This is a genomic window from Phytohabitans kaempferiae, from assembly GCF_042433955.1.
GTDB classification, from domain to species: domain Bacteria; phylum Actinomycetota; class Actinomycetes; order Mycobacteriales; family Micromonosporaceae; genus Phytohabitans; species Phytohabitans kaempferiae.
On the sequence record NZ_JBHLUH010000047.1, the window covers coordinates 1 to 115,343 of the forward strand.

Sequence of the window (115,343 nt, forward strand, 5' to 3'; positions counted from 1 at the left end):
ACCAAGCCACAGACCGGAAATCATCACCAGTCACCCAGAAGTGACAAAGCACTACTACGACGCCGGGCACTTCCTCCTGGAAACCCACGCCACCGAGGTCGCCGACCTCCTGGTCACCTTCACCCACGACGCCTTCGACCGCGCGGAGGTCGCCGCATGACCTCGCCGACATTGACGGTCAAGCCTCTGACACCGGACTGCTGGGATGACTTCGAAACCGTCATGGGCGACCGGGGCGGTGCTCGTGGCTGCTGGTGCATGCACTGGCGGCTGAGCATCAATGAGTTCATGGAGAACAAGGGCGAAGGCAACAAGGCCGCCATGCGCGCCCTTGCCAAGCGCGATACGCCACCGGGAGTCGTCGGGTATCTCGATGGCGAGCCGGTGGCGTGGTGCGGCTTCGGTGACCGCGCGGACTTTACGCGCATGCAGCGCTCGACGCTGCTGAAACCGGTCGACGACGAGCCGGTGGTTTCGCTGACCTGCGTGTTGATCAAGAAAGACCACCGCAACGAAGGGTTGTTGGCGACATGGATCGCCGCGGTGTGCGACTACCTCGCTGAGACCTCCCAGATCCGCACCGTCGAGGCCTACCCGGTCGAACCTGGCGACGGGCGCAGAGCGGGACCAGACACGGCGATGACCGGCATCGCCAGCGCCTTCTCCGATGCCGGGTTCACCGAGATCACCCGACCCAAGCAGGACCGCCCCATCATGAGGTACCAGCTGCCGTGACCACCACCACGGCCTGGGTCGACGAACACTTCGTCGCCGGGGACGTCGCGCTCGACTTCGCCAACACCGTCTACCGTCGCTGGCCCGAACTCGGCGCCGACCTGTTGACCGATGCCGAGGCGCTCACCACCTGGCTCACCCGCACACGCCTACTGCCTGCCGACGGCGACCTCGGCGACGTGGTCACTCCGACCGCCCTGGAGGATGCCCGAACGCTACGAGCGCTGCTCTGGACGGCCTTCGATGCCCAGAGGGACGGCCACACGATGTCCGCACACGCCCTCACAGGCTTGCTCGACACCGCACGCCACGGCATCGCCAACGTCGCCGTGAAGGCTGACGGTTCCATGACCGCACGGGGCGTTGACGGAGCGTTCACGGTGCTGGCGTTGCGTGCGATCACGCTGATCCTCGACCCGCCACCGCGGGCCGTGCGGGCTTGTGATCGGTGCGGCTGGTTCTTCATCGACTCCTCACGCGGCCGTCGCCGCCGCTGGTGCAGCATGAAGACCTGCGGAAACCAGGCCAAAGCCGCCCGGTACCGCGGCGCCCATCCCTGATCAGCACCCCCCGGCACCTGGCACGCACCGCGTTGGCCGAGCAAAGGAGACTCAATGTCCGGTGGCGGCCCTCAAGTGCCGGCGGGTACTGGCGAGCCAGATCCCGGTCACCATGACGGCCACAGCGGCCACCTCGATGACGATGCGCACCCCGCCGAAAGAGAGCTTCTCCTCGAAGGCGAGCACCCCGATCAGCACGCTGGCGGCCGGGTCGACAAGCGTCAGCGCGGTCAGTGGGGCGGCCAGCCGCCCGCTCTGGAAGGCGTTGGCGGTGAGCGCCAGCGCACCGATCGCGACCGGGATCAGGGCGTAGAGGTGCCAGCTGGTCAGTACCGAGGCGGGGTTTTCGCTGAGCATCGTGGTAATCGGTTTCAGCAGGGACGCGAGCATCGCGTAGAACAGGCCGGTGGCAACGCCGAGCACGCCGCCTCGCGCGGCACCGGTGGTACGGGTCGAGACGATCAGGCAGATGGCAGTCGCGGCGCCGGCCGCGGCCCCGACGCCGAGCCAGGCCCCGACGGACGGGTCGGTGACGCCCGATCCAGGCTGCGCCGTGGCGAGAAAGGCCGTCAGCCCGGCGAGCCCGAGCGCGGCCGCGATCAGGTCACGCACGTGCGGCCGGGTCCGAGCCATCGCCGACTCGATCGGGATCGCGAAGAACAGGCCACTGGCGAGCAGCGGCTGCACCAGCGCGAGCGCGCCGAAGCCCAGCGCCAGCGCCTGAAGCGCGGTGCCGACCAGGTCGGGCACCCAGCCGAAGAGCCACAGCGGGCGGTGTAGAAGGATGATCAGCAGGCCGGGATCAGGCGCCCGCCGGTGTCGCTCCCGCTTCGCCGCCCGTTGCTGGAGCGCGGAGCTCAACCCGGTGCATATGGCCGAGCCCAACGCGAACAGGGCCGCTATCAGCGGCACGGCGCGACTCCACGCCAGTGTTCACGCAGCGGCCCGACCTGTAGCCCGCGCTCGGCGCAGTGGTCGAGCAGCTGGGGCAGAGCGGCCAGGCCAAACCGCCAGGAGCCGGAGACGAAGGTACCGCCGGAGTCGTGCAGCAGTACGGTGGCGCCGCCGGTGAGCCCGACGGTCAGCATGTCGCAGACCGAGCCGGGCGTGGCCGACCGGGTCCACTCCTTGCCCCAGCGGGTCCACAGCACCGGCGTCAGCTCCAGCTTCCGGGCCGCCAGCAGCGCCGGCAGGCTGAGGATGCCGTGCGGCGGGCGGAAGAAGCGCGGCCGGGTGCCGGTGGTCTCGGCGATCAGCGTGTGTGCCCTGGCCAGCTCGTCGTATGTCGCGGCCGGCCGCTCCAGCAGCAGGTTGCGGTGTGCCCACCCGTGCACCCCCACCTCGTGACCGGCGGCCACCAGGTCCCGACCGAGTTCGGGTCTGCGCGCCAGCATCGAGCCGAGCAGGAAGAACGTCGCGCGTACGCCGCGCGTGCCGAGCGCCTCGAGGAAGTGTGGCGTCGAGGCCGGGTGCGGCCCGTCGTCGAAGGTGAGCGCCACGTGATCGGGATCGCCGAGCCCGGCCAGGCGCGGGAAGAGGCTGATCCGCAGCCGGGTCAGTACGGTCAGTGCCGGCGCGCAGTGCACCGCCGCCGCGAGCCCCGCGGCGGCGGTCAACCTGGCCGCGCCGATGCCAGATACGCCGATCATCGGGCGAGGTCGGGCGGCGACGACCGCTTGGGCTCAAAGCTCACGGCTGGCCGGGCCCCTCTTGGCGGCCTCGGCGATCAGGGTCGCCGGGTCCGCCTCGAAGAGGGCCAGTCCGGCCTCCCGCTGCCGCTCGCCGCGGGCGCCCTCGATGAGTTCCAGGAGTATTGGTCCGAGCGCCTCGCGCTGACGTACCCAAGCCACCACGCCCGCCTCCGCCATCGTCGCGGCGTTCACCTTGCCGTGCCCAGGGATCGGGCGGTACGTGGCGACCGGCAGGCCGCACGCCAAGCCTTCGAGCGCGGTCAGGCCGCCGGCGTTCTCGACCAGGACGTCCACGGCGTGCATGAGCGGGACCATGTCCTCCACCCAGCCGAGCGGATGGCCGATCTGCCGCCGCTTCAGGCGCCGGTACATCGCGGTATTGCGGGCGCAGACGACGACCGGGATCGCCACCCCGCTACGGTCGACGTCCTCCGCCGCCGCTATCACGTCGCCCACCCCCCACGATCCGGCCACGAGCAGCGCGAGCCGCCCTTCGGCGGGCAGCCCGAACTGCACTCGCGCCTGCTGTTTCGCCTCGGCCGAGCCCGGCTGAAACCGCTTCGAGACCAGCCGCCCGGCCAGCCGTACGTCCGTGGCGCCGTACCGGTGGGCCTGTGCCCGGGTCGTCTCGTGCACCGCACAGTGGATGTCCACCCCCGGTGACACCCAGCTCGGGTACACGCCGAAATCGGTGAGGTAAGTGATCAGCGGCGCCTCCAGGTCTCCGCGGACGCGCAGCGGCCCGAGGATCTGGCTCGCGATGGGGAAGGTGGACACGACCGCCCTGGTGTCCGGCGGCACCAGTCGCAGGAACTGCCGCCGCAGCGGGCGCAGTATCGACCGTGTGGCGGACGCGGCGCCGGGGAAGTGCTCGCCGGTGGTGAACAACGCGTCGTAGGTCCACGGCACGTTGCTCAGCAAGCCGTGGTAGAGACGCAGGAGCAGCCGCCCCGACCGCCACGGGAAGACCTCGACGAGATCCCAGCAGTCCACCTGGAAGCCCCGCTCCTGCAGGCGGCGCGTCAGCTCTCGGGCGGCACCTGCGTGCCCTGCGCCGACCGCCGCCGTGAAGATCACGATCCGGGGCTCCCGCTCGCCGTTCTCCGCCCCGCCGAGCGGTGGCCGCCGCGCTTCGCCGCGCTCCGCCGCGCCGATCGGTGGCTTGCGCGTCGCGCCGCGCTGGGCCGCGACGCCACGCATCTCGCACTCGTCGTGGATCATCTCGGACAGCCCGTACCGGGGCCGCCAGCCGAGTTCGCGGCGGATCTTGTCGATCGAGCCGATCACCTTCGGGGGGTCGCCTGGACGCCGTCCGCCGTGCAGTTCCACGAAGTCGATTCCGGTACTCCATCGGATCGTGTCCAGCACCTCCCCGACCGAGTAGCCCACGCCGGACCCGACGTTGTAGACGGCGTCGCGGGCCCCGCCCTCCAGCGCCTCCACCGCGGCGACGTGCGCCGAGGCCACGTCGCGAACGTGTACGTAGTCCCGGACGCAGGAGCCGTCCGGGGTCGGGTAGTCGTGGCCGAACACGGTCGGGGACTCGCCGCGGGCGACCGCCTCGACGGCCAGCGGTACCAGGCCGGTGCCGGTACGCCTGCGGGCATGGGCGGGCCTGTCGGCGGCACCGGCCCAGGCCCCGGCGACGTTGAAGTAGCGCAGGATGACGCAGCTGAGGCTGCCCGCGCGGGCCGCGTCGGCGACGACCCACTCGCTGGCCAGCTTCGTCGCGCCGTAGGGGTTCATCGGCCGTGGTACCGCGTCCTCTTCGATCGTCTCGGCTTCCTGCGCCCCGTAGACCGCGGCGCTGGAGGAGAGCACGATCTGGCGTACCCCGATCTCCACCATCGCCTCCACCAGCGTCAGCGTGCCGGCGACGTTCTGCCGGTAGTACGCCAGCGGCCGGGCCACCGACTCCGCGACCGACTTGCGCCCGGCGAGGTGGACCACCCCGGTGACCGCGTACGTGGACAGCGCCCGGCGGACGGCGGCGGGATCGGTCACCGACGCGCACACCAGCGGCACCTCGGCCGGCAGCACGGCGGGGTCGCCGGTGGACAGGTCGTCGAGCACCACCACCCGGTGGCGGGCGTCGAGCAGACCCCGCACGACGGCACCGCCGATGTATCCAGCCCCTCCGGTCACCAACCATGCCATGGCGGCCGATTACCCCTCTATGCCCGGTCAAATCCCAAATATGGTGGTACTCCGCGGCGGCGCGCCAGCGAACCGCGCCGCAACTGGACGCATGCGCCGCGAGCTGGGTTCTGCCTGATTCCCACACAGGGCTTCGCGCATGTTCGGCCATTGAGCAGATCATGGCTTGGATTGACACTTATCGAATCCCGAGAGAGGATCGGCCCTGGTCGCTTCGCGTCACCGGGCGGGACGTGACGGCACTCTGCCGTGCCGGCGGGCCTCCGCTGGCCCTTCCCCCGGAGGAGACACCATGCACCGACGACCACCCCGTACCAGGCTGATCGCCGCGGCCCTCGCCACCGCGCTGACCGGCGCCGCCGCGGTCGCCACCGCCACCACCGGACAGGTCCTGAGCCGCCGAGCGCACCGCGCCAGCGACCGCGGCCCCCGCTCGGGCACGATGATCAGGTGAATATCGACGAGCGCGCGCTAGCCGAGTTCTGCGATCAGGTCGTCCCGTTGCTTGACGAACGCCAGACCAGACTGGTGCTCGGCGCACTGGCCGACGCCCTCGGCCGTGGCGGCAACAGCGCGGTCTCTCGGGCCTCGGGGCTGTCCCGAAACACCTTGGCCAGTGGCACCCGGGAGGTGCGGTCGGAGGCCGCGCCGTCGCTGCGGGTCCGCCGCCCGGGCGGCGGGCGCCGTCGCGCGGAGGTCAGGGACACCGAACTCATCGCCGACCTCGTCGCGGTGCTCGACGAGTTGGACCCGCCGCCCGTACCGGCACCTCCGATCCGGTGGACCACTCGGTCGACCCGTGAGCTGATCGCCGCGCTGCCGGGAGGACCACGGCGAGTCGCTCCCACGACCCTGGTTCGGTTGCTGCGCTTCCTCGGGTTCTGGGTCGTCACCAGCCCCGGCTCCGCCGGCCCGGCGCGCCGCTCCGCGGTGACCGGGCGCATGACCGACCTGGTGCGGACTCTGGAGTCCTTGGATCCCGAGACGACGGCGATTTCCGTCCGAGTCGAACGTCAGCAATGGCTGGACGATGACGAGCGGCTGCTGGAGGTACCCGACGAGCCGCCGTATGGGCGGATCAGGCTACGTGACTTCGCCGTGCTGGACACCGCGGTCCCGCTCCCCTACGGAGTCTTCGACATCGGCGTGAACGATCAGTGGAGGCCGCAGCCGGACCCGGACCTGTCGGTGACGGCCGCCGCTGTTCGGGCTTTCTGGTCCAGCCCGGATCTGGATCGGTCCGGCTCCCCCAGGCGGCTGCTGGTCATCGTGCCGGAGATCAGGCAGCGCGGCCGGCGACCCGAGGCTGGTCCGTCGCTGGCGGCTGCCCTGTCCGCCGAGTTCGCCGTCGAGGTCGAGGTGACCGAGATCCCGGTCTGCACGTGGCGCTGGTCGCATGTCGGACAACGGCTGTTCTGGCTCGTAACCGCCAACGACCGGGGAAGGCCGCTGGCCACGACACGCGCCACGGTAGAGGTGCCGGCTCTGCGGCCCTGATGAACTGCTCACATTGTTCTTGGACAAACTTTACAGCCGATACTCACATGGACTAGAGAGTAAGGGTGCCCTTACCTAAGTTGCCGGTAGCCTGTCGCCGCGTGGCGGCCGCGGCCCTGCTGTTCTCCGCCCTTACCGCGTTCACGGCGTGCGCCGACAGCGGCTCCACGACCCAGAGCTCTGATTCGCCAACGCCCGCCAACGCCGAGGCTGCCCGCGCCGCCGGCATCGGCCCCGCGGTCCCACTCGACGGCACCCCCGGCTTCGCCGAGATCGTCGCCGGCTACGCGGGGTTCGGAACCGACGCCGCGCCGGGACAGTTCCCGCGGACCGTGACCCACGCCGGCGGCAAGACCACGCTGGAAGCGCGGCCGACCAGAGTGGTCACGCTGGACAGCGCCGAACGGGACGCCCTGCTGGCACTTGGCCTGATGCCGGTCGGCGTCACCGACGGGGTCAACGACCCGCCGGCGGTGGCCGACGTGCCGCGCGTTGGTGGCATCGAGGCGCCCAGCCTGGACGCGATCCTGGCGCTGAAGCCCGACCTGATCCTCACCAACGAGAACCGCAGCGGCGACATCTACGACCAGCTCACCAAGATCGCGCCGACCGTGATGAGCGTGCAGACCGGCGTTACCTGGAAGCAGAACTTCGAACTCTTCACCGCCGCCCTGGGCGCCGAGGAGCAGGCGCGGCGGGTCACCGCCGACTACGAGGATCGCGCCGCCGAGGTCGCCGCCCTGCTGGGTGACGAACCTCCGACGATCTCGGTGGTCCGGGTGCGCAGTGAGCAGATCCGGCTTTACCAGCGGTCCAGCTACTCCGGTTCGATCCTCGACGGCGTCGGAGTGCCCCGCCCGAAGGAGTCCAACTACGACGCCAACTTCGTCGAGCTCAGCCCGGAGCGGCTACAGGCCGCCGACGCCGACATCGTGCTGGTCGCGATGGACGATTCGTTGGACCAGGCTCAGGTCGACGAGTTCCTCTCGCAGCCGTTGTGGAAGACGCTGAACGCGCACCGCAAGGGCCAGCTCCACCAGGTCGACAGCACGTACTGGATCGCCGGTGGCGGCTACCAGGGCGCCTTCGCGATCCTGGACGACCTCAAGCGGATCCTCGCCGGGTACCCGCGCTGACCCGCCGGAGAGTGGGCGGGCTACTGCCGGCGCTGTGCGCGCTGGCGGTGCTCGCCCTCGCCAGTCTGCTGGTGGGATCGGTGCCCATACCTGTGGCCGATGCCGTGGCGTCGATCGTGGCATTCGATCCGGCGGACGCTGAGCACATCATCGTGCGCGACATGCGGGTCCCGCGAACGCTGCTGGCCGTCCTGGTCGGAGGCGCGCTGGGTCTGGCGGGGGCGCTCATCCAGGCACTCACTCGCAACCCTCTCGCCGGGCCGGGCATCCTGGGCGTCAACGCCGGAGCCGCGTTCGCCGTGGTGCTGGTGATCTCCATTTTCGGGGTCACCAGCCTGAGCGCGTACGTGTGGGCGGCATTCGCTGGCGCACTGGTCGCTGCCGCCGCGGTCTACGGGCTGAGCACGATCGGCCGTGGCGGCGCCGATCCGGTACGGATGGTGCTGTCCGGGGTCGCCGTCGGAGCCGTCCTCACCGGACTCACGTCCACCATCACCTTGGTCGACGAGACCGTCTTCGACCACTTCCGGTACTGGGCGGTGGGAAGCCTGGCCGGGCGAGACATCGACGTGGTCCGGCACGTGATCGTGTTCGTGGTCTGTGGCATCGTGCTGGCGCTCGCCCTGGCCGGAAACCTCAACGCGCTCGCCCTCGGCGAAGAGCTGGCCACCGCCCAGGGAGCTCGGGTCGGCCGGACCCGAGCCCTCGGGGTGCTGGCGGTCACCGCGCTGTGTGGAAGCGCCACCGCGGCGGTCGGGCCGATCGGCTTCGTCGGCCTGGTCGTGCCGCACATCGCCCGGTGGATCTGCGGACCCGACCAGCGGTGGATCCTCACGTACAGCCTGCTGCTGGGGCCGACCCTGACCCTGGCCGCCGACATCGTGGCCCGGACGATCGTCGTTCCCGCCGAGCTGCCGGCCGGCGTGGTGACCGCGTTCTTCGGCGCACCGGTTCTGATAGCCCTGGTCCGCCGCACGAAGCTGAGCCAGCTGTGAATCGGCGTCGACGGGCTCCCGGAGTCACCAGCGGATCCGAACCCGGCGGGGCGGGCGCGCCGAGCGCTCTCCCCCGCGGCACCATGGTGTTCCGGCCGGGGCCGCTATCGCTTCGGTGGCATCGGCGGACGGCGGTGGCCACGGGGGCTCTGATGGTCGTGGCCGCCGCGGTCGGCTGCTACTCGCTGACCGTCGGCGAGTTCACCGTGCCGGTACGCGAGGTGATAGGTGTGCTGGCCGGAAACACCTCCTCCGACGCCCACCTGGTCGTCATGGAGTGGCGGCTTCCCCGGGCGATCCTCGCCATCGTCGTCGGCGCCTGTCTTGGCATCGGCGGCGCGATCTTCCAGTCACTCTCCAAGAACCCGCTGGGCTCGCCCGACATCGTCGGTTTCAACGTCGGCGCTGCCACCGGGGCGCTGGTGGCCGTTCTGGTGCTGGACGCCGGCTACTACGAGCGGGCCGTCGGCGCACTCATCGGCGGAATCATCGCGGGAGCCGCCGTCTACACCCTCGCCTACAAGCGCGGCATCCACGGCTTCCGCCTGGTGCTGGTGGGGATCGCGGTCGGCTCGCTGCTGTCGTCGGTCAACGCGTACCTGATCGTCAAAGCAGACCTCACCCGCGCGATGTCAGCCGCGACCTGGCAGGCCGGTTCGCTCTACGGGCTCACCGAAGACCACCTGTGGCCCGTGCTGATCACGTTCCTGGTGCTCCTGCCTGTGGCGCTCGCGCTGAGCCGGCCGATGCGAATCCTGGAAATGGGCGACGACACCGCCCGCAGCCTCGGCGTCAGCCACGAACGGGTCCGGCTCGCCCTCGTCGGATGCGCCCTCGCGATGACGGCCGCGGCCACCGCCATCGCCGGTCCGATCGCGTTCGTGGCGCTCGCCGCGCCGCAGCTAGCCCGCCGAGTGGCCCGGACACCCGGGATCGCCGTCCTGCCCTCGGCGGCCATGGGCGCCGTACTGCTCTCTGTCAGCGACCTCCTCGCCCGGCGGCTGTTCGCCCCGGCCGAGGTCCCGGTCGGCGCGGTGACCATCTGCCTCGGCGGCGGCTACCTGGTCTGGCTGCTCGCCCGGGAACGACACCGTGGAAGAAGCTGAGGCCAGGGCGACGAGTGTCCACAGGACGTCGACGATCAGGATGACGGCCCAAACCTTTGGTAACGCCATATCCGAGCCTGCGTTTGCCAGCGGCTGCCAAACCCTGAACACACTCGCGGATCGGCTTCCCGGCCACCGTCGGAGCAGCTCAGTAGGCTGTTTTCCGTGGTAGCGCCGCATGGGCCCGGGGTAGCCGAGCTCGAACTGGACGAACAAGGCCGACCCTCGCGGCCGGTGCGCGTCCTCGACCTCGACGCGCTCTCGCCCGATCAGGTCGACGAGGCCGTCGAGGCGGCCATGCCCGGCGCGCCGGCGCTGGTCGGGGTCACCCGCGTCCAACCCGCCGAGTCGGCCGGCCCCTTGCTGGAGGCGCTCACCTGCACGCTGGTCGCCGTGCCCGGCCTGACCGATCGCGACCTCCCCCGCACCTGCGTCGCGGTGCCCGACCTGGACCGGGCCGTCGCCGCCCTGCGCGGCACCGCCGAGTCCTCGCCGTACGCCACGCTCGCCCTGGTCGGCCTGCTCCGGCTGACCGCCGGGGCAGGAGTCGCCGACGGGCTGGTCGCGGAGTCGCTGGCCTACTCGATGCTGCTGGCCGGACCGGAGTTTCTGGCCTGGCGCGAGCGCACCCCGAGGCGGGCCGTCCCGCCTGGCGACGAGCCCGTCCGGCTGTCCCGGGTCGGCGACACGCTGCGTGTCGTGTTGAGCCGGCCGGACCGGCACAACGCCTTCGACCGCGGGATCCGGGACGGCCTCGTCGAGGCGATGCGGCTGTGCGAGCTCGACGACTCGATCACCGCCGTCGAGCTCTCCGGCGCCGGGCGCTCCTTCTCCAGCGGTGGCGATCTCGACGAGTTCGGCACCACCCCGAACGTGGCCGCCGCCCACCTGATCCGGCTGCGGCAGAGCGCGGGCTACGCGGTGCACCGGGTGGCGGATCGGGTCCGGGCGGTCGTGCACGGCTCCTGCATCGGCGCCGGCATCGAGGTCCCCGCCTTCGCCAGTCGCCTCGACGCCAGCGACGACGCGCGCTTCCAACTTCCCGAGCTGCGCATGGGCCTGGTGCCCGGTGCCGGCGGGACGGTGAGCATCACCCGGCGGATCGGCCGTTGGCGCACCGCCTACCTCGCGCTGCTCGCCGAGCCGGTAAGCGTGACGACAGCTCTCGCGTGGGGCTTGGTGGACTCGCGTGTCTGAGGTGCGGCCCCGCCCGCTGACCGGGCTCCGGTTTGACGTCGCCGGTGCCGGCCCTGCCGCGGTCCGTGCCCACGACCTGCTCGGCTTTCTTGGCGCGGCGTCGGATGCCGGCTCCGGCCGCACCATCGACCTCGCCGGGACGCCGTCGCCGCTCGCGGACTGGGCCGCCTCCGGCGCCATGGCACTCACCGGCCGCGCGGACGGTCCGGCGCTCGTCGCGCCGGGCGAGCCGGCGACAGCGGTACGCGCGGCGCTCGCGGTCTTCGCCGGGCTGACCCTCGCCCGCACCGGCCGGGAGCCCGACCTGCCGGGGCCGGGGCTGCTCGCGGAGCGGGCCGCCATCGCCGGCTTCACCAGACAGGGCCCGCTATCCTGCGGCGGCGCCTTCCGGATGTTGTCCACAGTAGACGGATGGCTCGGCATCTCGCTCCCCCGCGCCGGCGACCTCGACCTCGTGCCGGCGTTGACCGAGGGCGGGACGGGTAGGGACCCGTGGGCCGACGTGGCGGACTGGGCCCGGCGGGGCGGGGCCGCCGCGGCGGCCGACCGAGCCCAGTTGCTCGGCATCGGGGCGGCCGCGGTACCCGCCGGGAGCCCGGACGACGAACAGTTGCGCCACCGCAGGCAGATCGCCGGCTCCGACCGTACCGCCGCGATTTTCACCCGGGGCGGACCGCGCGCCGGCCGCGGCGCGCCCCTGGTCCTGGACCTCACCTCGCTGTGGGCGGGGCCGCTCTGCGCGCACCTGCTCGGTCTCGCGGGGGCCGAGGTGGTGAAGGTGGAGGGAGTACGGCGTCCGGACGGCGCGCGTTCCGGGCCGCGCGCCTTCTTCGACCTGCTGCACGCGGGCCATGCCGCGGTGGCGCTGGACCTGACCGAGCCGGGCGGCGTGGCGACGCTCAAGGCGCTGGTGGGGCGCGCCGACATGGTGCTGGAGGCGTCGCGGCCCCGGGCGATGCGGCAGTTGGGGATCGACGCCGAGCAGGTCGTCGCCAACGGGACGAGCTGGGTCTCGATCACGGCGTACGGCCGGACCGGGCCCTGGCAGCACCGGGTCGGCTTCGGCGACGACGTGGCCGCCGCCGCCGGACTTGTCGTGCGCGACGGCGGCGAACCACTGCCGTGCGGGGACGCGATCGCCGACCCGTTGGCCGGTGTGTACGGCGCGGTGGCGGCTGCCGCGGCGCTGCTCAGCGACCACGCCTGGCTCGTCGACATCGCCATGCGTGACGTCGCGATGCTCGCCGCCGAGGGGCCGCTCCATCCGCCCGGTGATGTGGAGGTCGGTGCCCCGGTCGCCCGGCGTCCCACCGCCGCGGCCCGCCCGCTCGGCGCGGATACCGGGGCCGTGTTGCGCCGGCTGGGGCTGGCGTGAGCCTGTTTCTCCGCGACGTCGAGGTCGACGGCAGGCCGGCCGCGGTCCGGGTCGCGGCCGGCGTCGTCGCCGCCGTAGGGCGAAACCTGAAACCCGGCTCCGGCGACGAGGTCGTCGACGGCCGCGGCGGCGCGCTCGTGCCCGGCCTGCACGACCACCACCTGCACCTGCTCGCCACGGCGGCCGCGGCCTCGTCGGTCGAGTGCGGCCCACCGAGCGTCGCCGACGCCGAAGGGCTGCGGCGGGCGCTGGCCCGGATGTCCGCGACGCTGCCGGAGGGCGCGTGGCTGCGCGGCGTCGGCTACCACGAACAGGTCGCCGGCGACCTGGACCGGCGCGGGCTAGACGCTCTCCTTCCCGATCGGCCGCTGCGGATACAGCATCGCGGCGGCGCCCTGTGGATGCTGAACTCCGCCGCCCTCGCGCTCGTCTCCCCCGCGCTTGACGACAGCGCCGATGTGGAGCGGGACGAGAGCGGCACACCGACCGGCCGGCTCTGGCGGTACGACACGCGGCTGCGCGCCGCGATCCTGAGCGCCCCGCCCGATCTCGCCGCCGTGGGCGCGCGGCTCGTCTCGTACGGGATCACCGGTGTCACCGATGCCACGCCGGACCTCGACCAGCGATCGGTGGACCTGCTCACCGGGGCGGTCCTGGACGGCAGCCTGCCGGTCCGGCTCCAGCTGCTCGGGTGGTCCGATCCGGCGGGGCTGCCGCGGACGGTGCGGATCGGCCCGCGAAAACTACTGCTGCGGGACCACGACCTGCCCCGGCTCGACGAGCTGGCCGACGCCGTCACGGCCGCCCACCGTCAGGGGATCCCGGTGGCCGTGCACTGCGTCTCCCGCGAGTCGCTGCTGCTGACGCTCACCGCGCTGGAGCAGGCCGGTCCGGCTCCCGGCGACCGGATCGAGCACGCCGCCGTGGTCCCGCACGAGGTCCGGTCCTGGATCGCCCGGCTCCGGGTACGGGTGGTGACGCAGCCCGGGTTCGTCCGCGACCGGGGCGACGACTACCTGACCGACGTGGCCGGCGACGACCTGCCCTACCTGTACCCGTACGCGACGTTGCTCGGCGCCGGGGTGCCCGTGGCGCCGTCGAGCGACGCGCCGTACGGCGAGATCGACCCGTGGGCCGCCATGGCGACCGCCGGTGACCGGCTGACCCGGCGGGGCACCGGGCTCGGTCTCGACGAGCGGGTCCCGGCCGAAACCGCCCTGGCCGGATATCTGTCCCCATTGGACACACCTGGCGGCCGGCCCCGCACGGTCCGTCCTGGCGCGCTGGCGGACCTGTGCCTGCTCAGCGAGGCGCTCCCCCGGGCACTGGCCGAACCGCACGCGGGCCTGGTCCGGATGACGATCACCGGCGGCGTCGTGCGGTACGGGTCATGAACCGTCCGTCGTCCGGGCGGCGTCGCGCATCGACCTGGCGTCGTGGCCGGCCAGCGAGTCCCGTCCGACCTCGGCGTTGTGGGCGTGCGCCAGATGGTGCAGGCCGAAGGCGGCGTCCATGCCGTCGCGCATCCCCATGAGGTCCTCGGCCTGGTTGACCGCGCGCTTCGCGAGCGCCAGGCCCAGCGGTGGCATCGCCGCGATCCGCGTCGCGATGTCGACGGTCTCCGCCTCCAGGTCCGCTCGCGGGACCACCCGGTTCACCATGCCCAACTGGTGGGCGCGGTGCGCGTCGATCCGCTCGCCGAGGAAGAGGAACTCCTTGGCCTGCCTGGTGCCGAGCGTCCACGGGTGGGCGAAGTACTCCACTCCGGGGATGCCCATCCGCAGCACCGGATCGGCGAAGAACGCGTCGTCGGCGGCGATGATGAGGTCGCAGACCCAGGCCAGCATGAGTCCGCCCGCGATGCAGGCGCCCTGCACCGATGCGATCGTCGGCTTGGGCAGTTCCCGCCAGCGGCGGCACATCCCGAGGTACACCTCTGACTCGCGGGCGAACCGGCTTTCCGCGCCGGGGCGGCCGACGTGGTCCCACCACAGGCCGGCGCGGCGCGGGAAGGTCTTGTCGATGTCCCGCTCCGGCGTTCCGATGTCGTGCCCGGCGGAGAAGTGCTCTCCGTCGCCCCGGAGCACGATCACGGCGACCTCGCTGTCGTCCGCCGCGCGGTAGAAGGCGTCGTCGAGGGCGTACGTCATCGCGGAGTTCTGCGCGTTGCGGTACCGGGGGCGGTTCATGGTGACGATGGCGATCGGGCCACGCCGCTCGTACCGCACCACGTCCCGCGCCTGCCCTGGTTGGTCTGTCATCGTCGCCACCTTCCTCGTCACCGCGCAAGGCCGAGCCAACGCACCGGCCGGATCAACGCACCAGGCCGAGCGACCGGCCCACCTCGCGGCGGTGCGAGCCGGCCCCGCCCCACGCCTCCGCCAGTGCCCAGGTGCGTTTCAGGAACAGGTGCAGGTCGTACTCGACCGTGTATCCGATCGCACCGTGGCACTGCAGGGCGGTCCGGGCCACGGCCGATGCCGCGGTGCCCGCCAGCGCCTTCGCCATCGACACGTCCCGTCCGGCGTCCGGCGAACCGGTCGCCATGCTGTACCCCGCGGCAAGTACCGCGGGCTCGGCGAACTCGATCCGCACCAGCGCCTCGGCCAGCGCGTGCTGGACGGCCTGGAAGCTGCCCACCGGAGCGCCGAACTGGCGGCGGTCGCTCACGTGCCGTACCGCCATGTCGAGCATCCGGCGCCCGAGCCCGACGAGTTCGGCGGCGGTACCGAGGACAGCCCGCCGCCAGGCTCGCAGCACCTCGGGCCCGTCGGCGATCGGCTCACCGACCGGTCCGGTGTGCCGGACCAGGCCGCGGCTCGGGTCCACCGAGGCAAGGGGCTCCAGGTCGCTCGCGTCGATCGCGGTCAGGTGGATCGAGCCGGCCCCACCCCATCCTCCACTGAGGACAAACGCGGCGCCGCGGCCGTGCGGGAACTGGCCGCCGGCGGTGGGGTCGGCGGCGATCGTCAGCTCACCACGGAGGATCGACGCGAGGGTCGTCGAGTGCTCGGGCCGTCCGGCGAGCAACGGACCGGCCAGCGCGATCGCCTCCAGCGCGGGCAGCGGGAGGGCGACCCGGCCGGCCTCGATCAGCAGGGCGGCCATCGAGACCTCGTCGAGCCCGAGCCCGCCGTGCTCCTCCGGCACCAGCAGGCCCAGCGCCCCCATCTCGCCGAGCCGCTGCCACAGGCTCCGCAGCGGTGGTGCGTCCGGGGCGGAGCGCAACAGGGCGGTGGAGCACTCGCGCTCGAACAGGGACCGGATGACGGAGCGGAACTCCTCCTGCTCCGTGGAGAGCCCGAAGTGCATCGGCGCCTATTTCCTCGGCAGGCCGAGCAGGCGCTCGGCGACGATCGTGCGCTGGATCTCGTTGGTGCCGGCGTAGATCGGCCCGCCCAGGGCGAACTGGAACCCGCGGCTCCAGGGGCCGTCCAGCTCGCCCTCCGCGCCGAGCAGTTCGAGCGCGGTGGCGTGCAGCCGGATGTCCAGCTCAGACCAGAAGAGCTTGTTGAGGCTCGACGCCGGGCCGGGCTCGCGCCCGGCGCGGATCTCGGTGACCTGCCGGAGCGTGAAGAGGTGGTACGCCTCGGCGGCCATCCAGCCCTGCACCACCTCGTCCGCCAGCCGTGGGTCGAGGTCGTCGCCGTGGCTGGCGGCCAGGTCGACGAGGCGGCGGGCGGTCTGCCGGAACCGACCCGGCGAGCGCAGGGTGAGGCCGCGCTCCGACCCCGTGGTCGCCATCGCGACCCGCCAGCCCTGGTGCACCTCGCCGAGCACGGCGTCGTCGGGCACGAACACGTCGTCGAAGAAGACGTCGGCGAATCCCTCGTCCCCGTCGAGCCGGCCGAAGCCGCGGACCGTGACGCCGTCGGAGTCGAGCGGCACGAGGAAGTAGGTGAGCCCGCGGTGCCGCCCCGCCTCGGGGTCGGTGCGGAACAGCCCGAACAGGTGCGTGCAGAACGCTCCCCGGGTCGTCCAGGTCTTCTGGCCGGTCAACCGCCAGCCACCGGCGTGCTCGTCCCGGACCGCGCCACTGCGGATGGAGGCCAGGTCGCTGCCGGCCTCCGGCTCGGACCACCCCTGGCACCACACGTCCCGCATGGCCGCCATCCGCGGCAGGATGCGGTCCTGCTGCTCCTGCGTGCCGAAGGCGAACAGGGTCGGGGCGAGCAGGAAGATGCCGTTCTGGGCGACCCGCTGCGGCGCGCCCGACCGGTGGTACTCCTCTTCGAAGATGAGCCATTCGGCGAGCGACGCGTCCCGGCCGCCGTATCGCTTGGGCCAGGAGACCACCGCCCAGCCGGCGTCGAAGAGCTCGCACTCCCACCGCACGTGCAGGGTGAACCCGGCTGCCGTGTCGCCGGATGGCAGGGGTGGGTCAGGACGGTGCGCGGCGAGCCACTCCCTCGCCTCCGCACGGAACTCCGCCTCGGCCGGGGTGTCGCGCAAGTCCACTTGGTGTACCCCCACCGGCGACGACTTCCAGATTGTGGAGACCATATCCACTTCTTCGCGTAACCGTCAATCCCGCACGTCGGGGCTTGACCCGACGGGGTCAGCCTCCGTAGCTTCCACATTATGGAGGCAACTTTCGCACACCGCGGGTGGGAGGAGGTGCCGGGTTGGATTTCAATCTGAGCGAGACCCAGCTGGCCCTTCGTGAGTCCACCCGGCAACTCTGCCAAGGCTTCGACTCGCACTACTGGCGACGGATAGACGACGAGAAGATCTTCCCAGAGGAGTTCGCCAAGGCGTGCGTGGCGGCCGGCCTTCCCGGCACGATGCTCCCCGTCGAACTCGACGGGGTCGGACTCGGCGTCACCGAGGCTGCCATCGTCCTCCAGGAGATCGCGGCCAGCAACGGCGGGCTCGACGCCTGTTCGGTCGTGCACATGGGCATGTTCGGGCTCAACCCGATCCTCGTGCACGGCAACGAGGAGCAGAAGCGGGAGTACCTGCCCCGGGCGGCCCGCGGCGAACTGAACTCCTGCTTCCTCGTGACGGAGCCGGACGCCGGGGTCGACACGACCCGGATCACCACGACGGCCCGCCGCGAGGGCGACACGTACGTGGTCAACGGCCGCAAGGTGTGGATCAGCCGGGCCGCCCAGGCCGAGTACGGGCTGCTGCTGTGCCGTACCGAACCGTACTCGGCGGTGGAACGCAAGACCGATGGCATGACGCTGCTCTTCATCCCGATGCGCGTGCCCGAGGTGATCATCACCGAGATCCCGAAGATGGGCCGCAACGGAGTCTCCTCCAACGAGGTGGTCATCGACGGGCTGCGGGTACCGGCCTCGTGCCGGATCGGCGAGGAGGGCAACGGCTTCCGGCACCTGCTCGACGGGATCAACCCGGAACGCATCATGATCGCGGCGGAGGCGGTCGGCCTCGGGCTGAACGTGATCGAGCGCGCCGCGGCGTACGCGCGCGACCGCGTCGTGTTCGGCCGTCCGATCGGCCAGAACCAGGGGGTGCAGCTCCCGCTGGCCGACGCCTACTCACAGCTCAAGCTCGCCGAACTCGCCACCTTCGAAGCGGCGTGGCGGTACGACTCCGGGCTGGACTGCGGGGCGCAGGCGAACATGGCGAAGCTGCGCGCCACGGAGGCGGCCCACTACGCCGTGAACGTCGCGTTCGAGACGTTCGGCGGGTACGGCTACGCCAAGGAGTACGACATCGAACGCTTCTACCGGCAACTGCCGCTGACCCGGGTCGCACCGGTCACCAACAACCTGACGAAGGCATTCATCGCCACGCAGGTTCTCGGTCTGCCGAAGTCCTACTAGCCAATCGACAAAGGAGCGGGAGTGGAAATCCGCGGCGCGGTCGCCATCGTCGGGATCGGCGAGACACCGGTGGGCAAGATCCCCGACCGATCGAGCACGCAGTTGCACGCCGACGCGATCGAGTCGGCGGTCCGCGACGCCGGCCTGACGCTGGCCGACATCGACCTGTTGATGACGGGCAACTCCCGGCCGCGGCCGTACCTCTACCACGCCGAGATGGTGGCGGAGTACCTCGGCATCCGTCCGGCGCACTGCCTGACGGTCAACACCGGCGGCTCCACGTCGGCCGCGCTGATCCAGTACGCGGCGGCGATGATCATGACCGGTCAGGCCAAGGTCGCGGTCATCGCCAAGGCGGACAACCTGGCCACCGGGATGGGCCGGCAGGCGACGATCGAGTCGATGGCGACGATCGGGCACCCGGAGTTCGAGGCGCCGACCGGCCCGCTGATCCCGGCGCTGTACGCGCTCATCGCCGCCCGCTACTACCACCGGTACGCCATCAAGCCGGAACACGTCGCCGAGGTGGCCGTCGTCGACCGGGCACACGCCGCGCTGCACCCGACCGCGCAGTTCCGCAAACCGCTGACGGTCGACGACGTACTCGGCTCGCGCCTGATCGCCGACCCGCTGCGCATGCTCGAATGCGCGACGGTCTCGGACGCCGGCGCCGCATTCGTGATCACCTCCGCGGCCCGCGCGCGAGACCTGCGCCAACCCCCGGTGTACCTGCTCGGCATGGGCGAGTCGCACCCGTTCGAGCACGTCTCCCAGGCCGCGGAGCTGAGCGAAACGGGTGCGGCGGAATCCGGGCGCGCCGCGTTCGCCGCGGCCGGCTGCCGCCACGAGGACATCGACGTCGCGATGATCTACGACGCGTTCTCGTTCATCCAGCCGATGCAGTTGGAGGACCTCGGCTTCTGCGCCAAGGGCGAGGGGGCCGAGTTCGTCGCGGCCGGCCACACCCGGCTGGGCGGGCAGTTGCCGACGAACACGCACGGCGGCGTGCTCTCCCACTCCCACGCCGGCAAGCCCAGCTCCGTCTTCATGATCACCGAGGCGGTGCACCAGCTGCGCGGCCAGGCCGACAAGCGGCAGGTTCCCGGTGCGCGCACCGCCCTGGTGCACACCGAGGGCGGCATCCTCGCCTCGCACTGCACCGCGATCTTCTCCTCGGAGGTGCCCCAGTGACGCCCGCCATGCCACCGGCTCCCGCCAAGCCGCTGCCCGTACCGGACCAGGACAGCGCCGAGTTCTGGAGCGCCGCCGCGGAGCACCGGCTCATGGTGCAGCACTGCGACGACTGCGGCGCGGACCAGCTCTTCCCGCGGCTGGTCTGCGTGCGCTGCCACGGGCGCGCGGTACGGCTGCGGCCCGCCGCCGGTACCGGAACCGTCTACTCGTGCACGATCGTTCGGCGCGCGCCCAGCCCGGCCTTCGCCGCCGACGTGCCGTACGTCGTCGCGCTGGTCGAGCTGACCGAGGGGCCCCGGCTGATGGCGAACGTCGTCGGTTGCGCCCCCGAGGAGGTGCACATCGACATGGCCGTCCAGGTCCAGTTCGACGACGTCGCCGAGGGCGTCGCGCTGCCACGGTTCCGCCCCGTGGACGCGCGATCGTGAGTGTGCCGCTGCTGCTGGAGATGGCGGCCGAGGCCCATCCCGACCGGCGTGCACTGTGCGCCCCCGATGGCACACCGCTGACCTTCGCGGCGTTCCGGGACCGGGTCGCGGCGGCGGCCGGCCTGCTCCGCGGCCGTGACGCGCGCCGGGTCGTCCTGCTCTCCGAGGCCACCGCCGCCCTTCCGGTGGCGCTCTTCGCGGCCGCCTGGGCCGGCCTCCCGTTCGTCCCGGTCAACCACCGGCTGCCCGCCGACCGCGTCGGCGAACTCCTCGATCGGCTGCCCGGCGCCCACGTCGTGCTGGGCGCCGGGATCGCCGCGCCTGCCGGTCTGGCCACAGTGGACGACGCCGAGCTGTTCGCCGCACCGCCGGCCGCCGACGGGCCGGCCAGCGCCGAGGCCGACGACACCGCCGTCGAACTCTTCACCAGCGGCACGACCGGGCCGCCGAGGCTGACCACGCTGACCCACTCGAACCTGTTCAGCTACGTCACCAACACCGTCGACCTCGGCGCCGCCGCCGAGGACGAGGCGCTGCTGCTGGCCACGCCGCCGTTCCACATCGCCGCGGTGGCCGCCGTGCTCACCGCGTGCTACTCGGGTCGCCGGCTCGTCCCGCTGGGCCGGTTCACCCCCGAGGGTTGGCTGCGCGCCGCCGCCGAGGAACGCGTCACCCACGCGTTCCTGGTGCCGACGATGCTGGCGCGCGTGCTCGACACGCTGGACCGGGAGCCCGGCCTGGCCGCGCCCGCCCTGCGCAGCCTCGCCTACGGCGGCGCGCGGATGCCCCGGCCCACGATCGAACGTGCCCTGCGCGCCTTCCCGGAGACCGACTTCGTCAACGCGTACGGCCTGACCGAGACCAGCTCCACCGTCGCCGTGCTCGGCCCCGACGACCACCGGGCCGCCGCGCTCGGCGATCCCGTCGCGGTCGAACGCCTCGGATCGGTCGGGCGGGTGCTACCCGGCGTGGAGGTGCGCGTCGTCGACCTCGACGGGCAGCCGCTGTCGACCGGCGCCCCCGGCCTGGTCGAGGTGCGCGGCGCGCAGGTCTCGCCCGGCGGCGCGGTCGGCGGCTGGCTGCGTACCGGGGACACCGGCTGGATCGACGCTGATGGCTACCTGTTCCTCGGCGGCCGGACCGACGACGTCATCATCAAGGGCGGGGAGAACATCGCGCCGGGCGAGATCGAGGACGTCGTCCTGCGGCATCCGGACGTCGCCGCCGTGGCCGTGGTGGGCATCCCGGACCCCGAGTGGGGCGAACGGGTCGCCGCCGCCGTCGTCCCTCACGCCGGCACCGTGGAGCCCGAGGCGATCCGGGAGTGGGTCCGGCGGCACCTGGGGTCGCTGAAGGCGCCGGACCTGGTCCAGATCATGGACGAGCTGCCGGAGACCGCCACCGGCAAGGTCCCCCGCTCCGCGGTACGCGATCTGCTGGGGGCTCGGTGACCGCCCAGGCACCGGCCCTTCCCCCGGTGGAGCGGGTCCTGCCCGGGGTCTGGGCGATCCCGCTGCCGATGACCGGCACCGGCCTGGCGTACGTGCGGGTCTACGCGATCGAGGCGGACGACGGTTTCTACCTCGTGGACGCCGGGTGGCCGAGCCCCGAGGCACCGGACCTGCTGGCGGCCGGGTTCGCCGCCGCCGGTGCCTCGCTCGCCGACCTGCGCGGTGTCCTGGTCACCCACATCCACCCCGACCACTACGGGCTGGCGGCGCACATCCGGGCGGCCACCGGCGCGTGGGTCGCCCTGCACCCCGCCGACGCCGCGATCATCGACGACCGGTACGGCGTCGACGGGAACCGTGCCGCATTGACCCGGCAGTGGCTGCGTGTCGCCGGCGTGCCGGACGGCAAGGCGGCGGAGCTGACCTGGGCGATACTCGTCGGTCCCGGCGACATCGAGATCTGCCACCCGGACCTGGAACTGGAGCACGGTGACCGGGCACCGATACCCGGCCGGGAGCTGGTCGCCGTCCACTCGCCCGGGCACACGCCGGGTCACCTCATGTTCGACCTGCCCACCGAGGGAGCGGTGTTCGCCGGGGACAACCTGCTGTCCCGGGCGACGCCGAACATCTCCTTCGGACCGCACACGGACCCCGATCCCCTGTCGGACTACCTGCACTCGCTGCTGGCGGTGGCCGACCTCGGCCCCCGGGTCGCCTTCCCGGCCCACCAGCAGTTCATCGCCGACGCCGCGGGACGGGCCAAGGAACTGGTGCACCACCACGACGAACGGCTCCAGGAGGTGCTGATGGTGCTGCGACGCGGCGCCGAGACGGTGTACGACGTGTGTGGCGAGCTCACCTGGCATCACCGCCTGGACACGCTGCCCACCTATCTGGTCCGGGCGGCGCTCGGCGAGACCCACGCGCACCTGCTGCGGCTCGCCACGCTCGGCGCTGCCACGGTCTCGCCCGGACCACCGCAGCGCTGGGCCGCCGTACCGGTAGCGGAGCCATCATGATCTGGGTGGTGGGGGCCGGCGGCATCGGAGCCGGCATCGCGGCCCGGCTCGTCGGCGCGGACAAGTCCGTCACCGTCTTCGACAACTGGGCCGAACACGTCGACCGCATCGGGCGGCACGGGCTCACCCTGGAACACCCGGGCGGTGTACTGCACACCCGGCCCGCGGCCATCCAGCTCTCCGACCCGGCCGCGGTGGCCGCGGCGCCGGCGCCGGACCTCGTCCTGCTCGCGGTGAAGTCGGACCGAACGCGTGACACCCTGCTCCAGCTCGTCGACCGGCTGCCGCCGCGGTGCCCCGTGGTGTCGTTGCAGAACGGCCTGAACGAGCCGGTCATCGCCGAGGTGGTAGGGGCGTCCCGCACGGTCGGTGCCGTGGTCCGCTTCGACGGCGCGCTCCTCGGACCGGGTCGAGTGGCACAGCAGCGGTCCGACGGCGACCTGGTCATCGGCGCTGTCGACGGTGCGACGGCCGGCGTGGTCCCGGGGATCGCCGACCGGCTGCGCGCGGCGCTGCCGGTGGTCGTCTCGGCGGACATCTGGGTCGAACTGTGGAGCAAGCTCACCCGCAACTGCCTGCTGAACCCTGTCTCGACCCTGGTGGGTCTGGGCCTGGGCCGGATGGCGGCCGTGCCCGCGGTGCGGACGGTCTGCCTGCGGGCCGGGCTCGAGGTGGTCGCGGTGGCGCGCGCCACCGGCGTGGCGACCGAGCCCGCCATCATGTACGGCCCTGACGTGGAGCGGTTGCTGGTCGGCGATCCCGAGGCGGTACGGGACTTCCACGCCGCGTTCGAGCGGACCTACGCGCGGTTCCCCGACCTCAAGCCGTCGATGCTTCAGGACGCCGAGAAGGGGCGGTCGGTCGAGGTCCGCTGGCTCAACGGCGCGGTCGTCGAGGCCGGGGCGCGGGCCGGGATCGCCGCTCCCGTCAACCTGGCGCTGACCGAGCGGGTGGAGGAACTGGTCCGCGGCGTACGGACGCCGGGAGTACACAACCTGGAAGGGCTTGCGTGAGTACGGAAATCGCGGGTTACACCCGTCTCGTCGACGCGCTCGAATGCCTCGGCACGCGCGAGATGTTCGGCGTGATGGGCGTTGGCAACATGCACATGATCGGTGAGTTCACGAAGCGCGGCGGCCGGTACGTGGCGACGCGGCACGAGGCCGGCGCGGTGAACATGGCAGACGGCCAGGCGCGGACCACCGGCGGGCTGGGCGTGTGCACGGTCATCCAAGGGCCGGGCCTGACCAACGCGATCACCGCGCTGACGACCGCGGTCCGCTCTTCCTCCCCGGTCCTGGTCATCACCAGCGAGCTGCCGCTCGGTCGCCGGCCCGCCGGACAGGCGATCGAGCAGGAGCCACTCGTCACCGCCACCGGCGCCGCGTACGTCCGGGTGACCGACGCCGATCCCGGAGCGGCGCTGATCGAGGCGGCCGAGCTGGCGCTGCGCGAGCGCCGGCCGGTCGTGGTGAGCGTGCCCGGCGCCGTGCAGCGGCGGACCTGGGCGCCGGTGCCGCTGGCCGCGCCGGCGGTGCGCCTGGAGCGGGTCCCCGCGGCCGAGACGGACGTGGCGCTGCTGGCGGAGCTGTTCGCCAAAGCCGCCCATCCGGTGGTGGTGGCGGGCCGGGGCGCACAGTGGTCCGGCGCCGTCGAGGCGGTGGCGGCGCTGGCCGAGCGGACCGGCGCGCTGCTCGGTACCACGGCGCTGCTCAAGGACCGGTTCCGCGGCCACCCGGCCGACATCGGCGTGGTTGGTGGCTTCTCCCATCCGCTGGCCCGGGACCTGCTCGGCACCGCCGACCTGGTGGTCGCGCTCGGCGCGTCGCTGAGCGTGTGGACGATCGCCCGGGGCGGGCTCTTCCCCAGCGCCACGCTCGTGCAGTGCGACCACGACGCCGACGCGATCGGCGGGCAGGCGCGGCCGGACCACGGGATCGTCGCCGACGTACACGCGTTGGTGGAGGCACTGCTGCCCCGACTGCCGGAGCCGGGCGACGCACCGGCGCGGTGGGCCGCCGAGGGCGCCTTCGAGCGGCTGGCGGCGCGGCAGCCCGACGACGGTGTCACCGACGGCAGCGACGCGGATCAGCTCGACCCGAGGATCGCGGCCATGGTTCTCGACAAGGCGCTCCCCGCCGACCGGGTACTGACCGTGGACGGCGGGCACTACATCGGGTTCCCGACGGAGTTCATCGCGGTGCCCGACCCCCGGCAGTACCAGTTCACGCTGACCTTCGGCGCGATCGGGCAGGCTCTCGGCGTGGCGATCGGGGCCGCGGTCACGCGGCCGGGGCCGGCACACGTATGCGTGATCGGCGACGGCGGGCTCGCCACGTCCATCGCCGACCTGGACACGGTGGTGCGGGAGGCGGTCCCGCTGCTCATCGTCGTCTTCAACGACATGGCCTACGGCGCGGAGATCCACCACCTGCGGCACGAGGGGCTGCCGGACGAGATCGCGCGATTCACCGGCCCGGACCTGGTGGAGGTGGCCGCCGGCTTCGGTTGCCCGGCTCGGCGAGCCACCACCGCCGCCGAGCTGGCCGAGGCGGTCCGGGGCTGGTCCGGCGACGCCCCGCTGCTGATCGACGTGCCTATCGACGGGCTGCTCCTGGCGCCCTGGTACGCCGAGGTGCTCGACCCGCCGCGGCAGGTCACCAAGCGTACCGGCTGAGCAGCGCCGCGAGCTGGTCACGCACCTTCTCGGCCGGTCCCGCGGGCGGCGGTACCAGCACCCGCGCCGGGGCCAGGGTCCGCAGCAGTTCGCGGTGCTCGGCGCGAGTGGACGCCCCCAGCGTCACGGGCAGCCTGGCGGGATCCATCCCGTGCCGGGCTGCCCGCTCGCGGTAGTACGGCACCAGGCGCGCCGCGTCGGCGAGGTTGGCCGGGAGGAAGCCGGCGCCGAGCCGCGCGGCGCGGCGCGCGGCAACGGGCGAGCTGCCGCAGATGTGCAGTGGCACCGGGCGTTGGACGGGCGCCGGCCGGGCCCAGCCGCCCGCCTCCGGGTGCGGCCGCTCCCCCCACAGCTCCCGGAGCGTGTCGAGCTGGGTCTCCACGAGCCGGCCCCGCCCGTCGAACGGGTGGCCGGTCGCCCGGAACTCGTCCTCCGCCCAGCCGACCCCGACCCCGAGTTCGACCCGGCCGCCGGAGAGCACGTCGAGGGTGGCCACCTCCTTCGCGGTCACCGACGCGTCGCGCAGCGGCAGCACGAGCGCGGCGGTGCCCAGCCGCACGTCGCTGCTGTGGGCGGCGAACCAGGTGAGCCAGAGCAACGGGTCGGGTACCGGCTGCTGGTCCGCGAGCACGTCAGGTGTCCGCCGGTCCGGTGGGTAGCTGCGGGCCTGCCGCATCGCCGGCGTCACCACCACGTGCTCGACGGTCCACACCGACTCGACGCCCAGCTCCGTGCAGGCGAGGGCCAGCGCTCGCGCGCACTCCGGGGAGGCGAGCGCGCCGACGTTGGCGTACATCACACCGACAGCTGGCGCGCTCACGCCCGTACCCCCTCTCGCAGTTGCTGTTTGAGGACCTTGCCGGCGGCGTTGCGGGGCAGCGCGTCGACCACCTCGACCCGGCGCGGGCACTTGTAGTCCGCCAGCAGGGTGCGGCAGTGCGAGATCAGGTCGTCGGCGGTCGGGGGCGGTCCGTCCGCGCTGCCACTCAGCACGACCACCGCGTACACGTCCTCGCCGAGCCGCGGATGCGGCACGCCGATCACCGCCGCCTCGAGTACCGCCGGGTGGGCGTGCAGCGCCCCCTCCACCTCGGCGCTGGCCACGTTGTGCCCGCCGCGCACGATGATGTCCTTGCGCCGGTCGACGTGGTAGAGGAAGCCTTCCTCGTCGACGCGGACCACGTCGCCGGAGCGCAGCCAGCCGTCGGTGAACGCCGCCGCGGTGGCTTCCTCGTCCCGGTAGTAGCCGGCCATCACCGACGGGCCGCGCAGCAGAAGCTCGCCGGTGCCGCCGGCTCCCACGTCCGCCCCGTCCTCGTCCACGACGCGGACCCGGGTGAACTGGCCGGCGCAGCGGTTGCCGATCGACCCGAGCCGCGTCAACGCGTACTCCTCCGGCAGGTAGCAGCCGCCCGGCCCGGCCTCGGTGAGCCCGTACGTCTGCATCAGCCCGGCCGAGGGCACCGCAGCCCGCAGCCGTTCGATCAGCGCGGCGGGCATGCTGGCCCCGCCGTAGTCGAGGATGCGCAGGGTGCCCAGCGAGGCTCCGGCGAGCGCCGGGCTGTCCAGCCAGTACGCGTAGATCGAGGGGACGGCGACGTACACCGTCGTCGCGACCTCGGCGATCAGCGCCAGGCTCGCCACGGTGTCGTAGTCGTCGACGACGACGCACGCACCGGCCCACGTGCAGGACAGCGCGTTGAAGTGCAGCCCGGCCCCGCTGGTGATCGGGAACGGGCTCTGCAGCACGTCGTGCGGGGTGAGGCGGAAAGCGTCGCTCCAGCCGATCGCGGCGGCGAGCGAGGAGCCGTGAGTGTGCAGGACCCCCTTGGGCCGCCCGGTCGTGCCGGAGGTGTAGAGCAGGTTCGCCGGATCGGTGTCGCGCAGGCCCTCGACCGGTGGCACCGGCGTGGCGTACAGCGAGGCGAGCGGGTCGGCGCCGTCGAGGACCACGACGTCGCACGGTGCCGTGGCGACTCGGTCCCGCTGCTCCGCCCCGACGAGCACGAGACGGGCCCCGCTGTGGCGCAGGATGTGCTCCACCTCGGGCGGCGCGAGCCGGGCGTTGACTGGTACGTTCACCGCGCCGAGTCGCAGCACGGCGTGGTAGACGACGAGCGCGTCGGTACCGTTGCCGTTGTCGAGCAGCCAGCCCACGCGGTCTCCGCGCCGTACGCCGGCCGCGGCGAGCGCGCCCGCGACACGGCCCGCGGCCGCGTCCAGGTTTCGGTAGCTGAGGGTGTGGTAGGAACCTCTCCCGGAGCGCCCGACGACGGCCCTGGCGTCGGGTGTCCGCGCCACGCGAGCGGCCAGGAGGGAGGGGACTGTGCGCCACGCGAACTCACGTGGTAGTGGTATAGGTCTCATCGATTGGCCTCAGTAGTCCACGTCGTGAAATATACTTCCACTTCATGGCGAGTTGGAAAATTGACAGGGGAACGATGACGAAAGAGGCGGATGCGTTGTCCACCGGCGACGCGCCCAACGGCGCCGAGCGGGGCTCCCAGGCAATCCACCGGGCGTTGCAGCTCCTCAAGTGCTTCACCGTGGAGCGCCCGACGGTCTCGCTGACCGAGCTGACCCGGCAGACCGGGCTGACGATGCCGACCGTGCACCGGATGGTCAAAGCCTTGCAGAGCAGCGGTTTCCTGGTGCAGGACTCGGTGACCAACCGCTACAGCCTCGGACCCGCGGTGATGAACCTGGCCCGGGTGATGATGCACCGGTCCGCGAACGAGGACCTGGTGACGGCGGCGATGCCGTACCTCGAAGAGCTGCGCCAGCTCACCAACGAGACCGTCGGTCTGCACTGCCCCACCGCCGAGGCCCGGTACTGCGTGGCGGAGCTGGTGAGCCGCCAGCCGCTGCGCCTGAGCACCGGCGTCGGGCACATCTACGAGCTGTTCATCGGTGCCACCGGCCACGCCATCCTGGCGTTCTCGGCACCGGGCACTGTGGACCGTGTGCTGAGCCGGCTGGAGCAGGCCGACCGGGTCGACTACCCGGAGGTCGAGATCCCGACCCGAAAGCAGCTGGAGGACGATCTCGCCTTGATCCGCCGCCAGGGGTACGCGATGAGCATCGGCGAGGTGGTGGCGAACGCGACCTCGATCGCGGTGCCGATCCTCAGCGACCAGGGTGTCGCCATCGCGGCGGTCAACGTGACCGGGCCGGCGGACCGGTGGACCCGTCCGTTGATGGAGCGGCATGTCCCCGACCTGCTCGAGGCGGCGCGGCAGATCTCGGCCCGGTTGGGATACCCGGGTAGCCACCATCTGGCGTGACCGCCGGCTCAGTCCGACGCGGGCAGCGGCTTGGCCACCTTGAGCCGCATCTGCTCGCCGCAGCAGTTCAGGGAACCGTCGCCCTGCTTGGTGCAGAGCACCTCCGCCGCGCACCGCGCGCACTCGTACCGCTTTCCGATCAGGTTCACGCCGACCTCCGACCACTCGCCAACGGGGACATCGCCACCTCGCAGCAGACCAGCGCCCGCGCGGGTGGGCGTACCACCACGATCTCGGTGCCGCACCGCTCGCAGCGCACCCGGCTGCCGACCCGCACCGGGGTCTCGTCACGTATCTCCGCCATCGTCCGTCTCCTCGTCCGTCCCGAGCATCCGCTCGCTGATCACGCCGCGACGCCGCAGCTCGTCGATCTCCTCCAGGCTCATCCCCAGCCGCCCGCGCAGGATCTCCTCGTTGTGCTCGCCCAGAAGTGGCGAGCGGAAGCGGTGGGTGAGCCGCGCCCCGGCACCGGTGCCGGGATCGCCACCGTGGCCGTCGTGGTACCGGAACGGCCAGGCCGGGTAACGGCGGACCCCGCTCAGCGGATGCTCGATCGCCTGGTAGTAGCCGGTCGCGGTCAACTGCGGGTCGCCGTACATCGCGGCCGGGGTGAGCACCTTCGCCGCCGGGATCCCCGCCTCCTGTAGCAGCGCGGCGGTGGCGGCTGGGTCACGCTCCCGGGTCCAGGCGGACAGCCACCGGTCGAGCGCGTCGTGCTCGGCCCGCCGTCCCTCCAGAGTGGATAGCCGTGCCGCGGGCAGCCCCGGCGGCTCGCCGACGACTGCCACCAGCCGCTTCCAGTCGGCCTCGTCGCGGACCGTCAGGGCGAGCCACTCGTCCTCCCCGCGGCACGGGTACACGCCCTGCGGCGCGCACTCGGCGGACCGGGAACCCGTACGCCCGAGCACCTCGCCGGTGAGCGCGTGGTGCAGCACCGGCTCCGGCGTCATCGCGGCGACCACCTCGGCCTGCACCAGCTCGATCAGCTGGCCCCGCCCGGTGCGCTCCCGATCCCGCAGCGCGGCGACCAGTGCCAGGACGCCGTGCATCGCCACCAGCGGATCGGCGTAACCGCCGGGGCCGAGCGGCGGGCCGTCCGGGTCGCCGGTGATCCAGCCGATGCCACCGGCGTACTCGAAGGAGTTGCCGAAGCCGACGAAGTCGCGCCACGAACCCTCCAGTCCGTACCCGGGCATCCGGACCATCACGATCCGCGGGTTGACGGCGGCGAGCGCCGGGTAGCCGAACCCGAACTGCTCGACGACCCGGGGCGAGAAGTTTTCGATCACCACGTCGGCGCCGGCGACAAGCCGCTCGAACACCGCCCGGCCCTCGTCGGTCCCGAGGTCCAGGGTCAGCCCGCGCTTGTTGAGGTTGGTCGCCTGGAACAGGCCGCTCAGCTCGTACCACCGGCTGCCCTGCTGGGGGAAGGCGGCGAGGAAGCGGAAGCCGTCCACGCGGCGCGGTCCCTCCACCTTCACCACGTCCGCGCCCATCGCGCCGAGCAGGCTGCCCAGGTAGGGGCCGGCCCAGAAAGTGCCCAGGTCCAGCACCCGGAGCCCGGCGAACGCGTCCCGCTCAGCCATGCGAGTGCCCTTGCGACAGCATCGGCGCGTCCCCGAGGGTCCGCGCCGGGACGTCGCGGAGCCGGAACGGTGGTCCGGGATGCAGCCCGCCGTCGGGCGCGGCCACGAAGAATCCCCGCTCCCGGAACGGCGGAAGCTCCGGCGCCGTCGCGCCGGTGGTTATCGGTGCCGCGGGTACCCGGAACGCCTGGCAGAGCTCCACCGTCTCGGCGACGGTCATCTCGGCGAACCACGGCCGCACCGCGGCGTAGAAGGCCGCCATGTCCCCGCGGTCGTAGCGCATTTCGACGTACTTGTCGGCGTACTCCGGCACGCCCAGCAGCGTGCACAGGTCTTGCCAGTGCTGTCCGGTCAGGCAGTTCACCGCGACCATGCCGTCGGCACAGGCCATCGGCCCGGGAATGTAGGCGGTGTACCGGGTCTGGGTGTACCCCAGCTCGACCAGGGTCTCCCGACGCAGCATGTCGAACGCGACGGTGTTGAAGACCGCCGTCATCCGGTCGACCAGCACCCGCACCGGTGATCCGTCCACTTGAGACCGCCAGCCGGTGAGGCCGGCGACCGCGATGTACGTCCCCGCGGCGTACTCCCCCAGCCGGCCGCCGACCGGCACCGGGTCGCCGTCGGCCCGCCCGCGCGGTGAGACCCAGCCCGCCGCGGCCTGAAGCACCAGGTCGGAGGCTTGCCACTGCCCGTACGGGCCGTCCGCCGCGAAGTCGACGAGCCGCACGACCGCGCCGGCCCGGTCCGCCACATCCGCGCCCAGCCCCGCTACGGCGCCCAGCCCTTCGTCGACGAGTACCAGGTCGACGTCCGCGCACAACGCGGCGATCAGGGCGTGGCCGTCCGGCCCGGACGGGTCGACGGTGAGCGACGACTTGCCGGCGTTGAGGTAGCGGAACAGTGCTCCGGCGCCGGCCGCCGTACCGTTCGGCGCGTGCCGCCGCAGCCGGTCGCCCCCTGGTGGCTCGACCTTGTGTACCTCGGCGCCGAGCAGCCGCAGCAGCCGGCCGGCGTACGGGACGGCGATGTCCTGGCCGATCTCCACCACGCGTACGCCGTGCAGCGGCCCCTCAGCCGTTTCCGCCCGTGGTCTGCTCGCCTCCGCCAAACTCCCGCTCCTGACGCTCAGCCACCGACCGCCGGTCCGGTCAACAGGTGGCGGATGTGCTTGACGGCCATGCCCGCCTCCGGCAAGGCCATGTCGTCGATGCTCCGTGGCCGCGCCAGCGGGACCTTGAAGTCCTCGATGATGTGGCCGGGGCGGGCGCCCATCACGATGATCCGGTCGGAGAGCAGGACGGCCTCGGCGACGCTGTGCGTGACGAAGACGACCGTTTTGCGGTCCTGTTCCCAGATCCGCAGCAGCTCGATGTTGAGGACGTCCCTGGTGAACGCGTCGACCGCGCCGAACGGCTCGTCCATCAGCAGGATGCGGCTGCCGGCGGCTAGGGCCCGCGCGATCGAGGCGCGCTGCCGCATGCCGCCGGAGAGCTCCCGGGGCAGCTTGTTCTCGAAGCCGGCGAGCCCGACCATCTGGATCAGCTCCCGGGCCCGCTGCTCGCTGTCGCGGCGGCTCCGCCCGGCGATCTCCCCGGGCAGCATGACGTTCTTCAGGACGCTGCGCCAGGCGAGCAGGACAGGGCTCTGGAAGACCATCGCGATGTCGGGATGCGGTGTGGCCACCGGTTGCCCGTCGATCGAGGCCGCGCCGAGCGAGGCCGGGTAGAGGCCCGCCATGATCTTGAGCAGCGTGGTCTTGCCGCAGCCGCTCGGACCGACCAGCGAGACGAACTCCCCTTCGCGGACCTCCATCTCGATGTCGCGCAGCGCCAGGACCCGCTCGCCGGAGCGCGTCTCGTACACCTTGGACAGACCCTCGACGGTGATCAGTCCCTTTGGCGCTGGCGCGTCCTGGGTGTCGGGCCGGCTACGCTGCTGGACCGCTTCGGGCACGCTTCCTCCTCCTGCCATCTCGCCGCGTCAGGACCGTGTGGTCCTGGCGACCGGGAAACGGAACAGCTCGGCCGCGTTGCCGTGGGTGATCCGGTCCGCCTCGGCGGGGTCCAGGTCGCGCAGCTGGCGGTGCAGCACCTCCTGCGTGTCCGGCCAGGTGGAGTCCGGGTGCGGGTAGTCGGACTCGACCAGGATCCGATCCACCCCGATGCGGTGCCGCTGCTCGAACCCGGACGGGTCCTCCAGCGAGCTGAACCAGAAGTTGCGCCGCACGATCTCGGTCGGGGAGAACTCCTTGCTGGTCCAGCCCCCGGCGTACCCGGCGTGGTTCTGGTCGACGCAGTACCGCAGCCGGTCCAGCATCGAGGGCACCCAACCGATCCCGCTCTCGGCCAGCATGATTTTCAGGTTTGGCATGCGGACCGGGAGCATCGAGTAGAGCCAGTCCACCAGCGCGACGCTCGAGTTGAGCGGGAAGAGCACCGTCTTGGTGTCCAGCGGCGCGTCCGAGGCCGCGCCGAGGATGTACGACGCCGACCCGACGTGCAGGCACACCACCGTGCCGGTGTCTGCGCAGGCTTGCAGCAGCGGATCCCAGTGTCCGGTGTGGACCGATGGAAGGCCCAGGTGCTCGGGGTTGTCCGGGAACGTCACGGCGCGGAATCCGCGCTCGGCGTTGCGCCGGATGTACTCGGCGCCCACGGCCGGATCGCGCAGCCACGGGATCTGGCAGGGGATGATCCGGCCCGGGTACGCGCCGGCCCAGTCCTCCAGGTGCCAGTCGTTGTACGCCTCGAACGCGACCCGGCCCAGCTCCACGTCGCGGCTCATGGAGAAGCGGTAGCCGCCGAAGCCGGCGAGCTTGGACGGGAAGCACAGCGACGCCGCGATGCCGTTGATGTCCATGTCCTTGACCCGCTCATGGATGTCCCAGCAGCCCTGCCGCATCTGGTCGAACCGCTGCGGGTCGAAGCCCGCGTTCGTGAGCTCGAACCCGACCGTGGCGTGCACGCTCATGTTGGGCAGCAGCTCGCCGTCGTACAGCCAGGCCTGCTCGCCCGAGGCGTCCTCGACCACGCGCGGTGCGCGGTCGACGAACGCGGCGGGGATGCGCCCCTCGAACGTGGTCGGTGGCTCGACCACGTGGTCGTCGACCGAGATGACCGTGTAGTGCACTTCCCGCGGCTCTGGCTCGGGCAGCCGGCGCGGCATCGTCTGTGTCATGGTGTGTCTCCTCAGCCCTGCCAGTAGATGACCTTTTTGCGGAGCCAGCTGATGAGCATGTGGGCTCCCATGCCCAGCGCGGCGAAGATGATGAGCAGTGCGAAGATGTCCTCCGTCCGCAGCTGCACCGAAAACTGCTGGATGAGGAAGCCGAGCCCCTCCCGCGAGCCGAGGAACTCCCCGGTCACCGCGCCGAGGATGGCGAAGACCAGCGCCAGCTCGAGACCGGCGAAGATGTACGGCAGCGCGGTCGGGAGCCGGAGTTTGACGAACGTCTGCAGCGGTGATGACCGCAGCGAGCGCATCAGCTCCTCGGACTCCACGTCGACCGCGGTCAGGCCGGCGTACGCGTTGACCATGACCGGGAAGAACGCGAGGATCGCGGCGATGATGATCTTCGGCTGGGCGTCGAAGCCAAACCAGATCGTGAGCATCGGCACCAGTGCGATCTTGGGGAACGTCTGGAACGCCACGAGGTACGGGTGCAGCACCCGCTCCACAATGGACGAAGCCGCGAGCAGGCCGCCGACCAGCACGCCGAGGATCGTCCCCGCGGCAAACCCGACCAGCGAGTTGCGCACGGTGTAGATGAGGTGGTCGGTGTAGCGCCCCTCCTGCGTGTTGCGGATCAGGGCCTGGATCACCTCGGCGGGAGGCGGCAGGACGAAGTCGGACAGCCGCAACCATTTCACCGCCAGGTGCCACACGACCAACACGAGCACCAGCACCGCCGGCGAGAGCACCAGCTCCGGCCGCCGGCGCAGCAGACTCGGCTTCTCGACGGGCCGGTTCAGGAGCGCGTCGGCCGCGCTGGCTTTCGCAGCGGTGGTCCCCTCCGCTGGGTCGGACACGGCTTGCGGGGTTGGACTCACGACTCTTCCTTTCCGCTGCTCGGCCCGGGTCTCGTAGGCGCGACCCGACCCGGTATCCGCATTGTGGAAGCGGATTTCACGCTATCAACCGGATTTCGCAAGGTCAATGGACCTCTGGCCTGCCACGCCGGGCCTCGCCAGTGGGTCCCCACAGGTCAGCGGCGGCCGCGACGACGTCGTCGGCGGCGTAGCCCCGGCCCAGCCGGTCGGCGAAGGCCGGCTCGGCGAACGCGGCCGCGAACGCCTCGGGCGTCCAGCGACCTGCCGCGGCGTCTGCCGTGGCCGCGAGAACCGGCGGCGCCAGCACACCGACCCGCGGCCCGTAGCTGATGAAGACGTTGCCGCTGACCGGCGCGGACGCCTCCGAGGCGAGGTAGACCACGAGCGGGGCGACGTGTCCGGGCGAGAGCCGCTGCGCGTCCTCGGGCCGGTCGGCGAAGATCGGGGAGGTCATCGCGGTCGCGGCCCGTGGGCAGATCGCGTTGGCCCGCACCCCGTACGCCGCGCACCCCTTCGCGGTCGAGACCGTCAGCGCCACGATTCCCGCCTTCGCCGCGGCGTAGTTGGGTTGTCCCGCCGGCGCGTTGAGAAACGCCTCGGAGGCGGTGTTGACGATCGAGGCCCGGACCGGCCGCCCCGCCTTGGCCTCCGCCCGCCAGTACGCCGTGGCCCAGCGGGTGGTGCAGAAGTGGCCCCGCAGGTGGACCCGGAGCACGTCGTCCCACTCCCGCTCGGACATCGTGAAGACCATCCGGTCCCGTACGATCCCGGCGTTGTTCACCAGCACGTCCAGCCGGCCAAACCGCCGTACCGCGCCGTCGACCAGCGCGCCGGCGGCGGCGAGGTCCGCGACGTCCGCGTGGTCGGCGACAGCCTCGCCGCCGGCCGCGACGATCTCGTCGACGACCTCCTCCGCGGCGGTGTCCACGTCGTTGACGACCAGCCGGGCGCCGGCGGCGGCCAGCGCGAGCGCCTCGGCCCGGCCGAGCCCGCGGCCCGCCCCGGTCACGATCGCCACCCGCCCGGCGAGATCCACGGCGGTCACGACCCGCCCCCGAACGTGGTACCGGCCAGGTCGAGCACCGCGGCCCGGCCGTGCCGCTCGAAGAGCCGGTTCCAGGACTCCCGCGCGGCTTCGTCGAACGCGCGGAAGTGGTCGGTCCGCGGCGACCGCCACCACACGGGGTCGTCGACCTCCCACCGGTCGGCCACGAGGGCTCGCTTGTGCACCTTGTTCGTCGCCGTCATCGGCAGTCCGGTCGTGAGCCGCACGAAGCGGGGTACCGCCTTGGGACCGAGGTCGGGCTGTTCGCGCAGCCACCGCTCGAACGCGGCGGGGTCGAAGGGCCGGTCGGCCCGCCAGTGCAGCGCCACCATCAGCTGGTCACCGGCGGCCGGGTCCGGCACCGGGTAGACCGCGAGGTTGACGACGTCCGGGTGGCGCAGCAGCACTCGCTCGATCCCGGCCAGGCCCAGGTTCTCCCCGTCCACACGGGCCCAGTCGCCCCGCCGGCCGGCGAAGTAGAACAGCCCCGTCTCGTCCCGGAAGGCGAGGTCGCCGGTCCAGTACCAGCCGTCCCGGGTACGCTCCCGCTCGGCCTCGGGGTCCTTGTAGTACCCCTCGAACGAGCCCAGGCCGCCGGCGTTGACAAGTTCGCCGACGCACTCCTCGGCGTTGCGGACCCGGCCGTCCTCGATCACGGCCCGCGGGCACTCACGCCCGGTCGCCGGATCCACCACCTGTTCGGCGCCGCTGCCCCGGCCCAGCACGCCCTGCGGGTCGCCCGGGCTGCGGGCGAGGGTCACACCGCCCTCCGTCTGTCCATAGTGGTCGAATACCAGGCAGCCGAACCTCCGCCCGAACTCGACGATGTCGCGCTCGGCCCCCTCGTTGCCGAAGACCACCCGAAGCGGGTTGTCCGCGTCGTCGGGGCGCTCGGGTTGGGCGAGCACGTAGCTCAGCGGCTTGCCGACGTAGTTGGCGTAGGTCGCGCCGAACCGGCGCACGTCCGGCAGGAACCCGGACGCGGAGAACGACCGGCGCAGCGCGATCGCGGCGCCGACGGTCAGCGCCGGCGCGAACCCGGCGATGATGGCGTTCGAGTGGAACAGCGGCATGCAGATGTACACCACGTCGTCCGGGCCGAGCGCCACGCGGTCCGCGACCTTCTTCCCGCGGCGCACGATCGCCCCCTGCGAACTGCGCACCGCCTTCGGCTCGCCGCTGGTACCGGAGGTGAACAGCAGCAGGTACAGCGAGTCCGGGGGTACGGGCGGCGGCACGGACCGGGCCGTCCCATCCGGCTGGGTCGCGCCGAGCTGGTCCACCTCGACAACCGGTACGCCGAGGTCGATCCCGGACAGCAGCGGCGCGAGCGCGGGCTCGGTGACCAGGAGCCGGCAGTCCGCCAACCGGGCGTCCCGCGCCAGCGCCGCGCCCCGGCGGGTGGCGTTGAGGCCGACGACCGTCGCTCCGCACAGGGCTGCCCCGCAGAGCAGGAAGAGGTGCTCCGGAGTCGTTTCGAGCAGGGTACCGACGTGTAGGGGCTCCGATCCCTGGTACGCACGGAGCAGGTCCGCCCACCGGTGTGCCTGCGTCAGCACCTCGTCCCAGGTCCATCGCTGGTCCTCGAAGAGCAGGCCGGTCCGGTGGTCGCCGGCGCGGGCGAGCACGAGGTCACGGACGGTCGTCACCGCGCTGTCGCTCACGGTAGGTCCCTGGGTAGGCCGAGCAGCCGTTCACCGATCACGTTGCGCATGACCTCGCTGGTCCCTCCTCCGATGCTGAGCCCCCGGGTATCCAGGAACGCGTGCTGCCAGTGCCGCGCGTCGGCGCCGTCGCCGAGCCCCGAGCGGCCGAGCAGGTCGAGCCCGAACGCGGCGGTGTCCTGCCGGTGCCCGACGCTGACGAGCTTGCGGACCGTCGGATCCGGGCCCGGTACGCCCTCCCACCGGGCGTGCGAGGCACGCGTGCCGAGCGCCCGGACGGCGTACTCCGCCGCGGCCAGCCGGCCGAGCCGCTCCAGCGTGGCGGGGTCGGGATCCAACGCCCGCGCGGTGGCCAGTACCCGGTCGAAGCCGCCGTCGGCGAAGGCCATCGTGCTCATCGCGGTCCGCTCGGCGGCCAGCGACAGCCGCACCAGCCGCCAGCCACCGTCGACCTCGCCGAGCAGCAGGGAGTCGGGTACGAACACGCCGTCGAGGAACACCTCGTTGAACCGCGCCTCCCCGGTGATCTGCCGCAGGGGGCGGACCTGGACGCCCGGCGCGCTCATGGGGACCGCGAAGCAGCTGATGCCCCGGTGCCGGGGACCGCCGCCGGTCCTGGCCAGGCAGAATCCCCATGTGGCCTCGTGGGCGCGCGAGGTCCAGACCTTCTGGCCGTGCAGGTGCCATCCGCCCTCGACCCGCACCGCCCGGGTCGAGAGGCCGGCCAGGTCCGATCCGGCCCCGGGCTCGCTGAACAGCTGGCACCAGCGTTCCTCGCCGGCGAGGATCGCCGCGATCATCCGGTCGCGCTCCGCGGTGCCCGCCCCGTCCAGCAGTACCGGGAGTATCCAGCGGGCGATGCCCAGGTCGGGCGGCTCGATGCCGTACTCCCGCATCGCCGCCGCGAGCTGAGCCGCCTGGTGCGGCTCGGCCCCGCGCCCCCAGGGCGGCGCGAGCTCCGGGGCGACGAGCCCTTCGGCGGCCAGCGCCGCCCGCTGTCGCTCCGGCGCCAGGCCCGCGCAGCGGCGTATCGCGGCCCGATCCCGCTCCCCCACCTCGCCGCCACCGGACGCCGGCGTGGCCACGGGCAGGCCGTCGGCGAGGCAGCGGCGGCCGAGTTCGGCGGCCCGCCCCGGCGTGGCGGCCAGGCGCTGGTTCACCACCGCGCGCCGCAGGTGCAGGTGCACGTCGTGCTCCCAGGTGAACCCGATGCCGCCCAGGATCTGCAGGCAGGAGCCGGCGCCGGCGACCGCCAGGTCCGGCGCGAGCGTGGCGGCCGCGGCGACCGCGACCGCGCGGTGCGGTGCGTGCCAGGTGCGTGCGGCCTCCCACACGAGGGCCTTGGCGGTCTCCCGCCGCACGAGGAGGTCGGCGCACTTGTGCTTGACGGCCTGGAACGCCCCGATCGGTCGGCCGAACTGCTCGCGGACGGTCGCGTGCGCCGCCGCCGTGCGGGTGCACCAGTCCAGGGTCCCGGCCGCCTCCGCCGCGCACAGCAGGCCGAGGGCGTCGGCGACGGAGGCCGACAGCCCGGACGGGAGCAGGCGGTCGCGCCCGAGCCGGGCGTCGACGGTGCCCGTCGACATCGGCCGTGCCCCGTCGAATGCCGGCAGCGGGCTGACGGCGATCTCTGCCCGCCTCAGCAGCAGCCACCGCTCCCGAGCCGGTCCGTCGCCGGCGACCGCGCGGACGAGGAACAGGTCGGCGTCGGCCGGGCCGACGAGCAGCGGCAGTTCGCCCCGCAGCAGCAGGCCGCCGCCTGGGGCCGGGGTGAGCCGCACCGCGCCGTCCACCGCGACGGCCACGCGGGACCGCCCGGCGCCGATCTCCGTGCAGACCTCGGCCGCCAGCGGGTGATCCAGGTGGTCGGCGAGGGCGAGGGTGGCGAGCAGCCCGGCGAAGTACGCACCGGCGGTCAGCGCGCCGCCGAGGTGTTCGGCGACGAGGGCGAGGTCGAGCGGCTCACCGCCCGCGCCCACCGGCTCCGGCAGGTGCGCGGCGAGGAAACCCAGTGCGGCCAGGTCGCGCAGCGGGTCGGTGCCCTGCCCGCCGGAAAGGGCGGTGCGGGGCTGTTCCGGGCCCGCGTGGCGCCGGGTCCAGCTCTCCAGGGCTCCGGCCAGCAGCTTCTCCTGCTCAGCCCGCGGGTGTACTGCGGCGACGGCCATTACAGCAGCTCAAGAATTGTTCCGGTGGCGAGTGCGCCGCCGGCGCACATCGTGATGAGGGCGTACCGGCCGCCGCGCCGCTCCAACTCGTGCAGCGCGGTGACGATGAGTCGGCTGCCGGTGCTGCCGACCGGATGGCCGAGCGCGATCGCACCGCCATTCACGTTGAGCCGGTCCGGGTCCGCGCCGGTCGCCCGGAGCCAGGACAGCGGTACTGACGCGAAGGCCTCGTTCACCTCGAAGATGTCGATGTCGGACAGACTGAGGCCGGCCTTGTCGAGCACCGCGGCGGTCGCCTCCACCGGGCCGTCGAGCAGGTAGTACGGGTCGCTGCCGACGAGCACATGGGCACGCAACCGCGCCCTCGGCCGCAGACCTCGGGCCTCGGCCAGCGCCCGGTCCATCCAGAGCACGGCCGCGGCGCCGTCGGAGAGCTGCGACGAGGTACCCGCGGTGTGCAGCGCGTCCTCGGCCAGCGGGCGCAGTCCGGCCAGCGCCTCCCGGCTGGTCTCCCGCAACCCCTCGTCGCGGGTCACCGGCGCGGCCCCGTCGGGCCCCGGTACCGCGATGACCTCGCGGTCGAACCGGCCCTCCCGCCACGCCGCGGCGGCCCGCTGCTGCGAGATCAGCCCGAACTCGTCGAGGTCGGCACGGGTGAGCCCGCGACGTTCGGCGATCCGTTCGGCGGAGACGTACTGCGTCGGCATGTCCCACGGCCAGGCGGGCGGGCGCGGCGTGTGCAGGCCCGCCGGCTTGTTCGCGTGCAGGGCGACGGTACTCATCGACTCGACGCCGCAGCCGATCCCGATCCCGATCATGCCGGCGGCGATCTGCGCGGACAGCATGGCGTTCGCCTGCTGCCCCGACCCGCACGCGCAGTCGACCGTGACGGCACCGACGTGCGCGGGCAGTCCGGCGCCGAGCCACGCGTTGCGCGTGATGTTGCTGCTCTGCTCGTTCGCGGTGGTGACGCAGCCGCCGATGAGCAGCTCGACGTCATTGGGTTCGACGCCGGCACGGCTCAGCACGGCTTGCAGCGGCGCGGCCAGGAGGGCGGCCGGGTGGACGCCGTCCAGCCCTCCGCCGCGCTTGCCGACCGGCGTCCGCAGCGCCTCCACGACAACGGGCTCGCTCATGCTTCGTTTCTCTCCCCACAGTGGAGCCAGACGGGTGGACCGGCGACGACGGCGCCGGTCCACCCGGTCAGCGGTGCTAGAAGGACGGTGCCTCGTAGGTGCGGGCGAGCTCCTCGATCGGTTTCGGATCGAAGTCCTTGGCGACCTCGTTGAGCAGCGTGAGGTCGCGCCAGGTGTCCAACGCGATGTCACCGGGGACGAGACTTGCCTGCTTGAGCGGTTCGATGCCGCGGGTGAGCGCTTCGTCGGGCATCAACCCCAGCGACGTCTCCGGGTAGCCCGGCGGCTTCGAGTTCTTCATCCGCTCCTCGACGATGGCCAGCGCCTTGTCGAACGCCTCCTTGTCGCTGTCGGCGGCGGGCTTGGACTCCGGGTAGAGCTTGAGAGCGATGGCGGTGGCCTTCTCCGGCGCCGCAAGCGCGAACACGTACCCCTTGAGCAGTGCGCGAAGGAAGCGCTTGAGGACCTCCGGCCGCTGCTCGAGCATCGTGTTCGTGGCGACCAGCGTCCCAGGCGGCAGCAGGTCCTTGTCGAACTTGGTGTCGAGGCGGTGGGAGGGCAGGCCGGAGTTGTTGAACGCGATGCCGTCGCTGTCGATGCCGCACCAGGCGTCGATCTTCTTCGACCGCAGCGCCTCCGCGACGGCCGCGAGCCCGGAGTTGATCGGTACCTGCTCGATCTGGTCCGCCTGTACGTTGTCGAGCCGGGCCGACTCGAGGCAGTAGATGGCGGTCCCGGTGCCGATCGAGGTGACGCCGATGCGCTTGCCGGCCAGGTCCGCGGGGGACTGCACCGGGCCGTCGTTGGCGACGAAGATGCCGATGTTCGTGAAGGCGGTGAAGAAGACCGACTTGGTCACGGGCTTCTTGCCGGCGAACACGACCTGGCTGAGCGTCGCCGGCACGCCGACGTCGAAGCGCCCCGTCTCCATCTGCGCCAGGGCGATCTCACTGTTGGTCTGACCGCTGGCCTGGATCGTCACGTCCAGGCACTCCTCGGCGAAGAAGCCGAGCTCCTGGGGCACCTGGGCGTAGCCCACGGAGCCCAGGCTCACACTCGCGGCGGCCAGGATGTAGTTGATCTTATCTACGGATTGGCAGTGCCCGGTGTCACCGGACGCGCTCTCGTCGTCGCCCCCTCCGCATCCCACAACTCCGGTGGCGAGCGCGAGGCAGGTCAGGCCGGCCAGGGTTCGACTGCGCCAGCTTCGAGTCACGTTCATGTGATCACCTCCTTTTTCACATATTGGAACCAGGTTTCACAATGCAGAAGCTATGGCCTTGGTCACAGGGTGTCAAGGCCCGCGGTCCGCCTATTGACGGATCTCCAACCGCGCGGTTCCACGGGCGTGGGCACCGCGACTGTTACGGCCTTCGAAGCGCACGGTCACCGCCGTACCGGTCTCTCCGGCGACGCTTTCCACCACGTCGCCGGTGAGCCGCATGACGTCGCCCGGGTAGTTCGGCGCGCCCAGACGCAGATCGATTTCGTGCAGTACCGCCCGCGGACCCGCCCAGTCGGTGAGGTAGCTACTGACCAGGCCCGCGGTCGTCATGATGTTCATGAAGACGTCCGGCGAACCCGCCCGTACCGCGGCATCGCGGTCGTGGTGGCCGGGATAGAAGTCGCGGGAGGCGATCGCCCCGCAGACGATCAACGTGGTGGTGACGTCGATCTCCCGCACCGGCAGCGGCTGCCCAACCGGGATCGCTGCCCCGCCCGTCACAGCGCTCCCCCGCTACGGAACCGCGCCGCGAGCGAGCCGCCGAGCGCCGCCAGATGCTCCGCGGCCCCGCCGAGGGTGAACTCCAGCGTCTTGAACCTGAAGAAGTAGCGGTGCAGCGGGTAGTCGAGGTCGATGCCCACCCCGCCGTGCAGGTGGTGCGCGGCGGAGATGATCCGGTGGCCGCCCTCGGTGGCCCAGAACCGGGCCACCGACACCGCGTCCCGCGCGTCCTCGCCCTGGTCCAGCAGGCTTGCCGCCTTCCACATGGTCCAGGTCATCGCCTGTAGGTCGATGAAGGCGTCCGCCGCACGGCTGGCGACCGCCTGGAAGGAGCCGAGCGGGCGGCCGAACTGCCGGCGCTGAGTGGTGTACTCGGCGGTGAGCGACAGCGCGGCGTCGGCCACACCGCAGATCTCGGCGGCGCTCAACACCAGTTGGTGAGAACGGACCCGATCGAGCAGCGCGGCGCCGGTCTCGCCGGCGAACACATCCGCCTCGCGCAGCAGCGGCCCCTCCACCGCGACCTGGGCGCAGACCTCCGCACCGCTGGTCCGTACGGGCTCCACGACCACGCCGGGATGGCGCGGTCGCAGCAGGACCGCCAGCCGCGCGCCGTCCGGGTCGACGGCCGCGACCAGCAGGCGGTCGGCGCTCGTGCCGTACGGCACGAGCGGCAGGACCCCGTGCGCGGTCCAGCCGCCCTCGACCGGCTTGAGGGTGACGTACGGCGTCGCGTCGACCGTGCCGGCCACGGACGGCAACACCACCGCCCGCCCCGCCGCGACCTGGGCCAGCAGCTCACCGGGACGCTGTGCGGGGGGCAGCCCGGCCAGCGCCAGGGCGGCCGCCAGTACGCCCGACAGCGGCACCGGGGCGACCACGCGGCCCGCCTCCCGCGCGACCAGGCAGGCGTCGAGCGCCCCGCGGGCTGTCCCGCCCACATCCTCGGGCAGTGCGATGCCGAGCAGGCCCGCCTCGGCGAGGACCCGCCACAGGTCGTCGTCCCAGCCGGACGCGGGCAGGGCGGCCAGCCGCTCCGGCGTGACAAGGTCCGCCAGCACCTGCCGGACCAGGCTCGCCACCGCGGTCTGGTCCTCGTCGAACGAAAAGTCCATCACTCTCCCCCGCTCACCCGAGCCGGACGGAACCGCAGCGTGACGAAGTCGACGGAGCCGACCGACTCGCCCGCGGCGTCGGTGTAGCGCATCTCGGTCGTCACGAAGTAGCCCTCGCCCAGGGCGGTCGACTTCCGGGGCGACACCGACCGGATCGTCGCCTGGTAGTGCACCCGGTCGCCGATCGTGAGGTACCGGGTGAAGCGCAGCGTGCAGCCAGTGGCCACGACCGAGGTGTAGCCCGCCTCGGCGAGCACTCCGACCAGCTCTTCTTCCGCGTTGCCCGGCTCGGTCGCGACGGGGAACCGCCGATCGTGATGCGTCCAGGACTGGAGCATCGCCGGTGGCGCGACGATCTGGCCGAACGGTCCGGACTCGGCCCAGTCGGGGTCGGTGTAGCCCGGGTTCTCGTCCCCCATCGCCTGGCACCAGTGCCGGATCATCGGTGCGTTGACCGCGTCTCCGGCGACCCGCGGTGCCCCGCTGGTCCGGCCGACGAACTCCAGCAGGCGCGCGTGCAACTCGTCAGTTGCCAGGTCACTCATGCTCGCACCACCCGATCCAGTCGCCGGGCCACTCGCGGCATCCCGAGGCCGGCCCTGGCCACGATCTCGCGCTGCACCTCGTTCGTCCCTCCACCGAAGGTGTTGATCACCGCACGGCGGTAAGCGAACTCGAGCGCTCCCCACGGCGACTGCCCCCGGGCGCCATCCGCCAGCAGGCTCTCCGCGCCGACCACCTCCATCAGCAGCCGGTAGACCTCCAGCACCGTCTCGGTGCCGAAGACCTTCACCGCCGAGGCGTCGGCCGGAGCGACCTCGTCCCGGCCCACCTCCCACGCCATCCGGCAGTTGAGCAGGTGCATCGCCTCGACCAAGGCGTGGCTGCGGGCCAGGTTGCGCTGTACCCAGGAGATGTGGATGACCGGCTGGCCGTCCCGCTCGGTCGAGCCGGCCCACGCCACGACCTCCTCGTGCAGCCGGACCGCCAGGCCGCCGAACCCCGCCATCGCGATCCGCTCGTGGTTGAGCTGGGTCTGCATCAGCCGCCAGCCCTCACCCTCCGCGCCCACCAGCCGGTCCCGCGGCACGCGCACGTCCTCGTAGCTGGTGATGTAGGTGTCGTACGAGGCCAGAGTGCGGATGGGCGCCGCGCTGAAGCCGGGCGCCGAGGTGTCGACGATCAGCACCGAAATGCCCCGGTGGTCCCGGGTGCCGGCCTCCGTGCGCGCCGCCAACCAGATGTAGTCCGAGGCGGCGCCCCGGCTGGTGAAGACCTTGGTGCCGTTGACGACGTACTCGTCCCCGTCCCGGACCGCCTTGGTGCGCAGTGACGCCAGGTCGGTACCCGCCTCGGGCTCGGTGTAGCCGATCGCGAAGTCGATCTCACCGCGCAGGATCGCCGGCAGGAAAAACGCCTTCTGTTCGGCGGTGCCGTAATCCATCAGCGTCGGCCCGACGGTGTTCAGCGAGATCATCGGGATCGGTGCGCCGGCCCGCTGTGCCTCGTCGTAGAAGATGAACTGGTCCATGGCCGGGCGACCCTGCCCGCCGTACTCCACCGGCCACCCCAGGCCGAGCCAGCCATCGGAGCCGAGGCGCCGGATCCAGGCGCGGTAGCGGGGACCGTGGTCCTCCCAGCGCAGATCGGCGAACTCCCCCTCCAGGTGCGTCCGGAAGTACCGGGAGAGTTCGGCGCGTAGCTGTCGCTGCTCGTCGGTGTAGGTAAGGCGCATGTGGACCGGCCTTCGCCCTTCGACTTGTGAAAGTTGATTCCGTATTGTGGAAGCAGCTTAGGAAGCCTGGCCCGCGCCCGTCAACAGCCCCACCGGAGGAGATCCGATGCACCGCAGCTTCGACGAGTACCGCACCGCGTACCAGCACGTCGCGATGGAGCGCCGCGACGGCATCCTCGAGGTACGCCTGCACACGGACGGTGGCCCGCTGCTGTGGGGAGCCGGGCCACACACCGAGCTCGGCTGGGCCCTGCGGGAGATCGGCGGCGACCCCGGCAACCGGGTGGTGATCCTGACCGGGACCGGGACGGAGTTCATCGCCCGCCTCGACGACAGCTGGGTGGGACCGATGACGCCGCCGAAGTGGGAACGCATCTACACCAACGGCAAGCGGCTGCTCGCCGCCCTGCTCGACATCGAGGTACCGGTCATCGCGGCGGTCAACGGCAAGGCCACCGTGCACGCCGAGCTCGCCGTGCTGTCGGACATCGTGCTGGCCACGCCGGAGACCGTGTTCTCCGACGCGCCGCACTTCCGCTTCGGCACCGTACCCGGCGACGGTGTGCACGCCGTCTGGTCCACGCTGCTGGGCGTCAACCGCGCCCGCTACTTCCTCCTCACCGGGCAGCGCATCTCCGCCGCCGAGGCCAAGGATCTGGGCGTGGTCAACGAGGTCGTCCCCGCCGCCGAGCTGCTGCCGCGGGCGTACGAACTCGCGGAGGCCCTCTGCCAGCAGGACGACATCACGCTGCGCTACACGCGGGAGGTGATGACCGAGCCGTTGCGGCGCCTCGTCGCCGAGCGGGTCGGCCACGGCCTCGCCCTGGAAGGTCTTGGCGCGTTCGCCACCTGGCCCGCCGGCTGAGGCTCACGAGGCGTCGGCGGGGCTGTCGCCGACGAAGTCCGCGGGGGGCGGCCGATCCGGGTCGTCCCGGTAGACCCAGTGCTGCTCGCAGCCCTCGTCGCCCTTCCACCGGCACCGGTGGACCTCCACCCGCAGCAGGTTTTCGTCCGCGGCCCGGTAGCCCTCGAAGCAGCCAGACTCGAACGCCCCCGTGTAGCGCGCGTTCTCCGGATGCGCCTCGCTGTAGTAGACGCACTCGCGGCGCCGCACCACACAACGCCCCTCGTCGTGCTCCGCGTACAGCGCCGCGGCGTGCTTCGGCCCGCGGATGCTGTGCACCAGATCCTGGTAGAGCGCCATCATCCGGGCACTGCCCGCACCCTCCATGTCGTGGGCCTTCAACAACATGGCGTATCCGCGGCCGCCGTACCGCCGGCCGATCTCGCGTGCGATCTCCGTGGCCTTCTCGACGCCGACGATCTCCTCGGCGATGCTGTAGAACGTCTGGAAGTTGTTCTCGATCTGCCGGCCCATGCTGTAGACGAGATGGTCCACGGTCAGTTCCCCGATCGGGATCTCGTACCGGTCCATCCGCTCGCGTTCCTGCGCCGTCAGCCGCTGTCCCGGGTAGAAAAGCAGCGGATCGTTCGCGTACGGCTCCTGCATCCTCTCGATCTCCTCCCGCTGTGGCGCGGCTCCGGCCTACACCCGGAGCAGCACCGCGTTGCCCTCACCGATACCGCCGCACATCGTCACCAGGCCGATCCCGCCACCTCGGCGGCGCAGTTCGGCGACGATCGTCATCACCAGCCGCGCTCCGGTCGCGCCGGTCGGGTGACCGAGGGCGACGGCACCCCCGTTGACGTTGGTCCGCTCCCGAAGCTCGGCCGCCCGGGCCGGATCGCCGCCGGCCAGCCGCAGCGTGGTGACGAGCGGCACGGCCGCGAACGCCTCGTTGACCTCGATGAGGTCGACGTCGGCCAGATCCACCCCGCACCGGTCCAGAACTCGCTGGGCGGCCACCGCCGGGATGGACGCGATCTGCGCCGGAGGTCCCGCCACCGACACCACCCCCAGCACGGTGGCCAACGGTCGAAGGCCACGCGTGCGGGCGAGGCTGGCCGAGGTGACCGCGAGCATCGCCGCTCCGGTGCTCAGCCCCGGCGCGTTGCCGGCGGTCACGGTCGCGCTGCCGTTCACCGTGGGCAGGGCGGCGAGCCGCTCCAGGGTGGTGTCCGGTCGCGGTGACTCGTCGGCGTCGAGCCGGTACGGCCGGGACGCGTCCTCGGGCGACCGGACCGGCGCGATCTCCTCGTCGAACAGGCCCCGCGCGACGGCCTCGGCACACCGCTGCTGGCTGCGCAGCGCCCAGTTGTCCTGCTCGGCGCGGCCCACGCCGTGCAGCGCGGCCTCGTCGGCGGCCTGGACGGCGCGCGGCACGCCAGTGTGCGGGCACGCGATGACGAGTTGGTCGGCGAGCCGCACGTCGCCCAGGCGGTGCCCCCAGCGCAGGTCGTCCAGGAAGAACGGCACGGCACTCAGGTTCTCCGCCCCGCCGGCCAGCACGACGTCGGTCTCCCCGCCGCGCACCCCGCGGGCGGCCAGGGCGAGAGCGGCCAGCGACGAGCAGCAGGCACGGTCCACTGTGTACGCCACTCCCTCCTCGGGGAGCCCCGCGCGCAGCGCGGCCTGCCTCGCGATCGACCGGTCCGAGCCCGGGAAGTTGACACCGAGGACCAGCTCGTCCACATCGGACCCGTGCAGCCCGGCCCGCTCCACTGTGGAACGGATCGCGACCGCCGCGAGCGCCGGGACGGACGCCTCCCGCAGCGCTCCGCCGAACGAGCCGAACGGCGTGCGCGCCGCCGCCACGAGCACCACGTCCCGCTCAGACATGACGCTCCTTTCCCGCCCAGTACGGCTCCCGCAGCACCCGCTTGGCGATCTTCCCGGTCGATCCCCGCGGCAGCGCGGCGACGAACTCGACCGAGCGGGGCTTCTTGTAGCCGGCCAGCGTCGCGGCGCAGTGCTCGACAAGCTCCCGCTCCGAGGGCGTGCTCCCCGGCCGAGGTACCACGACCGCCTTGACCGCCTCGCCCCAGTGGTCGTCGGGTACCCCGATCACCGCCACCTCGGCGACCGCCGGATGCCGCGCGAGAGCGGCCTCCACCTCGGCCGGGTACACGTTGTATCCACCACTGATGATCATCTCCCGCAGTCTGTCCATGATGGACAGACGGCCGTCGTCGTCGCGGCGGGCGACGTCCCCGGTGCGGTACCAGCCATCCTGGAAGACCTCCCGATCCGCGTCTGGCCGCCCCCAGTAGCCCCGCATCACGTTCGGACCGCGAACCCACAGCTCGCCGGGCTGCCCGTCCGGCACGTCCTTCCCGTCTCCACCGACAAGCCGGGTTTGCACGGTGGTCACCTCGCGACCGGCCGAGCCGAGCCGGGCCTGCTCGTCCGCCCGTAGTACGAGCACTGGATGCGGCGCCTCGCACGAGCCGTAGACCTGCACGAACCGCGGCCCGAACACCTCGATCGCCTCCTCCTGCCGGGCCGGGGCGATCGGCGAGCCGCCGTACGTGATCGCGCGCAGCGACTCCGGGCGGTCGGGACGCCCCCGTGCCGCCTCGGTCAGCGCGGCGATCATGGTGGGGACCAGGAAGCTGTGCGTCGCGCGCTCGCGCGCCACCAACTCCAGGAACCCCTCGGGATCCCAGGAGCGCACCGGCAGGTTGCGGCTACCGCGCAGGAAGTGCGCGAGCACCTTCGACCCGCTGCCGTGCGCCATCGATCCCACGTGCACCATCCCGTCACCGGGGCGCGGATCGATCTCGTCGGCGAGCATGTTCACCGTCGCGGCCAGCCGGCTGCTGTTCGTCGCGGTGGCCCCCTTGGGCCGTCCAGTCGTGCCGGAGGTGTAGAGCAGGAAGCTCGGCGCGTCGGGCTCCAGCACCACGCCGGCGGGCGTGTCACTGGCTCCGGCGAGCAGATCCTCGTAGTCGAGCCCGAGGCGACCGGCGCCGAGCCGGATCAGGTGGCGCAGGTCCGGGCAGCGCGCCTTCAACTCCGCCGCGGACTCCTCCTCGCCGGCGTCGAAGAGCAGAACATCGGCGCCCGAGTCGGTGAGCAGGAAGGCCCGCTCGTCCAGCGTCAGCCGGGTGTTGACCGGGACCCGCACGCGGCCGGACTTCGCGATGCCGAAGTCGACCTCGACCGATTCGAGCCGGTTGGGCAGCAGCATCGCGACCCGTCCACCGACCGCCCCGCCCAGGCCCGCGAGCGTGTTGGCCAGGCGGTTGGAGCGCCGCTCGACATCGGCGAAACTGGCCGTACGCTCGCCGTCGACCACTGCGGGCCGGCTGCCGAACCAGGCCGCGGCGCGCGCGATCAGGACGTCGATCGTAACCATGTCGGGCTCCCCCCTGGAGGTGTGGACCAGACTTCCACAATATGACAACATCAGGAAGTGCCTGATGACCGATTGGCCGCAGAGGTCGGCCGGTGGGGCGAGGACCACCGGGACCGCCTCTCCGCACCCGACGACCGCACCGTCTCGGGGCTGCCCGTCGCGCCTCTCTACACACCGCTCGACATCGCCGACGGGCCCGACGACCACCTGACCCAGCGCGGGCTCCCCGGCGAGTTCCCGTTCACCCGCGGCATCCGGCCCGGGATGTACCGCGAGGGCCTGTGGGTCATGGGGCAGTACTCCGGTCGCGCCTCACCCGCCGAGACGAACCGCCGCATCCGCAGCCTCCTCGCCAGCGGTCAGCGAGGATTCTCGGTCGCCCTCGACCTGCCGACCCAGAACGGGCTGGACTCCGACCACCCGCTCGCCGCCGGCGAGGTCGGCAAGGTGGGGGTACCGATCGACACGCTCGCGGACATGGAAGACCTGCTCGACGGCATCGCCCTCGACCAGGTGTCCCAGATCCGGACCACCGCGAACGCCATCGGCCCGATCGCCGTCGCCCTCTTCGTGGCCGGCGCGGAGGCACACGGCTACCGGCCGGCCGACTTCAAGGTGATGCTGCAGAACGACGTGCTCAAGGAGTACCTCGCCCGCGGGACCTACATCTTCCCGCCGCGCCGGGCGCTGGAGTTCACCGTCGACGTCATTGAGTACTGCGCCCGGGAGCTGCCGCACTGGGAGCCGATCGAGTTCTGCGGATACCACATCCGCGACGCGGGCGGCTCGGCTGTGCACGAGTTGGCGATCGCGCTCGCCAACGGGATCGAGTACATCGACGCGGCGCTGCGCCGCGGCCTGCGGGTGGAGGACTTCGCCCACAACGTCTACCTGTTCCTCGCCGCACACATCGACCTGTTCGAAGAGGTGGCGAAGTTTCGGACCGCCCGGCGGATGTGGGCGCGGCTCATGCGCGACAGCTATCACGTGACCGACCCGCGGGCATGCGCGGCGAACATCTTCGTCTACACGCTCGGCAGCCTGCAGACCGCGCAGGAGCCGTTGAACAACGTCGTGCGCATCGCCTACCAGTCCCTCGCGGCGATTCTGGGCGGGGTGCAGACGCTCGCCACGTCCTCGTACGACGAGGCGCTTCAGCTCCCCGGGGAACAGGCCGTACGGATCGCGCTGCGGACCCAGCAGATACTCGCTCACGAGACGGGGGTGACGCGCACGGCCGACCCGCTCGGCGGCTCGTACGTGGTGGAAGCCATGACCGACCGGCTCGAACGGGAGGTGACGGAGGAGCTCGAACGCATCCGGGACAACGGTGGCGCGCTGGCCGCGCTGGAGTCGGGCTGGCTGCGCGGCACGCTCGACGACGAGGCGTACCGCCAGCAGATGCTGATCGAGCAGGGACACCGCACGGTCGTCGCGGTGAACCGCTTCGCCACCGACCAGCCGCCCGAGCTGGGTGACTTCGGCGGCGGCCCGGACGGCGACATCGAGGCCGCGCAGCGTGAACGGCTGGCGAAGGTCAAAAGCGACCGTACCCACAGCGCCGTGGCCGACAGCCTCGACGAGGTCGCCGCGGCAGCGCGCCGGGGCAGCAACACCGTCCCCCCGATCCTCGCCGCGATCCGCAGCTACGCCACTGTCGGCGAGATCTGCCAGGCGCTGGCGTCGGTTTGGGGACGCGCCTCGGCCCGCTGAGTCGGGAGGCGCGCCCCTCCCCCACCGCGTCGTTTGCGGCACGTGGTGGATGCCGAGGTGTTCAGCAGCAGTTGGTTGCCGCCACGGGCAACTGGCCGGCGACCGTCTCGGCATTCGTATCGGGTTCGCCGCAGCGGCACGCTCCGCCGTCGTCGTGCTTGGCGAGCCGGTCGGCGTCGCCCTTGACCACGTAGACCTCCCACGGCTCCTGGCCGGGGCCGTGCACCCACACCTTGTCCTGCAGCGCGTAGCAGCACTCGGTGTTCTCCTCCGGCACGGTCAGCAGCCCCGCCTCCCGCAGCCGGCTGGTCGCGGCGGTGACCTCGTCACCGCTGAACACCTCGACGCCGAGGTGGTCCATCACCGTCGGCTGGTCCGCCTCGCCCTCGATCAGGACCAGTTTGAGCGGCGGCCGCTCGACAGCGAAGTTCGCATACCCCGGGCGCAGCTTCGCCGGCGCGACGCCGAACAGCTTCGTATAGAAATCGATGGACCCCTCAAGGTCGGAAACCCGCAACGCGAGCTGAACACGCGACATCCGCACACCTCCACGGCTATCTAGATGACTCTCTAAACAGCTTGTGCCTTGCTTAGAGAACTGTCAACCTAGAGAGGTGTCTAAGCAAGAACGGATGTTGCCGGTCATCGCGTCGACCTCGGAGTGTTGCGAGCCGATGGTCAGCGAGGCGTTGAGCCCGCAGGGGGCGGCCGAGCTGGCCCGCGCCTTCAAGGTGTTGGGCGACCCGGTCCGGCTGCGGGTGCTGTCGCTGATCGCCGCTCGCGGGGGCGGCGAGGTCTGCGTCTGCGAGATCACCGAGGCGTTCGACCTGACCGGCCCGACGATCTCCTACCACCTGCGCCAGCTGCGCGAGGCCGGCCTGGTCGACTGCGAACGCCGCGGCACCTGGGTCTACTACTGGATCGTCCCGGCGAAGCTGGCCGGACTCTCGCAGTTCCTCGACCCATCCGAGGTTCCCGCCGAGGTCGGCGGGTGAGCCTGGCCCGCCGGGCCACCGCCGAGCTGGCCGGCACCGGGCTGCTCGTCGCCGCCGTTGTCGGCTCCGGGATCGCCGCCGCCCGGTTGTCGCCGCACGACACCGGCCTGCAACTGCTGGAGAACGCGGTCGCCACCGGGCTCGCGCTGAGCGCGCTGATCCTCACCTTCGGGTCGGTCTCCGGCGCCCACTTCAACCCCGCCGTTTCGGCCGTCGACTGGTGGCTCGCCCGCCGCACCGGCACCGGCCTGACCTCCGGCGAACTCACCGCTTACATCGGCGCACAGACCGCCGGGTCGATCGGTGGCGCGGTGCTCGCCAACCTCATGTTTCGGCTGCCAGCGGTCACTCCAGCCGCCACGACCCGCCACGGCCCGCACCTATGGCTGGCCGAGTGCATCGCGACCTGCGGGCTCGTCCTGCTGATCGTCTCCCTGGCCCGCTCCGGTCGCACCAGCGCCGCCCCGGCCGCGGTCGGTGCCTACATCGCCGCCGCCTACTGGTGGACCTCCTCCACCAGCTTCGCCAACCCCGCCGTCACCATCGGCCGGACACTCAGCGACACCTTCGCCGGCATCGCGCCCACCTCGGCCCCAGGTTTTCTCGCGGCGCAGGCAGCCGGTGCTCTGCTCGCCCTCGCCGCGATCGCCTGGTGGTTCCCACACGCCCGGCCGGCGGCGGGCCTCATCGTCCCGCACGAGCAGGAAGCGACCTCTCGATGACGCATACCAACTCCGGGATCCAGATCGCGCCAATGACCGATCAGCACGCCAGGCGTGTGCTCGACATCTACCGGCTCGGGATCGCCACCGGCAACGCCACCTTCGAAACCGAGCCACCCACCTGGGCCCAGTTCACCGCCACGCGCCTGCCCGACCATCGCTTCGTCGCGCTGGACGCCACCGGCACGGTGCTCGGCTGGGTCGCCTGCACCCCGGTCTCCGACCGCTGCGTCTACGCCGGTGTCGTCGAGCAATCCGTCTACGTCCACCTCGACCACCAAGGCCACGGCATCGGCCGCGCTCTACTCCAAGCGCTGATCACTTCCACCGACGCCGCCGGGATCTGGACCGTTCAATCCGGGATCTTCCCCGAAAACACCGCCAGCCTCGCCCTTCACGCCGCCTGCGGCTTCCGCACCGTCGGCACCCGCCATCGGATCGGCCAGCATCACGGCGCCTGGCGCGACGTCATCCTCATCGAACGCCGCAGCCCCACCATCACCTGAGCGCCGGAGCCACCATGACCAGCAAGCCCAGCATCCTGTTCGTCTGCGTCCACAACGCCGGCCGTTCCCAGATGGCCGCAGGCTGGCTGCGCCACCTCGCCGGTGAGGCCGTCGAGGTCCGCTCCGCCGGATCCGAACCCGCCGACCAGATCAACCCCGTCGCTGTCCAAGCGATGGCCGAAGTCGGCATCGACATCACCACCGGACAACCCAAACAGCTCGACCACACGGCCGTCGAGGACAGCGACGTCATCATCACCATGGGCTGCGGCGACACCTGCCCGATCTTCCCGGGCAAACGCTACGAGGACTGGAAACTCGACGACCCCGCCGGCCAGGACATCGACGCCGTCCGCCCCATCCGCGACGCCATCCGCGCCCACGTCGAGCGACTCCTCGCCGAACTGACCACCAAACCCCGACCCAGTGGTCAGCGGCCAGGCGGGGCGCGGGCGAGAGATGGCCGATGAGACCTCGCCCGCGGGTCGACGGGCCGGGTTGCCGACCGGCTGAGCGCCGAACCGGGTAGCCTGCCGCCCATGCAGCCCTCTTCGAAGCTGGAGCGCCGGGTGGTGACCGCCGCCGAGCAGGCGCTGACGCGCCAGCGTTTCGTGAGCCCGCTCGATGTGCTGACTGGGATGGGCTGGCTACCGCCCGGGCTGGTGATGGACTGGCGGCAGGGCCGCCTGCCGCATCTGGAGGCGGTCTCGGCGGTGTCGGCCGACCGGCTTACCGATGCGCTGGAGGTGTTCCACCGCTGGGCGGCCGGCCGTGGCCTGCGGTCCACCGAGGTCGAGTATCTGGCCGCCACCCGCGACCGGCGGCCGCTGCGTTTCACTGCCGCCGGTGATCCGGTACTCGAGCTGACGTACCGCACCCACTGGATGCCGGCGGACCTGCCGGAGCGGCAGCGAGAGCGGCTGACCGCCCGACAGAGCAAGCCGCCGGACCTGGTGGTGGTGCAGCCGATGAAGGCGTTCACCTGCGTAGGCTGCGAGCGCACCGACGCCGACATGCTGATGATGGAGGACACCGGGCCGGCTTGCCTCACCTGCGCGGACCTCGATCACCTGGCGTTCCTGCCAGCCGGCGACGCGGCGCTGACGCGTCGGGCGAAACAGGCCAGCCGGCTTTCGGCGGTGGTGGTGCGATTCAACCGTTCCCGCAAGCGCCACGAGCGACAGGGACTCCTGGTCGAGCACGCCGCGGTCGAGCAGGCCGAGCAGCAGTGCCTGTCCGACGAGGAGGCCCGTGCCCGCCGCCGCGACCGGGACCGGCAGCGGCGAGAGGCCACGGACGAGCGGTTCCAGCAGGAGTTGGCCGAACAGATCGGCCGGCTGTTCCCCGGCTGCCCGCCGCACCGCGCGGCGGCGATCAGCCGACACACCGGTACCCGAAGCAGCGGCCGGGTGGGACGCAGCGCCGCCGGTCGGGCGCTCGACCCAGACGCCGTGACCCGGGCCGTGATCGCCTCGGTACGACACGAGGACACCGAGTACGACGAACTGCTGATGGCCGGTGTGCCACGGGAGCAGGCCCGGGAGCGGATCCGCGAGGACATCGACCGGGTCCTCGAGCGGTGGCGCCGCCCGGCTTGAGCGTGAGACCCTGTCTCGACCTCATTACATGTTGTACATGCCCAGCCGCTCCCACCCGGACCGCCGTCCGCGGTCGGAGATGGTTCCGCTCCGTGGATCTCCACTCGCACGAGACCGTCGAGATCACCGCGGTGACGAGGGTGTGGATCTCACCCCGACGCTCGTGTGGGAGTCGCGTTACCGGCCGACTTGCCATCCGCCGCCGAGGGCGCGCAGCGCGTTGAGGATGACGGCTACGTCGATGCCCTCCTGGAGGAACGCGCCGGCCACCGGAGGTAGCAGCCCGAACGCGGCAGCGACCATCGCGACCACCGCCATTCCCATTCCCGCGCCGGCGCTTTGCACCGCGATCGTCCGGGACCGGCGGGCGATCTCCACGGTGTCCGCGAGCCGGTCGAGGCGGTCGACCGACAACACCGCGTCCGCCACGTCCGCGGAAGCTGTCGCCCCGGTCGCCCCGAGCGCCACTCCCACCCCGGCGCTCGCCAACGCGGGCGCGTCGTTGACGCCGTCGCCGACCATCACCGTCACCGCCCGGTCCGACTCCGCGCGTACCCGAGCGGCTTTGTCCTGGGGTGAGCAGCGGGCCACCACGTCGTCCACGCCCACCGCGTGGGCCACCCGCTCGGCGGCTTCCGGCCGGTCACCGGTCAGCATGACCAATCGGCGGAATCCGGCCTGCCGCAGCCGCCGCACGGTTTCGCCGGCGTCCGGCCGCACCGGGTCGCGGAGGAGCACGGCACCGGCGAGGGTGCCGTCGAGGCTCACCCACACCGGCGAGAGGCCGTCCGACTCTGCCTGCCGCCGCTCGTGTACGGCCCAGTCCGGCAGGTCAGACTCGTGCTGCCCGACCCGGACCAGGTGCCCGTCGACCCGGCCCCCGACCCCCTGCCCCGGTTCCTCGGTCATCTGCGCCGGCACCGCCAGCCGCATGCCCCTGTCCTTGGCCTCCCGCACGATCGCGGCGGCCAGCACGTGGGGAGACAGTTGCTCGACCGAGGCGGCCAGCCGCAGCAGTTCGTCACGGTCGCCACCTGGCGTGGTCACCACCCGCGCCGACTCGGGCCGACCGGTGGTCAACGTTCCGGTCTTGTCCATCAGCAGCGTCTGTGCCCGGCCCAGCCGCTCCAGCGAACCGCCGTCGCGGACCAGAACCCCCCGCCGCGCCGCGCGGGACAGCCCGGACACGATCGCGATCGGCGTGGCCAGCAGCAGTGGACATGGCGTCGCCACCACCAGTACCGCCACCGCCCGTACGAACTGTCCAGAAGCCGCCCACGCGATCACGGCCAGGGCCAGGGTGAACGGCACGAACAGTGCGGCATACCGGTCGGCCAGCCGCACCATCGGCGCCTTCTCCGCACTGGCCTGCTCGGCCAGGCGCACGATTCCCGCGTACGTGCTCTCGGCCGCCGTAGCCGTCGCCCGCAATCCGAACGCCGCGCCCGCGTTGACCACACCGCTGGCCAACCGGTCGCCGGCCCGCCGCTCGACCGCCTGGGACTCGCCGGTCACCACCGACTCGTCCAGCGTGGCCGCGTCCTCGCCGACGCCGTCCACCGGCACGACCTCACCCGGCCCCACCAGCAGCCGGTCACCTTCGCGTACCTCGTTCACGTCGACGTCCTGGATCCCGCCGTCCGGGCAGCGGCGTCGCGCCCGGCGAGGTGCCCTGGCCAGCAGCGCGTGCAGATCCCGGGTGGCCCGCCCCTGGGCGTAGGTCTCCAGCGTGTGCCCGGTGGCCAGCATCAGCGCCACCACCGCCCCAGCCAGGTACTCCCCGATCACCAGGGAGCTGATCAGCGCCAGCGTCGCGATGACGTCCACACCGATCCGGTGCCGCCGCAACGACTGGACGAACCACTGGAGCGTCACGGTCAGCGTGACCAGAGCGGTCGCCGCCCAGCACGCGTGCGCCGCACCGCGCTGGCCGGCGAACCACAGGCCCGCGCCCAGCAGCACCACCACCGTCAACGCGACCAACGGTGCGAAAGCCCGCCACCTGCGCCACCACCCGGCGACCAGACCGCTGCCGCCCGCACCCACGTCTCTCACCCCCACCGGGTCAAGGCATAACCCCTGCCCCGACATGGGCCAAGGCGGCCGGCCATGCCGCCAACGTAGCCACGCGCAACGTCGACAGCGCCCGGAACACCGAAGCCCGCAGGACGACCCCACGCCATCCGGGTGAGCGGGACGGTACGCAGGCACGGGCTCATCTGGCCACAGTGGACATGACCGGTGTGGCGGTCCCGGTGTTCCGCCCGGGCCGTTCCCTGTTCGCGAAGCCGAGGACGGCGCGCGGTGCGGCACTTAGTCTGACGATGGCCCGAGAGACGGACGGGGGTCCGCGGATGCGCGCACTGCGGTTGATGAGATGGAAGTCCGAGCCGGAGCTCGTGGAGGTGCCCGAGCCGACGCCTGGCCCTGCACAGGTGGTGGTCCGGATCGGTGGCGCCGGCGCCTGCCACTCCGACCTGCATCTGATGGACGAGTTCGAGCCCGGCACCCTGCCCTGGAATCCACCGTTCACCCTCGGCCACGAGAACGCCGGCTGGGTACACGCCCTGGGAGACGGGGTGACCCACCTGGCGGTCGGGCAACCGGTGGCCGTCTACGGCGCGTGGGGCTGCGGCTTCTGCGCGCGCTGCCGGGTGGGCGTCGACGCGTACTGCGAGAACCCCGCCGAGGCGCCGGTGCCGAGCGGGGGCGGCGGCCTCGGGCTGGACGGTGGCATGTCCGAGTACGAGCTGGTGCCGGACGCCCGGCACGTCGTCGCGCTGCCCGAAGGACTCGACCCGGCCGACGCGGCCCCGCTCACCGACGCTGGGCTCACCCCGTACCACGCGATCCGCCGCTCCCGGCACCGGCTCGTGCCGGGCAGCACGGCGGTGGTGATCGGGGTCGGTGGCCTTGGCCACGTGGGCGTGCAGATCCTCAAGGCGACCACGGCGACCCGGGTGATCGCGGTGGACACGCGGGCCGAGGCGCTGGAGCTGGCGCAGAAGTACGGGGCGGATCTGACCGTGCTGTCCGGTGACACGGCCGCGGAGCAGATCCGCGAGGCCACCGGTGGTCTGGGCGCCGACCTGGTGCTCGACTTCGTCGGCGCGGATGCCACGCTGCGCCTCGGCGCCTTGGCGGCCCGAATGGTCAGCGACCTGACCATCGTCGGCATCGCCGGTGGCACCCTGCCGGTCTCGTTCTTCGGCATCCCGTACGAGATGAGCGTCACCACCACCTACTGGGGCAGCCGGCCAGAGCTGGTCGAGGTGCTCGACCTCGGCGCCCGAGGGCTGGTCCGCCCCCAGACCACCAGGTTCGCGCTGGAGGATGCGCTCAGCGCGTACCGGCAGATGCGCGAGAAGACGCTGCTGGGGCGGGCCGTCATCGTGCCGTAGGCCCGGAGGGGCGGCGTTCGGGCTCCGCTCACCCTCGGTTCGCGCGCTCCGGCGTAGACCGGGCAGGCCAAATGCCCTGATCTCCGGCATTGCCTGGCCCAGCCTCCGGCGAGCCGTAGCGTGACGGCCCGAGGGGGCAGTCGCTCTGGTCCTGACCGTGGGCGGCGCCGTCCGGTCCCGACCCGTGAATACCGAGGAAGGTGCGCGTGGACGAGAAAGAGCGTTACGACACCAACCGTGAGGCACGGCACGACGCGGCTGCCGATGCCGGGCGGACGCCGAGTCTGCGAACGGGGGCGATGGCCCGCTTCGTCGGCGCCGTGCTCTACGACACCGGCCGCCACACCGACCGGGAGCGGAAGCCGCAGTCGGACGAAGACGACGGGACGGCGGCGTAGCCGGAGGTGCGCGCGACAGTGACAGGACCGCGAGGGCGACGGCATCCGCGGTCCCCTCTTGGCGAGCCCTGCCTCGTGGAAGGAGCGCTACCGGTGCCGGCAATCCGTGATCTGCTCGAACGCTTCCGTCCTGCTGTCGCGCCGGGGGCGGCGACCGCCGAGCGGCGCGAGGCAGTCGCGGCCGAGCTCGAGCCCGTGTTCGCCGCGCTGGCGCGGACGGAGCGGGAGTGCGACGAGTTGCGGGACACGGCCACGTCTGAGGCCGAGCAGCGCCACGCCGACTCTGCCGAACGGGTCCGCGCCGTCCTCCGCGCGGCCCGCGCCGACGCGCCCGCCGAACGGGCCCGCGCCGCAGCCCGCGGGTGGGCTGCCGGGACGGCCGACCTCGACCATGTCGTGGCCGCCGGCCGGTCCGCTGCCCGGGATGAACGGGACCGGGGTGAGGAGCAGTTGCCGGGGCAGGTCGCCGCCGTCGTGGCCGCTGTCCACGCCGATCTGGCCTCGCTGGGCGAGGGTGATTCCGCATGAGTGCCCGCTGGGTTGCCGGCAGCGTACGGGCGCGGGCCCTGGCGCGGCGGCGGCTCGACGCCGAGCGGGTCCGCACGCTCGCCGCGTCGCATTCCGCGGCCGAGGCGGTAGGTTCGCTGGCCGGGTCCCAATACGGCGACCGGGTGCGCACGGACCACGATGTGGCCGCCGCCCAGCGTGCTGTGGCGGAGGCCCTGCTGTGGGACCTGCGGGTACTGGCCGGCTGGCTTCCCCGCGAGGGTGTCGAGGCGCTGCGCGCGCTCGCCGGCTGGTTCGAGATCGCGAACGTCGACGAGCACCTGCGGGCGCTCGCCGGCGAGCCGGCTGATCCGCCGTTTCGGCTCGGACACCTGGCGACCGTGTGGCCGCAGTTGGCCGCCGCCACCTCGCCGTCGCTGCTGCGGACCGCGCTGGCGGTGTCGCCGTGGCGCGACCCGGGCAGCGCCGAGCCCCGCGACATCCAGGTCAGCATGCGCCTGGCCTGGGCGGAACGGGTGGCCAGCCGGGCGCCTTCCGCCGCGGGATGGGCCAGGGCCGCGGCGGCGCTGCTGGTGGCCCGGGCGGGACCGGCCAGCGGTGGCCGGCTGCCGGGCGGTGCGGCCGAGACGGTCGCCCGGCTTCTGGGACCGGCGGCGGCCCACGCCGGGTCGCTGCCGGAGCTCGCCACCGCCGTACCTGTACGGGTCCGGTGGGCGCTCGACGGGCTCGACCTGCCGGCCGATCTGTGGACCGCGGAGGTGCGCTGGTGGCGCCGGATCGCCGCGGAAGGGGCGGCGATGCTGGGCCGGGGCGGGTTCGGGCCGGAGTCGGCGATCGGCGCGGCCGCCCTGCTGGCCGCGGACGCCCGGCTGGTCCGCGCCGCGATGGAGGCGGCGGCACGCGGTGGCGCCCGGGAGGCGTTCGATGCGGTGGCCTGAGCCGGCGGCGCCGATGGCGATGACCCGGGTGGCTCTGGTCGTGCCCCAGCACGCGTTGCGCGACCTTCTGGTCCGTGTCGCGGACGCCGGCACCGTGGAGATCGACCAGGTCACGCCGCCGGCTGACCTGCCGCTCGGCGACGCGGCCCGGGCCCTGCAAGGGGCGGCGGATCGCGGCCAGCCGTCCCCGCTGCTGTCGGAGGCCGCCCCAGACCTGGACGCGTTGGTCCATGCCGGTCGCGCCGACCTGCTCGCCGGTGAAGCGGAGCTGTCCGGGTACGCCGCGCAGGCGATCGTCCGCGGCCGGGTCGCCGCCCTGGTCGGCTGGACCCCGACCGCGGGACTTCCCGAGCTGTCGGCCCGGCTCACGGAGATCGGCGCCGCCGCCGTGCGGTTGCCGCCACCACCGGGCGTCGACCCGCCCAGCGCGCCGGCCACCGGTAGGGCGCGCAGGGCGTTCGGCCCGCTCGTGGACACCTACGCCACGGTGCCGTACCGGGATGTCGACCCGAGCCTGCCGGCGGGGATCGCGTACGCCGTCATGTTCGGCGCGATGTTCGGCGACGTGGGACACGGCGCGCTGCTGATGGTGCTGGCCCTGCTGGTGCGCTCCGGCCGCCTGCTGCCGGCGCTGCGGCCGCACTGGCTGTTCGTCGCCGCGGCCGGCGGCTGCGCCACCTTGTTCGGTCTGGCGTACGGAGAGTTCTTCGGCCCGACCGGTGTGGTGCCGGTGCTGTGGCTGTCGCCGATGGACCACCCGGTACCGCTGCTGCTGGCCGCCGTCGGGTTCGGCGGCGTGCTGCTGGCGGGGGCGTACGTGCTGGGCATCGTCGACCGGCTGCGGGAGGGCGGCTGGCCCGTGGCGCTGTACGCACCATCGGGCTTCGCGGGAGCGCTGCTGTTCGTCGCCGCCGGTCTGGCCGCGGCCGCCTGGCGCTGGCATGTGCCCGCGATGGGCCTGGCCGCGGGCGCGCTGGCGCTGCTCGGCGCGGTTCTGGCGTTCGTGGGCCTGCGGGCGGGCAGCGGCGGCGGCCCGTCCGGCACGGTCCAGGCCGCTGTCGAGTTGTTCGACCTGGTGGTGCGGCTCGGCGCCAACGTCGCCTCGTTCGCCCGGCTCGCCGCGTTCGGGCTGACCCACGCTGTCCTGGGCTGGATCGTCTGGCGGGCGACCGTAGCCCTTTGGGACCGCGGCGGACTCCTGCTCGCCGCCGCCGTGCTCGTCTTTCTGATCGGCAACGCGCTCAGTTTCGGCCTGGAGGCGCTGGTGGCCGGGGTTCAGGCGCTGCGACTGGCCTACTACGAACTGTTCTCGCGGGTATTCCGTCTGGAAGGGCGCCCGTTCCGGCCGTGGCGGGTGCCGACCGCGCCGGCCGAAGCTCCCGAGGAGGCAGCATGTCCCGTAAGCGCGCGATAGCCGCGCTCTGCGCGCTGGCGGCGTTCGCCACCGCCCTGACCGTGCTGCTGTTAGGTGCTCCGGTCGCCGCGGGGCCACTGGCCGCGGCCCCGGCTGGCGGGTCCGGTGGGATCGCGCTGCTCGCCGCGGCCATCGCGGTCGCCGGCTCCTCGATCGGGGCCGCCATCGCGGTCGCGCAGACCGGTGCGGCTGCCCTCGCCGCGATAAGCGAGCGGCCCGAGCTGTTCGGCCGGGCGATGGTCATCGTCGGCCTCGCCGAGGGCATCGCGATCTATGGCCTCATCGTCGCGGTCATCCTCATCGGCCGGGCGTGACCGCGATGGGCACGGTCGCGGTCATCGGCGAGGAGGAGCTTGTGGCGGGCTTCGGGCTGGCCGGTGCCGTCGTGCTGCCAGCCCGGGACGAGTCGCAGGCCCGGGCGGCCTGGCAGCGCCTGCCCACCGACGCGGCGGTGGTGATCCTGACCGCGACAGCCGCGGACGCCCTCAAGGAGACCTACCCGGCCCCCGCGCAGACCCCGTTCGTGGTGGTGATGACGTGAACCGCCTCGACCCCGTGCTCGCGCCGGTGCGGGCGGCGCTGCTGGCGCGGGCTCGCGAGGAGGCCGACCAGATCCGCGAACGTTCCGAAGTGGACGCCCGGGATGCCGTGACGGCGGCGACCATGGAGGCCGACCACATCCGCCAGCACGCCCACGCCGAGGGCGAGGCGCACGCCGCCACGGCCGTCGCCGCCGCCCGCAGCCAGGCCCGTGAGCAGGCCCGGGCGCTGGTGCTGGGCGCGCGGCGGGAGGCGTACGAGCGGCTGCGGGACGCGGCACGACGCGCGGTCGCCCGGATGGGCGCCGAGCCGGAGTTCGCCCCGATACGCCAACGGATGGTCGCGGCTGTCCGGGCGACGCTCGGGCCGGACGCCCAGATCACGGACGTACCGGACGGTGGCGTCGCCGGAGCCGCCGACGGCCGCCGGCTCGACCTGTCCCTGACCGGGTTCGCCGACCGCGCTGTCCAGGCCGTGGCCGGCCGGGAGGCCGAGACCGGGCCGCCGGCGACGGCCGACCGGCGGACGCCGCGAGAGGAGAGGCCGTGAACGCCGGGGTGGTGCGGCGGGTCAACGGCCCTCTCGTGGAGATCGACGGGCTGGCCGGGCTGGCCATGGCCGAGCTGCTCCAACTCGGCACGGCCGGGCTGCCGGCCGAGGTCACCGCGCTCTCCGGCGGCCGCGCCACCGCGCAAGCCTACGAGTACACCGGCGGCCTGCGCCCGGGCGAACCGGTACACCGCCTCAGCCGCCCCCTCGCCGCCCGCCTCGGCCCCGGGCTGATCGGCGGCGTCTACGACGGGCTGCTGCGCCCACTCGCCGGCGCGGACACCTGGCTCGCGCCCGGCGCGGCCCGTGCCGCCGGCCCGCGGGCGTGGACCTTCACTCCCGGCCCGACGGCGGGTACGCGAGTCGGACCCGGCGATCACCTGGGAACGGTTGGCGACGCCGGACCGGTCGAGCACCGGGTCCTGGTGCCGCCCGGCGTGGAAGGTCGCCTCGACGACCTGCGCCCCGCCGGGCGGTACCAGGACGACGAACCGGTCGCGACCATCGACGGCACGCCGGTAGCGCTCACCTCCTGGTGGCCGGTGCGCAAGCCGCGGCCGTTTCCGCACCGCCTGCCCAGTGCCGCGCCGTTGGTGACCGGCCAGCGGGTGCTGGACGCCGTCTTTCCGATCCTCAAAGGCGGCACCGCCGCGGTGCCCGGCGGCTTCGGCACAGGAAAGACCATTCTGCTGCAACAGATCGCGAAGTGGTGCGACGCCGACGTCATCGTCTACGTCGGCTGCGGCGAACGCGGCAACGAACTGGCCGACGTCCTCGCCGAGCTGGCCGAACTGACCGACCCGCGCACCGGCGGCCGGCTGGCCGACCGCACCGTGACGGTGGCCAACACCTCCAACATGCCGATCATGGCGCGGGAGGCGAGCATCTACACCGGTGTCACGGTCGCCGAGTACTACCGGGACATGGGGTACGACACGGTCGTCATCGCCGACTCCACGTCCCGCTGGGCGGAGGCGCTGCGCGAGTTCGCCTCCCGCACCGGCGCGCTGCCGGCGGAGGAGGGCTACCCGGCCAGCCTGGCCTCCGCCCTGGCCGCCTTCTACGAGCGGGCCGGGCGGGTGGCCGCGCCGGGCGGCCGGGAAGGCTCGGTGACCATCGTCGGGGCGGTCTCCCCGCCCGGCGGCGACCTGACCGAGCCGGTGACCGCGCACACCCAACGCTTCGTCCGTACCTTGTGGACACTCGACCGGGACCTCGCCTACGCCCGGCACTACCCGGCGGTCTCCTGGTCCGGCTCCTACTCCCGCGACAGCGGAACGGTCGGCACCTGGTACTCCGGCAACGGCGACCCCGGCTGGGCGGCCCGCGGCAGCCGGATGGTGACGATGCTGGCCGAGGCGGACCGGCTGGCCGCCCTGGCCGACCTCGTCGGCACGGCCGCGCTGCCCGGCCCCGAACGCGTCGCCCTCCTCGGCGGGCGGCTGTTACGCGAAGCGTTCCTGCAACAGAACGCGTTGTCGCCCAACGACGCGTACTGCGCACCGGCCAAGTCGGCGGCGCTGGCCGACCTGGTGTTCGACGTGGTGGACCGCTGTGCCGAACTCGTCGCGGCCGGCCGGCCGCCCGGCGAGGTGGAAACCCTGGACTTCTCCCCCGTGATCCGGGCACGTGAGGAGACCGGCCCGGACGACGCGGACGCCGTCCGGCGGCACCGCGACCCGGCCCTCGCCGCACTGGGACGGCCATGACCACGATGCCTCCGGTCGAATACTCCACGATCGACGCGATCCGCGGCCCGCTACTGGTCGTCCGGGACGTGACAGGTGTGGGATGGGACGAGTTCGTGCGGATCCGGCTGGACGCCGGGCCGCCGCGCCACGGCGTCGTCCTGGACGTCGACCACGACATCGCCATCGTGGAGGTACTCGAGGGCACGGACGGGATGGACCGGCTCGGGACCCACGTCGCCTTCGACGGATCGCCGTTCCGGATCCCGGTGGGCGACGGCTGGCTCGGCCGGGTCTGCAACGGCCGTGGCGAGCCGCTGGACGGCGGGCCTCCGGTGCTGGCGCCACAGGACGCTCCGGTCGCCGGCAATCCACTCAACCCGACGCTGCGTGAGCCGCCCTCCGAACCGGTCCTCACCGGTGTCTCGGCGATCGACGGCCTCAACACACTCGTACGCGGGCAGAAGCTGCCGATCTTCTCCGTGGCCGGCCTCCCCCACCTGGAACTCGCCACCCAGATCGCCGCGCAGTCGTCCGCCGGCGGCGAACCCTTCAGCGTCGTGGTAGCCGGGATGGGACTCACCCACGCCGACGCGGCGGCCATGCGCGCGGCGCTCGAGGAACGCGCGAGAGCCGGTGACCTGCTGATGGTGCTGAACACCGCGGACGACCCAGTCGTCGAGCGCATCCTCACCCCCCGGATCGCCCTCACCGTTGCCGAGCACCTGGCGTTCACCCTCGGCCGGCACGTGCTGGTCGTCGCCGTCGACATGACCAGCTACTGCGAAGCGGTGCGGGAGGTCTCCGCGGCCCGTGGCGAGATCCCCGCCCGGCACGCCTACCCCGGCTACCTCTACAGCGACCTGGCATCGCTGTACGAGCGCTGCGGCCGGATCCGCGGCCGGCCCGGCTCGCTGACGATCGTGCCGGTCCTGACCATGCCAGCCGGCGACATCACCCATCCCGTCCCCGACCTCACCGGCTACATCACCGAGGGCCAGGTCGTACTCTCCGCCCAGGCGTACGCGACCGGCGGCTACCCGCCTGTCGACCCGCTCTCCTCGCTGTCGCGGCTCATGCGGCACGGCGCCGGGCCGGGCCGGACCCGGGACGATCACCTGGCCGTGGCCGGGCAGATGCTCGCCTCACTCGCCCGCGCGCGGGCGATCCAGGAGCTGACCGAGCTGATCGGCACCGACGCGCTCAGCGACACCGACCGCAGGTATCTGGCCTTCACCACCGCCTTCACCCGAGAATTCGCCGCGCAGCGGCCGGACGAGCAGCGCGGCCTGCCGGACACGCTGGACCGCGCCTGGCAGGTGCTCGCCGCGCTACCACGCCGCGAGCTCACCATGCTGCCCGCCGCGCTGCTGGACGCCCATCTCCCCCGGGACGACCGTGCCTGACCTGAGGGCCCCACCGGGCCGGGCCGGCCGCCTGTGGCTGCTGCACCGCCTCGAGGCCGGCCGGCACGCCGCCGATCTCCTCGACCGCAAACTGCGGATCCTGCTCCGCGAGCAGGAACGGCTGCGCCGGCAGGCACAGGACACCGACAACGCCTGGCAGGCCGCCTGGCGTGCCGCCGACACCTGGGGCCTGCGCACCGCCCTGCTGGGCGGGCGACGTCAACTGCGGCTGGCCGCCAGTCCACCCACCGAAGTGAACATCACCTGGCAAACGGTCATGGGCCTGAGCTACCCGGCGGCGGCGACCTGCCGGGCCGCGGCCGCTCCCGCGGATCCCGCCGGGTCCGGCACGGCCGCGACCGTCGAGGCGGCCGGCGCGTACCGCGAGGCCCTCGAAGCCGCGGTGACGCACGCGGCCGCAGCTGCCGCGTACCGGGTGATCAGCGCGGAGGTGACCGCCACGCGGCGCCGGCGTCGCGCCCTCACACAGCGGTGGATCCCTCGCCTGGAGGAGGCACTTCGCGACCTGAACCAACGCCTCGAGGAGGCCGAACGCGCCGAGGCGATACGGATGCGCTGGGCCCACCCGGCGCATGGTTGAACCCTTCGTGCGTCGCCGTTCGCCGGGCGGGCGGCCCACGCGCCGCGCCTTGCGGACGACGGGACGCCCATTTTCAGTCGGCGACGACCTCGACGGTCTGGGAGACGGGAAGACGAGGTGTGCGCGGTGGGCCGGCGGTGTCCGGCGCGGCGGTGCCCAGACGCAGCACCAGGTAGGGGTAGCCGACGTTGCTGATCACATCGCGCAGCGTCTGGCGGGTGGCCGGCAGTTCGATGACGGAACTGAACGGCAGCACGGTGACTCCGGCCTCGGTCGCGGTCAGCCAGCCGGCGGACACGGCCTCTCCGGCGCGGAGCCAGTCGGCGGGCTCGTCGCCCTGGCCGTACACGACGGCGTAGGCGGCCGCCCTGTCGTGCCCGGGGCCGACCGTGAGCGTCCCCGCGCGTACGAAGTCGCGGCCGGGCACGGTCGTCTCCGGTGCCCGGCTCGGGATCGCGGTGTCCGGGATGCCGCTACCTTCCGGACGGTCGCCGCCGATCCAGTACGCCAACTCGCGACGCTGGTCTTCGTCCTGCGCCTCCACCTTGTCCGCGTTCGAGGCCGCCGCGGCCAGTTCGAGGATCTGGTCACGGGTGAGCAGATGCATCTCCAGGTCCTCGGCCCGCACCGCGCGGTCGATCGCGGCGATCGCCTCAGCGCTGGCCGGGGTGTCGCTGACCGGCCGGCGGTCGGTGTGGCGGACCCGCGCCGCCTGGAACAGGCGCGTGGCCTCGGGCGTGACGCTGGCGCGACCGGCGGAGCTGATCCGGGCAAGGTGGTCTGGATCGGCCGGATCGGGCAGCCGGGTCACCTCGGCTGACCAGCCCCCGGCGGCCAGCGCGATCCGGGCGTGGTGCAGCGCGGCGCCGCAGCTGACGGTCAGCAGCCGCCCTTCCGGGTCGCCTCCGGGCAGCTGGCGACCCCGGACCGCGTACAAATCCAGCGTCGTATCGGCAACCCGCCACCGCCACGGCTGAGTGTTGTGTACCGATGGTGCGTAGCCCGCGGCGGCGGCGACCTCGGCCAGAACGGCCACGGTCGGGCGTTCAGCGTCGCTCATACGCTTCCCCTTCCGTCCTTGTCATCCTGCCCGCCGGCTTGCTTGATCGGTGTCGAACGGCTCAACTCCCAACGCGCCGGCGACACGACCGCCGGGGACGTCGCCGCGGGCGGATCATCACGCGCGTTAGAACGTGACCCACGTCACGCGCATGCACAACAGGTGAGCGATGAGTTCGGACGGCGGGTCGTGTCTAACTTGGCATGACTCGAATCATCGCGGACATCTCGGTCTCCCTCGACGGCTTCGTCACCGGGCCGGAGCCCGGTCCGGACAACGGTCTGGGTATCGGCGGCGAGGCCCTGCACACCTGGGCGTTCTCCGACGACCCCGATGATCGCCGGGTCCTGCGCGAGGGGACCGCCCGCTCGGGCGCGGTCGTCCTCGGCCGCCGGCTCTTCGACGTCGTCGACGGGCCGAACGGCTGGGGCGACGAGGTCGGCTACGGCGCCGGCGAGGTCGGCAAGCCCGCGTTCGTCGTCGTGACGAGCTCGCCGCCGGAGTCGGTGAGGCTTACCGACCTCGATTGGACGTTCGTCACCACCGGCCTGGCCGACGCCGTCAGCGTCGCGCGTCAACGCGCGGAGGAGGCGTCGGTCAGCGGCGAGGACCTCGACGTCGTCCTGATGGGCGGCGGCGCCGTCGTCGGCTCGGCGGTCGCCGCCGGGCTTGTCGACACGCTGTCGCTGCACCTCGCGCCCGTCCTGCTGGGCACTGGGACGCCGCTGTTCGCCGGCGGAGCGCCACGCACGCTGGTGCAGCGGAGCGCGATCTCGACATCGACGGCCACCCATCTAACCTACGACGTCCGCTGACGACGGTGGCCGGCGCTGTCGCCCTCCTCGCGGTGCGCCGGCGTGAGAAGGAGGCCCACGCCTTCGCCGCCGACCGGGACGGCGGCACCGCCTGGCTCACCCTCGGCGGATACCTGAACGACCTCGCCGCCTGCCGTCTACGCCAGATCATGCGGGCGGCGATCGGCGCGCTCACTCCCTCAAGCTGGTCGTCGACGCCCGCCCCCTTGCTCGTCCTGGGTCAGGAGGTTGTGGCAGGCTTCTTGGTGGGGTCGGCCGGCGTGGTGTCGCGTGCGGGGCGGCGGGTCAGGACCTGGGGGCCGGACGCCGTGACGGCGACCGTGTGTTCGGAGTGGGCGGTGCGGGAGCCGTCGGCGGAGCGGATCGTCCACCCGTCGTTGTCGTACTTGATTTTGTCGGTGGAACGGCAGAGCCAGGGCTCGATGGCGATGGTGAGGCCGGGGTCGAGTTTCATGCCGCGGCCGGCGCGGCCGTTGTTGGAGACGTGTGGGGCCTCGTGCATGGTGCGGCCGATGCCATGGCCGCCGAACTCGCCGTTGACCCGGTAGCCGTAGGAGTGGGCGACCTGGCCGATCGCGGCGGAGATGTCGCCGAGGCGGCCGCCGGGCTGGGCGGCGGTGATGCCGGCCTCCAGTGCGACCTCGGTGGCCTCGATCAGTTTCAGGTCGGCCGGGTCGGGGCTGCCGACGATGAACGAAAGCGCGGAGTCGGCGACCCAGCCCTCGATACTGGCCGCCATGTCGATGCTGAGCAGGTCACCGTCCCGCAGAACATAGTCGTGTGGCAGGCCGTGCAGGACCGCGTCGTTGACCGACAGGCACAGCACGTTGCGGAACGGGCCACGGCCGAACGAAGGGGCGTAGTCCCAGTAGCAGGACTCGGCGCCGCGTTCCTTGATCCGGCGGCGGGCGTGGTGTTCGAGGTCCAGCAGGTTGACGCCGACCGCGGCGACACCCCTCAACTCGGCGAGCAGTTCGCCGACGAACTGGCCGGTCACCGCCATCCGGTCGATCTCCTCGGCGGACTTAAGCTCGATCACGACAACCTCCCTCTCCCGATGCGGTATTTTTATACCACGTCGGGTTGGGGATACTCCGGAGGGATATCCTGCTGGCATGGTTCGCCAACCACTCACCGCCGCACAGATCGCAGCGGGCCAACGCCTCGGAGCCGCCCTCCGGACCGCGCGGGCCGGCCGCAGCCTCATCGAGGTGGCCCTGGCAGCCGGCATCTCCCCCGAAACCCTCCGCAAGATCGAAGCGGGCCGCCTTCCCGCACCGGCGTTCGGCACTGTGGTCTGCCTCAGTCAGGCCCTCGACGTCCCCCTCAGCGACCTGGCCAACGTCTGGCTGGCCGACATGCCCATCCACCAAGCGTCCTAGAAACCAGCCACCCCAAACCCCCGCGGGAATCCCTTTCACGGTTCTAAGAGGGCCTGCCAGGTGTCGTGGCTGGTCTCGGCCGTGTTTGCCGGCTTGGGGACGATCCCCGCGTACACGGGGAGTGCGGTTCTACCAGGGCCGCCAAGAGCCGGAGCTGGGACCATCCCCGCGTGCGCGGGGAGCACGGCAACACGGGGGCCGCGTCGCTGCCGATGACGGGACCATCCCCGCGTGCGCGGGGAGCACTGCGGTCCCGCCGACCGGTCGGCGCAGCACCCGGAACCATCCCCGCGTGCGCGGGGAGCACGACTACCACCGCCGCTACCTGCCGAACATCGCGGGACCATCCCCGCGTGCGCGGGGAGCACGTCCGCCATCTTGCAGACATCGCAGGCCATAACGGACCATCCCCGCGTGCGCGGGGAGCACTCTAGCCGGCGTGCGATGTCGGCGGGCCCGGCCGGACCATCCCCGCGTGCGCGGGGAGCACCTTGCCCGGTGTGAGGCCGCTGGCCCGGAAGGCGGACCATCCCCGCGTGCGCGGGGAGCACGCCATCCCCAAACCCGCCCTGGCCTCGCTGTTGGGACCATCCCCGCGTGCGCGGGGAGCACGGCGTGCCGATGCTGTCCACGGTCATGCCGAGGGGACCATCCCCGCGTGCGCGGGGAGCACATGGCCTTCCGCCGCGCGGCGATAGCCGCTCCGGGACCATCCCCGCGTGCGCGGGGAGCACATGTTCGCCTGCGTCAGGTCGGCCTGCGCCTGCGGACCATCCCCGCGTGCGCGGGGAGCACTTCGAGCTGGTGCGTCTCGATGAGGGTGCCGAGGGACCATCCCCGCGTGCGCGGGGAGCACGAGTGGGTGTGCGTCGACCCCAGCGCGAAGTACGGACCATCCCCGCGTGCGCGGGGAGCACGACGAAAACCTACAGGACCTGGAACGGTTTGAGGGACCATCCCCGCGTGCGCGGGGAGCACAAGCTCGCCTCGTCGCCCGTCACCTCGAAAGTGGGACCATCCCCGCGTGCGCGGGGAGCACGCATCGATATTCGGCGAGGCGGCACAGCGACACCGGACCATCCCCGCGTGCGCGGGGAGCACCCCACGACGGCTGCGGCATAACGCTCGGCCACGGGACCATCCCCGCGTGCGCGGGGAGCACCCCACCGCCGGATGTGTCAGTCCAGTTGACCTGGGACCATCCCCGCGTGCGCGGGGAGCACATCAGGCCATCGACCTGCTCCTGGTACCGGCGGGGACCATCCCCGCGTGCGCGGGGAGCACACGGCCGCGCAATAGGCGTGGAACGCCGCCCAAGGACCATCCCCGCGTGCGCGGGGAGCACGCGGGCGAGCAGTTCGCGGCCACGATCCACGTCGGACCATCCCCGCGTGCGCGGGGAGCACGCGCTGGGTGTGTCCGTGGTTAGCCTGCTGCCGGGACCATCCCCGCGTGCGCGGGGAGCACAAGACCAGTTCCCACGACTCGCCGAAGATGGTCGGACCATCCCCGCGTGCGCGGGGAGCACTGAAGCGCCGAACCGTCAGCAGCCAGGAAAGGACGGACCATCCCCGCGTGCGCGGGGAGCACCTGCTGCTGCCCGCGTCTGGCATTGGTCCGCTGTGGACCATCCCCGCGTGCGCGGGGAGCACCGGGGGCTGCCCGGTCTGCGGAGCCGCACACGCTGGACCATCCCCGCGTGCGCGGGGAGCACTCTCAGGAGGAACCCGTGGCCGACGTCCGCAAGGGACCATCCCCGCGTGCGCGGGGAGCACTCCTGCCCGCGGTAGACGCCGTGGCGGCAGACCGGACCATCCCCGCGTGCGCGGGGAGCACCCATTTCGCGCTCTTGTGGACCCGCTTCCCGGCGGACCATCCCCGCGTGCGCGGGGAGCACGGTGAGCCGGTGCCCGCGCGGGACATGCTGCGCGGACCATCCCCGCGTGCGCGGGGAGCACCTGGCCGCGCCGCCCTTGCCGCGCTGGCGCGTCGGACCATCCCCGCGTGCGCGGGGAGCACAGCGGGACCAGCCGGAGCCGGAAAGCCTCCTCGGGACCATCCCCGCGTGCGCGGGGAGCACTCACCGCGCTCGACGCCAACACCAACGTCGAACGGACCATCCCCGCGTGCGCGGGGAGCACATCGCTCTCGCGCGACTTCTCGCTGGTGTTGAGGGACCATCCCCGCGTGCGCGGGGAGCACCGCAGGCCCATCCGCACGGCGCGGAGGGCGCTGGGACCATCCCCGCGTGCGCGGGGAGCACATGACCGAACCGAGGGCGGCCTGCCGCTGGTACGGACCATCCCCGCGTGCGCGGGGAGCACTTGCTCTCCCGGTAGGAGTCGTCCCACCGCGCCGGACCATCCCCGCGTGCGCGGGGAGCACCAGTCCAGCCAGGCCGGCTCGCCGCCGGTCAGCGGACCATCCCCGCGTGCGCGGGGAGCACCTGTCTCCTTTTGCGGTTGGCGACTGGCGCAAGGGACCATCCCCGCGTGCGCGGGGAGCACCCGCGGGTCTGGCGCTTGCAGTTACCGCAGTACGGACCATCCCCGCGTGCGCGGGGAGCACAGCGCATACTCCGCAGTCGCGTTCCCCGCCCAGGGACCATCCCCGCGTGCGCGGGGAGCACCTGATTCCCTTCTGCGCGGCCACCGGCCCCGCCGGACCATCCCCGCGTGCGCGGGGAGCACGTCGCCTGCTTCACCTGGATCTCGGCGACATCCGGACCATCCCCGCGTGCGCGGGGAGCACTTCACGTTTGGCCAGGTGACGGTGTTGAGGGCGGGACCATCCCCGCGTGCGCGGGGAGCACAACTTGCTTTCGGGCCGGTACGCCTCGGTCTTGGGACCATCCCCGCGTGCGCGGGGAGCACGCGAACGTCGAAACCACCGTCGCGTCCGACAACGGACCATCCCCGCGTGCGCGGGGAGCACGCAGGCGCACATGGTGCCGCTGGTCGGGAACCTGGACCATCCCCGCGTGCGCGGGGAGCACCCATTGCGATTGGCCGTGTTTTTCGCGGTAGCGGGACCATCCCCGCGTGCGCGGGGAGCACGCCGGAGCGGTGGTCTGGAAGTACAGGACCAGGGGACCATCCCCGCGTGCGCGGGGAGCACATCGTCTCGCCGCCGAGGCTGGCCGACCGGACAGGACCATCCCCGCGTGCGCGGGGAGCACGCTCCTACAGCGCCGTTTGGCGGGCGTGCCCGCGGACCATCCCCGCGTGCGCGGGGAGCACAGGAGGTACGCCTCGGTGGACCACTTGGCGGCCGGACCATCCCCGCGTGCGCGGGGAGCACACCTCGGCGTCGGCGGCAACCGATGGGGCGGCGGGACCATCCCCGCGTGCGCGGGGAGCACTTCGTGCAGTTCACCTCGGGCACCACGCCGGACGGACCATCCCCGCGTGCGCGGGGAGCACTGGGCGCGACCGCAGTACTGGCACTGCGCCCAGGGACCATCCCCGCGTGCGCGGGGAGCACAGGTCCGGCTCCGTGGGCGACAGCGTCAGCTCGGGACCATCCCCGCGTGCGCGGGGAGCACCTCGGCCAGGCCCCGCCCGGAGATGTCGTCGACGGACCATCCCCGCGTGCGCGGGGAGCACAGCCGATACCCGCCCCGTGAACGGCGGCGCCCGGGACCATCCCCGCGTGCGCGGGGAGCACGTCCACGCATCCCCCTTGATGGCCCGGCGCGGCGGACCATCCCCGCGTGCGCGGGGAGCACATCTGCCCAACGTGCCACCAGGCCGGCGTCGACGGACCATCCCCGCGTGCGCGGGGAGCACATGTCGCTGATCGATGTCGCGAACGCGTTCAACGGACCATCCCCGCGTGCGCGGGGAGCACACCTCATTCAAGGATGGAAATATGAATAGTTTGGGACCATCCCCGCGTGCGCGGGGAGCACGGGACTTCCTGTACGTGAAGGAGGTCGCGCGGAGGACCATCCCCGCGTGCGCGGGGAGCACCGCTCCGGCCTACCGCTGGCGGGCGCGCATGCAGGACCATCCCCGCGTGCGCGGGGAGCACCCCCGACGAACTGGATCGCCCCAAGGAGCAGCCGGACCATCCCCGCGTGCGCGGGGAGCACCAGACCACAGAGCAGACCGCGTCCGGCTTCACCGGACCATCCCCGCGTGCGCGGGGAGCACCGTGAAACCATCTCGCTCACCACGCTGGACGACGGACCATCCCCGCGTGCGCGGGGAGCACGAGTTGCCCGGCCTCGAGGTGGGAGCGGCGGCGGGACCATCCCCGCGTGCGCGGGGAGCACTCGTCGGTGAGGACAACGACCCGGTCGTGTTCCGGACCATCCCCGCGTGCGCGGGGAGCACTACTCGACGCCGTCGATGGTGACGACGGCGTTCGGACCATCCCCGCGTGCGCGGGGAGCACAGGGTGGCTGCGCAGCTCGCCGAGTACCACCAGGGACCATCCCCGCGTGCGCGGGGAGCACGATGCAGGTCATCCCGAGCCTCAAGGGCGTCAGTGGACCATCCCCGCGTGCGCGGGGAGCACACCGCGCTCGCCGGGGAAAGCATGAGATTGATCGGACCATCCCCGCGTGCGCGGGGAGCACAACGTGTCGAGTGCCGCAGCGACGCGCGGGTCCGGACCATCCCCGCGTGCGCGGGGAGCACTGGAGGGGCGCGGCTGCGGCGGTGGCGAGCGCGGGACCATCCCCGCGTGCGCGGGGAGCACTCCGCCGGGCTGGCCGCCCGCTACTACCGACTCGGACCATCCCCGCGTGCGCGGGGAGCACACTTCTTGACCTGGCACTTTACAGCCCAACAGGCACGATTTTATTCACTTCTCCTCGGCTGCTGCCCCCGGTGCCCAGTGCTGGCCCTGAGCAACGACTCATGCGGCAGCATGTGCGAACGCCGTCGTCCGCCTTTGTGCTCGTGTGACGGATCGACGAGGGCAGTGTAGGAGGACCGTCGGCGCTGCTGTCCACCCGGAGAGTCTGCCAGGAAGATCCTGTGTGAGGCGATGACCCGGCGGGCTGGAGCGGTTGCTCCGGCCGGAAAGGGCCAGCGTTGGCTAACAAGGACACCGCAGCCGAGGAGAAGACGGCTGCTGGCGGGCGGGCCGCCTCGGCGGACCTGGAGGTGCGGGTCGCTCAGGAGTTGATCGATCAGGCTCGGACGCTGCTCTTGCAGGTCACCCGCACCGTGTTGCAGACCGGGCTCAGGGCGGAGATGAGCGAGCACCTCGGCTGCGAGAAAGGCGACCTGGCCGGCCAGGACCGGGGGGCAACCACCGGACTTTCGGCCTGACACCGGCGCCCATGGCGGCGCTCGACGGAGGGCTGGATACCGCCGCTGGAAACCCACGTCAGCTGGGCCGGGCACGTCGTCGTGGCGACTTCGCAGGGTCCATCTCTCAGGCTGCGTTTTCGAGTAGTTCCAGGCCGCGTTCGGCGATTCGGACGACCTCGTGGGAGAGGTCGCCAAAGTCCTGGTCGGCCATGGTGCCGGCGAGTGAGCGGGTCCATACGCCCTGGGCGATGACGGCGAACTTGAAGTGCGCATACGCCCAGAAGGTCAGTAGGTCGGCCAGGTCGGCGCCGGTGCGTGCGACGTATCGGTCGACGAGGTGTCGCCGCCCGGGGAAGCCCGCCGTGGCGGTCAGTGCGGGGGTGAGCACGGGGCGGGGTTCGCCCGATTCGGTCCAGTAGAACAGCAGCATGCCCACGTCGGCGAGCGGATGGCCCAGGGTGGACAGTTCCCAGTCGAGTACGGCGGTGATCCGGCCGGGGTTGTGCCGGTCGAGCAGGCAGTTGTCGAGGCGGTAGTCGCCGTGCACGATCGCGGCCCGCACGTCGCGTGGCGTGCGGGCGCGCAGCTTCGCCACCAGCGCGTCGATCGCTGGGACATCGTCCATCTTGGACTGCTGCCACTGCTGGTACCAGGTGGCGACCTGGCGGGCGTAGAAGCCTTCCGGCCGGCCGTGGCCGGACAGCCCGACCGTGTAAGGGTCGAGGGCGTGCAGGTCGACCAGCACGTCGACGAGCGCGTCCGCCATCGCCACCTTGTCCGGCGCCGCCGGGGCGTACCCGTCGGGCAGGCTGTCGCGCAGCACGTGGCCGGGCACCCGCCGCATCACGTAGCAGGGCACGCCGAGCAGGTCGCCGCCGAGGTCTTCGAACACGATCTGGGGTACCGGCACGGCGGTGCCTGCCAACGCGCGCTGCACCCGTGCCTCGCGGGCCATGTCGTGGGCCTTGGGCAGCAGCGTGCCCGACGGTGGCCGCCGCAGGACCAACTCCCCTGCGGCGCTGCTGAGCAGGAAGGTCAGGTTGGACTTGCCGCCCGAGACGAGCGCGGCCCGCAACGTGCGCCACCGCCCGTCGCCGGTGGCCGCCGCGAGCGCGGGGCCGAGCCGGTCGGGGCGGACCAGTTCGTCGTGGGTACTCAATGGACGGACATCCCGCCGTCGACGGCCAGCGTCACGCCGGTGATGTACGACGAGGCCGCACTGGCCAGGAAAACCACGGCCGCGTCGAGCTCACGCTGCTCGCCGAGCCGTCCCAGCGGCGAGGTGTTCGCCAGGAAGCCGCTGAGCTGGTCGGGCGGCACATTGTTGGTCATCTCCGAGGCGAAGTATCCGGGCGCGAGCGCGTTCACCCTGATCCCTCGCCGCCCGGACCACTGCTGGGCCAGGTCGCGGGTCAGCCCCATCAGACCGGCCTTGCTGGCGGAGTAGGCGGCCTGCGGCGCGAACGACTTGACCAGTCCCAGCACGCTGGCGATGTTGACGATGCTGGACCCGGGCGCCATCACCCGGGCCGCCGCCTGGGCCATCCAGTAGGAGCCCATCAGGTTGACGTCGACCACCTGCCGGAACTGCTCCGGCGTCTCCCGGATCGCCGGCACAGCCGTGCCCACGCCGGCGTTGTTGACCAGCACGTCGATCCGGCCGAACCGTTCCATCGCGATGGTGGCCAGCGCGGTACAGGCGTCCGGATCGGTCACGTCGGTCCGCATCGCCAGCGCCTTGCGTCCGGCCGCCTCGACCCGCTCCACGGTCTGCTCCAGCCGGGCAGGTCGGCGACCGCCGAGCACGAGGTCGGCGCCGGCCGCCGCCAGTGCCACGGCGAAGCCCGCCCCCAGGCCCGAGCCGGCACCGGTCACCACGGCCACCTTCCCCTCCAGCGAGAACGCCTCCAGCCCCGCGGGGAGCAGAACGGCGTTCACTGGCCCTGGTCCGATCGCGCGCGCAGCACGTTCTTCTGGACCTTGCCGGTCGAGGTCTTTGGCAGTTCCGTGAATACGAACGACCTTGGCACCTTGAACCCGGCCAACCGCGCCCGCAGATGCGCTGCCAGATCGGCGGGATCGCCCGCCACACCGGCGCGCAGGTGTACGTACGCCACCGGCACCTCCCCCCAACGCGGGTCCGGCCGCCCGACGACCGCGCTCTCCACGACGTCCGGATGACTGTCGAGGGCCTGCTCGACCTCCACGGAGGCGATGTTCTCGCCGCCGGAGATGATGATGTCCTTACGACGATCCCGGATCTCCACATAACCGTCCGGATGCATCACCGCCAGATCCCCGGTCAGCAACCACCGGCCATCCACCGTGACCGCCTCGGTCGCCGCCTCGTCGCGGTAGTAGCCGAGCATCACATCGTTGCCGCGCACCGCGATCTCGCCGATCGTCTCGCCATCGGCCAGCACATCCCGGCCATCCGGGTCGACGACCCGCAGCGGCGAGGCGATGATGTTGCCGATCCCCTGACGCGCCCGCAGCCGCGCCCGCACCTCATCAGGCTCGGCGTCCCAGTCGCCCTGCCACTCGTTGATCGCGATCGGCCCGAACGTCTCGGTAAGCCCGTAAAGGTGTGTCACCCGCAGACCGAGCCGGTCGAGCCGGGCCAGGAGGGTCGGCGACGGCTGCGCACCACCGGTGTCGACGTGCACCGTGCGACCCTCCGGCAGCGGGACGGCCGCCCCCGCTTCAGCGATCATCGTCAACACGGTCGGTGCCGCACTCAGATGCGTGATCCCACCAGCCGTCAGCCGCTGCCAGATCTCGTCGACATCGACCCGCCGCAAACAGACATGGGTACCGCCCGCAGCCGTCACAGCCCAGGTGAAACTCCACCCGTCGCAGTGGAACATGGGCAGCGTCCACAGATAGCGGGCATCAGGGCCGAGACGAGCGTGATAACACATCGCGACCGCCTGCAGAAACGCACCACGATGGTGGTACATGACCCCTTTGGGGCGGCCGGTCGTGCCGCTGGTGTAGTTGATCGCCAGCAACTGCCGCTCATCTATCTCCGGCGGATCGACCCGATGCGCAGCGGCCAACAAGCTCTCGTACTCATCAGGCTCGACCAGACGCACCCCGGTACGGCCGGCCAGTTCGCGGGCCGGCCCGGCGAACTCCGCGGTGGCCACCAGCACACGGGCACCGGAATGCTCGATCACATACGCCATCTCGTCCGGTGCAAGCCGGACGTTGACCGGGACCAAGACCGCGCCATGCGCCGGCACCGCATGATGCATCTCCAGCATGACGTGACTGTTGACACACAACGCGGCAACCCGGTCACCCGGTCCCACACCAAGCCCGGCCAGAGCACCACGCAGCGCGTCACACCGGCCGGCGAACTCGCGATACGTCCACCACCGACTGCCGTCGACAACCGCGACCCGCCCCGGAAACGCCGCCGCGGACCGGCGCAGAAACCCCGCCGGGGTCAGCGGATCGAACGTGAACGACGCCATCCCCTATCCCTCCCTCGGATCGCGACGCCCGGTGTGGCGTGCATCCGGTGCCAGCAGCTCGCCCAGCCGGCGGACGTCGTCGAGGTCTTCGAGGCGGCGCACGGCCTCGACGATCCGCGCGGGGTCGGCGACACCGCCGCGGGTCGCGCAGGCCGTGAACTTGCCCGTGACCTCGTCGAAGGTCAGGCGGCTGGTGGCCGGCCAGATGTCGGCGTACCCGGTGACCCGCGCGCCGTCGTGGCGGGTAATGGTCACGCGGCTCTCGTACCGCATCTGGGCGTCCGTCTCGAAGTGACGCTCGAAGTCCTCGTCCAGGTGGACCGTGCAGCGGGCGGCCAGGGCCAGCACGTCCGGGTCGCGCAGCAGCTCCTCGGTGTAGAAGTCGAGCAGGTACGGGTCGGTGCGCGCGGCCCGCGTCCGGTGCAGCAGAGCGGCGACGGTGAACGGGATGCTGGCCTTGGCCCCGGTGACCGTCGCCGGTGCCGTCTCGGTCGCGATCATCGCGCGGCGCGTGCTGTCGACCCGCACGGCGGCGATGTCGGACACCGCGACCGGCTGCCGGTCGAGCAGGTCGAGCACCGCGGCCACGGTCGGCTGCACCAGGCCCATGACCGGCCGGAGCTTGATGCGCAGGCCGCCTCGGGCCATCTCCCACCGGTCGCCGATCCCGTCGGTGAGCCGGTCGAGGTCGGGCGTGCGGATGACCGCCGGGAACCACTCGTCGGTCCACCGCCGCATGCCCGTGACGCCGAGCGACGCGTACCGGCCCGCCACGACACCGAGCGCGGCGGCGTGCCCCTCGAACACGTCCTTGACCGTCGCTCCCTCCCGGGCGGCGTCGAGCAGGGCCGTTGGCGCGAGCGTGGCGGCGATCCCGAGCGTGTCGTGTACGCGGTCGGCGTCGTCGTCGAAGCGCAGCTTGGCCACCGCGGCCGCCGCGCCGAACGGACCGAGCAGGCTGAACGTGTGCAGCCGCTGCTCCATCAGCGCTCCCGTCCCGGCGGCGAGGCCGCACCGGGCGAGCACCTCGTACCCCACCGCGACCGCGGTCAGCAGTTGGGCGCCGGTGCTGCCCAGCGCCTCGGCGACGGCGACCGCGGCCGGCACGACGACGTTGCCGGGGTGCACGACCGCGCGGATGAACGTCTCGGACATCTCGGTCGCGTGCACCGCGGTGCCGTTGGCCAGGGCGGCCTGGTCGGCGGCCACGCCCCGCCGGTGCCCCCAGAGTGTCGCGCCGCCGCTCGACGCGTCGAGGCCGTCGCGGATCCAGGCGACGTGCGGGAGCGCGGCGCCGTAGAGCCCGCAGCCGAGGGCGTCGAGGATGCCGCGGCGGGCGAGTTCCGTACACGCCGGTGGCAGGCTGCCGGGCGTGGTGCCGGCCACGAGCTGGGCGAGCGCCGCGGACGCGTCACCCATCGGCCGGCCCGTATCCCTCTTTGACGAGCTGTTCCACGACTCGCCAGCCGACTGTCCCCCAGGACGTCGCGAAACCCTTGACGACCCAGGTCTGTACGTACCCGTGCATGAGTTCGGTCCAGGTCAGTCCGTGGTTGAGCGCGGCACGGCTGTGGTTGAGGGCGCCGTCGTAGTTGCGTTCGGCGATGTCGAGGAGGGCGAAGACGAGGCTGGCGTACGGCCGGGGCAGCCCGTCGCCCTCGGCCAGCCCGTCGAGGTAGCGCCGCAGCGAGACGTAGTGGGCGATCGCTTCCGGGATCACCGACAGCCCGCACTCGACCGACGGCGGCACCTCGCCCAGGTCGGCCCGGTAGAGCGCGCGGATCTCCTCAGGGGTAGCGGGCCCGCTCATCGGTCGAGCAGCCCGTGCTGGCGCATGATCTCCGTGCCGGCCGTGACGGTGGCCGGGTCGGAAGGGCTCATCGGCGGCCGTACCGGGCCGGCTGGCAGTCCGCGGGCCGCCGCCATCGCTTTGATCAGCGCCAGGTTGTGGCCGCCCGCTTCGAGAAACTTCGTGTGCAGTTGGCCGGCGACCGCCAGTACGTTCGACAGCTCCGCCTCGACCGGGCCGCCGGCGTTGACCGCGGCCCGCAGCCGGCTCAGGTGCGGCGCCTTGGCGGTCTCCATGTAGAGCGGGCGGGACGTGCCGAGCAGCACGTCGGGAGCCTTCGTGGGCAGCATCCGGCGGCCGGTGGCCCAGTACTCGTCGAGCGGGCAGCTCACGATCAGGTCGTCGCCGACCGCGCCGAGCGTCTCCAGGTAGCCGCTCAGGCTCATCGACGCCTCCTTGACCGCGCAGACCGCCGGGAAGCGCAGCAGCGAGCGCTGCATCGACGTGGTGATCCGGAAGCCGAACTCCGACAGGCCGGACGCGTAGAGACACAGGCCGATCCGGGCGCTGTCGGCGACCTCCTCCAGGAAGCGCAGCACGCCTTCGGGGGTGCGGTAGCCGAACGTCGGCGGCCAGAGCATGACCAGGTCCGCGCCGGCCAGCCGGGCCCGTTCGACGGCGGCAACCACGTCCGGTACGGCGTTGCCGGGCGTGACGGCGACGACCGGGACTCGGCCGCCGACCTGGCCGACGACGATCTCCAGCGCCCGGTCGCGCTCGGCGGCGGTGAGGGACTGGACCTCGCCGATGACCGAGTTCACGTACAGGCCGCCGGTGCATTCGAGGCGGAGCAGTTCCTCCACCTGCGTCCGCAACGCGTCCTCGTCGAGGGTCAGGTCGTCGGCGAACGGGGTCAGCGTCGTGACGATGTGTCCACGCAGCGTGGCACGCGCCCATTCGCGGGCATCGGTGACGTCGTACCTCATGCTCTGCTCCCCTCGAAGGTCTCCGCGAACAGGCCACTGACCGCGTCCACGACGCGGCTGAACGGTTGGTCGGCTGCGGCCCAGACGGTGTCGGCGACCGCCGCGCACCGGGCGTCGTCGGGGTCGCCGGTGACGATCCGGGCGAACTTGGCGTCGAGGTCGGCCCGGGCCGGACGGTGGTAGCGCGGTATCCGGTCGCGGTCCACCTCCTCCCGCAGCACCTGGCCGTCGGTGAGCGTGACGACGAGGCGGTTGCGGGCCGAGAGCATCGGGTACTCGCGGTTGAACCCCGGCTCCACGTGGGCGACCACCTTGTCCGCGAGCCGGCCGATCTCCGGGTCCTCGCGCATCGCCGGCTCGTAGGCGCGGCTGACGAACGCCCCCTCGTCGCCGGTGGCAAGCGCGACGGCGACCACGTGCTTGAGGCTGGTCTTCGCGGCCTCCTCGGTGGGCGGCCGCGCGACGCCGAGGAACTGGGCCGTGCGGGCGTACCCGTGCACCTCGACCGAGGCGATGTCAGCGGGGTCGATCCGCCCGCGCCGGACGATGGCCAGCGCGCACTCGATCGCCGGGTGCAGTGGCCCGACCGTCGCGATGTACTTGTACAGCGGGTAGTCCAGCTCCCAGGTCTCGCCGAGGCCGTCGCTGAGCCGGTCGGGGTTGGGCGCCGGCGAGACCAGGGCCGCCCACGAGCCGACGTCGCGGTCGCCGCCCACGCCCGCGGCGGCCAGGTCCGCGGCCATCGCGCCGCCCGCGCAGCCGGCGCCCATCGACACGCCCTTGCCGCTGGCGCCGCTGAGGACGAACGGGACGGTGGTGGCCGGCGCGCAGTTCAGCGCGATCGTCCAGGCGTCCACGAGCCGCTCCGCGGACAGCTCGCGCAGCACACCGACCGCGGTGGCCGCGCCGATGCCGCTCAGCGCCGAGGGCGTCCACCAGCCGGCCTTGTACGCCACGGCCGCGTCGCCCTCGACGGTCGCGCCGGCCGGGCGATTGAGCAGCAGGCCGAAGCGGATCACGGTCTCCATGCCGAGCGCGAGCGCGCGCAGGACGCTCGCCCCGTCGGTACCATCGCGCTGCGCGACCGCGACGGCCGCCGGGACGACGGCGTTGGAGGCGTGGACGACCGCCCGGGACACGCCCTCCCCCATCTCGGAGACGTGCATGGCGGTGGCGTTCAACGCGGTCGCGGCGAACACACCGGCGGGGCTTGGCGCGGTGCCGAACACCGTGGCCGGACCGGGCGCCAGCAGGCCCATCCTGGCGAAGGCGGAGGCGGTGGCCGCGTACGAGTCCTGCCGCGACCCGAGCAGCATCACGCCGAACGCGTCGAGCAGCAGCCCGTTGGCGTGTGCCCGAGGGCCGTCCGGGATACCGTCGCGGGTGGAGACGACGAAGTCGGCGAGTTTGGCTACGGGATCCATCCGGGCTCCTAACGGCGGTCGGCCACGCCGAGCGCCTTGGCAAGTCCGACGGTGAACTCCAGCACCACGATCAGCAGGACCGCGACGAGCAGCAGCAGCGAGCCGGCGGCGGCCACGAGGGGACCGCTCTCCTGGTCGAGCGTGAGCAGCATGCGTACGGGCAGCGTGATGGTGCTGGCGGAGTTGACGAACAGCGCGATCGAGGAGTCGTCGAACGCGACGACGAAGCCGAGGACACTGGCGGCCACGAGCGAAGGCCGGATCATCGGGATGGTGACCATCCAGAAGACCCGCGCGGGCCCGGCCCCGAGGTTGGCGGCCGCCCGCTCGACGTTGGGTGCGACGCCGGCCACCGCCACCATCAGCGTCCGAACGGTGATCGGCAGGACGACCACGAGCTGCGCCAGGGAGAGCAGCAGCACGTTGACCCGCACGCCCCAGGCGTTGTAAAGCGTGTAGACGCCGAGGCCCAGCACGATGTTCGGCACGAGCAGCGGCAGGAGTACGACGACGCCGAGCACCTTGCCCGCCCGGCTCGTGGTGCGGCCGATGCCGAGGGCGGCGACCAGGGCGACAGCCGTACCCATCGTGCCGGCCAGCAGCCCGGTCAGGAGGCTGACGACCGCGCTGCGTACGAGTGCGTCGTCGGCGAAGAACTGCTCGTACCAGCGCAGCGTGAAACCGCTCGGTGGAAACTCCCAGTACGGCGCCGGAGTCACCGAGGTGCCGAGGATCGCGACCAGCGGCGCGAGGGTGAACGCGACGAGCAGGGCGGCCGCCACGACCGTGGCCGCGCGGGCCAGCCAGACCCGCAAGGGGCGGCGTACGCGGATCGGCGCGTCGCCCTCCTTGGCGGGGCGTCTGCCAAGCATGGTGGTCATCGGCGACGACCTCCCGCCAGGCGCTGGGACGCCAGCATCCCGACCAGGGTGACGACGCACAGCAGCACGCCAAGGGTCGCCGCGCGGGGCCAGTCGAATGTGGATATCTGCTCCTGCACGATCTGCTGGGTCACCGTGCGGACCCGCCCGCCGCCGAGTACCGCCGGGATGGCGAACGAGCCCGTCGCCAGCGCGAAGACCAGGAGGAATCCGGCGACCATCGCCGGCCAGGCGTGTGGCAGCACGACCCGCAGCGTCGCCCGTACCGGCCCGGCGCCGAGGTTCTGCGCGGCGCGCATCTGGTTGGGCTTGATCGAGTCGAGCCGGGCCAGGACCACCATGACGACGAACGGCAGGAACACGTGGACGAAGCCGACCAGTACCGCCGTGCGGTTGAACAGGAACGAGACCGGACCCAGCCCGACCGATTCGGTGATCTTCGGGAGCAGGCCGGTCGGCCCGGCCGCGGCGATCCAGCCGTACGCCCGGGCGACGCCGCTGACCATCAGCGGTGCGATGACGACCACGGTCAGGTACGCCCGGGCCCGGCCGCCGACCCGCCAGATGCCGAGCGCCGCCAGCGCCCCGACCACGGTCGTGATCACACCGCTCAGCGCGGCGATCTCCACAGTGGACAGCCATGCGGTGAGGTAGAAGCGGTCGGTGAGGATCTCGCGGTAGCTCTCCAGCGTCAGGTCGGCCGTGATGCCGGTGCGCCGCGAGAACGAGTTGAAGCTCATCCGCACCGACGACGCCAGCGGCAACACGAGGTAGACGACGTAGAGCGCGACCGGCACCGCGACGAGCGCGACGAACAGGCGCCGGGAGATGGTCATGCCGCACCACCGGCGTCGAGGGGTACGCGCTCACGCTCCTGGCCGGGGTGGGCTCCCGCCGGCGCCTCCGGCACGAAGAACGCGTCGCCGAGCGACAGCCACGTCTGGTCGCCCCGTACCGCCCGGTCTCCCCAGGACGAGAGCGTGACCAGCAGGGTACGGTCGCCGACCGCCACCGTGGCCTGCAGGACGGGACCGAGGAATTCGGCCCGCTCCACCCTGCCGGGCAGGGCGGTGCCGTCGGCGGGCGCGTCGGCGAGGCCGACCGACTCGGGCCGGACCAGTACCGAGCCGCGCTGCCCGACGGCCGGCGCGTCGGCGGCGGCGACCGGCAGCCGTACCGTCCCGTGCCCGGCGACCTCGATGTCGACCACCGGCGCCGCCCCGCCCTCGACGACGACCGCCGGAAAGACGTTGCTCTCCCCCACGAAGCGGGCCACGTCCATCGAGGCGGGCCGGCGGTAGAGCTCCGGCGGCGGCGCCATCTGGGCGATGGTGCCGTCGAACATCACGCCGACCCGGTCGCAGACCGCGAACGCCTCCGCCTGGTCGTGGGTCACGAAGACCGCGGTGACGCCGGTGCGCTGGAGCACGTCGCGGATGTCACGGCGCAACTGCTGGCGCAGCTTGGCATCCAGGTTGCTCAGCGGCTCGTCGAGCAGTACGACCTCGGGACCGATCGCCAGCGCCCGGGCCAGCGCGACCCGCTGCTGCTCGCCACCGGACAACTGCTCCGGCAGCCGGTCGCTCTTGTGCTCCAGCCCCACCATCCGCAGCATCTCACCGACCCGGGAGGCCACAGTGGATGCCGGTGTGCCGCGCAGCTTCAGCGCGAACCCGACGTTGTCGTGCACCCGCAGGTGCGGAAAGAGGGCGTAGTCCTGGAACACCATCGGCAGTCCGCGCTTGTGCGGCGGCACCGGCAGGATGTCCCGCCCGTCGACCAGCACCTGACCGGCGTCGGGGGTGACGAACCCGGCGATGATGCCGAGCGTCGTCGACTTGCCGCAGCCGGAGGGTCCCATCAGGCCGAAGACCTCGCCGCGGGGGATCGTGAACCCGACCGAACGCAACGCCCACGGCCCGGTCCGGCCGTACCGCTTGCGCAGATCGACGACCCGGATGTGCTCACCTGCTCGCACCACGCCCTCTTTCCTCGTCCGTGACTACCGGGTGAAAACCTGATCCCAGGCTCGCGACCACTCGTCGAGCCGGTCGTACGTGCTCGGCGGAATCTCGGTGTAGCCGAGGCGCGTGTACTCGCCGACGACCGAGAGCTGGGCGGCCACACCGCTGGTCGGCTTGGTGACCTTCGTGTTGGTGTTGGGTACGAAACCGTTCTCCAGCAAGCTCTGGCTGGCCTTGGCCGAGATCAGCGCGTTGAGCGCGACGTGCGCCGCGATCGGATGCGGCGCCCCGGTGGGGATGCCCCAGCCGGCGGAGAGGAAGCCGGACCCGCCTTCGGGCACGACGAACGCGATCTTCGCGCCCTTCGCGGCCTGTTCGAGCGTGCGGGCCTGGCTGACCGGAGCGATGCAGCCGACGCCCTGCTGGATGAACTCGAGCGCCTCGCTGCTGGTCTGCGCCACGGTCGGGAAGCGCCCGGCGACAGCCTTGAACTTGTCGAGCGTCGGCTCGATCGCCGCGAAGTCACCGGAATTGATCTTGTTGAGAATGGGCAGGTAGCTCAGGCCGCTGCTGGGGTTGACCGGGATCGCGCAGCTGGCGAACTTCGGGTCGTAGAGGCTCTCCAGCGAGGTCGGCGGCGCCCATCCGTTCTTGGCGAACGTCTCGGTGTTGTATCCGAGCCCTTCGGAGATGACCACGTGTCGCAGGCCGTTGGGCGGGTTGCCGAACACCGCCTCCGGCAACGACCAGGTCCGGTCGAGCTCGGCGACGTTCGGCATGATCTCCAGGTTCGGGGGCTGCCACAGGCCCTGGCCGGCGCCGAGCGTGTGCGTGCGGTCGTTGGTCATCACGAGGTCGAACTCGATCCGGCCGCTCTGCCGCTGCGCCTGCAGCCGCGCCATGTTCTCCGAGGTCGTGCCCTCCTGGTACGTGATCCTGAGGTTCGCGGCCGCGCCGACCTCGTCGAGCGCCGCCTTCAGCGCCGCTCCCCAGGCACCGCCGGGGCCGCCGACGACCACCTGACCCTCGTGTTTGGACAGGTCACTGACCTGCGGTGCCGGCTCGTCGCCGGTATTTGGTGTGCCAGTCGCGGTGCACCCGGCACCGAACGCCAATGCGCCGGCGACCACGAGCGCAAGGCCCGCCCGCCGCCTCGGAGCGCACAACTTCATCCGAGCCTCCAGCCCTCTTGTCGCAGCCATTTACCGACCGGCCGGTCGGGCCAAAAACACATAGGTCAGCATCTGGAAACGACATGGACGTCGATGATGTGCGAGCAAACCCCGTTAGTTGACAGCTCTCGCGCTCAGTTCGAGTGAAGAACGAGCGGGCCGGCTGTGCCTGCCGCCTCTTGCGGGCAGACCATTGGTCTCCAATTGTCGACCGGCTAGTCGGCCGACGACCGCAAATTAACATGATCGCAACTTGCGGTCAAGGCGCGGTCAGACGGTCCCGGGAGCCCCGATCCCCCGCTCGACGATGTCCCACATCAGGTACGCGATCTCCCGCGGCCGCATCGATCCCTCGGACTGAAACCACTGGTAGGCCCAGTTGCACATGCCGAAGATGGACAGCGTCGTGAGCCGCACGTCGATGGCCCGAAACTCGCCCTCCCGCACGCCCCGCTCGATGACCGCCTCGATGTGCGTCTCGTACGCGTCTCGCCGGGCCTGCACCTCGGCGTGTGCGGCCGGCGGCAGCTCGCGGTGGTGCTCGAAGAAGACGCGCACGTGGCCGCGGTGCGTGTCCATGAGCTCCAGCACGTCGCCCATCGCCTCCAGCAGCAACTGGCGTGGCCGCATCGAGGTGGTCAGCCGCATCTCGTGGCGGGCGATCAGCGGCTCGATGAAGTCGCGGTGGATCTCCCGCAGGATCGCCTCTTTGCCAGAGAAGTAGTGGTAGAGCGTGGGCTTCGCGACGCCGGCGCGGGCGGCGAGCGTCTCCATCGAGGTCTGGTGGTAGCCCTCCTGGTCGAACAGCTCGGCCGCCAGACGGACGATCTCGGCACGGCGCGTGGACGCCGACCTGACGCGCCGGACACGCGCGGTGGAGTGTGCCATTGTGCCATCCATCCTTGTCTGGGCCGCGGCGACGCGTCCCCGCCGAGAGGTCGCGGATTGACAGTTCCACGACGCCGGACCTACGGTACTACCGACCGGCCAGTCGGGAAACAGACAACGATGATCACAAGGTTACGATCGACCAGGGCGCCCACGACGCCGTTCGCCCGCCGCCCCGCCCGGTCTACCTCTACCTGAACTCAGCCGCGGGCAAGGACGCGGCCGCGCGCATCGACAACGAACTCGGGCGCTTCCGGGCCCACGACTACCATCGGCGCCACCAGCGAGCCATGGCGGCAACGTCCACTGTAGGCGCTGCCGTGCGGACGCCCGAGGACGTGCCGGCCGCGCTGGAGCCCTACGAGAGTCTCGCCCTGCCCGTCATCAGCGCGGTCCGCCCGACATCGGAAGCGGAACGAAGGACGCTGATGGAGACTTTCGCACCGCTGCGCCACTGAACGGCACTGGTCGCACGGTGCTTCAGGCTACGAGCAGGCGGAGGCCGAGATCTACCGCGTCGAGGGCGACGATCTCGCGGTTGCGCTCGGCCCACCGGCCTGAGGAAAGGTCGTCGGCGAGTCTGCTCACCGCCCGCCGCTCGGCCTGCGGCCCGACTCGGGTCCATACCGACACCGCGCGGCGCACGTGTTCGTCCAGGTACGCCTCGGGCCGACGCCAGTAGGCCTCGAAGAAGCCGTCAGCGCAGTCCCACGGGATGAGCACCGGCTCCGCGCGGCCCCCGATCGCACCGGCCAGGTCGGCCAGTGAAGGCCAGCCGACGAGAAGGCCGGCGAATTCCGGCATGTAGTCGCGGATGAGCCAGAACCGGTGCGCCCAGCCGGTCTCATCGGCGTCGTAGGTGAGCACCACCATGCGGCGAGCCACACGCCGCATCTCACGCAGCCCGGCGACCGGGTCCGCCCAGTGATGAACGGTGCTGACCGCCATCGCGGCGTCGAAGGACTGGTCCTCGAACGGCAGGCTCTCCGCGGCGGCGGCCACGCACGGCGCCGCGCCCGCGGGACGCTGCGCCCGCATCACCGCCGAGGGTTCCACCGCCGTGACGTCGCGATCGTGGGGCTCGTAGGAGCCGGTGCCAGCCCCGACGTTCAGCACCGTCCGCGCGTCCCCGAGCGCGTCCCAGATGCGTGCGGCGATCCGCGGCTCGGTGCGGCGCGTCGCCGGGTAGGCGGACCCGATGGCGTCGTACAACCGCGCGCCGAACACTTTCAGTTGTTCCTCTGGCGTCGTCCTGATCCCCATTGCCCGCGCCTCCAGTTCCCTGTCTATGGCTGTCGCCATGGCGGCGGCGCGGTCGCGCTGGTCTAGCAGCAGGCCGCGCAGCCGGCGCAGGTGCGCGACCGCATCGGTGGCCGGATCGTCGACCAGATCCGCGATCTCGCGCAATCCGAAGCCCAGCCGCCGGTAGGCGAGCACCTCCCGCAGTCGCTCCACATCGCCGGCCGTGTAGGCCCGGTAGCCAACCGCGGTCCGCGAGGACGGCCGCACGAGGCCGATCTCGTCATAGTGATGCAGCGTGCGGACGGTCACGCCGGCCAGCTCAGCCACACGTCCCACGGTCAGGTGCTCCTCCACGCCACCGACTATCCGGCATGACGCCACGTGAGGGACAAGCTCGCCCTGACGCACCGCGCCCGATGGCGGCGCCTCGATCCCGGCCGGCACGCCCCGCTCGCTATTGGGGTCTCCCCCGGGTCGCCCAGCGTGCGGCCGGGTCGCGCATCGCGGCTACGAGCGCGCAGGTCGCGGCGACCGCGATGCCTGACCAGCGCAGGTGAGCGGGCGTCCACTCCCGGCCGAAACCGACCAGCATCGGGGCCTGTGGAATCGACGCGGCCAGCAGCAGCGACGCCAGAAGCACGGGCGTGGTGATGATGCCGGGCTGGTCGAACCCCATGCGACGCGCCCACGCGGCCACGGCCCACATCACGGTGACCGTGGCGGCCAGCTCGGTCGTGAGACCGAGGCCGAGGCTCCACCGATCGCCCGCCGGAGCCGAGGGGAGATAGACCGCGAGCACCGCCGCCCATACCGGCACGACGACGGCCACGGCACAAGCCATCCGCAGCCACAGCCGGCGCGCCAGGCCGTACGGGCTGGCCTGCAGCGTGATCGCGGCGCTGTCGTCGAGTGCGTAGCCGCTGCCCAGGGCCAGCAGCAGACCCAGGACGCGCAGGTCGCCGACGGTGTCGTGCGTGTCGCCGAGGCGGACCACCAGGTACGCGGCGACGGCGGCGGCACTCGTTGCGAACGGGGCCAGGCGCAGGCTGCGTACCAGGTGGCCACTGCGGACAAGTTCCCGTGCCACGGACGGTGTCATGGCAGCTGGAGCCCGCCGAGGACGAGGGTGGCGGCCAGGACCGGCCCACCGACGAGGACCAGCCGGCGGCCCTGGGAGCGGTACACGGCGGCGATGGTGGCGCACGCGCAGAGCCCAGTCAGGTACGCGACGTGCAGCCACGGCCGCCCCGGCCCCGGCACCCAGCCCTCGAACGTCATCCCGGTCGTCCACCACATCCACCAGGCGCCGCCGTCAATGCGGCGGAACGCGACGAGACCGCCCAGCGTCGCGACCACGAAGGTGATCAGCACGCCGCCGGCGAAGGGCAGCCAGCGGGCGGCGAGGACGCCGAGCAGCCCGGCGCCGGCGATGACGAGCGGAAGCTGGGCCAGCTCGCCGGCGTTCATCAGGTCCTTGGCCGGGATGTCGTTGAGGCTGCTGATGACGGCCATGGCCGCCGCCGCGACGGCGCCGATGCCGGCCAGAGGCAGCGCGATGCCCAGGCTCATCGCCCAGGTCCGGCGCGTGTCCGAGGTCGGGGTGACACTCAGCATCTCCTCGGCCCGGCCGCGCCGGGCGCCGCTGGCGACCAGGTTCGCCGCGAAGAGGACGATGATCGGCCCGAAGAACGCGACGGCGATGAAGATGGTGCCGTACCAGTAGCCGGCGTTCCGGCCGTCGCTGGCCGAGTCGGCGGCGGCGGTCACGGCGACGACGACCGGTACCAGCCACAGCACGGGGTGCCGGAAGAGGCGGCGGGCCTCCCGGCCGATCAGGATGGCGGTGCTCATGAGTGGGTGACCTCCAGATCGGGTTCGCCCATGAGCAGGAGGTACGCATCCTCCAGCGAGGGTGCGATCAGCTCGGCGCCGGCCGGCGGGTCGCCCACGTTGCGGAAGGTGCCGTCGCCGGTGCGCCAAGCGGCGAGGGCGGCGGGCGAGCGCTGCGTGTCGGCCCACACGCGGCCCGCGGCCCGCGCGGTCAGCTCGTTGGGCGTACCGGTGAATCGGACCCGGCCCTGATGGAACACGGCGATCCGGGTGCACAGGGCGGTGATGTCCTCGGTCTGGTGGCTGGACATGACCACCGTGCGCCCCTCGCCGGCGTGCGAGATCATCTCCCGGAACCGCAGCCGCTGCTCGGGATCGAGGCCGACCGTCGGCTCGTCGAGGATGAGCAGGTCGGGATCGCCCAGCAGGGCCTGGGCCAACCCGACCCGCCGGCGCATTCCGCCGGAGAGGGCCCGGATCCGCTTGGCACTGACCGACGCCACCCCGGTCAGCTCGATGACCCGGCGGACCTCGTCGTGCCGGGCCCGCCGGTCGGTCATCTGCTTCAGGATCGCCACGTAGTCGATGAACTCGAAGACGGTGAACCCCCGGTGGAAGCCCGCTTCCTGCGGCAGGTAGCCCAGGCGCTCGCGGATCCAGGTCCGGTCGCCGGGGCGCGACGGATCACGGCCCAGCAGGGTCACCGTACCCCGGTCCGGCGCCAGGACGGTGGCGATGATCCGGAGCAGGGTCGTCTTGCCGGCGCCGTTCGGTCCCAGCAGGCCGGTCACCCCTTGGCCGGCGTCGAGGTCGACGCTGTCCAGCGCCGTCGTGCGACCGAAGGATTTCGTCGCGCTCCGCACGCGTACAGTCATGCACTGCTCCCAAGTTTGATCGTGATGGTGTTGCGGGTGACGGCGAGCCACAGGCCGCCGCCGACGGCCACGGCGAGCCACAAGATCTGGGCACCGACGCCGAAGGCGAGGTCCAGGTGACCGGTCAGGGCAGCCGGGGCGGTCACCAGCAGCCAGGCCGTGGCCACGACGCCGACGGCGACGACCGGCGTCATCCGGGCCGTCAGAGCCAGCGCGGCGCAGGTGAGCCCGGCGGTGGGCAGGAGCCACGTGGCGGCCAGCCAGTGGGAGCCGGGTAGCGCGAGCCCGGCCGCGGTCACGATCGGCACCGTGACCGCCAAGACCGCGGCCGTGCGGATCAACAGCAATCGCAGTCCCGAGTACGGCGCGGCCAGCCCGATCTCCCGGGTCGGGTCGAGGCCGCCCGCGAAGGCCACCGCGACCCCGGCCAGCGGCCCGAGCGGAGCGGCCACGAGAAACATCCGCAGGAAGCGCTCGTCGACCTGAGCCGCCCAGACGGAGAGCGCGAGTACGCCCGCGACCCCCAGCAGCCACGGCCCACGCAGGGTCGGCGTCGCGGCGACGAGGCGCGCCGTCGCCTCGCCGACGCCAAGCCGAGCCAGCACCCGTTCGGGCCAGCTCGGCCGGGGAACGTCGACCCGGTCGACCACCTCGTGCCAGATCGCCTCGACCCGCCGGGTATCGACGTGCGACGCGATCGCGTCCCGGCATGCCGCGCACTTCATCAGGTGCGCCTCGGCCGACGCGGCCAGGTCCGGCGGGGCGGCGCCCTGCGCATACCGGCGGATCGCCTCCGGATCCAGGTGCCAGACGGTCATCCCAACCTCCCCGTCATGCCAGGCGCTCCCGCAGCTGAGCACGGGCGCGCATCATCCGTGTCTTGACCGTGCCCGGCGGGATGCCCAGCAGCCGGGCGGCCTCCCGCGTGGTCAGCCCGTCCAGGACCGTCGCCTGTACGACCGCCCGCAGCTCCGGGGACAGGCTGGCCAGGGCCGCGCCGACGTCGCCGTACTGGACCGTCAGCAGCACGTGCTCCTCGGCCGACGTCTCGACACCGGCGAACTCGGTCAGCTCATCGGCCGGCGGCCGGCCCCGCCGCAGCGCGTCGACCAGGCGGCGGATACCGATGCCCCAGATCCACGCGGCCACCTCGCCCCGGCGGTCCCACCGCCCGGCCGACCGCCAGACCGCCACGAACGTGTCCTGCACGACCTCGTCGACCAGCTCCGGCGACGAGCACCGCCGCCCCAGGCGTACCAACAGCCACGGCAGATGCCGCCGGTACAACTCGGCGAACGCCTCCCGGTCGCCATCCATGATCGCCGCGAGAAGCTGGGAGTCCTCCCGAGGGTCCGGCGGTCGCGTCAGCATGCGTGACCTCCCGGTTCTCGCAGCTCGACGAGGCCAAGAGTCACATGCCCGGCGTCGCGGCTTCCATCCATGCCCTGTTCGTCGTACCAGGCGGGGCGAACGGTTCACGGGACGGCGTGGCAATTACTCCGAGGTTCACGGCCAGGGCGGACCACCGTCAGTTACCTTCCCCCATCCGCTCAAAGTCCCTTGCGTAACGATGGCCAGGACCCAGATCTCGGTCGACCGGTCCATCCCCGCGTGCGCGGGGAGCACGGCAGTAGCACCGCCTCCCGGCCACCGGCCGCCGGACCATCCCCGCGTGCACGGGGAGCACGGGCGTGCCGATCTCCTGCGCTTCTGGAGTGCCGGACCATCCCCGTGCGCGGGGAGCACTCAGGACGACACCGGATGGGGCGCCACCAGGCGGGACCATCCCCGCGTGCGCGGGGAGCACCTGGCGGGCGAGGCTGAGGATGAGGGCGTTCTGGGACCATCCCCGCGTGCGCGGGGAGCACCCATCGGACGCCAGCCATTGATGCGAGCGACCGGACTATCCCCGCGTGCGCGGGGAGCACGAGCGGAAGCCGAGGACGGTGATGTGGCCGTCGGGTCCATCCCCGCGTGCGCGGGGAGCACTGCCTGTCGTGGCGGTCGACCTGCCCAGCGGAGGGACCATCCCCGCGTGCGCGGGGAGCACACTCCTCCATGAACATGCCGATGTCGGCCGGGTCGGGACCATCCCCGCGTGCGCGGGGAGCACGCCCTTCCGGACGGTTTCAGCGCGCGTTCGAGGGACCATCCCCGAGTGCGCGGGGAGCACTGGCGGCCCGGCGAAGGCCCCGCCCTCGTGTCGGGACCATCCCCGCGTGCGCGGGGAGCACGCAGCGCCCGTGATGGCATCGGACAGCGCCACCGGACCATCCCCGCGTGCGCGGGGAGCACGCCGGGCCGAACCTCGCCTACCCGGGCACGGTCGGACCATCCCCGCGTGCGCGGGGAGCACCTTGGCACTGTCCGTCCGGACTGCCGCGCTCCGGGACCATCCCCGCGTGCGCGGGGAGCACTCGTCGGTGGGCTTCCCCGTGCGGAACCTGCTGGGACCATCCCCGCGTGCGCGGGGAGCACGGCGGCCGCGAGCTGGTCGACCAGGTGCTGCTCGGGACCATCCCCGCGTGCGCGGGGAGCACGCACCCCGCCCTCCGAAGCGAGAGCGGGGCGCGGGACCATCCCCGCGTGCGCGGGGAGCACATCCTCACCGCCGTCAGCAGCGGCTGGTCAGGGGGACCATCCCCGCGTGCGCGGGGAGCACCGGATGTGGCATCCACAAATCGGGTTGACGTCAGGACCATCCCCGCGTGCGCGGGGAGCACCCGACATCCGGGGCAGCGACAGCGTCGCTCGTGGGACCATCCCCGCGTGCGCGGGGAGCACGGCACGGCCTGGGCGAGCACGTAGTGCGCGTCCGGACCATCCCCGCGTGCGCGGGGAGCACTGTGGTGCGACCCGCACGCGATCCGGGCCGCCGGGACCATCCCCGCGTGCGCGGGGAGCACAGCTGGTAGCCCTCGTAGAGCTGGCTGATCGCCGGACCATCCCCGCGTGCGCGGGGAGCACCCGGGGATCCGCCTGGTCATCGCCCCCCCCGCGCGGGACCATCCCCGCGTGCGCGGGGAGCACGCCTCATCGTCGGCGAGTTCCGTGACGGACGCCGGACCATCCCCGCGTGCGCGGGGAGCACGGCAGCCACGGTGTCGGCTTGTTCCTCGACCTGGGACCATCCCCGCGTGCGCGGGGAGCACTTGGGGATGACCGTCAGTTCGCCGGGGTGGTTCGGACCATCCCCGCGTGCGCGGGGAGCACGACCTCGCGACGGAGCTGGTCGCCAACCGCGGCGGACCATCCCCGCGTGCGCGGGGAGCACTCCTGCCCGCCGTACTGGCGTCTCGAGCGGTACGGACCATCCCCGCGTGCGCGGGGAGCACGCCGGCGACGCTTCGGTGTTTGGATCGTGGCACGGACCATCCCCGCGTGCGCGGGGAGCACGACTCCGAAGGCACGGACGCGGCCCCCATCCGCGGACCATCCCCGCGTGCGCGGGGAGCACTGATCTTGTCACCGAGCGGGAACGGCGCCGATCGGACCATCCCCGCGTGCGCGGGGAGCACGTGCGCGTGCCGATCGGCGAGATGGCCGCCCACGGACCATCCCCGCGTGCGCGGGGAGCACCACGGACGCGTCCATGTCGGCGGCGTGCCAGGTGGGACCATCCCCGCGTGCGCGGGGAGCACCCATCAGTTCGGACTCGCCGTTCGAGCCGGACAGGGACCATCCCCGCGTGCGCGGGGAGCACGTTGTTGTCCGGCCCCATGGCACCCCGGACACAGGACCATCCCCGCGTGCGCGGGGAGCACAAGACGGCGAGGTGTCCGAACGGGAACTGGTCGGGACCATCCCCGCGTGCGCGGGGAGCACGAGGAGCTAACCCGTAAGGCCGTGCCGGTGCAAGGACCATCCCCGCGTGCGCGGGGAGCACGCCGAGGTGAGAAGGTCGGGCAGGCTGTCCCAGGGACCATCCCCGCGTGCGCGGGGAGCACTGATGCGGTGGTCGGATCTGGCGGCCGCGATCGGGACCATCCCCGCGTGCGCGGGGAGCACGAGCCCACCCGGCGCCGCTGCCTCGGGTGGCCGTGGACCATCCCCGCGTGCGCGGGGAGCACGTGCTCTCGCGGGTGCTCCTGGTGGCACCGAAAGGACCATCCCCGCGTGCGCGGGGAGCACGGCCAGCGGTGCGAGACCGCCGAGGTGGTGTCGGGACCATCCCCGCGTGCGCGGGGAGCACAGCGATCTGGTCGGCGGTCTCCGCGTTCCGCAGGGACCATCCCCGCGTGCGCGGGGAGCACGGCTGGGAGTGGGTTGCCGAGTCAGGTACCAAGGGACCATCCCCGCGTGCGCGGGGAGCACTGGAACCGTACGACGCCGAACCGGGATCGGTGAGGACCATCCCCGCGTGCGCGGGGAGCACGCTCGCCGAAGGGACGAACGTTGAGCCGACCGAGGACCATCCCCGCGTGCGCGGGGAGCACTCACCGTCAACATCTCCGACAGCGACGTCCTCGGGACCATCCCCGCGTGCGCGGGGAGCACCCAGATGACCCGGACAAGGTGAAGCCGCACGAGGGACCATCCCCGCGTGCGCGGGGAGCACGCCGCCGGGCAGATGCGGTCGGCCCGCCGCGGCGGACCATCCCCGCGTGCGCGGGGAGCACCGTAACCGGGTACGCCACGTACCCAATCGATGCGGACCATCCCCGCGTGCGCGGGGAGCACGCCACCACGAACCCGGATGGGCCGCAGCATTGGGGACCATCCCCGCGTGCGCGGGGAGCACGTCATCGCCACCACCGAGGTGCTGTGGCGGCCGGGACCATCCCCGCGTGCGCGGGGAGCACGTCGGGGGCCGGGGTCGGCGGCGGGGTGGAGGCGGACCATCCCCGCGTGCGCGGGGAGCACAAGTCTCGCAACCTCGGGTTTTGGGTTTCTGCGGGACCATCCCCGCGTGCGCGGGGAGCACGGCTTGTCCGGGTCCGGGTTGACCAGCATCGCCGGACCATCCCCGCGTGCGCGGGGAGCACGGCGACCTGATCGAGGTGACGGATGGGCACCTGGGACCATCCCCGCGTGCGCGGGGAGCACCCCCCGCCCGGCCGCGAGGCCAGACGGGGGCTCGGACCATCCCCGCGTGCGCGGGGAGCACTCCAGGTCCGACCCGCCGGGCGCGAAGCCCAGGGGACCATCCCCGCGTGCGCGGGGAGCACATGGCCTCCTCGGCGGAGCCGGCGAGGCCGGTCGGACCATCCCCGCGTGCGCGGGGAGCACCATGTCGGTTCACCTCACCGGCCTCAGCACTGGGGACCATCCCCGCGTGCGCGGGGAGCACCTCGCGCTGTAGCGGGCGAGCATCTGCCGCGACGGACCATCCCCGCGTGCGCGGGGAGCACATCGGGGTTGCTGACGTCGCCGGCGCCGAGGTCGGACCATCCCCGCGTGCGCGGGGAGCACCGGGTATTCCTGTCGCGTCTAGAGGGGGTGCCGGGACCATCCCCGCGTGCGCGGGGAGCACGGGTCCACCGTGCCGAACTTCTGCGCATACAGGGGACCATCCCCGCGTGCGCGGGGAGCACTCTCACATTCGTCACCCCTCGCCCCGCCGGACCGGACCATCCCCGCGTGCGCGGGGAGCACAGCTTGCCCCCGTAGACCTCGAAGTGCCCGTGCGGACCATCCCCGCGTGCGCGGGGAGCACGCCCGCGCCACCGCGACAGCGTTCGACGACGTGGGACCATCCCCGCGTGCGCGGGGAGCACAGCCGGTACTCGTCGGACAGGCCGCGGCGTTGGGGACCATCCCCGCGTGCGCGGGGAGCACGACCAGCGGCTCACGCTCTCCCAGAGCTTCCGGGGACCATCCCCGCGTGCGCGGGGAGCACAGCTTCGTTACGCGGGCCATCGCCCCTCCTCGGGGACCATCCCCGCGTGCGCGGGGAGCACGGGTTTCTGCGGGCGCGGGAGCGTGCGGCGGCCGGACCATCCCCGCGTGCGCGGGGAGCACGGCAAGCTGCTCGACCTGAAGAAGAAAGTCTCCGGACCATCCCCGCGTGCGCGGGGAGCACGGGGCGAGCGCGTCGACCTTCGCGCCGGCGGCCGGACCATCCCCGCGTGCGCGGGGAGCACACCGGGCGCTGCTCCGGCTCGGCCGCGACGACGAGGGACCATCCCCGCGTGCGCGGGGAGCACCCGACCGAGCGCGAGGCGGCGGCGGTCGCGTTGGGACCATCCCCGCGTGCGCGGGGAGCACACCTCGACGATGAACTCGGCCGCGCCAGGCGGGGGACCATCCCCGCGTGCGCGGGGAGCACGCCACCGCGTCGCCGAGTCGGAGTGGCGGGCCGGGGACCATCCCCGCGTGCGCGGGGAGCACCGGCGCAGCATGGCGTAGCCGTCGCCGAAGACGGGACCATCCCCGCGTGCGCGGGGAGCACCGCGGCTTCAAGGCACTGACCGGCGACCAGACGGGACCATCCCCGCGTGCGCGGGGAGCACGACGGGTCCGTATGTTGCTGTCGCTCTGCCGACGGACCATCCCCGCGTGCGCGGGGAGCACGGACGGATGGTAGGTCAGAGCGATCCGGGCCTGGGACCATCCCCGCGTGCGCGGGGAGCACCTGCTCGCCCTGTCGCCGGACTGGTGCGCGCAGGGACCATCCCCGCGTGCGCGGGGAGCACGGCGACGACGTTTCGGATCTGTCTGGGGAGGACGGGACCATCCCCGCGTGCGCGGGGAGCACGACAGCAGCATCACCGCAGGCACCCAGGTTGGGGGACCATCCCCGCGTGCGCGGGGAGCACGCGTCATCCAGGGTGCCGACGAGCGTGCAGAACGGACCATCCCCGCGTGCGCGGGGAGCACAGCTCCACGAACGGCGGCTGACCGGGGTCCTGCGGACCATCCCCGCGTGCGCGGGGAGCACTTCTCGGCTTGGAGGCGGATGGCTTCGGCGATGGGACCATCCCCGCGTGCGCGGGGAGCACCTTGAACCGGCCGTGGACGATCAACCGCATTCCGGACCATCCCCGCGTGCGCGGGGAGCACGCAGATCCGTTGGTGAAGCCGGGATGCGTCATGGGACCATCCCCGCGTGCGCGGGGAGCACTCGGCCCCGCCCGTGATGTACGCCTGTACCACCTGGACCATCCCCGCGTGCGCGGGGAGCACATCCGCACTCGAACGTCTCCAGCCACTTCATCGGGACCATCCCCGCGTGCGCGGGGAGCACTTGAGCGCGGTCAGGTGGGCCGCCTCGGCGAGGGGACCATCCCCGCGTGCGCGGGGAGCACCCTACGCTGCGTGACCGCAGCGGCGTTCGGACCGGACCATCCCCGCGTGCGCGGGGAGCACCCGGGCGGCGCAGGTGGAAGGCTCACCATCCTAGGACCATCCCCGCGTGCGCGGGGAGCACTTCAACGAGGAGCGCTGGGGCTGATGGCCAGCCGGACCATCCCCGCGTGCGCGGGGAGCACGATGACTGGCACCCGGGGTGGCTGATGGTGACGGGACCATCCCCGCGTGCGCGGGGAGCACTACAGCGGCGGCAGCCGGTAGTCGAGCACAGCGGGACCATCCCCGCGTGCGCGGGGAGCACCCTTGACTTCCTCGCCGTACCACCGCACGTCGGGGACCATCCCCGCGTGCGCGGGGAGCACGATCGCGTCGCCGCGGTCCTCAAGGCCGCCGGGGGACCATCCCCGCGTGCGCGGGGAGCACCCGTTGCCCCGCTTGAAAAGCGTGCCGAACGCGGGACCATCCCCGCGTGCGCGGGGAGCACCCGGCGTTCGTGCGCGTCGACGCCGAGCTGCCCGGACCATCCCCGCGTGCGCGGGGAGCACACCGCGGCGAGCGCCTTCGGGTCCGGGATGGTCGGACCATCCCCGCGTGCGCGGGGAGCACCTCACCCCGACCCTCCTCACCGACGTCCGCCTGGGACCATCCCCGCGTGCGCGGGGAGCACCTCGCGCGGCATCGACGCCTACTGCGGGCGCCGGGACCATCCCCGCGTGCGCGGGGAGCACGAGGAGGTGATGGTGCTGTACGACTGGGGCCAGGGACCATCCCCGCGTGCGCGGGGAGCACCGGCGGCTCTGCCACCAGCGGCCGTGCTTCAGGGGACCATCCCCGCGTGCGCGGGGAGCACCACGGTGGTGTGCGTAACGACGCCCTCACCGCCGGACCATCCCCGCGTGCGCGGGGAGCACGGCATGTACGGCATCGACAAGACCGGCGATGCAGGACCATCCCCGCGTGCGCGGGGAGCACTGACCCTCGGGGGTGTCGGCGGCCGGGGTGGGGGGACCATCCCCGCGTGCGCGGGGAGCACCTGTCCGGTCGGGTCCCGCCCAAGGCCCGCCGCGGACCATCCCCGCGTGCGCGGGGAGCACCGAGGCTGTTGACGAAGACGCGGGCGGGCTTCGGACCATCCCCGCGTGCGCGGGGAGCACTACGAGTTCCTGGAGGTCGGCGAGGAGGTCGGGGGACCATCCCCGCGTGCGCGGGGAGCACGGCCGCTGCTCGACTACCCCCGCGACCAGCTTGGGACCATCCCCGCGTGCGCGGGGAGCACACCAGCCCGCGCTCGCGTAACACAGCGATGGCGGACCATCCCCGCGTGCGCGGGGAGCACTGTTCCGCGAGGCAGAGGGCGTGCCGGGCATGGGGACCATCCCCGCGTGCGCGGGGAGCACGGTACGGCGGCCGCGCCGGTACGGCGAGCATGGGGACCATCCCCGCGTGCGCGGGGAGCACGGCGGCACCAGCACGTTTGCGGGCGTTTCAGCGGGACCATCCCCGCGTGCGCGGGGAGCACACGTGTCTCACTGACGAGGCGCTAGTACGCGTCGGACCATCCCCGCGTGCGCGGGGAGCACACAGACCTGGCGGTCGATCTGGCGGTGGCCCTGGGACCATCCCCGCGTGCGCGGGGAGCACGTTGGTGAGGAAACGATGGTCGTCACGGGCACCGGACCATCCCCGCGTGCGCGGGGAGCACGGTGGCCGAGTTCCGGGCCTCCGTCTGGTGTCGGGACCATCCCCGCGTGCGCGGGGAGCACTTCGGGCGAGGGTACTCAGCAGTGGCTGGCGCCGGACCATCCCCGCGTGCGCGGGGAGCACGAGGGCGCGCACGCCGACAGCCTGCTCTACATCGGACCATCCCCGCGTGCGCGGGGAGCACTGTGCGGCGAGTAGCGCGCCGACCGCCGCCGCCGGACCATCCCCGCGTGCGCGGGGAGCACCGGCCGTCTGGGCTGGCGGCGGTGACCTACCTGGGACCATCCCCGCGTGCGCGGGGAGCACGTGCCGAAGAGGGCGAGCGCGGCCTGCTGCTGCGGACCATCCCCGCGTGCGCGGGGAGCACATCGGGGCGCGGGATCGGCCGTGGCCTCATGCCGGACCATCCCCGCGTGCGCGGGGAGCACCTGGCCGAGGTGGGCCAGGTGGCCGCGGAGCGGGGACCATCCCCGCGTGCGCGGGGAGCACGCTACGGCGGGCGAGGTTGCACGCAACGCGCCGGGACCATCCCCGCGTGCGCGGGGAGCACGGCGGGTACCTCACCCGGCCGTTCCCGGTCATGGGACCATCCCCGCGTGCGCGGGGAGCACGAGCTGCCGTTGGGCCGCTTCACCGTGACGTCGGGACCATCCCCGCGTGCGCGGGGAGCACGCCTTGCGCAGGGCGCGCAGGAGGTTGACGACCGGACCATCCCCGCGTGCGCGGGGAGCACCTCTGTGCCCTCTCTTCAGGGAATGGCACAGAGGGACCATCCCCGCGTGCGCGGGGAGCACCAGACTTCCGAGGAAATCCGGCGATGCCACGCGGGACCATCCCCGCGTGCGCGGGGAGCACTTCGATGGCGGGTTAGCCGCCCGTGATGTCCATGGACCATCCCCGCGTGCGCGGGGAGCACGTTTGCCCGTGGTGGGCAAACCGGCCCCAGCTGGGACCATCCCCGCGTGCGCGGGGAGCACACTAACTGACCTGGGGTTTTGAGAGGCGCTAGGCAGATTTTCATTCACTTTGTTGGCGGGCTCTTCTATCCGGCAGTAGCTTAGCGTCCTCCTCGTCGACAGGCCGTGCTTGCGGATTTGGGTCGCCGATGTCCGGAGCCGCTGTGGGAAGCACGACGAGGAGGTCGAGGCGAGGCTTGATGGCGAGGCGCCGCTGCGGCACCCGTGCCTCGACCGCACGGACAGACAAACAGTTGCGGCGCCCCGCTGTCGGCATTTCGTCGGTCGACGCCTTCGACCAGGGTCTGTCCGGCGATCTCAGTAGGGCTGAGGCGGGCCCAGACGACGACTGGCGGCACCGGGCGCAACGCCACATTCAACGCCGGTACGCGACCTTCCGCCCGGCATCCCCCGCCGCGCGCCGTCTGGATCTCGCCTCGCCTCCGCGAGGTTCACCGGATAGACCCTAGTCGTCGTCAATCTGTTGGAAGGTGACGGAAGCCGGGACATACCCGTCCACGGATAGTGTCAACACCAGTCGGTCGTCGACCTTGTCGGCGTCCTGCGTGCTCGTCACGGTGAAGCTGCGGTAGTGGTTCCAGTCGGCCGGCGTGAAGGTCACAGTGGCCGGCGTCATGACCCAGCCGCCGGTGCTCGAGGTCGATATGTGCAGCGTCACCGGCTGCGCCGGCGGATGGCTCAGCCATAGGGCGAACCCTTGGCGGGCGCCCTCTTGGAGCTCGACGTAGTCGCGGTCGGCGATGACGGCGGGAGGGTTCGGCGTGGCGCAGGGCACGCCGTTGACCCGCCAGTCGACCGGCGGATCGTTTGTGCCGTCGTGGGAGGCGGTGAAGCCGAGAGTCGCGGCCTGGCCGGGCCGCACCGGAGGTTGCCAGGTTGCGCTGCGGGCGGTGACGGATTGGCCGGTCTGGGCCCAGGTGTGGTTCCACAGGCCTGTGACTGTTTGGTTGCCGGTGAACCTGAACTCGATGTTGTACTCGTTCCACGGCTGGTCGCCGGTGTTCCAGAGCTGGGCGTAGGCGGTGAAGCCGGAGGTAGGCCAGGCTTGGATCGAGTACGTGGCCTTGCAACCGGCGGCCGCGTGTGCCGCGGTGGCGGGAGCGACCACGGCGAGTACCCCCACGAGCGCCGCGACAAAGGCACGACACCCAAACCTTAGATACATGTCGGTGAATGTATGTCTTCGTGCGGGGCTTTCACCAGGTGTATGGGAAGGAAGCGGAAAGGCGCCTTACGGGGGAAGTTCGGCCAAGAGATGTCAAGGTGGGATTTGCCGCCGCCTGCCTGGTCAGCTACTGCGGGCACGGGTGTTGGTGAGGTGGTAGAGAGGGGCGGCGTGGAGCCCGGAGCGCTGCCGCGAGCCGAAGACGCCGACCTCCAGGCAGGTACGTGTACGTGGCTGTGGACGTTGACGGCGTCGCTGTTGTGGCCGCCGGCGAAGTACCGGTACAGGACGCGGGAGAGGCGGGTGGTGTGGGCCGGCCAGCCCTGGGTGGCGGTGTGGGCCGCGACGGTGACGAGGGTGGGTCGTTCGGTGTCGAGCCAGACGCGGGCGGTGTCCGGGTCGCTCAGATCGGGGGCGGGCGTGCCGGTCGGGGAATGTGGGGTCGCAGGTGCGCCTGGGCGGGGTGAAGGGCGTCCATCGCGGTGGCGGCCGTGGCGAGGTAGTGGTCGAACAGGCGGGTCAGGGCCGCGCGACGGTCGGACGGGCGGACCTCGTCGTGGGCACGGGTGATGGCGTACGCGCGAACGAGGTCGTGGAAGGCGTACCGGCCCGAGGCGGACTGGTGCAGCAGGTGGTCGCGGCACAGGTGGTCCAGGTGGGCGCGGGTGGTGTCGAGGTCGGCGTCGGCGTCGGCGAGGGCGGCCGCGGCGTAGGCGTCGCTGTCCTGCCCGGGGTGCAACGCCAGCAGCTGCAGCAACCGGCGCTGGCCGGCGGGCAGGTGAAGGTAGGACAGGTCGAGGGCGAGTTCGACGCCGGTATCCAGGCGTCGCTGGTGGTGGCGTTCGTCGAGCCGGTCGGCGTGGTCGGTGAGTGTCCAGGCGGGTGTGGCCCGCATGTGTCCGGCCGCCAGGTCGAGGGCCAGCGGCAGGTAGCCGCAGCGCCGCGCGATGCGGGCGGCCGCGGCGGGATCGTCGCCCATGGGGACGTGGATGGCGGCCTGGGCCAGGTATCGGACGGCCTCGTCCGCGGCGAACACGTCGACCATCAGGTGCGTGGCCGAGTGCAGCTCGGACAGGCTTTGCCGGCTGGTGATCAGGGTGAGACAGCCGGGCACCTCGGGGAGCAGCGGGCGGAGTTGGTCGACGTCGGCGGCGTTGTCCAGCACGATCAGGGTGCGGGTGCCGGCGAGCCGGTCACGGTAGGCCGCGGTCCGGGCGTGGAGATTGTGAGGGATCCGCTGGGGCGGTACGCCGAGCAGGCGCAGGAAGCCGTCCAGGACGGCAGCCGGGTCCGCGGGAGGCCGAGCGGGGTCGGGGGGAATCCGCGCAGGTTGACGAAGAGTGCCCGACCGAAGTGGTGTTCCCGGATGAGGAGGTGTCCGGCGTGGATGGCGAGCTGGGTCTTGCCGACGCCGGCCATCCCCTCGATCGCCGAGATCACCACCGCGCCGTTGCGGGAACGGGCATCCCGGTTGGATCAGGATCCCAGCATTGTCAGTGGTTCCCAGATCGGCTGGTTCCACAGTGTCCGACCCGTAGGGGCCTCACCAGGCACGCTCCAGCAGCTCTCGCAGTCCGTCTGCCGTAGGTGGCACTGGGTTGCGGGTCGCGACGAACTGCAGCAACGCGTCCTGGGCGATCAGGCCGAGGTCTTCGCGCGGCACAGCGACGTCGCGCAGCCGGGACGGCAGTCCGAGGCCGCGGACGACCGCGCGGAACTCGTCGGCGGCGCTACCCGCGTCGGGGCCGCCGAGCGCTTGGGCGATGCGGCGCTGGACGGCCGCGGTGGCGGGCAGGTTGTACTCCAACACATGCGGGGTGAGGATCGTCGAGGCGTAACCGTGGACGATGTCGTACCGGGCGCCGAGCTGGTGTCGCAGGGCCGCGCCGACCCCCGCCCAGACATTGTGCGGCGCGAAGATGGCATGCCATGCCGCGAGCTGCCCGGCGAGCCGGGCCTGCAGGTCGTTCGGGTCCCGCTGGGTGTGGCGCAGCGAGTCCGGCAGTACCCGCAGCGTTTCCAGCGCGAGGGTGGTGCTGATCGGGGTCGGGCTGGAGGAGCAGACCACCTCGGTGGCGTTGTCGAGGATCTTGATGCCGCCGGAGAGCCAGAGGTCCTGCGGGGTGTGGACGGTGACCTCGGGGTCGAGGACCACGGTGTCGACGAATAGGCCGGGCTGGCCGCCGTAGAGCAGCTTCACGTGCTCGTCGGGGTGGGTCACCCCGGAGATTCCGGAGTACTCGCTCGCGGCGAGGGTCGTGGTCAACGCGAGCTGGCGCAGCGGCGCCGCGGTGAGCTCGGCTACTTTCCCGGCCGTGACGTCGTTGGGGTCGATGACGTAGCGGCGCAGCTGCGCTGGCGTGCGCGAGCCTGTCGCCAGGGCGAGGACGACCGCGCGGCTGGTGTCGATCACGCTGCTGCCGCCGACGACGAGCAGGGTGTCGGCGTTGGTGGCGGTGACCGCCTCGATCGCGGCGAAGACTGTGTCGATCGGGGTGTGCGCCCGGGTGCCGTCGAAGACGCCTACCACGGCCGAGCCGAGCCGCTCGGCCACCGAGGTGACGACATCCGTCTTGGTGTGCAATGTCCGGCCGGTCAAGATCAGCACCCGGCTTCCCGGGCGCTCGGCCACGATGTCGGGGAGTTGGTCGCGGGACCCGGCACCCCAGAAGACCCGCTGCCAGCCCGGCCTGGTGAACACACCGCTCGTCATCGAACGATCTCCTTCTCTCGTAGTCATCGCAGTTCCTCGTGGGTCAGGCCGGCCGCCAGCGGGACGGCCTCGGTGTGCTCGCCGAGTTGGGCGGCACGGCCGCGGCTTGCCGCGCAGCTCCCACCGTTCCAGTCGCCGAGTCAGGCCGCGGCCGCCCCACCGGCGATCATCGTGCTGATGTCGAGGACGACCTTGCCCTCCAGTGGGCCGCGGCGCGTCATGTGTTGGTCCTCCCCTGATCGAAGCGGCGTTCGACGAGGTTGGTGACGCCGTTGAGCAGCAGCCCGATCACGGTGGCGACGACCGCGGCCGCCATCACGCCGCCGGCGTCGAAGAATCCGGCGGAGCGGGCCAACAGGCCGCCGAGGCCGCCGGTGCCCTGCAGCATCTCCACGACCAGGACCCCGAGCAGTGCGAACGGCCCGGCGACGGCGAACCCGACGGCGACGTACCCGAGGGTGTGCCGGACCAGCAGCTTTGTCGCGATCTGGCGCCGGCTGGCGCGCATCCGGGCCAACGCCGCCACGGTGCGCTGGTCGACGGTGCGCAACCCGGTGCTCGTGCTCATGAACAGCACCGGGAAGGCCGACAGTGTCACGAAGGCCACGCCGGGGGTCGCGCCGCGACCGAACCAGATGAACAGCAAGGGGACGAGGGCGATTTTCGGCATCGCGTAGAGCGCCGCCACCGCGGGCTCCAGCACCTGCCGGATGGTCGGGTTCCAGTAGAGGGCGAGGGCGGCGATCACCCCGAGGGTGCCACCGAGCAGCAGTGCCACGGTGGCGGTGGCGAACGTGGTCCACGTCGCGGGCAGCAGGACGCCGTCGTCCCACCACTCGCCGAGCTGCACGAGGACCTCGTTGGGTGCGGCGAGGAAGACCGGGCCGATCATCGGGACCAGCCACCACTGCCAGAGCGCCAGCAGTACCGCGAGCGAGACGATCCACTGGACGGCGGTCAGGAGCACTCGCTTCATAGCGTGACCGTCTGGAGTCCGACGCTGGCGCTGTATCGCCGCAGCAGCCGTACGAGCACGATGTCGATCCCGAAACCGATGGCGGCGACGATCGCGATCACGGCGATCGTCCGGGACGGGTCGAGGTTGCCGGCGGCACGTCCGATGAGGCTGCCCAGGCCTCGTTCGGAGGTGATGTTCAGTTCGGCGAAGATGGCGACCGAGTAGGCCAGCGGGATCGCGGTGCGGAACGCTGCGAGCAGGTGCGGCACGGCCGTGGGCAGGGTCAGCGCCCGAGCGATGAACAGCGGGCCGGCGCCGAAGCGGCGCAGCGCGACCGCGCGGTCCTCGTCGACGTCGCGCAGCCCTCGCACCGTGTAGAGGTAGTAGACGAAGGCCACGAAGCTGACCACGAGCCCGATTTTCGACTGGCTGCCGATCCCGAGCACCAGCACGAACACCGAGAGCAGGACAACCTTGGGGATCGCGTACAGCACGGCGAGGATCGGCCGCAGCAGCCACGCCAGTGGCGGCAGCGCCACCGTCAGCGCGGCGACCACTACCCCGGCGGGCAGCGCGATCACGGAGCCGAGAAGCATCTCATAGGTGGTCGCCCACAGGTCGGGGAAGATCGTGCCGGTGGCGAACAGGTCCCATATGTCGACGAGCACCTGGCTGGGGCGCCCGACGAGGTCGACCGGGACGATGTTGCCGGGCAGCGCCTGCCACAGCAGCAGCAGGCCGGCGACCAACCCGACCCGGATGAGGATGATCCGCAGCCGGCCCGGTGCGTCGACCGGCGTCCGGTCCGATGTGGACACCGATGACACGCTCATGTCGCCGGCCGTTTCTCCGGCAGCGCCGCCTGGTCCAGCTCCTTCGACAGCAGGCCCCACAGGTCCGCGTAGAGCTCGTTGAAGACCGGCAGCGCCCGGGTGGCGGCGACGTCGCGGGGGCGAGGGATGTCCACGGTCCGGATCTCCCGCACGGAGGCCGGTCGGTTGGAGAACACCACGATCCGGTCGGCCAGGGCGATCGCCTCGGTCAGGTCGTGTGTGACGTACAGGACGGTGAGTCCGCGCTCCTCCCGCAGGTCGGCCAGCAGTTGCTGCATCCGTACCCGCAGCAGCGCGTCGAGGGCGGCGAACGGCTCGTCCATCAGTAGCACCGAGGCCTGCGACAGCAGGGCCTGTGCCAGCGCCAGCCGGCTGCGCATGCCGCCGGAGATCTGGTGCGGCTTGTACTGCAGGAAGGCACTCAACCCGACTCGGTCCAGCACGCCGACGGCCGCCTCGTGCCGCTCGCGCTTGGACCGCCCGGCGATTTCCAACGGCAGCGCGGCGTTCTGCAGCACGGTCCGCCAGGGCAGCAGGGCGTCCTTCTGCGTCATGTAGGAGACGTCGCGGTTGAGGCCGACGACCGGCCGGCCGCGAAACGAGGTCTGGCCCTGCTGGCCGCGGACCGTACCCGCGACGAGGTTGAGCAGGGTCGACTTGCCGCAGCCGGACGGCCCGACGAGGGCGACGAACTCACCGTCGGCGACGTCGATGTCGATGCCGTCCAGCACCGGCAGCGAGCCGCCTGCGGTGTCGAAGGCGACCCGTACGTCGCTGAAGGCCACCGCGGCCTCCGCTGCCGGGTCGCCGGCAGCGGAGGCGGTCTGCTCAGTCACCGGTCGGCACGTCCAGACCGAGCGTCTTGATGGCCTCGTTGGCGAAGGTGTTGTCGACGAAGTTCTCGTAGCTGACGTCGATCGGCTGCGGCCGGCCGAGGTTTGCCAGCGCGACCCCCTTGTCGAAGCCACCGCGGGTCAAGGCGAACGTCGGCCCCAGGTTGTCGTAGGCGCTCTGGAACACCTTGTCCAGCACCTCGGGGGCCAGCTGCGGGAAGAACTTCTTGCCGACCAACCGCTTGGCCTCATCCGGATTGTCCAATGTGTACTGCCAGCCCTTGGCGAGCCCGGTCAGGAATGCCCGCACGGTGTCAGGGTTGGTCTGCGTGACCTGGCTGGTGGTGACCAACGTGATGAAATCCATCCCCTGGTATTCGGGCAGCTGCGCGTACCGCACCCGGACCACGTCCGCGTCGTCGACGGCGAAGATGGCCGCCGGGACCCAGACGAACGCGTCGACCTGGTTGTTGTTGAACGCCGCCAGCTCCGCGTCGGGGGTGGGATGCGGCACCAGCGTGACGTCGCGGTCGACCGTCAGCCCGCGGGCCTCCAGCAGCCCTTGTGTCTGGGTGTAGACACCGCCGCCGGGGGCGCTCACGGCGATCCGCAGACCGCTGCCACGCAACGCCTTGAGCTGTGCGTCAGCGTCGTCGGTCGGGATGTTCTTCGCCTTGGCGACGTCGGCCCGGATCACCATCTGCAGCTCGGTGGCGTGGCCCAGCGTCGCCACGACCCGGACCGGCGCGCCCTCGGTCGCCGCGTTCAGCGGCACGCTGACGCTGGGCAGAACGAAGTCGGCGCTACGCCCGAGCAGCGCCGGCAACAGGTCGGCACCACCGGCGGACGTGTCGAACGTGACGCTCAGACCGACCTCGTCGAAGTAGCCCAACTCCTGCGCCAGCAGGACCGGTGCGTCGTACGCCTGCGGCGTGCCGAGCACCTTGACCACCGACTTCGACAGCTCACCGGACCGAGCCGCCCCCTCTGGCGGGTCGTCGCCGGTGCCGCAGGCGGCCACCACCGACAACGCCACCGCGACAGTCAATATCGGCGCCAGCCGACGAAAGGGGAACCGCATTGTTAAGCCTTTCGATACCAACACACGGCCCAGCCGTGAATGAACGCAACACGAATCGAGGCGACGGCGACCTGAAATGCCGTGCCTGGCGCGTTCCCGGCGCACCGGCACAACCGGCTGACACACGGCAGCCCACCGCCACCAAGATCGCGCTTATTCCTAGTAAACCGGTAGGCGAAGAGGGAGTCAACGTGCAATGGATCACTCCCGGAGCCGACCCGCGCCCCACACACAAGGACATGCCCGCAGAACGACAGGCTTCCATCCACCACCACCACAGGGACGACCCGCTTTCGGGAGACGGGATCTCGCCGGCCCTATGTCCGAAAAGGACACTCGCCATCCGGGCCCGGACAGGTCGAGCACGCCCCGCACCCTGGGATGGATCCTCGTGGTCGGCGGCGTGAGGTACGTGCTCAGTTCGTTCGTCTTGTACCTCGCCCGCGACGCACAGGTCCTCTTCGACGCGATGGCGTATCCCGCCTCCGTGGGCGAACCCTGGATGGTCGGCTACCTGCTCATCCGCGGCGTGCGCCGGCAGGAACTGGACGAAGCGCCGCCAACCGTTCACACGCCGACGCCGGTGGCGTAGCCCAAGCCGCCTCACCTCACCAGACGAAGTACGTCAGGAAGGTGACGTACTTCGCCTGGTGCCGCTAGCCGATCGCCCGTGGCGGACCAGGGTGCCCGACGGCTAGGGCGAGGCCGTCAGAGTGGGGGGAGGACCTCGGCCACCCGGGTCGCCATCGCTTGGTACCCCGGGGCGTTGGGGTGGAACGAGTCACTCACCGGCGAGGTGAGGCCGTTGGCCCATACACCGCTGGCGCTGCAGAGCCGGTGGCCACGGAATAGCTCCAGCCCGTTGACGTAGATGACACGGGAGTCGCCCGTGGCCAACACGGCGTCCCGGATCATCCTGTCCGTCTGGGCGGTCGCGGTGTAGATCGCTCTCCGTTCGCTTTCGATGAGGTTGCTCCCCAGGTTCGGGCAACGGTCCTGGGCCGGCGGCGGGTCCGCGGAGTCGTCCGGGTTGGGTACGACGGCCGGGTAGCTCAGCACCATGAGTTTCCCGCTGGGGTGCATCTCCGCCCTGATCTGCCGGTACAGGGCCGTGAGCTGGACCTGTACCTCGTAAAGCTCCTGCGGGGTGACCAACGGTCGTCCCGCGGCGGAGCAGTCGGCGCCCAGGTAGCAGCCGGCGAGCTTGGCCGAAAAGCCGAGGTCGTTGCCGCCGATGGTCAGCGTGACGAGCCGGGTGTGCGGCTGTATCGCGTCCAGTTGGGGTGGCACGCCGGGATGCTGGCTCGCGTACAGGTCAGGGATCGTCCCGCCATGGCACGCCGCCAGGGTCGGCCGGTCCACCGGCAGTCCTGACAGGAGTCTGCCAGCGATGAGGTTGGAGTAGGTCACGGGCGACCGCCGGCACAATTCGTCGGAGTACGGTGGCGCGCCGGTTCCCGAGGAGTACGAGTCACCCAGTGCGACATGCCGGATCACCGGGGGCTGCAGCCCGGTCCCGAACGGCCCGGTGCCCAGCACGATGTGCAGCAGGTCAGTGCCGAGACCCTCGCACAACAGGTAGCGCAGCCCCGGTATGGGGAAGCAGCCGCCCCAGTAGACCCCGATCGGAGCCAACAGGTACAGCTCGAAGGCGATCTCCACGTTGCGGCCGCCGTCGAAGAGCTCACCGGGGATGCGGACGCCGCCCGAGGTCGCGCCGTAGTAGGTCTGCCCGTACGAGAGGGGCGGCGTGGTGTAGAGGAACTGGCCGTCGAAGCGACCGCGGTCGATCACGCCGGTGGCGATGTAGGCCGCGTCGAGCCAGAAGTTGCAGCCGAACTCCGCCACGTAGAAGATGTCCGCCGCGTAGTTGGTCTGGTTGGGGGTGCCGCTGACGGAACTGCTCCGCGTGATCGCCTCGGTGCAGTACAGCCCGGTTGGCGGATCGTCGGGCCCGGCCTGCGGCGACGCCCCGCGCAAGGTCGGCATGTCGGCCTTGCGGATCGCCGCACGGGCCGCTCTGTCCGCCTTGAGCGTGGCGCCGGGCCCCTTCGTCGCGCCCGGCAGCGCCTCGGGCTCGGTAGGGCTCAGCGGTGTCGCGAACGGCGTGATCTTCCTGGTCGTGCGGGGAAGGGTCACCGGATCGGGTGTCTGGATATCGGGCTGCCAACCCTCGCCCCCCGCGGCCGGTAGGGCCACAGCGCCGTCATCGGGGGCCGGCGTCCCGGCCAGCGCGGGTTGTGCGCTGACAAGTAGCCCGCCGATGACCGCAACCGCGGCGAATAACCGCATACGCCGTCCTGGTGACACGGCTCTACGTGATCTCACTGCCACCTCCTGGCTCATGTGATCGCCGTATAACGATCAGCGAAATAGATGCTAGGCAATCGGTAGGCGAGCACAGAACCGTGAAATTACGCAAAGAGGTGCGCGAAAAATCAATCCTCGCCACGCGTGATCTGTAATAGCCACGGCGTATGTGTCCGTAGTGGACTGTGTGCTGAGAGACCTGCGTACCCGGATCGAACTGCGCTCGTTCGCGCTCAAGGTGCTACTGCCCCCGGTGCGGATATCTCGCCGCCGCGGCGCGAGTAAGGCTTGACGGGTTCCAACGGGCTGGGATCATGGTGTCGTCGATGGCGGGGAGGCGAGATGACGGCGACAGAGCGCTCTGGGCCGACCCCTGCCGCCGAGCCTGCGCCGGCGACCCGCCGTGCCGAGTTCGACGCCATCCGGATGCTGGTGGTGCTCGGCTTGGTCTTCTTCCATGCCGCGCTGATCTTCGACACCCGCGACGACTTCTACGTCAAGAACCCCCAGACCACCGAGGCGATCACGTTCGCTGCCGGGTTCGCCGTGGTCTGGGCGATGCCGGCCCTGTTCCTGATCGCCGGGTCCGGGGCGTGGCACTCGCTGCGCCGCCGTGGCCCGGCCGGGTTCGCTGTCGAGCGTATGTTGCGGTTGGGAGTGCCGTTGCTGTTCGCGACGGTGGCGATCCTGCCGGTGCCGCAGTGGCTGCGACTCAAGGCCGCCGACCCGGGTTACGGAGAGTCGTATCCGCGGTTCTGGCTACGGTTCTTCGACGTTCGCCTGAGCCTGTCGGACTTCCCGTTCATGGTGCGGGGCGAGTTCTTCGAGAGCGGGCATCTGTGGTTCGTGGTGCTGCTGCTGGCGTTCTGTCTCATGCTGGCGCTGGCGGCCCGGCTTCCGAGCGGGCGGATGAGCCGGGTCCGCGACGCTGCCGCCGCCGCGGTGGCGCGGCGTGGTGTGGTGTTGTTGCCGGCGATCCCGGTCGCTGTGGTCGCCGCGGTGCTGGGCATGGAGGAGACGTTCGCGGGCTGGCACCGCTGGGCCTACCTGCTGTTCTTCTGCTACGGCCTGGCTTTGGCATCCGATGACCGGTTCCGGCACGCGATGCGCCGCGACGCGGTACCGGCGGCGGTCGCCGGGCTGGTCCTGTTCGGCGCCTCGGGGATCGCGTTTGGCACCCTGGGCGGCGACCCGTTCACCGACACCACGATCCCTGCCGGATTGGCGCGGCTGTCGTTTGGCGCCGCCGGCTGGTGTTGGCTGGTCGCGATCCTCGGCCTGTCAGACCGCCGTCGACCGGCGCGGCCGCGGGCAACCACCAAGGAGCCGCCGCGGGGCCGGCGGCGGGTCTATGCCTACCTGGCGGAGGCGGTCCTGCCGCTCTACGTCCTGCACCAGCCGATTGTGGTGGCGGTCGCCTACATCGTGGTGCGTTGGCACATGCCCGCCCCAGTCAAATACGTCGTGATCGTCGCGGTCTCGTTCGTCATCATGTTCACCATCTATGACCTGCTGGTCCGGCGCACCCGACCGACCCGCTTCCTGTTCGGCATCCGCAGCGACCGCACGCACCCGCGACCGGGCACTTCTTCGGCACAGTGAGGTTTCCTCGGACCGGCCGCGGTCAGCTCTCGGCGGCGACGTACTTGCTGTTGATCGCGGCCTTGAAACAGCCACCGCTATGCACAATCCAGTCGGTCGGGTGAGGGTAGCCCTACCATCGATATGCCGGGTGGCGTCAGTGAGTTCGGGGATGTGTCGGGCGGCCGTACGGCAAGCGCCGCGGCTCCCCGCACGACTGGACCGGGCCTGAAGGCTCGTTACGCCGGTTCGATCGGCAGCCAGAGTTCACAGGTCGCGGTGCTGAAGTCGTCCGCACGCTCAAGCACCGCGACGATCTCCGGACCTGGCCGCAGACGCCACGGGTTGGAGGGGAACCACTCGGTCGCGGTCGCGGCCCAAGTGTCCTGCAGGGTCTGTGGATGCGGCCCCGCGGTCTGGAAGACCGCCCACCTGCCGGCCGGGACCTCGATGGTGTCGAGGTCGTCGGGGATCGACGCTTCCAGGGAGACGGCGACCCCGTGGAGGTAGGTCAGTTCGCTGCCCTCGGCGCGGTCGGGGTCGAGATCGTCACTGACCGCGAGCAGGCCCGTCGGCTCGGTGTCGCCGAGGGTCTTCAGACGCAGGTGCTCCTGCTTCGGCAGTGCGGCGATGTGCTGCTGGATGTGCGGGTTGGTGCCCTGGTGGATCAGCGGTACGCGGGCGGCGTGCCCGACGAGCCTAAACGCGGGGTGGTCGACGATACGGACGTCCATGCGGTTGCTCCCTTCGACGGTCAGGCGGAACCTGAGCTGTGGTTGTGTGCGAAGGGGGCCTCCGTCGCGGCGCACATCACCAGGGCCGGCCCCGTGGACCGCCCGGAACGCCCGTCCGAACGCCTCGGTCGAGCCGTATCCATGCCGGACGGCGATGCTCAGCAAATCCTCGTCGCCTCGGACGACGTCGGCGGCGGCGACGGTCATGCGGCGGCGGCGCGCATACTCCGACAGCGGCATGCCGGCCAACGACGAGAACATCCGCCGGAGATGGTGTTCGGTCGTGCCGAGCGCCTGGGCCACACCCTTGACGTCGAAGTCCTCGGTGAGGTGCTCCTCGACAAGGTCGACAAGCCGGTTGAGTGCCGAGATCATTGGCCTCCTTCTGACCTCAACCTTGACCGAAGGCGCACCGGCTGCGCCCGATCGCCGCGGCCCGATCCGATCGCCGGCGCCTCGTGGACCAGTGCGTCGTTCGTGAGAGCGTCCACCATAAACAGCGCGAAGTCCACGCGACGCGTGAGGTTGCTCGTGAGCATGGGGAAGCCAACGATCCAGGCCGTTTCGAGCCGAGGGCGTCTGACCGAAAGTATGAGGGCGGAGCATCCCCGCGTGCGCGGGGAGCACGGGTGCCGCTCCTGGCTCTCTGCCCCGTTACCGGGACCATCCCCGCGTGCGCGGGGAGCACGGGCTCCCCGAATCGCCCCCACTCGGCCATGTGGGACCATCCCCGCGTGCGCGGGGAGCACCTACGTGGCCTACAACACGTTGAAGGCGGCGGCGGACCATCCCCGCGTGCGCGGGGAGCACACGGTTCAACTTCGCCAGCAGCGCGTTTGCCTGGGACCATCCCCGCGTGCGCGGGGAGCACGGGATGCATCGCCGTCACTCGGTTTCGTAGGCGGGACCATCCCCGCGTGCGCGGGGAGCACGGTCAGGGACTGGCTGACGCTCGACTCGACCAAGGACCATCCCCGCGTGCGCGGGGAGCACGAGTTGCTCGTGGTGCTGTGCCTGTTCTGGCAGGGACCATCCCCGCGTGCGCGGGGAGCACGTCGACCGGCGATGCCGCAGGAACACCCGGTACGGACCATCCCCGCGTGCGCGGGGAGCACTGGCCGGCAACCAGGAGGACGTGACGAACTTCGGGACCATCCCCGCGTGCGCGGGGAGCACATGTCGCCCGACGTCATCGACAACCGATTCACGGGACCATCCCCGCGTGCGCGGGGAGCACACGCCGTTGTCGAGCAGGAGTTCCCAGACGACGGGACCATCCCCGCGTGCGCGGGGAGCACAAGCGCGCCTCCTCGGACATGTCGTCCAGCGAGGGACCATCCCCGCGTGCGCGGGGAGCACCCGGCGGTCGTCCCAACCCCCCGGTGGGACGCGGGACCATCCCCGCGTGCGCGGGGAGCACGTGATCCGTTCCGGCAACACCGTCTCGGAGTTCGGACCATCCCCGCGTGCGCGGGGAGCACCCGCCACCGGGCCGGTGGGCCACCCACCACCCCGGACCATCCCCGCGTGCGCGGGGAGCACGCCCCGCTAGAAGATTCACGCGCGCCCGCGCCGGGACCATCCCCGCGTGCGCGGGGAGCACCTTCACCCGGCGGTCGAACATCTCGGGCAGGTCGGACCATCCCCGCGTGCGCGGGGAGCACCACATTTCCGGCGACACGCGGCGGTGCCACGCGGGACCATCCCCGCGTGCGCGGGGAGCACGAGACCTTCCAGCGGAGCCTCCCGGACGCCACGGGACCATCCCCGCGTGCGCGGGGAGCACGAGAGCGTCGGGCATCGCGGCGACGCCCTCCAGGGACCATCCCCGCGTGCGCGGGGAGCACTACGGCGAAACCGGTGCGAAGAAAGCAGCAATGGGACCATCCCCGCGTGCGCGGGGAGCACGATCTTGCGTCCGACAAGCCGGCGACGGAGCCGGGACCATCCCCGCGTGCGCGGGGAGCACGAACCTCCTGGCCAAGGATCTGGCTAAGCCTGGGGACCATCCCCGCGTGCGCGGGGAGCACGTCCTTGAGCGCCAGCCGCCGCTCGTAGGCGAGGGACCATCCCCGCGTGCGCGGGGAGCACTGGCCCCTGAGCACCACGGTGACGACTTCGAGGGGACCATCCCCGCGTGCGCGGGGAGCACGTCAGCTCGGTGGTCCGGGAGTGTGCCCAGCCGGGACCATCCCCGCGTGCGCGGGGAGCACGAGCGCCCCTTCTACCGCGAGGGGCGGTACATCGGACCATCCCCGCGTGCGCGGGGAGCACCAGAGGCGGCCGGCTTCGTCCTGGACGGTGCCCGGACCATCCCCGCGTGCGCGGGGAGCACACCGGGGCGGCGTAGTCGTCGCCGGCCTGAAGAGGACCATCCCCGCGTGCGCGGGGAGCACACC

The 115,343-nt window shown here is 72.0% G+C and carries 100 protein-coding genes, 1 pseudogene and 3 CRISPR repeat arrays (1 of these 104 running past the window's edge); of the genes and pseudogenes, 42 read left to right on the forward strand and 59 right to left on the reverse strand.

The window, feature by feature from the left end; genetic code table 11:
- Positions 1-156: 156 nt before the first annotated feature.
- Both ACFFIA_RS22620 and ACFFIA_RS22625 read left to right on the forward strand, forming a co-directional pair.
- Complete coding sequence (locus ACFFIA_RS22620; protein ID WP_377253617.1) at positions 157-735, forward strand: GNAT family N-acetyltransferase; 579 nt, start codon at positions 157-159, stop codon at positions 733-735.
- Complete coding sequence (locus ACFFIA_RS22625; RefSeq protein ID WP_377253618.1) at positions 732-1,295, forward strand: CGNR zinc finger domain-containing protein; 564 nt, start codon at positions 732-734, stop codon at positions 1,293-1,295. Before ACFFIA_RS22620 ends, ACFFIA_RS22625 begins: the two co-directional genes overlap by 4 nt.
- Positions 1,296-1,346: 51 nt before the next feature.
- Here the strand turns inward: ACFFIA_RS22625 and ACFFIA_RS22630 are convergent, their stop codons facing one another.
- The 3 genes from ACFFIA_RS22630 to galE are packed head-to-tail and all read right to left on the reverse strand — an operon-like array spanning position 1,347 to position 5,131.
- Entirely contained in the window at positions 1,347-2,207 is an 861-nt protein-coding gene (locus ACFFIA_RS22630) for a DMT family transporter (RefSeq protein WP_377253619.1), read from the reverse strand.
- Positions 2,198-2,944: a polysaccharide deacetylase family protein gene (locus tag ACFFIA_RS22635; RefSeq protein WP_377253620.1), complete on the reverse strand. Its 747-nt coding sequence runs from the start codon at positions 2,942-2,944 to the stop codon at positions 2,198-2,200. Before ACFFIA_RS22635 ends, ACFFIA_RS22630 begins: the two co-directional genes overlap by 10 nt.
- A gap of 33 nt (positions 2,945-2,977) precedes the next feature.
- Positions 2,978-5,131, reverse strand: coding sequence for a UDP-glucose 4-epimerase GalE (gene galE / locus ACFFIA_RS22640; RefSeq protein WP_377253621.1), 2,154 nt, complete (start codon positions 5,129-5,131; stop codon positions 2,978-2,980).
- Positions 5,132-5,435: 304 nt separating this feature from the next.
- Between galE and ACFFIA_RS22645 the strand changes: the two genes are divergently transcribed.
- The 8 genes from ACFFIA_RS22645 (at position 5,436) to ACFFIA_RS22680 (ending at position 13,843) form a co-directional block, all read left to right on the forward strand.
- Positions 5,436-5,597 carry a hypothetical protein gene (locus ACFFIA_RS22645; protein ID WP_377253622.1) on the forward strand — a complete coding sequence of 54 codons (162 nt, stop codon included), beginning with the start codon at positions 5,436-5,438 and terminating at the stop codon, positions 5,595-5,597.
- Positions 5,594-6,640 carry an ISAzo13-like element transposase-related protein gene (locus tag ACFFIA_RS22650; RefSeq protein ID WP_377253623.1) on the forward strand — a complete coding sequence of 349 codons (1,047 nt, stop codon included), beginning with the start codon at positions 5,594-5,596 and terminating at the stop codon, positions 6,638-6,640. The genes ACFFIA_RS22645 and ACFFIA_RS22650 overlap by 4 nt, the downstream gene beginning before the upstream one ends.
- 101 nt (positions 6,641-6,741) lie before the next feature.
- Positions 6,742-7,776 (forward strand): ABC transporter substrate-binding protein, encoded by a 1,035-nt coding sequence (locus ACFFIA_RS22655; RefSeq protein WP_377253624.1) that lies wholly within the window; start codon positions 6,742-6,744, stop codon positions 7,774-7,776.
- A gap of 11 nt (positions 7,777-7,787) precedes the next feature.
- Positions 7,788-8,771 (forward strand): FecCD family ABC transporter permease, encoded by a 984-nt coding sequence (locus ACFFIA_RS22660; protein ID WP_377253625.1) that lies wholly within the window; start codon positions 7,788-7,790, stop codon positions 8,769-8,771.
- A gap of 134 nt (positions 8,772-8,905) precedes the next feature.
- Complete coding sequence (locus ACFFIA_RS22665; protein ID WP_377253626.1) at positions 8,906-9,877, forward strand: FecCD family ABC transporter permease; 972 nt, start codon at positions 8,906-8,908, stop codon at positions 9,875-9,877.
- Between the two features lie 234 nt (positions 9,878-10,111).
- Positions 10,112-11,074: an enoyl-CoA hydratase/isomerase family protein gene (locus ACFFIA_RS22670; protein ID WP_377253627.1), complete on the forward strand. Its 963-nt coding sequence runs from the start codon at positions 10,112-10,114 to the stop codon at positions 11,072-11,074.
- Positions 11,067-12,449, forward strand: coding sequence for a CoA transferase (locus tag ACFFIA_RS22675; protein ID WP_377253628.1), 1,383 nt, complete (start codon positions 11,067-11,069; stop codon positions 12,447-12,449). Before ACFFIA_RS22670 ends, ACFFIA_RS22675 begins: the two co-directional genes overlap by 8 nt.
- Positions 12,446-13,843 (forward strand): amidohydrolase family protein, encoded by a 1,398-nt coding sequence (locus ACFFIA_RS22680; protein WP_377253629.1) that lies wholly within the window; start codon positions 12,446-12,448, stop codon positions 13,841-13,843. The genes ACFFIA_RS22675 and ACFFIA_RS22680 overlap by 4 nt, the downstream gene beginning before the upstream one ends.
- Here the strand turns inward: ACFFIA_RS22680 and ACFFIA_RS22685 are convergent.
- The 3 genes from ACFFIA_RS22685 to ACFFIA_RS22695 are packed head-to-tail and all read right to left on the reverse strand — an operon-like array spanning position 13,838 to position 16,952.
- The gene (locus ACFFIA_RS22685) at positions 13,838-14,710 is read right to left on the reverse strand and encodes an enoyl-CoA hydratase (protein ID WP_377253630.1); all 873 of its coding nucleotides are present in this window, start codon (positions 14,708-14,710) and stop codon (positions 13,838-13,840) included. The genes ACFFIA_RS22680 and ACFFIA_RS22685 overlap by 6 nt on opposite strands.
- Before the next feature lie 52 nt (positions 14,711-14,762).
- Positions 14,763-15,761, reverse strand: a complete 999-nt coding sequence (locus ACFFIA_RS22690; protein ID WP_377253631.1) for an acyl-CoA dehydrogenase family protein — start codon at positions 15,759-15,761, stop codon at positions 14,763-14,765.
- 6 nt (positions 15,762-15,767) lie between these two features.
- Positions 15,768-16,952 carry an acyl-CoA dehydrogenase family protein gene (locus ACFFIA_RS22695; RefSeq protein ID WP_377253632.1) on the reverse strand — a complete coding sequence of 395 codons (1,185 nt, stop codon included), beginning with the start codon at positions 16,950-16,952 and terminating at the stop codon, positions 15,768-15,770.
- Positions 16,953-17,074: 122 nt separating this feature from the next.
- Here ACFFIA_RS22695 and ACFFIA_RS22700 point away from each other — a divergent pair, with 122 nt between their 5' ends.
- The 7 genes from ACFFIA_RS22700 to ACFFIA_RS22730 are packed head-to-tail and all read left to right on the forward strand — an operon-like array spanning position 17,075 to position 25,013.
- Positions 17,075-18,241, forward strand: a complete 1,167-nt coding sequence (locus tag ACFFIA_RS22700; RefSeq protein ID WP_377253633.1) for an acyl-CoA dehydrogenase family protein — start codon at positions 17,075-17,077, stop codon at positions 18,239-18,241.
- A 21-nt stretch (positions 18,242-18,262) separates the two neighbouring features.
- Positions 18,263-19,432 carry a thiolase family protein gene (locus ACFFIA_RS22705; RefSeq protein ID WP_377253634.1) on the forward strand — a complete coding sequence of 390 codons (1,170 nt, stop codon included), beginning with the start codon at positions 18,263-18,265 and terminating at the stop codon, positions 19,430-19,432.
- Positions 19,429-19,863, forward strand: a complete 435-nt coding sequence (locus ACFFIA_RS22710; protein WP_377253635.1) for a Zn-ribbon domain-containing OB-fold protein — start codon at positions 19,429-19,431, stop codon at positions 19,861-19,863. Before ACFFIA_RS22705 ends, ACFFIA_RS22710 begins: the two co-directional genes overlap by 4 nt.
- Positions 19,860-21,314 carry a class I adenylate-forming enzyme family protein gene (locus tag ACFFIA_RS22715; RefSeq protein ID WP_377253636.1) on the forward strand — a complete coding sequence of 485 codons (1,455 nt, stop codon included), beginning with the start codon at positions 19,860-19,862 and terminating at the stop codon, positions 21,312-21,314. The genes ACFFIA_RS22710 and ACFFIA_RS22715 overlap by 4 nt, the downstream gene beginning before the upstream one ends.
- Positions 21,311-22,336, forward strand: coding sequence for an MBL fold metallo-hydrolase (locus ACFFIA_RS22720; protein WP_377253637.1), 1,026 nt, complete (start codon positions 21,311-21,313; stop codon positions 22,334-22,336). Before ACFFIA_RS22715 ends, ACFFIA_RS22720 begins: the two co-directional genes overlap by 4 nt.
- Positions 22,333-23,349 (forward strand): ketopantoate reductase family protein, encoded by a 1,017-nt coding sequence (locus ACFFIA_RS22725; protein ID WP_377253638.1) that lies wholly within the window; start codon positions 22,333-22,335, stop codon positions 23,347-23,349. Before ACFFIA_RS22720 ends, ACFFIA_RS22725 begins: the two co-directional genes overlap by 4 nt.
- Positions 23,346-25,013, forward strand: a complete 1,668-nt coding sequence (locus ACFFIA_RS22730) for a thiamine pyrophosphate-binding protein (RefSeq protein ID WP_377253639.1) — start codon at positions 23,346-23,348, stop codon at positions 25,011-25,013. Before ACFFIA_RS22725 ends, ACFFIA_RS22730 begins: the two co-directional genes overlap by 4 nt.
- Here ACFFIA_RS22730 and ACFFIA_RS22735 read toward each other — a convergent pair.
- On the reverse strand, positions 24,994-25,833 hold the full coding sequence (locus tag ACFFIA_RS22735; protein WP_377253640.1) for a TIGR03619 family F420-dependent LLM class oxidoreductase: 840 nt from the start codon (positions 25,831-25,833) through the stop codon (positions 24,994-24,996). The two genes, ACFFIA_RS22730 and ACFFIA_RS22735, sit on opposite strands and share 20 nt — an antisense overlap.
- The gene (locus tag ACFFIA_RS22740; protein WP_377253641.1) at positions 25,830-27,314 is read right to left on the reverse strand and encodes a class I adenylate-forming enzyme family protein; all 1,485 of its coding nucleotides are present in this window, start codon (positions 27,312-27,314) and stop codon (positions 25,830-25,832) included. Before ACFFIA_RS22740 ends, ACFFIA_RS22735 begins: the two co-directional genes overlap by 4 nt.
- 140 nt (positions 27,315-27,454) lie before the next feature.
- Between ACFFIA_RS22740 and ACFFIA_RS22745 the strand changes: the two genes are divergently transcribed.
- Positions 27,455-28,297, forward strand: coding sequence for an IclR family transcriptional regulator (locus ACFFIA_RS22745; RefSeq protein WP_377253642.1), 843 nt, complete (start codon positions 27,455-27,457; stop codon positions 28,295-28,297).
- An 8-nt stretch (positions 28,298-28,305) separates the two neighbouring features.
- Here ACFFIA_RS22745 and ACFFIA_RS22750 read toward each other — a convergent pair whose 3' ends face one another.
- The 16 genes from ACFFIA_RS22750 to ACFFIA_RS22825 form a co-directional block, all read right to left on the reverse strand.
- The gene (locus ACFFIA_RS22750; protein WP_377253643.1) at positions 28,306-28,446 is read right to left on the reverse strand and encodes a hypothetical protein; all 141 of its coding nucleotides are present in this window, start codon (positions 28,444-28,446) and stop codon (positions 28,306-28,308) included.
- A complete protein-coding gene (locus ACFFIA_RS22755; RefSeq protein ID WP_377253644.1) occupies positions 28,443-28,601 on the reverse strand; it encodes a hypothetical protein in 159 nt (52 codons plus the stop codon). The genes ACFFIA_RS22750 and ACFFIA_RS22755 overlap by 4 nt, the downstream gene beginning before the upstream one ends.
- Entirely contained in the window at positions 28,585-29,883 is a 1,299-nt protein-coding gene (locus ACFFIA_RS22760) for a CaiB/BaiF CoA transferase family protein (RefSeq protein ID WP_377253645.1), read from the reverse strand. Before ACFFIA_RS22760 ends, ACFFIA_RS22755 begins: the two co-directional genes overlap by 17 nt.
- Positions 29,876-30,994 carry a CoA transferase gene (locus tag ACFFIA_RS22765; protein ID WP_377253646.1) on the reverse strand — a complete coding sequence of 373 codons (1,119 nt, stop codon included), beginning with the start codon at positions 30,992-30,994 and terminating at the stop codon, positions 29,876-29,878. The genes ACFFIA_RS22760 and ACFFIA_RS22765 overlap by 8 nt, the downstream gene beginning before the upstream one ends.
- 17 nt (positions 30,995-31,011) lie before the next feature.
- On the reverse strand, positions 31,012-31,839 hold the full coding sequence (locus tag ACFFIA_RS22770) for an ABC transporter ATP-binding protein (RefSeq protein WP_377253647.1): 828 nt from the start codon (positions 31,837-31,839) through the stop codon (positions 31,012-31,014).
- Positions 31,840-31,866: 27 nt separating this feature from the next.
- Positions 31,867-33,063 (reverse strand): amidohydrolase family protein, encoded by a 1,197-nt coding sequence (locus ACFFIA_RS22775; RefSeq protein ID WP_377253648.1) that lies wholly within the window; start codon positions 33,061-33,063, stop codon positions 31,867-31,869.
- An 11-nt stretch (positions 33,064-33,074) separates the two neighbouring features.
- Positions 33,075-33,935 carry an ABC transporter permease gene (locus tag ACFFIA_RS22780; RefSeq protein ID WP_377253649.1) on the reverse strand — a complete coding sequence of 287 codons (861 nt, stop codon included), beginning with the start codon at positions 33,933-33,935 and terminating at the stop codon, positions 33,075-33,077.
- A gap of 103 nt (positions 33,936-34,038) precedes the next feature.
- Positions 34,039-34,980 carry an SDR family NAD(P)-dependent oxidoreductase gene (locus tag ACFFIA_RS22785; RefSeq protein ID WP_377253650.1) on the reverse strand — a complete coding sequence of 314 codons (942 nt, stop codon included), beginning with the start codon at positions 34,978-34,980 and terminating at the stop codon, positions 34,039-34,041.
- The gene (locus tag ACFFIA_RS22790) at positions 34,977-36,644 is read right to left on the reverse strand and encodes an AMP-binding protein (RefSeq protein WP_377253651.1); all 1,668 of its coding nucleotides are present in this window, start codon (positions 36,642-36,644) and stop codon (positions 34,977-34,979) included. Before ACFFIA_RS22790 ends, ACFFIA_RS22785 begins: the two co-directional genes overlap by 4 nt.
- Complete coding sequence (locus ACFFIA_RS22795) at positions 36,641-38,809, reverse strand: acyl-CoA dehydrogenase family protein (RefSeq protein WP_377253652.1); 2,169 nt, start codon at positions 38,807-38,809, stop codon at positions 36,641-36,643. Before ACFFIA_RS22795 ends, ACFFIA_RS22790 begins: the two co-directional genes overlap by 4 nt.
- Positions 38,809-39,945, reverse strand: a complete 1,137-nt coding sequence (locus tag ACFFIA_RS22800) for a steroid 3-ketoacyl-CoA thiolase (protein WP_377253653.1) — start codon at positions 39,943-39,945, stop codon at positions 38,809-38,811. The genes ACFFIA_RS22795 and ACFFIA_RS22800 overlap by 1 nt, the downstream gene beginning before the upstream one ends.
- Before the next feature lie 76 nt (positions 39,946-40,021).
- On the reverse strand, positions 40,022-41,167 hold the full coding sequence (locus ACFFIA_RS22805) for an ABC transporter substrate-binding protein (protein ID WP_377253654.1): 1,146 nt from the start codon (positions 41,165-41,167) through the stop codon (positions 40,022-40,024).
- A 90-nt stretch (positions 41,168-41,257) separates the two neighbouring features.
- On the reverse strand, positions 41,258-41,629 hold the full coding sequence (locus ACFFIA_RS22810; protein ID WP_377253655.1) for a MaoC/PaaZ C-terminal domain-containing protein: 372 nt from the start codon (positions 41,627-41,629) through the stop codon (positions 41,258-41,260).
- A 38-nt stretch (positions 41,630-41,667) separates the two neighbouring features.
- Positions 41,668-42,786, reverse strand: a complete 1,119-nt coding sequence (locus tag ACFFIA_RS22815) for an acyl-CoA dehydrogenase family protein (RefSeq protein ID WP_377253656.1) — start codon at positions 42,784-42,786, stop codon at positions 41,668-41,670.
- The gene (locus ACFFIA_RS22820; protein ID WP_377253657.1) at positions 42,786-43,331 is read right to left on the reverse strand and encodes a MaoC family dehydratase; all 546 of its coding nucleotides are present in this window, start codon (positions 43,329-43,331) and stop codon (positions 42,786-42,788) included. Before ACFFIA_RS22820 ends, ACFFIA_RS22815 begins: the two co-directional genes overlap by 1 nt.
- Positions 43,328-44,521 (reverse strand): acyl-CoA dehydrogenase family protein, encoded by a 1,194-nt coding sequence (locus ACFFIA_RS22825; protein ID WP_377253658.1) that lies wholly within the window; start codon positions 44,519-44,521, stop codon positions 43,328-43,330. The genes ACFFIA_RS22820 and ACFFIA_RS22825 overlap by 4 nt, the downstream gene beginning before the upstream one ends.
- Positions 44,522-44,627: 106 nt before the next feature.
- On the opposite strand from ACFFIA_RS22825, the gene ACFFIA_RS22830 reads away from it, so the two are divergent.
- Complete coding sequence (locus ACFFIA_RS22830) at positions 44,628-45,386, forward strand: enoyl-CoA hydratase/isomerase family protein (RefSeq protein WP_377253659.1); 759 nt, start codon at positions 44,628-44,630, stop codon at positions 45,384-45,386.
- A 3-nt stretch (positions 45,387-45,389) separates the two neighbouring features.
- Here ACFFIA_RS22830 and ACFFIA_RS22835 read toward each other — a convergent pair whose 3' ends face one another.
- Genes ACFFIA_RS22835 through ACFFIA_RS22845 form a run of 3 tightly spaced genes read right to left on the reverse strand, consistent with a single transcriptional unit; the run spans position 45,390 to position 48,780 of the window.
- Positions 45,390-46,031, reverse strand: a complete 642-nt coding sequence (locus ACFFIA_RS22835) for a hypothetical protein (RefSeq protein ID WP_377253660.1) — start codon at positions 46,029-46,031, stop codon at positions 45,390-45,392.
- A 36-nt stretch (positions 46,032-46,067) separates the two neighbouring features.
- Positions 46,068-47,261, reverse strand: a complete 1,194-nt coding sequence (locus ACFFIA_RS22840) for a thiolase family protein (protein WP_377253661.1) — start codon at positions 47,259-47,261, stop codon at positions 46,068-46,070.
- A complete protein-coding gene (locus ACFFIA_RS22845; RefSeq protein ID WP_377253662.1) occupies positions 47,254-48,780 on the reverse strand; it encodes a class I adenylate-forming enzyme family protein in 1,527 nt (508 codons plus the stop codon). The genes ACFFIA_RS22840 and ACFFIA_RS22845 overlap by 8 nt, the downstream gene beginning before the upstream one ends.
- Positions 48,781-48,837: 57 nt before the next feature.
- On the opposite strand from ACFFIA_RS22845, the gene ACFFIA_RS22850 reads away from it, so the two are divergent.
- Complete coding sequence (locus tag ACFFIA_RS22850) at positions 48,838-50,493, forward strand: acyl-CoA mutase large subunit family protein (RefSeq protein ID WP_377253663.1); 1,656 nt, start codon at positions 48,838-48,840, stop codon at positions 50,491-50,493.
- Between the two features lie 61 nt (positions 50,494-50,554).
- Here the strand turns inward: ACFFIA_RS22850 and ACFFIA_RS22855 are convergent, their stop codons facing one another.
- Positions 50,555-51,031, reverse strand: a complete 477-nt coding sequence (locus tag ACFFIA_RS22855) for an ArsI/CadI family heavy metal resistance metalloenzyme (RefSeq protein ID WP_377253664.1) — start codon at positions 51,029-51,031, stop codon at positions 50,555-50,557.
- 76 nt (positions 51,032-51,107) lie between these two features.
- Between ACFFIA_RS22855 and ACFFIA_RS22860 the strand changes: the two genes are divergently transcribed.
- From ACFFIA_RS22860 to ACFFIA_RS22880, 5 genes and pseudogenes are all read left to right on the forward strand, one after another.
- Positions 51,108-51,488 (forward strand): ArsR/SmtB family transcription factor, encoded by a 381-nt coding sequence (locus tag ACFFIA_RS22860; protein ID WP_377253665.1) that lies wholly within the window; start codon positions 51,108-51,110, stop codon positions 51,486-51,488.
- A pseudogene (locus ACFFIA_RS22865) lies at positions 51,485-52,201 on the forward strand (aquaporin); the annotation flags it as partial. The gene ACFFIA_RS22860 and the pseudogene ACFFIA_RS22865, both read left to right, overlap by 4 nt.
- Positions 52,202-52,242: 41 nt before the next feature.
- Entirely contained in the window at positions 52,243-52,716 is a 474-nt protein-coding gene (locus ACFFIA_RS22870) for a GNAT family N-acetyltransferase (RefSeq protein ID WP_377253667.1), read from the forward strand.
- Between the two features lie 14 nt (positions 52,717-52,730).
- Positions 52,731-53,186, forward strand: a complete 456-nt coding sequence (locus tag ACFFIA_RS22875; RefSeq protein WP_377253668.1) for an arsenate reductase ArsC — start codon at positions 52,731-52,733, stop codon at positions 53,184-53,186.
- Positions 53,187-53,255: 69 nt separating this feature from the next.
- Positions 53,256-54,314 (forward strand): DUF2293 domain-containing protein, encoded by a 1,059-nt coding sequence (locus ACFFIA_RS22880; RefSeq protein WP_377253669.1) that lies wholly within the window; start codon positions 53,256-53,258, stop codon positions 54,312-54,314.
- 177 nt (positions 54,315-54,491) lie between these two features.
- On the opposite strand, the gene ACFFIA_RS22885 is transcribed toward ACFFIA_RS22880, so the two are convergent.
- A complete protein-coding gene (locus tag ACFFIA_RS22885; RefSeq protein ID WP_377253670.1) occupies positions 54,492-56,405 on the reverse strand; it encodes a heavy metal translocating P-type ATPase in 1,914 nt (637 codons plus the stop codon).
- A 281-nt stretch (positions 56,406-56,686) separates the two neighbouring features.
- Here ACFFIA_RS22885 and ACFFIA_RS22890 point away from each other — a divergent pair, with 281 nt between their 5' ends.
- From ACFFIA_RS22890 to ACFFIA_RS22940, 11 genes are all read left to right on the forward strand, one after another.
- Positions 56,687-57,715: an NAD(P)-dependent alcohol dehydrogenase gene (locus ACFFIA_RS22890; protein ID WP_377253671.1), complete on the forward strand. Its 1,029-nt coding sequence runs from the start codon at positions 56,687-56,689 to the stop codon at positions 57,713-57,715.
- A 206-nt stretch (positions 57,716-57,921) separates the two neighbouring features.
- Entirely contained in the window at positions 57,922-58,113 is a 192-nt protein-coding gene (locus ACFFIA_RS22895; protein WP_377253672.1) for a hypothetical protein, read from the forward strand.
- 93 nt (positions 58,114-58,206) lie between these two features.
- Positions 58,207-58,641: a hypothetical protein gene (locus tag ACFFIA_RS22900; protein ID WP_377253673.1), complete on the forward strand. Its 435-nt coding sequence runs from the start codon at positions 58,207-58,209 to the stop codon at positions 58,639-58,641.
- Entirely contained in the window at positions 58,638-59,558 is a 921-nt protein-coding gene (locus ACFFIA_RS22905) for a hypothetical protein (RefSeq protein ID WP_377253674.1), read from the forward strand. The genes ACFFIA_RS22900 and ACFFIA_RS22905 overlap by 4 nt, the downstream gene beginning before the upstream one ends.
- A complete protein-coding gene (locus ACFFIA_RS22910; RefSeq protein WP_377253675.1) occupies positions 59,545-60,972 on the forward strand; it encodes a V-type ATPase 116kDa subunit family protein in 1,428 nt (475 codons plus the stop codon). Before ACFFIA_RS22905 ends, ACFFIA_RS22910 begins: the two co-directional genes overlap by 14 nt.
- The gene (locus ACFFIA_RS22915; protein ID WP_377253676.1) at positions 60,951-61,286 is read left to right on the forward strand and encodes an ATP synthase subunit C; all 336 of its coding nucleotides are present in this window, start codon (positions 60,951-60,953) and stop codon (positions 61,284-61,286) included. Before ACFFIA_RS22910 ends, ACFFIA_RS22915 begins: the two co-directional genes overlap by 22 nt.
- 5 nt (positions 61,287-61,291) lie before the next feature.
- The gene (locus ACFFIA_RS22920) at positions 61,292-61,513 is read left to right on the forward strand and encodes a V-type ATP synthase subunit F (RefSeq protein ID WP_377253717.1); all 222 of its coding nucleotides are present in this window, start codon (positions 61,292-61,294) and stop codon (positions 61,511-61,513) included.
- Positions 61,510-62,061: a V-type ATP synthase subunit E family protein gene (locus ACFFIA_RS22925; protein ID WP_377253677.1), complete on the forward strand. Its 552-nt coding sequence runs from the start codon at positions 61,510-61,512 to the stop codon at positions 62,059-62,061. Before ACFFIA_RS22920 ends, ACFFIA_RS22925 begins: the two co-directional genes overlap by 4 nt.
- Positions 62,058-63,770, forward strand: a complete 1,713-nt coding sequence (locus tag ACFFIA_RS22930; protein WP_377253678.1) for a V-type ATP synthase subunit A — start codon at positions 62,058-62,060, stop codon at positions 63,768-63,770. Before ACFFIA_RS22925 ends, ACFFIA_RS22930 begins: the two co-directional genes overlap by 4 nt.
- The gene (locus ACFFIA_RS22935) at positions 63,767-65,155 is read left to right on the forward strand and encodes a V-type ATP synthase subunit B (RefSeq protein ID WP_377253679.1); all 1,389 of its coding nucleotides are present in this window, start codon (positions 63,767-63,769) and stop codon (positions 65,153-65,155) included. Before ACFFIA_RS22930 ends, ACFFIA_RS22935 begins: the two co-directional genes overlap by 4 nt.
- Positions 65,148-65,756, forward strand: a complete 609-nt coding sequence (locus ACFFIA_RS22940) for a V-type ATP synthase subunit D (protein WP_377253680.1) — start codon at positions 65,148-65,150, stop codon at positions 65,754-65,756. Before ACFFIA_RS22935 ends, ACFFIA_RS22940 begins: the two co-directional genes overlap by 8 nt.
- Positions 65,757-65,829: 73 nt before the next feature.
- On the opposite strand, the gene ACFFIA_RS22945 is transcribed toward ACFFIA_RS22940, so the two are convergent.
- On the reverse strand, positions 65,830-66,816 hold the full coding sequence (locus ACFFIA_RS22945) for an Acg family FMN-binding oxidoreductase (RefSeq protein ID WP_377253681.1): 987 nt from the start codon (positions 66,814-66,816) through the stop codon (positions 65,830-65,832).
- Between the two features lie 203 nt (positions 66,817-67,019).
- Here ACFFIA_RS22945 and ACFFIA_RS22950 point away from each other — a divergent pair, with 203 nt between their 5' ends.
- Positions 67,020-67,631, forward strand: a complete 612-nt coding sequence (locus ACFFIA_RS22950; RefSeq protein ID WP_377253682.1) for a dihydrofolate reductase family protein — start codon at positions 67,020-67,022, stop codon at positions 67,629-67,631.
- A 220-nt stretch (positions 67,632-67,851) separates the two neighbouring features.
- On the opposite strand, the gene map is transcribed toward ACFFIA_RS22950, so the two are convergent.
- Entirely contained in the window at positions 67,852-68,670 is an 819-nt protein-coding gene (map, locus tag ACFFIA_RS22955) for a type I methionyl aminopeptidase (protein ID WP_377253683.1), read from the reverse strand.
- A gap of 76 nt (positions 68,671-68,746) precedes the next feature.
- Between map and ACFFIA_RS22960 the strand changes: the two genes are divergently transcribed.
- Positions 68,747-69,013, forward strand: coding sequence for a helix-turn-helix domain-containing protein (locus ACFFIA_RS22960; RefSeq protein WP_377253684.1), 267 nt, complete (start codon positions 68,747-68,749; stop codon positions 69,011-69,013).
- Between the two features lie 97 nt (positions 69,014-69,110).
- Positions 69,111-73,778: a CRISPR direct-repeat array (repeat unit 28 nt; unit sequence GGACCATCCCCGCGTGCGCGGGGAGCAC).
- A gap of 277 nt (positions 73,779-74,055) precedes the next feature.
- Entirely contained in the window at positions 74,056-74,295 is a 240-nt protein-coding gene (locus ACFFIA_RS22965) for a hypothetical protein (RefSeq protein ID WP_377253685.1), read from the forward strand.
- A gap of 106 nt (positions 74,296-74,401) precedes the next feature.
- Here ACFFIA_RS22965 and ACFFIA_RS22970 read toward each other — a convergent pair whose 3' ends face one another.
- The 12 genes from ACFFIA_RS22970 to ACFFIA_RS23025 form a co-directional block, all read right to left on the reverse strand.
- A complete protein-coding gene (locus ACFFIA_RS22970; RefSeq protein WP_377253686.1) occupies positions 74,402-75,436 on the reverse strand; it encodes a phosphotransferase family protein in 1,035 nt (344 codons plus the stop codon).
- Entirely contained in the window at positions 75,433-76,215 is a 783-nt protein-coding gene (locus ACFFIA_RS22975; RefSeq protein WP_377253687.1) for an SDR family NAD(P)-dependent oxidoreductase, read from the reverse strand. Before ACFFIA_RS22975 ends, ACFFIA_RS22970 begins: the two co-directional genes overlap by 4 nt.
- The gene (locus ACFFIA_RS22980) at positions 76,212-77,756 is read right to left on the reverse strand and encodes an AMP-binding protein (RefSeq protein ID WP_377253688.1); all 1,545 of its coding nucleotides are present in this window, start codon (positions 77,754-77,756) and stop codon (positions 76,212-76,214) included. The genes ACFFIA_RS22975 and ACFFIA_RS22980 overlap by 4 nt, the downstream gene beginning before the upstream one ends.
- A gap of 3 nt (positions 77,757-77,759) precedes the next feature.
- Entirely contained in the window at positions 77,760-79,175 is a 1,416-nt protein-coding gene (locus tag ACFFIA_RS22985; protein ID WP_377253689.1) for an MmgE/PrpD family protein, read from the reverse strand.
- Positions 79,168-79,566 carry a carboxymuconolactone decarboxylase family protein gene (locus ACFFIA_RS22990; RefSeq protein WP_377253690.1) on the reverse strand — a complete coding sequence of 133 codons (399 nt, stop codon included), beginning with the start codon at positions 79,564-79,566 and terminating at the stop codon, positions 79,168-79,170. Before ACFFIA_RS22990 ends, ACFFIA_RS22985 begins: the two co-directional genes overlap by 8 nt.
- Complete coding sequence (locus ACFFIA_RS22995; RefSeq protein ID WP_377253691.1) at positions 79,563-80,531, reverse strand: dihydrodipicolinate synthase family protein; 969 nt, start codon at positions 80,529-80,531, stop codon at positions 79,563-79,565. The genes ACFFIA_RS22990 and ACFFIA_RS22995 overlap by 4 nt, the downstream gene beginning before the upstream one ends.
- A complete protein-coding gene (locus tag ACFFIA_RS23000; protein ID WP_377253692.1) occupies positions 80,528-81,955 on the reverse strand; it encodes an MmgE/PrpD family protein in 1,428 nt (475 codons plus the stop codon). The genes ACFFIA_RS22995 and ACFFIA_RS23000 overlap by 4 nt, the downstream gene beginning before the upstream one ends.
- Positions 81,956-81,963: 8 nt before the next feature.
- Entirely contained in the window at positions 81,964-82,836 is an 873-nt protein-coding gene (locus ACFFIA_RS23005) for an ABC transporter permease (protein ID WP_377253693.1), read from the reverse strand.
- Positions 82,833-83,672, reverse strand: coding sequence for an ABC transporter permease (locus ACFFIA_RS23010; RefSeq protein ID WP_377253694.1), 840 nt, complete (start codon positions 83,670-83,672; stop codon positions 82,833-82,835). The genes ACFFIA_RS23005 and ACFFIA_RS23010 overlap by 4 nt, the downstream gene beginning before the upstream one ends.
- On the reverse strand, positions 83,669-84,817 hold the full coding sequence (locus tag ACFFIA_RS23015; RefSeq protein ID WP_377253695.1) for an ABC transporter ATP-binding protein: 1,149 nt from the start codon (positions 84,815-84,817) through the stop codon (positions 83,669-83,671). The genes ACFFIA_RS23010 and ACFFIA_RS23015 overlap by 4 nt, the downstream gene beginning before the upstream one ends.
- Before the next feature lie 21 nt (positions 84,818-84,838).
- On the reverse strand, positions 84,839-85,972 hold the full coding sequence (locus tag ACFFIA_RS23020; RefSeq protein WP_377253696.1) for an extracellular solute-binding protein: 1,134 nt from the start codon (positions 85,970-85,972) through the stop codon (positions 84,839-84,841).
- Between the two features lie 270 nt (positions 85,973-86,242).
- Positions 86,243-86,860: a TetR/AcrR family transcriptional regulator gene (locus ACFFIA_RS23025; protein WP_377253697.1), complete on the reverse strand. Its 618-nt coding sequence runs from the start codon at positions 86,858-86,860 to the stop codon at positions 86,243-86,245.
- Positions 86,861-86,874: 14 nt separating this feature from the next.
- On the opposite strand from ACFFIA_RS23025, the gene ACFFIA_RS23030 reads away from it, so the two are divergent.
- Positions 86,875-87,318: a hypothetical protein gene (locus tag ACFFIA_RS23030; protein WP_377253698.1), complete on the forward strand. Its 444-nt coding sequence runs from the start codon at positions 86,875-86,877 to the stop codon at positions 87,316-87,318.
- Between the two features lie 22 nt (positions 87,319-87,340).
- On the opposite strand, the gene ACFFIA_RS23035 is transcribed toward ACFFIA_RS23030, so the two are convergent.
- The 14 genes from ACFFIA_RS23035 to ACFFIA_RS23100 form a co-directional block, all read right to left on the reverse strand.
- Complete coding sequence (locus tag ACFFIA_RS23035) at positions 87,341-88,456, reverse strand: MerR family transcriptional regulator (protein ID WP_377253699.1); 1,116 nt, start codon at positions 88,454-88,456, stop codon at positions 87,341-87,343.
- 100 nt (positions 88,457-88,556) lie between these two features.
- Positions 88,557-89,189, reverse strand: coding sequence for a hypothetical protein (locus tag ACFFIA_RS23040; RefSeq protein WP_377253700.1), 633 nt, complete (start codon positions 89,187-89,189; stop codon positions 88,557-88,559).
- 8 nt (positions 89,190-89,197) lie between these two features.
- Positions 89,198-89,953, reverse strand: a complete 756-nt coding sequence (locus ACFFIA_RS23045; protein ID WP_377253701.1) for a hypothetical protein — start codon at positions 89,951-89,953, stop codon at positions 89,198-89,200.
- Positions 89,950-90,807 carry an ATP-binding cassette domain-containing protein gene (locus ACFFIA_RS23050; protein WP_377253702.1) on the reverse strand — a complete coding sequence of 286 codons (858 nt, stop codon included), beginning with the start codon at positions 90,805-90,807 and terminating at the stop codon, positions 89,950-89,952. The genes ACFFIA_RS23045 and ACFFIA_RS23050 overlap by 4 nt, the downstream gene beginning before the upstream one ends.
- Positions 90,804-91,625 carry a cupin domain-containing protein gene (locus tag ACFFIA_RS23055; protein ID WP_377253703.1) on the reverse strand — a complete coding sequence of 274 codons (822 nt, stop codon included), beginning with the start codon at positions 91,623-91,625 and terminating at the stop codon, positions 90,804-90,806. Before ACFFIA_RS23055 ends, ACFFIA_RS23050 begins: the two co-directional genes overlap by 4 nt.
- 13 nt (positions 91,626-91,638) lie before the next feature.
- The gene (locus tag ACFFIA_RS23060; RefSeq protein WP_377253704.1) at positions 91,639-92,178 is read right to left on the reverse strand and encodes an RNA polymerase sigma factor; all 540 of its coding nucleotides are present in this window, start codon (positions 92,176-92,178) and stop codon (positions 91,639-91,641) included.
- Between the two features lie 408 nt (positions 92,179-92,586).
- A CRISPR array of direct repeats spans positions 92,587-100,736; the repeat unit is 28 nt; unit sequence GGACCATCCCCGCGTGCGCGGGGAGCAC.
- 445 nt (positions 100,737-101,181) lie between these two features.
- A complete protein-coding gene (locus ACFFIA_RS23065) occupies positions 101,182-101,901 on the reverse strand; it encodes a cellulose binding domain-containing protein (protein ID WP_377253705.1) in 720 nt (239 codons plus the stop codon).
- 403 nt (positions 101,902-102,304) lie between these two features.
- Complete coding sequence (locus ACFFIA_RS23070; RefSeq protein ID WP_377253706.1) at positions 102,305-103,066, reverse strand: hypothetical protein; 762 nt, start codon at positions 103,064-103,066, stop codon at positions 102,305-102,307.
- 2 nt (positions 103,067-103,068) lie between these two features.
- Positions 103,069-103,341 carry a hypothetical protein gene (locus ACFFIA_RS23075; protein WP_377253707.1) on the reverse strand — a complete coding sequence of 91 codons (273 nt, stop codon included), beginning with the start codon at positions 103,339-103,341 and terminating at the stop codon, positions 103,069-103,071.
- A gap of 103 nt (positions 103,342-103,444) precedes the next feature.
- Entirely contained in the window at positions 103,445-104,614 is a 1,170-nt protein-coding gene (locus ACFFIA_RS23080) for an iron-containing alcohol dehydrogenase (protein ID WP_377253708.1), read from the reverse strand.
- A gap of 217 nt (positions 104,615-104,831) precedes the next feature.
- Positions 104,832-105,590, reverse strand: coding sequence for an ABC transporter permease (locus tag ACFFIA_RS23085; protein ID WP_377253709.1), 759 nt, complete (start codon positions 105,588-105,590; stop codon positions 104,832-104,834).
- Positions 105,587-106,390 carry an ABC transporter permease gene (locus tag ACFFIA_RS23090; RefSeq protein ID WP_377253710.1) on the reverse strand — a complete coding sequence of 268 codons (804 nt, stop codon included), beginning with the start codon at positions 106,388-106,390 and terminating at the stop codon, positions 105,587-105,589. Before ACFFIA_RS23090 ends, ACFFIA_RS23085 begins: the two co-directional genes overlap by 4 nt.
- A gap of 11 nt (positions 106,391-106,401) precedes the next feature.
- Positions 106,402-107,241 (reverse strand): ABC transporter ATP-binding protein, encoded by an 840-nt coding sequence (locus ACFFIA_RS23095; RefSeq protein ID WP_377253711.1) that lies wholly within the window; start codon positions 107,239-107,241, stop codon positions 106,402-106,404.
- Positions 107,234-108,274: an ABC transporter substrate-binding protein gene (locus ACFFIA_RS23100; RefSeq protein ID WP_377253712.1), complete on the reverse strand. Its 1,041-nt coding sequence runs from the start codon at positions 108,272-108,274 to the stop codon at positions 107,234-107,236. Before ACFFIA_RS23100 ends, ACFFIA_RS23095 begins: the two co-directional genes overlap by 8 nt.
- 364 nt (positions 108,275-108,638) lie before the next feature.
- Here ACFFIA_RS23100 and ACFFIA_RS23105 point away from each other — a divergent pair, with 364 nt between their 5' ends.
- Positions 108,639-108,911: a DUF4386 domain-containing protein gene (locus tag ACFFIA_RS23105; RefSeq protein WP_377253713.1), complete on the forward strand. Its 273-nt coding sequence runs from the start codon at positions 108,639-108,641 to the stop codon at positions 108,909-108,911.
- Between the two features lie 116 nt (positions 108,912-109,027).
- On the opposite strand, the gene ACFFIA_RS23110 is transcribed toward ACFFIA_RS23105, so the two are convergent.
- Positions 109,028-110,458, reverse strand: coding sequence for an SGNH/GDSL hydrolase family protein (locus ACFFIA_RS23110; RefSeq protein WP_377253714.1), 1,431 nt, complete (start codon positions 110,456-110,458; stop codon positions 109,028-109,030).
- A 513-nt stretch (positions 110,459-110,971) separates the two neighbouring features.
- Between ACFFIA_RS23110 and ACFFIA_RS23115 the strand changes: the two genes are divergently transcribed.
- Positions 110,972-112,231 (forward strand): acyltransferase family protein, encoded by a 1,260-nt coding sequence (locus tag ACFFIA_RS23115; RefSeq protein WP_377253715.1) that lies wholly within the window; start codon positions 110,972-110,974, stop codon positions 112,229-112,231.
- A 218-nt stretch (positions 112,232-112,449) separates the two neighbouring features.
- Here the strand turns inward: ACFFIA_RS23115 and ACFFIA_RS23120 are convergent, their stop codons facing one another.
- Positions 112,450-113,319, reverse strand: coding sequence for an AraC family transcriptional regulator (locus ACFFIA_RS23120; protein ID WP_377253716.1), 870 nt, complete (start codon positions 113,317-113,319; stop codon positions 112,450-112,452).
- 224 nt (positions 113,320-113,543) lie between these two features.
- A CRISPR array of direct repeats spans positions 113,544-115,343; the repeat unit is 28 nt; unit sequence GGACCATCCCCGCGTGCGCGGGGAGCAC; it runs 1,156 nt beyond the window's last position.

Coding starts and splice junctions, on each gene's coding strand:
- ACFFIA_RS22795 (WP_377253652.1), bottom strand. CDS start 38,809: ATGGCCGTCGCCGCAGTACACCCGCGGGCTGAGCAGGAGAAGCTGCTG.
- ACFFIA_RS22695 (WP_377253632.1), bottom strand. CDS start 16,952: ATGGTCTCCACAATCTGGAAGTCGTCGCCGGTGGGGGTACACCAAGTG.
- ACFFIA_RS22995 (WP_377253691.1), bottom strand. CDS start 80,531: ATGAGGTACGACGTCACCGATGCCCGCGAATGGGCGCGTGCCACGCTG.
- ACFFIA_RS22830 (WP_377253659.1), top strand. CDS start 44,628: ATGCACCGCAGCTTCGACGAGTACCGCACCGCGTACCAGCACGTCGCG.
- ACFFIA_RS23050 (WP_377253702.1), bottom strand. CDS start 90,807: ATGACTGTACGCGTGCGGAGCGCGACGAAATCCTTCGGTCGCACGACG.
- ACFFIA_RS22840 (WP_377253661.1), bottom strand. CDS start 47,261: ATGTCTGAGCGGGACGTGGTGCTCGTGGCGGCGGCGCGCACGCCGTTC.
- ACFFIA_RS23045 (WP_377253701.1), bottom strand. CDS start 89,953: ATGAGCACCGCCATCCTGATCGGCCGGGAGGCCCGCCGCCTCTTCCGG.
- ACFFIA_RS22990 (WP_377253690.1), bottom strand. CDS start 79,566: ATGAGCGGGCCCGCTACCCCTGAGGAGATCCGCGCGCTCTACCGGGCC.
- ACFFIA_RS22820 (WP_377253657.1), bottom strand. CDS start 43,331: ATGAGTGACCTGGCAACTGACGAGTTGCACGCGCGCCTGCTGGAGTTC.
- ACFFIA_RS23000 (WP_377253692.1), bottom strand. CDS start 81,955: ATGGATCCCGTAGCCAAACTCGCCGACTTCGTCGTCTCCACCCGCGAC.
- ACFFIA_RS22775 (WP_377253648.1), bottom strand. CDS start 33,063: ATGACACAGACGATGCCGCGCCGGCTGCCCGAGCCAGAGCCGCGGGAA.
- ACFFIA_RS22910 (WP_377253675.1), top strand. CDS start 59,545: ATGCGGTGGCCTGAGCCGGCGGCGCCGATGGCGATGACCCGGGTGGCT.
- ACFFIA_RS22835 (WP_377253660.1), bottom strand. CDS start 46,031: ATGCAGGAGCCGTACGCGAACGATCCGCTGCTTTTCTACCCGGGACAG.
- ACFFIA_RS23020 (WP_377253696.1), bottom strand. CDS start 85,972: ATGAAGTTGTGCGCTCCGAGGCGGCGGGCGGGCCTTGCGCTCGTGGTC.
- ACFFIA_RS23105 (WP_377253713.1), top strand. CDS start 108,639: ATGTCCGAAAAGGACACTCGCCATCCGGGCCCGGACAGGTCGAGCACG.
- ACFFIA_RS22845 (WP_377253662.1), bottom strand. CDS start 48,780: ATGGTTACGATCGACGTCCTGATCGCGCGCGCCGCGGCCTGGTTCGGC.
- ACFFIA_RS22915 (WP_377253676.1), top strand. CDS start 60,951: ATGTCCCGTAAGCGCGCGATAGCCGCGCTCTGCGCGCTGGCGGCGTTC.
- ACFFIA_RS22800 (WP_377253653.1), bottom strand. CDS start 39,945: ATGAGCGAGCCCGTTGTCGTGGAGGCGCTGCGGACGCCGGTCGGCAAG.
- ACFFIA_RS22890 (WP_377253671.1), top strand. CDS start 56,687: ATGAGATGGAAGTCCGAGCCGGAGCTCGTGGAGGTGCCCGAGCCGACG.
- ACFFIA_RS22815 (WP_377253656.1), bottom strand. CDS start 42,786: ATGGACTTTTCGTTCGACGAGGACCAGACCGCGGTGGCGAGCCTGGTC.
- ACFFIA_RS23060 (WP_377253704.1), bottom strand. CDS start 92,178: ATGCTGACGCGACCGCCGGACCCTCGGGAGGACTCCCAGCTTCTCGCG.
- ACFFIA_RS22725 (WP_377253638.1), top strand. CDS start 22,333: ATGATCTGGGTGGTGGGGGCCGGCGGCATCGGAGCCGGCATCGCGGCC.
- ACFFIA_RS22825 (WP_377253658.1), bottom strand. CDS start 44,521: ATGCGCCTTACCTACACCGACGAGCAGCGACAGCTACGCGCCGAACTC.
- ACFFIA_RS23065 (WP_377253705.1), bottom strand. CDS start 101,901: ATGTATCTAAGGTTTGGGTGTCGTGCCTTTGTCGCGGCGCTCGTGGGG.
- ACFFIA_RS22985 (WP_377253689.1), bottom strand. CDS start 79,175: ATGGGTGACGCGTCCGCGGCGCTCGCCCAGCTCGTGGCCGGCACCACG.
- ACFFIA_RS22885 (WP_377253670.1), bottom strand. CDS start 56,405: ATGTCGGGGCAGGGGTTATGCCTTGACCCGGTGGGGGTGAGAGACGTG.
- ACFFIA_RS23115 (WP_377253715.1), top strand. CDS start 110,972: ATGACGGCGACAGAGCGCTCTGGGCCGACCCCTGCCGCCGAGCCTGCG.
- ACFFIA_RS23055 (WP_377253703.1), bottom strand. CDS start 91,625: ATGACCGTCTGGCACCTGGATCCGGAGGCGATCCGCCGGTATGCGCAG.
- ACFFIA_RS22635 (WP_377253620.1), bottom strand. CDS start 2,944: ATGATCGGCGTATCTGGCATCGGCGCGGCCAGGTTGACCGCCGCCGCG.
- ACFFIA_RS23025 (WP_377253697.1), bottom strand. CDS start 86,860: ATGGCACACTCCACCGCGCGTGTCCGGCGCGTCAGGTCGGCGTCCACG.
- ACFFIA_RS23010 (WP_377253694.1), bottom strand. CDS start 83,672: ATGACCATCTCCCGGCGCCTGTTCGTCGCGCTCGTCGCGGTGCCGGTC.
- ACFFIA_RS23080 (WP_377253708.1), bottom strand. CDS start 104,614: ATGACGAGCGGTGTGTTCACCAGGCCGGGCTGGCAGCGGGTCTTCTGG.
- ACFFIA_RS22645 (WP_377253622.1), top strand. CDS start 5,436: ATGCACCGACGACCACCCCGTACCAGGCTGATCGCCGCGGCCCTCGCC.
- ACFFIA_RS22690 (WP_377253631.1), bottom strand. CDS start 15,761: ATGCACTTCGGGCTCTCCACGGAGCAGGAGGAGTTCCGCTCCGTCATC.
- ACFFIA_RS22980 (WP_377253688.1), bottom strand. CDS start 77,756: ATGGCGTCGTTCACGTTCGATCCGCTGACCCCGGCGGGGTTTCTGCGC.
- ACFFIA_RS22760 (WP_377253645.1), bottom strand. CDS start 29,883: ATGGCTGAGCGGGACGCGTTCGCCGGGCTCCGGGTGCTGGACCTGGGC.
- ACFFIA_RS22935 (WP_377253679.1), top strand. CDS start 63,767: ATGACCACGATGCCTCCGGTCGAATACTCCACGATCGACGCGATCCGC.
- ACFFIA_RS23120 (WP_377253716.1), bottom strand. CDS start 113,319: ATGATCTCGGCACTCAACCGGCTTGTCGACCTTGTCGAGGAGCACCTC.
- ACFFIA_RS22855 (WP_377253664.1), bottom strand. CDS start 51,031: ATGTCGCGTGTTCAGCTCGCGTTGCGGGTTTCCGACCTTGAGGGGTCC.
- ACFFIA_RS23085 (WP_377253709.1), bottom strand. CDS start 105,590: ATGAAGCGAGTGCTCCTGACCGCCGTCCAGTGGATCGTCTCGCTCGCG.
- ACFFIA_RS22880 (WP_377253669.1), top strand. CDS start 53,256: ATGCAGCCCTCTTCGAAGCTGGAGCGCCGGGTGGTGACCGCCGCCGAG.
- ACFFIA_RS22945 (WP_377253681.1), bottom strand. CDS start 66,816: ATGAGCGACGCTGAACGCCCGACCGTGGCCGTTCTGGCCGAGGTCGCC.
- ACFFIA_RS22685 (WP_377253630.1), bottom strand. CDS start 14,710: ATGACAGACCAACCAGGGCAGGCGCGGGACGTGGTGCGGTACGAGCGG.
- ACFFIA_RS22920 (WP_377253717.1), top strand. CDS start 61,292: ATGGGCACGGTCGCGGTCATCGGCGAGGAGGAGCTTGTGGCGGGCTTC.
- ACFFIA_RS22745 (WP_377253642.1), top strand. CDS start 27,455: ATGACGAAAGAGGCGGATGCGTTGTCCACCGGCGACGCGCCCAACGGC.
- ACFFIA_RS22805 (WP_377253654.1), bottom strand. CDS start 41,167: ATGAACGTGACTCGAAGCTGGCGCAGTCGAACCCTGGCCGGCCTGACC.
- ACFFIA_RS22905 (WP_377253674.1), top strand. CDS start 58,638: ATGAGTGCCCGCTGGGTTGCCGGCAGCGTACGGGCGCGGGCCCTGGCG.
- ACFFIA_RS22755 (WP_377253644.1), bottom strand. CDS start 28,601: ATGGCGGAGATACGTGACGAGACCCCGGTGCGGGTCGGCAGCCGGGTG.
- ACFFIA_RS22950 (WP_377253682.1), top strand. CDS start 67,020: ATGACTCGAATCATCGCGGACATCTCGGTCTCCCTCGACGGCTTCGTC.
- ACFFIA_RS22960 (WP_377253684.1), top strand. CDS start 68,747: ATGGTTCGCCAACCACTCACCGCCGCACAGATCGCAGCGGGCCAACGC.
- ACFFIA_RS23005 (WP_377253693.1), bottom strand. CDS start 82,836: ATGACCACCATGCTTGGCAGACGCCCCGCCAAGGAGGGCGACGCGCCG.
- ACFFIA_RS22870 (WP_377253667.1), top strand. CDS start 52,243: ATGACCGATCAGCACGCCAGGCGTGTGCTCGACATCTACCGGCTCGGG.
- ACFFIA_RS22875 (WP_377253668.1), top strand. CDS start 52,731: ATGACCAGCAAGCCCAGCATCCTGTTCGTCTGCGTCCACAACGCCGGC.
- ACFFIA_RS22620 (WP_377253617.1), top strand. CDS start 157: ATGACCTCGCCGACATTGACGGTCAAGCCTCTGACACCGGACTGCTGG.